The organism is Micromonospora sp. NPDC005087 (assembly GCF_042872965.1).
Taxonomy (GTDB): Bacteria; Actinomycetota; Actinomycetes; order Mycobacteriales; family Micromonosporaceae; genus Micromonospora.
In genome coordinates, this window is sequence record NZ_JBIALB010000002.1 from 561,941 (window position 1) to 661,501 (window position 99,561).

Consider the following 99,561-nt stretch of genomic DNA (forward strand, 5'->3'; position numbering starts at 1 on the left):
ACGCCTCTCGATGGCCGTCGACGTCTGCTACGACGGCGACGGTGCGCTGGAGCGGATCGGAGTTAACCGGTACGACGTGGCCGTCCTGGACCGGGACATGCCCGGGCACACCGGAGACGAGGTGTGCCGCACCATCGCCGACTCCCAGGTGGGCACCCGGGTGCTGCTGCTCACCGCGGCGGCCGGCATCCGGGACCGGGTGGCCGGTCTGGACCTCGGCGCGGACGACTACCTGACCAAGCCGTTCGCCTTCGCCGAGCTGGTCGCCCGGGTGCAGGCCCTCGGCCGGCGGTCCACCCCGGCGCTTCCGCCGGTGCTGGCTCAGGACGGTGTGGTGCTGGACGTGGCCCGGCACGTGGCCACCCGGGACGGCCGCCCGCTGGCGCTGAGCCCGAAGGAGTTCGCCGTGCTGCACGTGCTGCTGCGCGCCGCCGGGCAGGTGGTCAGCGCCGAGGAGCTGCTGGAGCAGGCCTGGGACGAGTTCGCCGACCCGTTCACCAACGCCGTACGGGTCACCGTGATGACCCTGCGCAAGAAGCTCGGCGACCCGGCCGTCATCCACACCGTGCCCAAGGCCGGCTACCGGCTCGGCGGCCCGGCGTGAGCTGGACGCCCCGCCGCCGGGTGCTGCTCGTGGGCCTGCTGGCGTTGCTGGCCGGGCCGCTCCTGCCGAGGGTCGGCAAGTGGCTGAGCGGGCTGATCTGGACCCGTGGGCAGCAGATCTGCGATCTGCCGCTGCCCGGCCTGATGGAGGTCTGCGCGTCGGCACACCAGGGCGGGTTCGTGCTGCCGGTGGTGGCCATGCTGGTCGTGGTTCTGGCCACCCTGGTGGCGCTCTGGTTCGGCGCGGTGTGGTGCCTGCGTCCCGTCCGCGACCTGGCCGAGCCGATCGGGCACCTCGGCCCGCAGAACCTCGGCCACCGGATCCGGCCCCGCGGCCGCGACGAGCTGGCCCGGCTGTCCCGGGCGATCGACGAGATGATGGAGCGCGTCTCCGCCGGGTACGAGGGGCAGCGGCGGTTCGCCGCGAACGCCTCGCACGAACTGCGTACCCCGCTGGCGGTGCAGCGCACGCTGATCGAGGTCGGGATGGCGCGGTCGCTCACCGCTGAGCAGCTGGAGCTGTTGACCGGCCAGCTGCTGGAGACGAACGAGCGCAACGAGCGGCTGATCGAGGGCCTGCTCGCGCTCAGCGAGAGCGACCAGGGCCTTCGCTCGCGTACCCCACAGCGGCTCGACGAGATCATCGCCGCGGTGCTCGCCGGATACCGGGACCGTGCCCGGGAGGCCGCCGTGACGATCGACGCCCACCTCACGCCCCGGGTTGTGGTCGGCGAGCGGGTGCTGCTCGAACGCCTGGTCACCAACCTGGTGGAGAACGCGATCAAGTACAACCGGCGCGGCGGCTCGCTGACCGTCACGGTCGGCGGCTCGCCCGCGCTGTCCGTGGTCAACACCGGTCAGCCGGTGCCGGCCGAGGCGGTCGCCGGCCTCTTCGAGCCGTTCCGCCGCCTCGCCCGGGATCGCACCTCGCACGGCGGCGGCGCCGGCCTCGGCCTGGCCATCGCCCGCTCGATCACCCAGGCGCACGACGGCATCATCGCTGCCCGACCCGGCGAGCAGGGCGGCCTGCGGGTGGACGTCCAGCTACCCGCTCCGCCCTAGCACTCCCACCCGCCCTCCCGGGGTCCGCGTGTCGCGGCATCCCTGCCTTCGGCGTGCTCGAAAACAACCGTCTGCCAGCCGTGGACCCGGTCCCGGCCCCAGCGCGACAGAAGGAGAACCATGTCCCGCACCGCTGCTCCGGCCGGCCTGTGCCGTGCCGACGTCGAGGAGGCCGCCCACTGGCTCTCCGGTCGGGTGGTCCGTACCCCCGTGCTGCGGTCCCCGGTGATCGACGGGCTGGCCGGGGCCCGGATCCTGCTCAAGGCGGTGAACCTCCAGGACGGCGGCTCGTACAAGATGCGCGGGGCGCTGCGGTCGGTCGGCCGCCTCGCCACGGCCGGGCACGACGGGGTGATCGCGCAGAGCACCGGCAACCACGCGGTGGCCGTGGCGTTGGCGGCCCGGCAGCACGGGCTCGCGGCCACCGTGGTGCTACCGGTCGACGCGGCGTCGACCAAGGTCGAGCGGGCCCGGGCGGCGGGGGCGCGGGTGGTGTTCGCCGGCACCAGCGTCGACGAGCGGGTGGCGACGGCCCGGCGGCTCAGCGAGGAGACCGGTCACCCCGTCATCGACGCGTACGACCACCCGGACGTGATCGCGGGGCAGGGCAGCGCCAGCCTCGAGCTGATCGAGGAGGCCGAGCGCGCCGGCAGCCCGCTGGACGCGTTGGTGGTCCCGGTCGGCGGCGGCGGCGGGGTGGCGGGCGCCTGCCTGGCCGCCGCCGGCACCGCCATCGAGGTGTACGGCGTGGAGCCGGTGGGCTGCGACTCGTTGGCCCGCAGCCTCGCGGCCGGCGAGCGGGTTCCGGTCGCCCCGGCGCCCACGATCGCCGACGGGCTGCGGCCGTCCTGCGTGGGTGAACTGCCGTTCGCCATCCTGCGGACCGCCCTGCGCGGGGTCGTCCGGGTCGACGACGACGAGATCGCGGCGGCGTTCCGGCTGCTCCTGATGGAGCTGAAGGTGCTGGTCGAGCCGTCCGGAGCGGCCGGTCTGGCCGGTGCGCTCCGGCTAGCCGCCGAGGCCGGTGTGCCGTGGCAACGAACGGTCGGCGTGGTGCTGACCGGCGGAAATGTGGAGGCGGCGCTGGTGGCCCGGCTGACGGTCCAGCGGCTCGCCGAGTTGACGACTGTGGAAGGAGCGGCGGCATGAGCGCGCCAACTCGGATCGGAATCCTGTTCGGCGGCCCGTCGGCGGAGCACGAGGTCTCCTGCGCCTCCGCGCTCGGCGTGGCCCGGGCGCTGGCCGGCGGCGGGTACCGCACGGTCGCCATCGGCGTCACCCGCACCGGTGCGTTCCGGCTGATGCCGGACGCGCTGCTGGCCGAGCTGCGCGACCGGCCCGCCGCCGAGCGGGCGATCGACGACCGGCTGACGGTGACCGGGCCGGCGGTCGAGCTGCGCTCCGGCCCGCGCGCGGGCACCGTGCAGGTGTCCGCGGTGAACGCCCCCGGCGCGGTGCACGCGGAGCTGGACGTGGTCTTCCCCGTGCTGCACGGCCCGTTCGGTGAGGACGGGGTGGTGCAGGGGCTGCTGGAGTCGCTGGACGTGCCGTACGTCGGGTGCGGCATCCTGGCCTCCGCGGTGGGCATGAACAAGGTGGCGATGAAACGGGCGCTGCGCGCCGACGGCATCCCGACCACCCCGCACGTCGCGTTCGACGCGCACACCTACCGCGCGACCGACGACCCGGAGAAGTTGGTGCTCGGCCTGCGCCGGCCGCTGTTCGTCAAGCCCGCCAGCATGGGCTCCTCGATCGGGATATCCCGGGTGGACGAGGGCGACGACCTGGCCGCCGCGGTCGAGGAGGCGCTCCGGCATGACCAGCTCGTCATCGTCGAGCAGGGGGTCACCGGCCGGGAGTTGGAGTGCGCGGTGCTCGGCGGCTGGCGCCCGGAGGCGTCGGCCGTCGGGGAGGTGCGCGTCGCCGGCGGCTGGTTCGACTACCAACAGAAGTACTTCGGCGACGCCGACCCCATGATCGTCCCGGCGGTGCTGCCCGAGGAGGTGACCGAGCGGGTTCGCGAGCTGTCGCTGCGCGCGTTCGCCGCGATCGGCGGCTGGGGGCTGGCCCGGGTCGACTTCCTGTACGACGAGACGACCGGTGAGCTGTACGTCAACGAGCTGAACACGATGCCCGGCTTCACCGCGCACTCCATGTACCCGAAGGTGTGGGCGGCGGCCGGCGTCGGCTACCGGGAGGTGGTGGACCGGCTGGTCGAGCTGGCCCGTACCCGGCACGCGAGCCGACCCGTGACCGCCACCAGGAGCGGCCGATGATCCTGCTCTCCGATCCCCGGGTGGCGGCGGTGCCCAGCGCCGACGACGGCGACCCGCTGGTGGACCTGCGCGAGCTGCCGGAGCAGCGACTGGACCGGCGTGCGGCCGACCCGTCCGGCGCGTACGCCCGGCTGCGCGCCGGCGTCGCGGACCGGCTCCTGGCCGCGCAGCGTGCGCTGCCCGCCGGGGTGCGGCTGCTGGTCATCGAGGGGTACCGGCCGTACCAGGCCCAGTTGGTCATCTTCACCGGCTACCGGGAAGAGCTGCGCCGGCGGCACCCGGACTGGTCCCCGGAGCGGCTGCACCGGGAGACCACCAAGTTCGTCTCGCCGGTCGAGGTGGCCCCGCACAGCACCGGCGGGGCCGTGGATCTGACCCTGTGCACCGACGACGGCGTGGAGTTGGATCTCGGCACGGCCGTCGACGCCACGCCGGAGGACAGCGCGAACGCCTGCTTCACCGACGCCCCCACCATCGACGGGGCCGCCCGGCGGCACCGGCAGATCATGGTGGACGCGCTCGGTGGCGCCGGGCTGGTGAACTACCCGACCGAGTGGTGGCACTGGTCGTACGGGGACCGCTACTGGGCCGTGACCACCGGGGCGCCGCGCACCCGGTACGGACCGGTGGATCTGGCCGCCGCGGCGATCGGTGCCCGTGTCGGCTGAACGGTAGGGCGCTCCCGTCCGTACCAGGCGGTAAGAAACCACCGAGGACGGGAGTGACGGCGATGAGGGTGCAGCGCAAGCACGTGCTGGCGGCGACCGTGGCGGTGCTCGCCGCGGCGGGCGTGGCGGTGGGGACCGGTTTCGGGTTCGCCGGCACCGCACCGGCACGGCAGTCCGTCTGCACGGGCTCGGTCACCTTCTCGGCAGAGGGCGGGGCGCCGGCGGCGACCAGCGACCGGTTCCCGGTGGGTACGCGGCTGCGGGTGACCAACCTGGACAACAACCGGGCGGCCACGGTGACGGTGACCGGCCCGTCGGGCAGTTGTGTGCTGCTCAACGCCGCCGCGATGGAGCTGGTCCGTGAGCCGGGGAAGAACGTGATCCGCCGCAACGTGGTGGAACGGCTGGACGGCGAAGCCGCGCCGCCGGCAGCCGGCACGGTCCGGCCCGGGTCCGCGTCTCCCGGCGCTCCGGGCCCGGCACCCCGCTCGGCCTGCTCGGGCTCGGTCACCTTCTTCGCCGAGGGCGGGACGCCGGCGGCGACCAGCGGGCAGTTCCCGGTGGGTACGCGGCTGCGGGTGACCAACCTGGACAACAACAAGGTCACCACGGTGACAGTGACTGGCCCGTCGGGCAGTTGTGTGCTGCTCAACACCGCGGCGATGGACCAGATCCGTGAGCCGGGCAAGAACGTGGTCCGCCGCAACACCGTCGAGGTGCTCCGCTGACGATCGGCCGTCAGAAGCTGACACTGCCGTTAGGAAGGGCCCCTTCTTATGCACCAGGCGTTAAGAAGGGGCCCTTCCTTCGGGTCAGGCGAAGGTGGCGTCGAGGATGTCGGCGCCCCGGGTCAGGTGGGCGTCGGAGATCACCAGCGGGGGCAGGAAGCGCAGCACGTTGCCGTACGTGCCGCAGGTCAGGGTGAGCAGGCCGGCGGCGTGGCAGGCGGCCGAGATCGCCGCCGTGGCCGACGGGTCGGGGATGAGCGTGCCCGGCTGCACCAGCTCCACGGCGAGCATCGCGCCCCGACCGCGTACCTCGGCGATCCGGGGGTCCCGCTCGGCGATGGCCCGTAGCCGGGGCGCCAGCACCGCCTCGATCCGACGGGCCGCGCCGGCCAGATCCAGCTCGTGCATGGTCTCGATGGTCGCCAGCGCGGCGGCGCAGGCGAGCGGGTTGCCGCCGTACGTGCCGCCGAGCCCGCCGACGTGCACCGCGTCCATCAGCTCGGCCCGGCCGGTCACCGCCGCCAGCGGCAGGCCACCGGCGATGCCCTTGGCCAGGGTGACCAGGTCGGGTTCGACACCCTCGTGCTGGCAGGCGAACCAGTCGCCGGTACGGCAGAAGCCGGTCTGGATCTCGTCGGCGACGAAGACCACCCCGGCCGCCCTCGCCCAGCCGCTCAGTGCCGGCAGGAAACCCGGCGCGGGCACCACGAAGCCGCCCTCGCCCTGGATCGGCTCGATCAGCAGCGCGGCGACGTTCTCCGCGCCGACCTGCTTCTCGATCATCTCGATCGCCCGCGCCGCCGCGTCCGCGCCGGACAGCCCGCCGTCGCGCAGCGGGTACGACATCGGCACCCGGTAGATCTCACCGGCGAACGGCCCGAACCGGTGCTTGTACGGCATGTTCTTCGCGGTCAACGCCATCGTCAGGTTGGTCCGGCCGTGGTACGCGTGGTCGAAGACCACGACCGCCGGTCGCCCGGTGGCGTGCCGGGCGATCTTCACGGCGTTCTCCACCGCCTCGGCGCCCGAGTTGAACAGGGCCGAGCGCTTCTCGAACCCGCCCGGCGTCAGCGCGTTGAGCTGCTCGCACACCGCCACGTACGACTCGTACGGTGCGACCATGAAGCAGGTGTGGGTGAACCGCTCGACCTGCGCCCGTACCGCCTCGACGACCTTCGGCGCGGAGTTACCGACGCTGGTCACCGCGATGCCAGCGGCGAAGTCGATCCACTCCCGGCCGTCGACGTCGGTGAGCGTTCCGCCCGACGCACGGTCGACATAGGACGGGATCACGCTGCCGACACCTCGGGCGACCGCCGCCCCGCGCCGCTTGTGCAGATCCTCCGACGATGCCATCTGGATCAGCTCTCGATGTTGTGCATGACGTGCTTGATCCGGGTGTAGTCCTCCAGGCTGTAGACCGACAGGTCCTTGCCGTGCCCGGAGTGCTTGAAGCCGCCGTGCGGCATCTCGGAGACGAACGGGATGTGCGTGTTCACCCAGACGCAGCCGAAGTCCAACCGCCGGGTCATCCGCATCGCCCGGCCGTGGTCCCTCGTCCAGACCGACGCCGAGAGGCCGTAGTCGACGCCGTTGGCCCAGCGCACCGCCTCGTCCTCGTCGGAGAACCGCTGCACGGTGATCACCGGCCCGAACACCTCGTCCTGGATGATCTCGTCGGCCTGGCGCAGCCCGGAGACCACGGTCGGCGCGTAGAAGTAGCCGCGCTCGCCCTGCCGGGAACCGCCGGTCTGGATCGCCGCGTGGTCCGGCAGCCGGTCGACGAAACCGCTGACCCGGGCGAGCTGGTTGGCGTTGTTCAGCGGGCCGTAGAGCACGTCGGCGTCGTCCGGTGCGCCGGTCCTGGTGGTGCGGGCCTGCTCAGCGAGCGCCGCCACGAAGTCGTCGTGGATGCCCGGCCCGGCCAGCACCCGGGTGGCCGCCGTGCAGTCCTGCCCGGCGTTAAAGTAGCCGCCCAGCGCGATGGCCTCGGCAGCCGCCGCCACGTCCGCGTCGTCGAAGATCACCACCGGCGCCTTGCCGCCCAGTTCCAGGTGGGTCCGCTTCAGGTCGGGGGCCGCCGCGGCGGCGACCTCCATGCCCGCGCGGGTCGAGCCGGTGATCGACACCAGCTGCGGGGTCGGGTGCGAGACGAGGGTACGGCCGGTGTCCCGGTCGCCGCAGACCACGTTGAACACCCCCGGTGGAAAGAACTCCGCGGCGATCTCGGCGAGCAGCAGCGTCGACACCGGCGTGGTGTCCGACGGCTTGAGCACCACCGTGTTGCCGGCGGCGAGCGCCGGGGCGATCTTCCAGACCGCCATCATCAGCGGGTAGTTCCACGGGGTGACCTGGGCGCAGACGCCGATCGGCTCACGCCGCACGTACGAGGTGTGCCCAGCCAGGTACTCCCCGGCGGACCGCCCCTCCAGCAGACGGGCGGCGCCGGCGAAGAAGCGGAACTGGTCCACCGCCGGCGGTAGCTCCTCCTCGGCGGTGAGCTGGCGCGGCTTGCCGGTGTTGCGGACCTCGGCGTCGACCAGTTCCGCCGCCCTGGCCTCCACGGCGTCGGCGAGCTTGAGCATCGCCCGCTGCCGCTCGGCCGGGGTGACGTCCCGCCAGCTCTCGAAGGCGGTCGCGGCGGCGGTCATCGCCGCGTCCACGTCCGCCGCGCCGGAGACCGGGGCCTGGGCGAACACCTCACCCGTGCAGGGGTCGATCAGGTCGGCGTAGCCACCGTCGGCTGGTTCGACGTAGGAGCCGTTGACGAAGTTGCGCAGCTGCTGCTGGTCACTCATCTAGTTGTGCGGCGTGGAAACCCGGCCGTGCAGGGCCGGGAGGAAACGCCGCTCCCTCCTCTCGGAAATGGCGTCACATGGACTGCTGGTAAGATGTGAAGCATGGGTGAGGTTGTGAAGCGGGCATATAAATTCCGCTTCTATCCGACGCCCGAACAGGCTGCGGCGCTCAACCGCACCTTCGGATGCGTGCGCAAGGTGTACAACCTCGCCCTCGACGCGCGCACCCGTGCGTGGGCCGTCGACCGGCAGCGCAGCACCTACGTGCAGTCGTCGGCTTGGCTCACCGAATGGAAACGCACCGAAGAACTGGCCTACCTCAACGAGGTCAGCTCGGTGCCGTTGCAGCAAGCCCTGCGGCACCTGCAAGCCGGCTTCGCCGCGTTCTGGAACAAGCGCGCCAGGTACCCGCGGTTCAAGTCCAAGCGCAAGTCCCGGGCATCGGCGGAGTACACCCGCTCGGCCTTCCGCTGGCGCTACGGCCAACTCACCCTCGCCAAGATGGACACGCCGCTGACCATCGTGTGGTCCCGGCCCCTGCCCGACGGTGCCGAGCCGTCTACGGTCACGGTGTCCCGTGACCCGGCCGGCCGTTGGTTCGTGTCCATGCTGGTCGAAGACCCGACGGTCGCCGCTCTGCCGCCTATCGACACGACGGTCGGGGTGGACGCCGGCATCACCAACCTGCTGACCCTCTCCACCGGGGAGAAGATCACCAACCCCCGGCATGAGCGCGCCGACCGGCGCAGGCTGGGCAAAGCGCAACGCGACCTGTCCCGCAAAGCCAAGGACTCCGCCAACCGGGCCAAAGCCCGCCTCGCGGTGGTCCGGATCCATGCCCGCATCGCCGACCGGCGGCGCGACAACCTGCACAAGCTGTCGACTCGACTCGTCCGCGAGAACCAAACGGTCGTGATCGAAGACCTCAACGTGCGCAACATGCTGCGCAACCACAGTCTCGCCCGGGCTATCGCGGGCGCAGCCTGGTCGGACCTGCGCGGCATGTTGGAGTACAAGGCCGCCTGGTACGGGCGGACCGTGATCGCCATCGACCGCTGGCACCCGAGCACGAAGACCTGCTCGGCGTGCGGGCGAATCAACACCGCGATGACCCTCGGCGTCCGCGCCTGGACGTGCCCCGGCTGCCATGCGGCGCACGACCGGGGCGTCAACGCCGCCAGAAACATCCTCGCCGCCGGGCTGGCGGAGAGCTAAAACGCCTGTGGAGCTGACGTAAGGCCTCACGGGAGTTCTCCCTTCGGGCAGTCGGCGGTGAAACAGGAACCCTCGCTGGTGACGGCGAGGAACTCCGGCCCTTACGGGCCAGGAGGATGTCAAGACTGGATCTCTCCGAGGTCGGTCGGTCTGAGGTCTGCGGCGGTTATCGCAATCTGTCTGCCATCTTGGCCACTGAATTCGCGGTAGACAAGGGCTGCGGCGACTGTTTCCGTCGGCCGCTCTCTCGTCTACGCTGCTCGGCGTGGAGCCCGCACCCTTCTTCGTCGCCTCCCGCCCCGCCCACGGCGAGGGCGAGCTGACCGTCCACCACCCATACGACGGTCGCCCGGTGGGGCGTACCACCCTCGCCACGGCCGACCAGGTCGAGGCCGCCGTCGCCGCCGCGGCCGGGGTGGCCGCGCAGGCCGCGGCTCTGCCCGCGCACGCCCGCGCGGCGGCCCTGGATCACGTCTCCCGGCGGCTCGCCGAACGCGCCGACCCGGTCGCCGCCCTGATCACCGCCGAGAACGGCAAACCGCTGAAATGGGCCCGCGCCGAGGTCGGACGGGCCGTCTCCACCTTCCGGTGGGCCGCCGAGGAGGCCCGCAGGTTCTCCGGGGAGCTGCAAAGACTCGACACCGACCCGGCCGCCAGCGGGCGGATCGCGCTGGTGCGGAGGGTGCCGAGAGGGCCGGTGCTGGGCATCGCGCCGTTCAACTTCCCGCTCAACCTGGTCGCGCACAAGGTGGCACCGGCTATCGCGGTCGGCGCGCCGATCATCGTCAAACCGGCCCCGGCGACGCCGCTGTCCGCGCTGCTGCTCGGCGAACTGCTGGCCGAGACCGAGTTGCCGGCCGGCATGTTCTCGGTCCTGCCACTGCCGAACTCCCGCGCCGCCGAGCTGGTCACCGACCCCCGACTGCCGGTCGTGTCGTTCACCGGGTCCGGGCCGGTCGGCGCGGCCATCCGTCGGCAGGCGCCGGACAAGCACGTGACGCTGGAGCTGGGCGGCAACGCCGCCGCGGTGATCTGCGCGGACTGGACGGCCGACGAGGACCTGGCCTTCGCCGCGCAGCGGATCGCCACCTTCGCCAACTACCAGGCCGGACAGTCGTGCATCGCCGTCCAACGGGTGTACGTGCACCACAACCTGTTCGCCGACTTCCTGCCGCGCCTGGTGGCGGCGGTGCGCGCGCTGCGCACCGGCGACCCGGCCTCCGAGCTGACGGACGTGGGCCCGATGGTGTCCGAGGACGCGGCCCGCCGGGTCGAGACGTGGGTGGCCGAGGCGATGGCGGCCGGCGCCACCGTCGAGGTGGGCGGCGAGCGCGACGGCGCGACGTACCCCCCGACCGTCCTCACCGGCGTCCCGGCGGACGCCAAGGTCGTCGCCGAGGAGGTGTTCGGCCCGGTGCTCGTGGTCGCCCCGGTCGCCGACGACCAGGCCGCGTTCACCGCGGTCAACGATTCGGCGTACGGGTTGCAGGCGGGCGTATTCACCCGGCGCCTGGACGTGGCCTTCTCCGCCGCGCGGTCGCTGAAGGTGGGCGGGGTGATCGTCGGAGACGTGCCGTCGTACCGGGCGGACCAGATGCCGTACGGCGGGGTCAAGGGCAGCGGCGTCGGCCGGGAGGGGCTGCGCAGCGCGATGGACGACTACACCGAGCCGCGGGTCATGGTGCTGACCGGACTCGCGCTCTAGCCCACCTGCCAGGTGCCGTCGTCACGGACCCGGGCGGGGGCACGGCCGAGCAGCAGGGTGGTCAGCGCGGCGTCGATGGTGTCGCAGAACCACTCGCCGGCCTGGTCCAGTGCGAAGACCCGGCCGCGCTCGTCCACCGCCAGAATGCTGTCCTGCTGCTCGGTGCCGATCGGAAAGAGCCGTACGCCGAGCACCGCCCCGAAGTCGGCGAGCGTGTCGGCGGTGTGCGCGATGGTGTGCGGGCGGATGTCGAAGCGGGAGATCCACACCTGCTCGCCCGGGCCACGCCGGGCGCCGACCAACGATCTCGTCGACAAGCTGTTGTTCGTAGGCGGTGATGAGATTGACCAGCTGACCAGGGATGAGTTCATTCAGCAGACCGAGTACGAGCGCGGTTATTGCCTCCGCGGCGAAGGGCCGATCCACGCACTGTACGAGACGGTGCGGGCGATCAACGACGCGCAGGCACGCGAGCGGCGGTACCCAACGCAGGAGGAGATCGCTCTGGTGACCGGCATCCGGCGGCGCACGTTCGTGATGTTCGAGGAGCAGCTCCGAGCTGCCGGTGACCCGGGCGCGGACCCCGAGCTGGCGGCGAGTTAGGCAGAACCCATTGCGGCTTCCGTCGCGGATCGACGAGGGTCGCCGTATGGTTGATTCCCTCGCCGACCCCGGCCCCGAAGCGAATACCTCCGGCAGTGAGCCGGGCAGAACCTTCGAATGGTTGGCCAGGTTCGTCCACCCGGACGACGACACGCGCTCCGGCAGCGACATCGTCGACGAGCGGACCGTCTTCATCGAGTTTCTGCGCAACCAGCGTCTGACCTTCCAATTGAAGTGCGACGGTCTGGACGCCGACCAGTTGGCCCGGCGGTCGGTTCCGCCGTCGACGATGTCGCTGCTCGGTCTGATCCGGCACCTGGCCGAGGTGGAGCGCGGTTGGTTCCGGCGGACGATGGCGGGTCAGGACGCGCCCAAGCTCTACTGCTCGGACGACGATCCCGACGGCGACTTCGACGGTGCGGTGGCCGATTCGGAGGTGGTCGCGGAGGCGTGGCGTGCCTGGCGGGCGGAGGTGGACTTCGCCGAGCGGTTCGTCGAGGCGTCCGATCTCGGGGTGCAGGGGCGGCAGCGCAAGGGCAACACCATCGTGCTGCGTGAGCTGTTGGTGCACATGATCGAGGAGTACGCGCGGCACAACGGCCACGCCGACCTGTTTCGCGAGCGGATCGATGGCCGGGTCGGTCAGTGAGCGTCAGCGGAGTCCGGCTCGGCGTGGGTGTCGCGGCGGCGGCACGGCCGGTGCGCGCGGCACGCCGCCCGGGAACGGCGGAATAACATCCAGGGATGGCAGCAGAACCGGGGACGGAGAAGAAGAGTCAGTCCAATGCCTGGGCCTGGCCGGTGGGTATCCTGCTCGGTCTGGCCATCGGCATCCCCTTGTTCGGTTCGACGGGCGGCGTCGCCTTCGGTGTCGCCATCGGCATCGCCTTCGCGATCGCTTTCGGTGCGACCAGGAAACCGGCCGAGAGTCGCACCGGCGGTGACTCGGACGGGGACGCCGGCACTACCGGGAGCGGCCCGACTCGGGGCGGGCCGGAGGGCAGCGCCACTGGGGACGATGCCGGCGGCTCGCGCCAAGGATGAACGACTCCGGATCAGGGATATCGCGGCATCGAGGGCAGCGGGACAACCCGATGTCGCCGAAACCGAGTGGATCATGGCAGGAAGCCGGGCAGGAAGCCGGGCAGGAAGCCGGGCAGGAAGCCGGGCAGGAGGCGGGGCCGCGCAGTGTGGCGGAGGCGGTGGCCGTACAGGAGGAGTTGCGGCCGCTGGTCGACCTGGTCGGGCCGGGGCCGGCCGCGCCGGCCACGGTGGCTGGCCTGGACGTCGCGTACGCGAAGAGCGGTGACCTGCTCGCGGCGGCCGTGACCGTGCTGGACGCCCGGACGTTGGCCGTGGTGGACTCCGCGGTCAGCGTGGGCCGGCCCGCGTTCGGCTACGTCCCGGGGCTGTTCGCCTTCCGTGAGCTGCCCGCGTTGCTCGCCGCGCTGGACCGGCTGACCACCCTCCCGACCCTGCTGGTCTGCGACGGGCACGGGCTGGCCCATCCGCGCCGGTTCGGGCTCGCCTGTCATCTCGGGGTGGTCACCGGGTTGCCCGCGATCGGGGTCGGGAAGACGCCATTGGTCGGCGAGTGGGTTCCGCCGCCCGCCGAGCGGGGTGCCTGGTCGCCACTGCGCGACGGGGGCGACGTCGTCGGTCGGGTGCTGCGGACCCAGGCCGGGGTGAAGCCCGTCTTCGTCAGCGTCGGGCACCGGATGAGCCTGGCCAACGCCACCGCGCAGGTGCTCGCGCTGGCCCCGCGCTACCGGTTGCCGGAGACCACCCGTACCGCCGACCGGCTCTGCCGGGACGCCCTCGCGGCGGCGGTCTGACCGGTCGGAGACCGACGGCATGAGGCACCCGCCGCAGGTCGGCGGGTTGGGGTCGGAAACCGTAACGCCGCACACATGCGGGCCGCTCTATGACCGGTGGTGGGGGTGGCCCGGTAGTAGCCTGACCCGCGGGCCCCACCCGGGGAGGAACGGTGAGGTGATCATGACGGTTCGTCGGCGCGCGGCGCGTCTCGCGACGGTCTGCGGTCTGGTGGGCGGCTTGGTGATGCTCGGTGCGTCCCCCGCGCTGGCCGACGACGACTCGGTCCGCGTGGGTGCGCCCGGCAGCTTCGCCGCCGGCGGCTCCCCCCAGGGGGTGAACGTCGCGGTGCGCAAGCGCTCGGACGGGTGCGTCCTGCTGCGTACCGCCTTGGGCCTGCGTCTTTCGGGCCTCCAGCCGGATCAGGTGTCGGTGCAGGTCAACGCGGGCGGGCGCTGGTTCCCGGTGGCTGTCTCCGGCGGCGGCGGCAGCGTGGCGACCGCGCAGACCTCGCCGGCGAAGCCGACCCTCTGCAAGGGCAAGGGCATCACCGTGCGGTACCGGGTGGCGTTCGCCGCCGGTGCGCCGGCCGGCCGGCTCGCGGTGACTGGCGTGGCGCTCAGCGCGGCGGGCCAGGAGTTGGGTCGGGGTTCCGACTCGTCGAAGCTGACCAGCCGGGCATCGGCGTCGCCGACCCCGTCGAAGAAGCCGTCGCCCACCCCGAGCGCGACCATCGAGGCCGCCCCGACCGACGACGCGGTGAACCAGGCCGTGCTGGGTGGCGTGTCCGGCGCACCCGACACCACGGCGACCGCGGCCGAATCATCCGGCGGCTCGCCGGTGATGTTCTTCGGTATCGCGATGGTGGCGGTCGGCCTGCTGCTCATCGTGCTGCTGTTCCGTCGCTCGCGTCAGGACCGGAAGCCGGCCGACGAGCTGTCCGGACCGCTGCCGGGCAACCCCGGTGGCACCACCTACCGCTCCGGGAGTGGGTCGCCGGCCGCGCCCGGCCAGCCCGGCCAGGTGTACGGCCAGCAGCCGCCGCCCGGCGGCTACGGCGCGGTGCCGGCTCCCCGGCCCGCAACCGGCGGGGTCTACGGCGCCCCACCGGCCGGGCCCCCGTCGCCGCCCGACGCGACGCAGGCCATGCCGGACGCTCCGGATGCCCGGCCCGGCCCCGACGAGCCACCCGCCGCCGCTGGCGGCGACCACACCGTCTTCATGCCTCGGCTGCCCGGCTGAGCGGGGCCGGACCCGGACCCTCCGATACGCTCAGGTCCGGTGGAACCTGCGGCCAAGGAGCGGAACCCGTGTCTGATCTGTCCCAGATCGTGAAGGCGTACGACGTCCGAGGGACGGTGCCGGACCAGTGGGACGAGCGGGTCGCCGAAGCCCTCGGAGCCGCGTTCACCCAACTGCTCAACAGCACCGACGAGCCGGGCGACGCGGTCGTCATCGGGTACGACATGCGAGCCACCTCGCCGGGGCTGGCCGCGGCCTTCGCGGCCGGCGTCCGCGCCGAGGGGCGCTCGGTGATCGAGATCGGGCTGGCCTCCACCGACCTGCTCTACTTCGCGTCCGGCTCACTCGATCTGCCGGGTGCGATGTTCACCGCCAGTCACAATCCCGCGCAGTACAACGGAATCAAGATGTGCCGCTCGGGTGCCCGCCCGATCGGCCAGGACAGCGGTCTGACGGAGATCCGTGAGCGGGCCCAGGCCCTGCTGGACTCGGGCGAGGCCCGCCCGGCCGGCGACCCGGTCCGGCCGGCCGAGCGGCGCGACCTGCTGCCCGACTATGCCGCCTACCTGCGCAAGCTGGTCGACCTCTCCGGTATCCGGCCACTGAAGGTGGTGGTCGACGCCGGCAACGGGATGGGCGGCTTCACCGTCCCCACCGTGCTCGGCGACGCCGCCCTGTCGGCCCTGCCGCTGGAGATCGTGCCGCTCTACTTCGAGCTGGACGGCACCTTCCCCAACCACGAGGCCAACCCGCTGGACCCGGCGAACCTGGTCGACCTCCAGCGCGCCGTGGTCAAGCACGGAGCCGAGATCGGGCTCGCCTTCGACGGCGACGCCGACCGCTGCTTCGTGGTGGACGAGCGTGGTGAGCCGGTTTCACCGTCGGCGATCACGGCCATGGTCGCCGCTCGGGAGCTGGCCAAGCACCCGGGTTCCACCGTGATCCACGGGCTGATCACCTCCAGCGCGGTGCCGGAGATCATTCGTGAGCACGGTGGGGAGCCGGTGGTCGCCCGGGTCGGGCACTCCTTCATCAAGGCGGAGATGGCCCGCACCAACGCCGTCTTCGGCGGCGAGCACTCGGCGCACTACTACTTCCGGGACTTCTGGTTCGCCGACACCGGGATGCTCGCCGCGATGCACACGTTGGCCGCGCTCGGCGAGCAGTCGCTGCCGCTGTCCGTGCTGGCCGGCGAGTACGAGCGCTACATCGCCTCCGGTGAAATCAACTCGACGGTCGTCGACCAGGCGGCGGCGGTGGCCGAGGTGCGCGCCGCGTACCCCGAGGCGGTGGCCGACGAGATGGACGGGCTCACGCTGCGTTTTCCGGACGGCGCCTGGTTCAACCTGCGAGCCTCCAACACGGAGCCGCTGCTGCGGCTCAACGTCGAGGCGCCCACCCGCGAGCGGATGGTCTCGCTCCGGGACGAGGTGCTGGGCCGGGTTCGCCGATAAGATCGCCTGCGCCGGTCGGCACCGCCGCCGGTAAAGCCGCACACGTGGAAGGAGCCGTGCCATGGCCCTGGACCCGCAGTTGCTCGAGATTCTCGCCTGTCCGGACACGCACCACGCCCCGCTCACCTACGACGCCGACGCGCAGACGCTGACCTGCACGGAGTGCGGCCGGATCTTCGAGGTCCGCGACGACGTGCCGGTGCTGCTGCTCGACGAGGCGCGCGGCGGCCCCGGACAGCCGTCATGATCGACGGTAGGGCCGGGGTCAGCGGACGCCGCGACGCCGACGAGGCCCTGCTCGACAGCCCGGAGGCGTTGGCCGAGCACGACCCGGGCGGCATGCTCCGGCACACCGCCTCGGCCGGCGCGCAGGTCCGCGAGACGGCCGCGCTGGCCGCCGAGGCGAACCTGGCGGTGCTCGCCGACGACGGGCGGCCCCGGGCCGTGGTCATCGCCGGCATCGGCACCGCCGGGCGTACCGGAGACGTGCTGGCCACGGTCGCCGGGCCGCGCTGCCCGGTGCCGGTCATCGCGCACCGCAGCGCTGGTGTTCCCGGTTGGGTCGGTGCGGCCGACGTGGTCATCGCGGTGAGCGCGTCCGGTCGTAGCCCGGAGGCGCTCGGCGCCGCCGAGGCGGCGCACCGGCGTGGCGCCCGGCTGGTCGCGGTGGGCGCCCCCGACTCGCAGTTGCAGTCGGTCGCCGAGCGGGCCCGCGCGCCGTTCATCCCGGTGCCCCGGCGTGCTCCGGCCCGGGCCAGCCTCTGGGCGCTCACCGTGCCGGTTCTGCTCGCCGCCCGTTCCCTGGGGCTGGTGAAGGTCAACGAGGCGGACCTGGCGGAGACCGCGGCCCGGCTCGACGCGGACGCCGACCGCTGCCGCTCCACCGCGGAGTCCTTCGTCAACCCGGCGAAGTCGCTGGCCCTGGGCCTGGCCGGCTCGGTCCCGATCGTCTGGGGCTCGTCGCCGCTGGCCACCGTGGCGGCCCGCCGGTTCGGTGACACCCTGTCGGCGAACGCCCGCTACCCGGTGGTCACCGGGGCGCTCGGCGAGGCCGGCCGGGGCCGGGTCGGGTTGCTGGACGGCGTCTTCGGTGGCCTGGCCGAGGGGGAGCGGGACATCTTCGCCGATCCGGCGGAGGACGACGGCGAGGGCACCCGGCTGCGGCTGGTGCTGCTGCGCGACGGCGGGCTCAACGCCGAGGACGACACGGACGAGCCGCTGGCGGTCGAGGAGCGCCGCGCGGACGCGGTGCAGACCCTCGCCGAACGCCGCGGTGTGCGCTGCGACGTGGTGACCGCTGAGGGTGGGTCCGCGCTGGAGCGGCTGGCCTCGCTGATCGCCGTACCGGATTTCGCCTCGATCTACCTTGCCCTCGCCCACGGGCTGGACCCGATGGCGGTACCGGCCATCACCGAGATGAAGGAGCTGTCGAACCAGTGAACGGACGTAGGGGACGGCTCGCCATGCGCGCAGCGGGCAGCGCAGTGCGGCAGAGCGGAGCGACGGCGTGAGCGCCAACGGCGGGACGAAGGCGATCGTCGCCGCCCTGCTGGCCAACGTCGGCATCGCCGTCACCAAGTTCATCGCGTTCCTGCTCTCCGGCTCGTCGTCGATGTTGGCCGAGGCGGTCCACTCGGTCGCCGACTCCGGCAACCAGGGCCTGCTGCTGCTCGGTGGCAAGCGCGCCAGGCGGGAGGCGACCCCGCAGCACCCGTTCGGGTACGGCCGGGAGCGCTACATCTACGCGTTCATCGTGTCCATCGTGCTGTTCAGCATCGGTGGCTTGTTCGCCCTGTACGAGGCGTACCACAAGTGGGACGACCCGCACGGCATCACCGAGTGGCAGTGGTTGCCGGTGGCCGTGCTGGTGGCCGCGATCATCATGGAGTCGTTCTCCTTCCGGACCGCCATCAAGGAGTCCAACCACATTCGGGGCAACCAGTCCTGGGTGCGTTTCATCCGCCGGGCCAAGGCGCCTGAGCTGCCGGTGGTGCTGCTGGAGGACTTCGGCGCGCTGGTCGGTCTGGTGTTCGCGCTGTTCGGCGTCGGCATGACGCTGATCACCGGCAACGGCCGGTGGGACGCCGCCGGCACCGCGATGATCGGCATCCTCCTGGTCACCATCGCCATCGTGCTGGCCATCGAGACCAAGAGCCTGCTGCTCGGTGAGGGCGCCGAGTCCACCGACCTGGCCGCCATCGAGCGCGCGGTCACCGACGGCCCCGAGGTGGAGCGGATCATCCACATGAAGACGCTCTACCTGGGCCCGGAGGAGCTGATGGTGGCCGCGAAGATCGGGGTGCCGGCCTGCGAGAGCGCCCAGGATCTGGCCCGGGGCATCAACGCCGTGGAGGCGCGGATCCGCGCCGCGGTGCCGATCGCCCGGGTGATCTACCTGGAGCCGGACATCTTCAGCGCCGCCGCTGCCGAAGCCGGCACCGGTGCCGCCGCCGACACCGCCGTACCGCAGCCCCAGGATGCGTCCGGCGAGGCGGCCGGGCGGCCCGGGGGCTGACGGGTGGAGCTGCTGTACGGCCCGATCCGGGACTACGCCTGGGGGTCCCGCTCAGCGATCGCCCTGCTGCAGGGGCGGCCGGTGCCCAGTGCCGGCCCGGAGGCGGAGCTGTGGCTGGGCGCCCACCCGGGCGCCCCGGCCAGCGTGGAGCGGGCCGGCCTCCGGGTCAGTCTCTGCGACCTGGTCCGCGACGAGCCGGGGCAGTGGCTCGGCCAGCGGGTGTCCGAGCGCTTCGGCACCCGGCTGCCGTTCCTGCTCAAGGTGCTCGCCGCCGACGCTCCGCTGAGCCTGCAGGCCCACCCGGACGCCGAACAGGCCCGCGCGGGCTACGCGGCGGACGCGGGGCGCCCGCCGGGGGAGCGCAACTACTCCGACCCGCACCACAAGCCGGAGTTGCTGGTGGCGCTCACCCCGTTCGAGGCGCTGTGCGGTTTCCGGGATCCGACGGTGTCGGCCGAGGCGCTCGCCGCGTTCGGCGTGCCGGCGTTGGCTCCGGTGGTCGCGGCGTTGCGGACGGGGCCGGTGGGGCTGCGCGCGGCGGTGCAGACGCTGCTCGCCTGGCCGGTCGCGGAGCGCGACGAGTTGCTGGGCTCGGTGCTGGCGGCGTCGGCCGACGGCCCGGACGCGGAGCTGGCCCACCGGCTGGCGGCGGCCTACCCGGGGGACCCGGGTGTGCTGGTCGCGCTGCTGCTGCACCATTTGCGCCTGACGCCGGGGGAGGCGATCTGGATGCCCGCGGGCAATCTGCACGCCTACCTGAGCGGCTGCGGGGTGGAGATCATGGCGGCCAGCGACAACGTGCTGCGCGGCGGGCTGACCCCGAAGCGGGTCGACGTGGACGAGCTGCTGCGGGTGCTGCGCTTCGAGGTGCTCGAGGATCCGGTACGGGCCGCTCAGCCGGTCGGGCCGGGGGTGGAGTGCTGGCCGGTGCCGGTGGACGACTTCGCGCTGCACCGGGTGCGGGTCGGGACGGCCGTTCCCTCGGTGACGTTGCCGCTCCCCGGTCCCCGGGTGGTGCTCTGCGGCGCCGGCTCGGTCACCGTGGACGACGGGGCGGGGGCGTTGACGCTCGCGTCCGGCCAGGCCGCGATCGGTACCGCGGCCGGCGAGCCGCTGCGGGTCAGCGGTGATGGTGAGGCGTACGTGGCAACTGCCGGACTGGGCTGACAGACGCGGCGCCACGCCGCAAGTCCGACTTTCCCGGAATGGCTTGACGCTTCCTTGGCTGAGTGTGACTCTATGAGTACGCAGCGTTATCGCGACGACGGTCCGACAACGTGCGGGGAACCAAACCGGGGGGATGCACGGGGCGGCGGGAGTGGACGGTGTTTCCGTCCACCACCGACCGCCCCGTGCGCTGTCCGTCGACCGTCCCCCGGGCGCCCGTCGCCGGCGCGCGTAAGGTGGAGGGTCGGCGCAGACATCGTTCGACAGGAGCTTTCATGACCAGCACCCTCCCGGCGTCCGCCAGCGGTACGCCGTCCGAGGCCCGGCCGAGCACGCTCGCCGAGGGCGACTTCAAGGTGGCGGATCTGTCGCTCGCCGAGTTCGGGCGCAAGGAGATCCAGCTCGCCGAGCACGAGATGCCCGGCCTGATGTCGATCCGCCGGGAGTTCGCCGAGGCACAGCCGCTCGCCGGCGCGCGGATCACCGGCTCGCTGCACATGACCATCCAGACCGCCGTCCTGATCGAGACGCTGGTCGCGCTCGGCGCGCAGGTGCGCTGGGCGTCCTGCAACATCTTCTCCACGCAGGACCACGCCGCCGCCGCGATCGTCGTCGGCCAGAACGGCACCCCCGACGCCCCCGCCGGCGTCCCGGTCTACGCCTGGAAGGGCGAGACGCTGCCGGAATACTGGTGGTGCACCGAGCAGGTGCTCGCCTGGCCGGACGGGCAGGGCCCGAACATGATCCTCGACGACGGCGGCGACGCCACCCTGCTGGTGCACAAGGGCGCCGAGTTCGAGAAGGCCGGAGTGGTCCCGCCGGTCGAGTCCGCGGACTCGGAGGAGTACGCGGTCATCCTCGAGCTGCTGCACCGCTCGATCGCCGAGGACAACCAGCACTGGACCCGGATCGCCTCGGGCATCAAGGGCGTCACCGAGGAGACCACGACCGGTGTGCACCGGCTCTACGAGATGCACCGCGCCGGAACGCTGCTCTTCCCGGCGATCAACGTCAACGACTCGGTGACCAAGAGCAAGTTCGACAACAAGTACGGATGCCGGCACTCGCTGATCGACGGCATCAACCGGGCCACCGACGTGCTGATCGGCGGCAAGATGGCCGTCGTGATGGGCTACGGCGATGTCGGCAAGGGCTGCGCCGAGTCGCTGCGCGGCCAGGGCGCCCGGGTCGTGGTGACCGAGGTCGACCCGATCTGCGCGCTCCAGGCGGCGATGGACGGCTACCAGGTGGCCACCCTGGACGACGTGGTCGAGCAGGCGGACATCTTCATCACCGCCACCGGCTGCTTCAACGTCATCACCAACGAGCACATGGCCCGGATGAAGCACCAGGCCATCGTCGGCAACATCGGCCACTTCGACAACGAGATCGACATGGCCGGCCTGGCCAAGCGCTCCGACGTCGAGCGGGTCAACATCAAGCCGCAGGTCGACCTGTGGCGCTTCGCCGACGGGCACGCCATCATCGTGCTCTCCGAGGGCCGCCTGCTGAACCTGGGCAACGCCACCGGGCACCCGAGCTTCGTGATGTCGAACTCGTTCGCCAACCAGACGATCGCCCAGATCGAACTCTTCACCAAGACCGAGGAGTACCCGATCGGCGTCTACGTGCTGCCCAAGCACCTGGACGAGAAGGTCGCCCGGCTGCACCTGGGCGCGCTCGGCGCCAAGTTGAGCACGCTGACCAAGGAGCAGGCCTCCTACCTCGGCATCTCCACCGAGGGGCCGTTCAAGCCGGACCACTACCGCTACTGATCGACGCTCCCGTACCGGGTCGGCTGTTCGCAGCCGGCCCGGTTCGTCGTCTCCGTGCCGGCTCGGGTCGGCCCGGCGGGTGTGTCAGCGCGAGCGGGGGCCGCGGCGGGCGGGGCGGAACCAGGTCCAGACGCACCATGCGAGCCAGCCGAGTGACACGACGGTGGCCAGTGGCCGCAGGCGCAGCGCGCTGAGCAGCAGCACCACGGCCAGCACCGTCAACCACGGCAGTAATCCCTTCACGGCGGGGATCCTTCCACAGCGGGACCGCGGGTGGCTGAACGTCGACCGGCGGGCGGCCGGTGAGCAGGTCAAGAACGACTTGACGAGGCTTCTGAACTGGAGGAAGGTATGGCTGCCCTAAGTTAGCTGAGGCGTACCTAATGATTTCGGAGCCCCGATGTTCGCCACCTACCTGATCGGCCTGCGGGAAGGCCTGGAAGCGACCCTGGTGGTCAGCATCCTGGTCGCCTTCCTGGTGAAGTCGCAGCGCCGGGACCGGTTGCCGCAGGTCTGGGCGGGCGTCGCCCTGGCCGTGGCGCTGTCGGTGCTCTTCGGCTGGCTGATCGAGTACACCTCGAGTTCGCTGCTGGCCCGCTCCGAGGATCGCGAGCTGTTCGAGGCGATCACCTCCGTCGCCGCAGTGGTCTTCGTCACCTGGATGATCTTCTGGATGCGGCGGGCCGCCCGCACCATCGCCGGCGAGCTGCGCGGCAAGCTCACCGAGGCGTTGGCCGTCGGGTCCCTGGCGGTCGCAGGGATGGCCTTCCTCGCGGTGATCCGGGAGGGGCTGGAGACGGCACTGATCTTCTACTCCGCAGCCCAGGGCGCGGCCGGCGACAGCGGCCCGCTGCTCGCGCTGATCGGTGGCATCGCCACGGCCGTGGCGCTCGGCGTGCTGCTCTACGCCAGCGCCCTGCGCATCAACCTCAGCAAGTTCTTCACCTGGACCGGGGCGCTGCTGATCCTGGTCGCCGCCGGCATCCTGAAGTACGGCGTGCACGACTTCCAGGAGGCCGGGGTCCTGCCCGGCCTGAACGACCTGGCCTTCGACATCACCACCGCGCTCGACCCCAGCACCTGGTACGCCGCGCTGCTCGCCGGAATGTTCAACGTGACCCCCGCGCCCACCGTGCTGGAGACGATCGCCTGGATCGGGTACGCCGTACCGGTCCTCCTGCTCTTCCTGCGCCCGGCCCGTCGTACGCCGGCACCGGTCGCGGCGCCGGCCGACCCCGAGGCCGAGAACGCGCCGACGACCGGCGCGAGCGACACCGCGACGACCACCACCACCGTCACCGAGCGCGGGGCCGACACCGGCACCGAGGCCGAGGCGGCGTCCACGCCGCAGCGTGCCTGACCCACGAGGAGAGACAGCTCAGATGCGTACCGCCCGATTCTTCGCGCTGGCCGCTGCCGGCGTGCTGGCGACGACCGGTGTCGCCGCCTGCTCCGACTCCGAGAAGGGTGACGCGGCCGGGTCCGGCGGCCCGATCGTGGTCAAGGCCACCGACACCGCCTGCGAGGTCGGCACCACCGACCTCGGCGCCGGAACCGCCACTTTCAAGATCACCAACTCCGGTGCGAAGGTGACCGAGTTCTACGTGTACGCCTCCGGCGACCGGGTGATGGGCGAGGTCGAGAACATCGCCCCCGGGCTGAGCCGCGAGCTGCACGTGGAGCTGCCGGCCGGCACGTACGAGACGGCCTGCAAGCCCGGGATGAGCGGCAAGGGCATCCGCGGTGCGCTTAAGGTCAGCGGGTCCGCCGAGCCGCTGACCGCCGACGCCGCGCTGGCCGGCGCGACCGACAACTACCAGCGCTACGTCAAGAGCCAGACCGCCGCGCTGCTGGACAAGACCGAGGAGTTCGTCGCCGCGGTCAAGGCCGGCGACGTGGCGAAGTCCAAGGCGCTCTTCCCGGTGGCCCGCACCTACTGGGAGCGGATCGAGCCGGTGGCCGAGATCTTCGGCGACCTCGACCCCAAGATCGACGGCCGCGAGGAGGTCATCGAGGAGGGGATGGAGTTCACCGGCTTCCACCGGATCGAGAAGGACCTCTGGCAGTCCGGCGACATCAGCAAGGACGGCCCGATCGCCGACCGGCTGCTGGTCGACGTCAAGGAGATCGTGGCCAAGGCCAACGCGGAGAAGCTCTCCCCGCTCCAGCTCGCCAACGGGGCCAAAGAACTGCTCGACGAGGTCGCCAGCGGCAAGATCACCGGCGAGGAGGACCGCTACTCGCACACCGACCTGTGGGACTTCGCGGCCAACCTGGAGGGCTCCAAGGCTGCCGTGTCCGCCCTCCGCCCGGCGCTGGAGCAGCGCTCGCCGGAACTGGTCAAGCAGCTGGACACCGAGTTCACCAACGTCGAGGCGCTGCTCGGCAAGCACCGCGACGGCGACGGGTGGAAGCTGCACACCGCGTTGAGCAAGGCCGAGCTCAAGGAGCTCTCCGACGGCATCAACGCCCTCGCCGAGCCGATCAGCAAAGTCGCCGCAGTCGTCGCCCGGTGACCGGGCGTCAGGGAGGGTCGAGTCGATGAGCGGGAGCAGGTTGACCCGGCGGCGAGCGATCACGCTCGCCGGTGCGGGGGTGGCCGGAGTCGCCGGGGTGGCGGCCGGCGCGGGCGCGCTGATCAGCGGCTCCCGTGACCCGGCCGCGGCCAGCGACCACCCGGCGGGAGCCGTGCCGTTCCACAGCGAGCACCAGGCCGGCATCGTCACCCCGGCCCAGGACCGGCTGCACTTCGTCGCCTTCGACGTGATCACCAAGGATCGCGCCCGGCTGGTCGAGCTGCTCCAGGAGTGGACGGCCGCCGCCGCGCGGATGACCGCCGGGCGTGACGCCGGGGTGCTCGGTGCGGTGGGTGGGATGCCGGAGGCCCCGCCGGACGACACCGGCGAAGCGCTCGGCCTGCCCCCCTCGCAGCTCACCCTGACCATCGGCTTCGGGCCGACCCTGTTCCGCGACGCCGACGGCCGGGACCGGTTCGGCATCGCCGACCGACGCCCGGCCGCGCTGGCCGAGCTGCCGAAGTTCCCCGGCGACGCGTTGCAGCCGCAGCTCTCCGGGGGCGACCTCTGCGTCCAGGCCTGCGCGAACGATCCGCAGGTGGCGGTGCACGCGATCCGCAACCTGGCCCGGCTCGGCATGGGGGTGGTGAGCGTCCGCTGGTCGCAGCTCGGCTTCGGCCGTACCTCGTCGACCTCGCGGGACCAGGCCACCGCGCGCAACCTGTTCGGCTTCAAGGACGGCACGGCCAACCTCAAGGCCGAGGAGACCGACCTGCTGCGCGACCAGCTGTGGGTGCAGCCGGGCGACGGGCCGGACTGGATGACCGGCGGCTCGTACCTGGTCACCCGCAAGATCCGGATGCTGGTCGAGACGTGGGACCGGACCTCGCTGGCCGAGCAGGAGGAGATCGTCGGCCGGACGAAGGGCAGCGGCGCCCCGCTCGGCCGCACCGACGAGTTCGACGAGCCGGATTTCGCGGCCCGCGGCGCCGACGGGCAGCCGGTGATCGCCGAGCACGCCCACGTCACGCTGGCCCACCCCAGCCGGAACAACGGCGCTCATCTGCTGCGCCGCGGCTACAACTTCGTCGACGGCTCGGACGGCCTCGGCCGGCTCGACGCGGGTCTGTTCTTCATCGCCTACCAGCGGGATCCGCGCCGGCAGTTCGTGCCGATCCAGACCCAGTTGGCGCGGCACGACGTGATGAACGAATACCTCCGGCACGTCTCCAGCGGCCTGTTCGCCTGCCCGCCCGGGGTGCGCGACGGCGGCGACCACTGGGGTCGGGCACTCTTCGGCTGACGGTCGTCCGGATCGTGACAGGGCGACCGGCCGAAGCGGCGGTGGCGCCGGGCGGCACCGAAGGGGGATCATGGGTAACCCGGCGGGGATCCGTCCGTGCCGGGCCCCGCACCACGTGGCGCCGCCGCGGTTCGCGGTGACACGCTTGCCGGCGGCGCTATCCGTTACCGGCTGACGCCGGTCCCACCGAACTGAACGGGGATGCAATATTAATCCCATGAGAGCCCGGGTACTGGTGGTCGACGACGACCCCGCGCTCGCCGAAATGCTCGGCATCGTGCTGCGTAGCGAGGGCTTCCTGCCCTCGTTCGTGGCCGACGGCGAGCGGGCGTTGGCGGCGTTCCGCGACAGTCGTCCCGATATCGTCCTGCTTGACCTGATGCTGCCTGGGATGAGCGGCATCGACGTGGCACGGTCCATCCGAGCGGAGTCCGGCGTGCCGATCGTCATGCTGACCGCCAAGAGCGACACCGTCGACGTGGTGCTCGGCCTGGAGTCCGGCGCCGACGACTACGTGGTCAAGCCGTTCAAGCCCAAGGAGCTGGTCGCCCGGATGCGGGCCCGGCTGCGCCGGGGCGAGGACGTGGCACCGGAGATGCTGACCATCGGGCCGCCTGGCAACCAGATCACCATCGACGTGCCGGCGCACACGGTGAGCCGCAACGGCGAGGAGGTGAAGCTGACTCCGCTGGAGTTCGACCTGCTGGTCGCGCTCGCCCGCAAGCCGCGTCAGGTCTTCACCCGCGAGGTGCTGCTGGAGCAGGTCTGGGGCTACCGGCACGCAGCCGACACCCGGCTGGTCAACGTGCACGTGCAGCGGCTGCGCGCCAAGATCGAGCCGGACCCGGAGCGGCCGGAAATCATCCTCACCGTGCGGGGCGTGGGCTATAAGGCGGGGACCGGATAACCTGGTCACACTGTGTCAACCTCCCCGCCCCCGCCCCCTCAGACGACGGCTGCCCGCCGGCCGTCCGCCGCCTGGGAGCTCTGGCGTGCGCTGAGCGGGCGGGCCGCCCGGATGGTGGCGCGGGTGCACCAGACCTGGCGCCGCTCGCTCCAGGTGCGGGTGGTGACCATCACGCTGGTCGCCTCCAGCCTGCTGGTCGGGGGTTTCGCGTACCTGATCGCTGACAAGATCACCACCATCCTGCTCGACAGCGCCCGCACCGACGTCCAGCAGCGCGTGAACAGCGGCGCCGGCTACGCGGCCAAGCAGGTCTCCCTGTACGGCCAGCCGCAGGAGGCGCAGCTCCAGGAGACCATCGAGGACACCGTCAACTACCTGGCCGGCGGCGACCCCGAGCAGATCAGTGGTGTGGTGGTGGCGATCACCGCCGACGGCTATCCCAACGTCATCCAGACCCGCACCGCGCCTGCGGCGAACGTCCAGCCGTTGATCAGCCAGGAGCTACGGGCCGCGGTCGCCAGCGGCAAGGTGGCCAGTCAGATCCGCACCGGCCGGCTGACCGGAGAGCCCACCAAATATCTGGTCTACGGCTCGCCGGTGCCCACCCGGTTCGGCCAGATCGAGCTCTACTACCTCGTGCCGTTGACCCGGCAGGACGGCACCGCCGCCGATGCCCGAGCCACCGTGGTGGCCACCGGGGTCGCCCTGGTGATCCTGCTCGGGCTGCTCGCGGCCCTGGTCACCCGGCTGGTGGTCAATCCGGTCCGGGTCGCCGCGCGGACGGCCCAGCGGCTCTCCGCCGGCCTGCTCGACCAGCGGATGGTGGTCAACGGCGAGGACGACCTCGCTCTGCTCGCCGCGTCGTTCAACCAGATGGCGACCAACCTGCAACGGCAGATCCTCCGCCTGGAGGAGATGTCCCGGTTGCAGCGCCGGTTCACGTCCGACGTCTCGCACGAGCTGCGTACCCCGTTGACCACGGTCCGGATGGCCGCCGACCTGATCTTCGCCGAGCGCGACGAGTTCGACCCGGCGGTGGCCCGCAGCGCCGAGCTGCTCCAGGCCGAGCTGGACCGGTTCGAGGAGCTGCTCACCGACCTGCTGGAGATCAGCCGGTTCGACGCGGGCTTCGCCATGCTGGACGCCGAGCCGACCGACCTGGTGCCGGTGGTGCACCGGGTGGTCGACCGGCTCGCCGGCCTGGCCGAGCGCGTGGGCGTCCCGATCGAGTTGGACCTGCCGGGCACGCCGGTGATCGCCGAGGTCGACCCGCGCCGGGTCGAGCGGGTGCTGCGCAACCTGGTCGGCAACGCCGTCGAGCACGGTGAGGCACGTCCGGTGCTGATCACTCTCGGCATCGACGAGACCGCCGTGGCGATCACCGTTCGGGATCGTGGCGTGGGGCTCAAGGTGGGCGAGGAGAAGTTGGTGTTCAACCGGTTCTGGCGGGCGGACCCGTCCCGGGCGCGGCAGACCGGTGGCACCGGTCTGGGCCTGTCCATCAGCCTCGAGGACGCCCGGCTGCACGGCGGTTGGCTGGAGGCGTGGGGTGCGCCCGGGCAGGGCGCGCAGTTCCGGCTCACCCTGCCGGCCCGCGCGGGTGACCGGCTGACCACCTCGCCGCTGCGGCTGGTGCCCGCCGACGCCGCGCTGCCGTTCGGCGGTCCCCGGGACGGCGGCCCCCTGGCCATCGGGCCCGGCGCCGGCGGCACGCTGGCGATCGACCCGGCGCCGGCCGAGGACGGACACCGTGCGGAGGTGCGATCGTGAGGCGCCAGGTCATGGTCGGGGCACTCGGCGCGGCGCTGCTGCTGGGCGGGGGGTGCGGCATCCCGGCGTCGTCCGACGTGCGGGTGGACGGCAAGGGCGGGACCGCGACGGAGGCGGGCAGGGACAACGGCCGTCGCAGCGAGCCGCCGACGCGTACGGCCAGCGGCAGCGACATCGACGCGTTCGTGCGCAACTTCCTGGACGCCGCCGCTGGCGAGCCGGACCGGGCCTACGAGCGGGTCAAGCTGTTCGTCGCTCCGGAGCACCAGACCCAACTGAAGGAGAAGAAGGGCAGCGAGGTCGCGCTGAACGTGGTCCGGCTGCGTGAGGCGGTCTTCACCGGCAACAGCGACTCGACCACCACCGTGAAGATCAAGGTGCAACAGCTCGGCCTGCTGCGGGCCAACGGCACCCTGGCCCCGCCGGTGGCGACCGAGACGGGGTACGAGTTCCGGGTGCGCAGCGCGGCGTTCGGCGGTGACGACGAGCGCGCCGGCCTGTACGTCCTCGACCCGCCGAACGTGCTGCTGCTCAGCGACAACGCCCTCCAGCGGTACTACCAGGACGAGTCGATCTACTTCTGGAGTTCCGACGGCAGCCGTCTGGTGCCCGATCAGCGCTATCTGCCGGCGGCGGTACCGGACGAACGCCGGGTCAACGAGGTGGTGAAGTGGCTGGTCGGTGGCCCGTCCGACTGGCTGCGCCCCGGCGTCGTCGGGCTGCCCGACCGCACCGAGCTGGTCAACAACGCCACCGGCGCGAACAACCGGTGGGAGGTCAACCTGGACATGTCCGGTGACGACCAGACCCAGATCGACCGGTTGATCACCCAGCTGGCCTGGTCGCTGGGCGACCTGCGGGGCGAGCTGGCGCTGAGGATCCGCAACAACTCGCTGCCCGTGCAGGATCTGGACGCGCGCCGAAACTCCGACCAGCTCTACCCGATCACAGACGGCCCGCAGCGGTTCGGCGTCTACGAGGGCGCCATCCGCCCGCTCGACTTCGCTGGCGAGCCCAGCGGCGCCGTGCCGCTGTCGGCCGAGGTCAACCGCAACATCGTTTCCGCGGGCCTCGCGCGGGCCGAGGGCCGGATCCTCGCCGCGATGGTGGTGAACAGCGGCAAGGGCCGGCATCGACTCGCGGTGGGCACCGGCCCCGGGCTCAAACGGAGCGGGAACGACTACGCCTCGATCAGCCGTCCGGTCTGGCTGCGCACGGTCGACTCCCGCCCGGGCCGGGGCCTGGTGGTGGCCGACGGCCGGCTCTACCGCTTCGACGAGGACGCCGGGATGTACCAGGTGCCACTCAACCTGCCCACCGCCGAGGTCACCGCGGTGGCCGCATCGCTGGACGGCCAGCGGGTCGCGTTGATCGCCGGCGGCCGGCTCTACGTCGCCGCGGTCAACCTGGACGGCGGCGGGGTCTCCATCGGCCCGCCCCGGGCGCTCGTCACCTCGCTGACCAGCCTCAGCGCCCTGGACTGGAGCGGGGAGGACCGCCTGGTGGTGGCCGGGTCGGCCGGTCAACCGGCGATCTACGGGCTCAGCGTGGACGGGGCCCTGGAGACGCCGCTGAAGACCGACGTGGGTGCCAAGGTCAACCACCTGACGGCGTACCCGACCAACCGCGAGGTGCCGTCACCCAGCGGGGGATACATGTACGAGGCGAACGGGGTGGCCTACCGCAGCAGCCCGTTCGAGCGGATCGAGGCCGCACGGGTACGGGACATCGCTCCACCGCCGGCCGGGCTCCGCCCGAGCAACCCGTCGGCCCCGTTCTTCCTCTACTGACGTCGTGCGCGGGCTCTGGGCCGACCTTGGCGACCTGGTCCTGCCCACCGACTGCGCGGGCTGTCGGGAGCGTCGGCCCGGTCTGCGGCACGGAATCTGCCCGACCTGCGTGACGGCGCTGGGCGCGCTGCGTCCCCGTCCCGTCCGTCCCACGCCCGCCCCACCGGGCCTGCCGCCCTGCGTCGCTCTCGGCCCGTACGCCGGTCCGCTGCGCGAGGCGCTGCTGGCGTACAAGGAGCACGGCCGGCACGGGCTGGCCCGCCCGCTCGGCGCGTTGCTCGCCGAGGTCGTCGCGGCGGCGGTCGGCGGGGCCCGTCCGCTGGCGTTGGTGGCGGTGCCGGACACCGCGGCGGCGGCCCGGGCCCGCTACGGCGACCACCTGGACCGGCTGGCCCGGCACTGCGCGGCGCGGCTGACCCGGGCCGGCTGGCCGGTCCGGGTGCACCGGCCGCTGCGGGCGCTGCCCCGGCCCGACTCGGTGACGCTGGACAGCGCCGGCCGGGCGGCGGCCGCCGAGGCGGCCTTCCGGCCACGTTCCGGTGCTCGGCGCGGGGGCGGCACCTCGGGCGTGGCGCCCGTCGTCGTGTTGTGTTGCTGGACGACATCGTCACCACCGGGGTCACCCTGGCCGCGGCGGCCCGCGTGCTGGCCGCGACCGGGCAGGCGCCGGGCGTCGCCGCGGTGCTCGCGGCAACCGAGAAGAGACGTCATTCGTAACCGTTCGTGTTTCCGTTTCACCCGTTGGTGTATGAGCTGCGAAAAATCACCGGCGGTCTCGGCAACATGGGGTGACTGCCGCACGAACACGAGTTAGCGTTTCGCTGTCGGGGGTAGGAGGTCATTCCCACCCGCCCTCGACGGTGAGAGGAGGCGTAGCCGCACTGACCGGTCGACGCCAGCGGGGCTCCCCAGGGCGCGCGGCCGGGTAAACCGGATCGAAGACCGTCCGAACAAGGGAGGTCACGTGGACATCGTGGTCAAGGGCCGAAACGTCGAAGTGCCGGACCATTACCGGGTGCACGTAGCCGAGAAACTCGCAAAGATCGAACGCTACGACCACAAACTCATTCGTGTCGATGTCGAGCTGTTTCACGAGCGCAATCCGCGCCAGGCCGACCACTGCCAGCGGGTGGAGATCACCTGCGTTTCCCGGGGCCCGGTGATCCGGGCCGAGGCGTGCACGAACGACTTCTACAGCGCGCTCGACGCGGCCATCGCGAAGCTCGACACCCGGCTGCGCCGCGCGGCCGATCGCCGCCGCGTACATCGGGGTCGGCACGCGCCGATCTCCGTCGCCGCCGCCACCGCCGGCCTGCCGGTCGAGGACCTGGTGGCCGCCCCGTTGAGCGGGCCGGGTGACGGGGCCCGGTCCGGCACGGCCCTCGTGGAGCGTGTCGAGGACGAGCACGACGGGCAGCCGTGGCACATCGCCCGGGAGAAGGTGCACCCGGCGGAGCCGATGACCATTGACGACGCGCTCTTCGAGATGGAACTGGTCGGCCACGACTTCTACCTGTTCCAGGACAAGGTGTCCGGCCGCCCCAGCGTCGTCTACCGCCGGCACGCCTACGACTACGGCATCATCTCCCTCGCCATCGACCGGCCCTGACCCAGGTTGATCATGGAGTTGTGGTGGGCGCGGCGACCGCGAAACGGTGCGGACCGCCCACCACGACTCCGTGATCTGTCAGCGGAGGTCGGCGGGTAGCAGGGCGAAGGTCAGGTCGTCGAGGCGGGTGCCGGCCAGGCCGGGGAGCCGGGCACGCTGCAAGGCCTCGCGGTGGAAGCCGACCCGCTCCAGCACACGGTGGGACGCGGTGTTCTCCGGCACGGTGCCGGCGGTCAGCCGAGCGATACCGGCCGGCCCGAACGCCCAGCCGGCGAGCAGCCGGACGGCCCGGGTCGCGTACCCCCGGCCCCGCCAGTCGGGCAGCAACGCGTAGCCCAGCGACGCCTCCCCGCTGGCCACATCCGTGTACGACAACCCGCAACTGCCCGCCGGCTCGCCGGTGGCCAGGTCGGTGATCAGCAGTCGGGCGATGTCGCCGGTCAGCCACCCGCTCTCCGCGAGCCGACAGCGCCGCTCGATCGCGGCCCGTTCCGGCGGCACCGGTGGCGCCTGGTTCGCCACCACCTCGGGTCGGCTGTGCAGCCGGTACATCAGCTCGGCGTCGTCCGGGGCGAGTCGGCGCAGCGCCACCACCTGGTCGGTGAGCACCCCGCCGGGCAGGTCGGGCAGCAGCCGGGCGGTCGGCCCGGGCGGGTCGCCGGCGAGGCGTACCCAGGCCAGCAGGTCGTGCCGGCCGTCGCCCCGGCTCGGGCCGGCCGACCGGCGTACCCCCTCGTACCGGAAGCCGGCGGCCAGCGCGACCCGTTGGCTGGGCCCGTTCTCCGGATCGGTGAGCAACTCCAGCCGGACCGTCCCGGTGGCGAACGCGTGCTCGCTCAGCGCTCGGGTGGCGGCTGCGGCCACCCCTCGCCCGCGCGCCTCCGGCCGCACCCAGTAGCCGATCTCAGCCTGACCCCGGTCGGGCACCGGGTAGCTCAGCCCGATCCCGCCGAGCAGCCGGTCGGTGGCCGGGTCCGCGACCGCGTACGCCGCGCCGCCCCCGGTCCAGGCCGCCGGGGCACCCGAGCCGATCCACCAGCGGGCGTCGGTTTCGGTGTACGGCGCCGGCAGGCTCGGCACGAACCGCTGGCTCACCGGGTCCGCGCAGCCGGCCACCACGTCGGCGGCGTCATCCGCGCGGAACGGGCGCAGCCGTACCCCGTGCGCCTCGACGACCTGCTGCGGCATCACGTCAGGTCCTCAGGGAGCAGTGCGGCCACCCAGGCGTCGATCCGCTCGCCCCGGTGCTGCACCCCGCCCCGGGCGGTCCCCTCGAAGGCGAAGCCCGCCTTCTCGGCCACCCGGCGGGAGGCGGTGTTGCCCACGTTCGCTCTCCACTCGATCCGGGCCAGGCCCAGCGTGGTGAAGCCCCACGCGCTCAGCGCGGCCAGCGCGACCGGCATGTAACCCCGGCCGCGGGCCGCCGGGGCGGTCATGAAGCCCACGTCCGCCAGCAGCGGATCCGCGGGGGAGAGCCGCAGGTCGACCGAGCCGGCGTACCGGTCGTCCGGGTCGGCGAGCACGTAGCAGGCGGCGTCTCCCCGGGCCCAGGCCTCCTGGCTGAAGCCGCGGTACCACTGCGCGTCGGCGTGCTCGTACGGGTCCGGCACGGTGGTCCAGCGGACGGTCTCCGGGTCGCGGCAGGTCTCCACGACGGCGTCCAGGTCCTGCTCCTCCATCGGGCGCAGCCGCAGCTCGCCAGGCCGGGCAGTGGCGAACAGGGTGGGCTGCGGGCGGCCGAACACGGCGGCCCGTCGGGCGGCCAGCGTGCCGGGTCCGGCCGGCCCGGTCGAACCCGGCGCCGGCACCTCACCGGGCAACAGCGACCCGATCCAGCCGTCCGCGCCGCCCTCCGGCGCCGGGTCGGCCAACCGCAGCCGGCCGTCGATCCGGAACCCGGCGCGGAGCGCGACCAGTCGGGAGGCGTGATTGCCCACCTCGGCCTGCCAGATCAGCCGGCGCAACCCCCGCGTGCCGAAGGACCAGCGGGCCACCGCCCGGGCGGCCCGCACGGTCACGCCTCGACCGTGCGCCCACGGGGCCGTCCAGTAGCCGATCTCACCGGTGCCGCCGGCGTCGATGGAGACCAGCCCGCACGAGCCGAGGAGGTCGCCGGTGGCCGGGTCGCACACCGCGAACGGCGCGCCCGTGCCCTCCGCCCAGGCCCGTCCGCTCAGGTCGCTGACGAATCCGTGCGCGTGTTCCGGTCGGTACGGGCGGGGTACGGTGGTCCAGCGCTGGATGTCCGGGTCCTGGCAGGCACGGTGCACCGCGTCGGCGTCGCTGCTTCGCCAGGGCCGCAACAGCAGGCCGTCCTCGTTGATCTCCACAGGCTCCACCAGTGCATCGTGCCGGAACGTTCGCCAACGGCGTAACCGGATAACGTCCGGTCCGCACCCGGCACGCGAGTTATGTCGGGTTCGGCGGGGTGGACCACCGCCACCAGTGACCATCGCGCCGATGGAGCGCCTACGATGGTTCGAGACTGTCTAGGGGAGCGTTGATCCGTGTCGATTCTGGAAAAGGTCCTTAACGCGGGCGAGGGCCGCATGGTGCGCCGGCTCAAGGCCATCGCCGCCGCCGTCAGCTCGATCGAGGACGACTACGTCAACCTCACCGACGAGGAGCTGCGCGGCATGACCGAGCAGTTCCGCGAGCGGCTCGCCGACGGCGAGACCCTCGACGACCTGCTGCCGGAGGCGTTCGCGGTGGCCCGCGAGGCGGCCGCACGGGTGCTCGGCCAGCGGCCGTACGACGTCCAGGTGATGGGCGGCGCGGCGCTGCACTTCGGCAACATCGCCGAGATGAAGACCGGTGAGGGTAAGACGCTGACCTCGGTCATGGCGGTCTACCTCAACGCGCTCTCCGGCGACGGCGTGCACGTGGTCACCGTCAACGACTACCTCGCCCAGCGCGACGCGGCCTGGATGGGTCGGGTGCACGAGTTTCTCGGGCTGACCGTCGGCGTGGTGCTGCCCAACCGGCCGGCCAGCGAGCACAAGGCCGCGTACGAGTGCGACATCACCTACGGCACCAACAACGAGTTCGGCTTCGACTACCTGCGCGACAACATGGCCTGGTCGAGGGACGAACTGGTCCAGCGAGGTCACAACTTCGCAGTGGTCGACGAGGTCGACTCGATCCTGATCGACGAGGCGCGTACCCCGCTGATCATCTCCGGCCCGGCCGAGCACTCGGCCCGCTGGTACGGCGAGTTCGCCGGCGTGGTGGCCCGGCTCCAGCCCGGCACCGACGGCGAGGGCGACTACGAGGTCGACCACTCCAAGCGCACCATCGCGGTCACCGAGCGCGGCGTCGCCAAGGTCGAGGACCGGCTCGGCATCGACAACCTGTACGAGTCGGTGAACACTCCGCTGGTCGGCTACCTGAACAACGCCATCAAGGCGAAGGAGCTGTACAAGCGCGACAAGGACTACATCGTCAGCGACGGTGAGGTCCTGATCGTCGACGAGTTCACCGGTCGCATCCTGCACGGCCGTCGCTACAACGAGGGCATGCACCAGGCGATCGAGGCCAAGGAGGGGGTGGAGATCAAGCAGGAGAACCAGACCCTGGCCACCATCACCCTCCAGAACTACTTCCGCCTCTACAACAAGCTGTCCGGGATGACCGGTACGGCGCAGACCGAGGCGAGCGAGTTCAACAAGGTCTACAAGGTCGGCGTCGTGAGCATCCCGACCCACCGCCCGATGGTCCGCGAGGACCGGCCCGACGTCATCTACAAGACCGAGAAGGCCAAGTTCAACGCGGTCATCGAGGACATCGCCGAGCGGCACCAGATGGGCCAGCCGGTGCTCGTCGGCACCGTCTCGGTGGAAAACTCCGAGATCCTCTCCCAGTTGCTGCGCCGACGGGGCATCCCGCACAACGTGCTGAACGCCAAGTTCCACGCGCGGGAGGCCGAGATCGTCGCCCAGGCAGGGCGCAAGGGCGCGGTCACCGTGGCCACCAACATGGCCGGCCGTGGCACGGACATCCTGCTCGGCGGCAACGCCGAGTTCCTCGCCGCGAACGAGCTGCGCCAGCGCGGCCTCGACCCGCTGGAGAACGAGGAGGAGTACGCCAAGGCGATGGAGGAGGTCCTGCCCACGTGGAAGCAGGCCTGCGACGCCGAGGCGGACGAGGTCACCGCCGCCGGGGGACTGTACGTGCTGGGCACCGAGCGGCACGAGTCCCGGCGGATCGACAACCAGCTGCGCGGTCGCGCCGGCCGGCAGGGTGACCCCGGCGAGTCCCGCTTCTACCTGTCGCTGCAGGACGAGCTGATGCGGCGCTTCCGGGCCGGCGCGGTCGAGGCGGTGATGGAGCGCTTCAACATCCCGGAGGACGTGCCCATCGAGTCGAAGATGGTCACCCGCCAGATCAAGAGCGCCCAGGCCCAGATCGAGGGCCAGAACGCGGAGATCCGCAAGAACGTGCTCAAGTACGACGAGGTGCTCAACAAGCAGCGCCAGGTCGTCTACGCCGAGCGGTTGCGGGTGCTCAACGGCGAGGACCTCTCCGACCAGGTCCGCAACATGATCGACGACACCGTCGAGGCGTACGTGCGGGGTGCCACCTCCGAGGGCTACGGCGAGGACTGGGACCTTGAGCAGCTCTGGTCCAGCCTCAAGCAGCTCTACCCGGTCGGCGTGACGATCGAGGAGCTGGAGGAGGAGGCCGGCGGTTCCCGGGCCGGCATGGACGCCGACTTCCTGGTCGCCCGCCTCAAGGAGGACGCGCACGCCGCGTACGACCGGCGCGAGGAGCAGCTCGGCACCGAGGGGGTGCGCCAGCTCGAGCGGATGGTGCTGCTCCAGGTGATCGACCGCAAGTGGCGCGAGCACCTCTACGAGATGGACTACCTCCAGGAGGGCATCAACCTCCGGGCGTACGCCCAGCGCGACCCCGTGGTGGAGTACCAGCGCGAGGGCTTCGACATGTTCGCCACCATGATGGACGGCATCAAGGAGGAGACGGTCGGCTTCCTCTACAACGTCGACGTCCAGGTGACCGAGCCGGAGCCGGCCGCGGAGTCGGAGGAGGTCACGCTGCTCGACAAGCCGGTCGAGATCCGGGCGAAGGGCCTCAACCGCGCGCCGCAGCGGCAGGGCCTGCAATACTCCGCCCCCACCATCGACGGTGAGTCCAGCCCTGGTGCGGTGGCTGTCGAGCAGGCCGAGCAGCAGGCCCCGGCGCTCGGTGTGGGTCGACCGGCCCCGGGTGCCCCGGCGGCGCCGGGGCGGACGGCTCCGTCGGCTCCGCAGCGGCCGGCTTCCGGGCTGCGCGGCCCGGCGGTCCCGTCGGCCGCCGCCCGACGGCCCGCGCCGAACCAGGCGGAGGCCAGCAACGGCCCGTCCCGCAACGCGCCGTGCCCGTGTGGCTCGGGCCGCAAGTACAAGCGCTGCCACGGCGCCCCCAACGGCGGCTGACCGACAGCACCTCGACGGGCCCCGGCCAACCGGCCGGGGCCTGTTCGTGTCCCCGGACCCCGCGTGTGCCCGTCCGGCGCGCCATGGCTCGGCTTCCCGGGGCGACCTGTTCCTGATGAGCGTTATACCTGTGAGTCATATCTATGACTCACAGGTATAGCCCTCTTTCGGCACACGCCTGCCGGACGGTGGCCACGGAAAAGTCGGGTGTCAGCAGTCTGCCGACGACCCGATTTCCGGTAAACCGGGGCGATCATCTGGTCTGTAGCCCGTGGCCGGCGGCACGCAGGCAGGCGCCGGCCTGCGCGCGTGCGGTCCCGAGGCGTCGCGGTGTCGGAGGTGCGGGTCAGAGGACCTGGAGGGCGGTGCAGAGCCAGCGGCCCCGGAGGTGTTCCAGGCGCAGCGCCATCGCCCAGCTGTGGCCGCCCGCGCCGGTGAGCACCGCGGCAGCATCTACCGCGGCCTCCCGGGGCTCACAGGCTCGCAGCCGGCGCAGCCGGACCACCGGTCGCTCGGCACGGCGGCGGGAAATCCCGGCTCGCCCCGGCTGCCCGACCCTCTCGGCGGCACCGACTCGCCCCTCAACACCGACTCGCCCCTCAACACCGGCCCGCCCGGAGACGCTGGCCCGCCGGGACCCATCGGTCCGCCCGGAGGCATCGGTCCGCCCGGAGGCAGCGTCCGAGCCGGAGGCGGTGGCCCGGGCTCGCCTTGTGGCGCGGGCCAGCTCGGTGAGCAGGTCACCGGCCCGGGCCGGGTCGAGCAGGGGTCGCAACTGCGCCGGCGAGCGGTAGCCGTTGACCACCTCCAGGCAGGTGTCGACGAAGCGGTGCGCGACCCGGATCGACTCCGGGGTGGTCGCCGGCGGCGAGGGCGGAACCGGGTGGATGCCGGGCCGCGCCGGCACCCGGCGGAGGGCGGCGCGGCGGTCCGGCGGCCGGACCGGGTCCGGCCTGGTCGAGGCGAACAGGTCGAGGGCGAGCTGGCCGTGGGTCGGTGGCCAGTACGCCCCGTCGGCCTCGTCGGCGTACGGAGGGTCGATGGGCGGGACGGGGCGCAGCCGCACGGGTGGCCGGGACGGACCGGATCGCGATTCACTCATCGCTGCCCCTTCTGATCTTGCGTTTGCCTTCGTTTGCCTTCGACTCACTCAACTCCGGGCCATGGAACGGCCTCGGTCAATGGCACAGCGGATAGCGGTGGCTACTCGGTGTCGCGGTCGACGAGCGGGTTGCCGCGGACCCAGTCGGCGGTCTCGGCGTACTTGTGCGCGATGTACTCCTCCAGCCGCGCGCGCTCGACCCGCCACTGGCCACGACCACCGATCTTGATCGCCGGCAGCTCCCCGCTGCGCACCATGTGGTAGACCTGCGAGTCCGACACGTTCAGCTCGGCGGCGACGTCGGAGAGCAGCAGGAACCTCGGCTCCACAGGAACTCCCGGGGTTGTTGTCGTTTGCCTCAGTTTGCCATCGACAGCCCGGACCGCCCAGCACCCCTACGGCCCGGCGACGAACCAGGCGCGGCGGGACACACCGGCGGGGAACTTCCACCGGCTGGATGCGAGGTGTATGACGGTCACGGCGTGCGGCATGATCTGCGCCCGTGCCGGCGGCCGCCGGTGGAGGACTGAGCGGGGAGACGACCGGTGACCGACGAGCTTGTCCGGGTGTACGTGCCGGCGACCGTACCGATGCTGGCCCACCTGCGTGAGCAGGGGCTGACCGCCGACCAGGCGCACGCGGTGACCCCGGCGCTGCGCGAGTGGTACGCCGAGGGCGATGAGGAGGAGTTGGAGTACGTCGCGTTCACCCGGGCCGCCCAGGACGCGCTGCACCTGCTCCGCGCCGATCCGGCCGCGCCCCGCCGCCGGGTCGTCATCTCGGCCGACCTGCCGCGCGCCGCGCTCGGGCGCGGTGATGGTGAGCTGGGTTCCAGCACGGTGACGTTGGCCGACGCGGTGCCGGCGGGCGCCGTCGCGGCGATCCACGTGGACGGCACGGACGCGGTCGAGGAGGTCGCCGCCGCGGCCGACGTGGTGGCCGAGGCCGCCGCCGGTGACCCGGACGCCCAGTTCACCGTCGACGGCGCCGAGGACCACGAGCTGGAGTGGTACGACGTGAGCGAGCTGGACCAGCTGCTCCGGTCCGCCGGCTGAGCCGGACGCCGGCCGGGGTCAGCGGGCCCGGTCCACCTCGGCCGGGTCCGCGTCGTCCGCGTCGGCGTCCAGTGCGGGGGAGTCGTCGGCCGCAACGGGTTCGTCGTCGGGCCGAGCCGGGCCGAGCGTGCGGCCGAACGCGATGAGCGCGGTCAGCGCGCCCACGAAGAGCACCCAGATGCCGTTGTCCACCCGCGAGGTGCCCAGCGAGGTCTGCGCCACCGCGTCCGCCTCGCTCAGCGCGCCGGCCAGGTCGAGCAGCGACCGTCCACCGATCCGGATGATCACCTCGGCGAGCAGCAGGAGCAGCCCCGGCCCTGCCCCGGCGAGCAGGTACGCGGGCCAGCGCAGCGCCGGCGTGCCGGGATCGCGCCGCACGGCCTGTCGTCGTGCCCAGCGCAGGTAGCCGAAGGCGAGCAGCCCGGCCAGTAGGCCGGCGGCGAGCGACTCGGTGCGCGACACCCACTTCGCCGCGTTGACCAGCGACTCCTGGCTGTCGCCCGCGCCGAAGAGGTCGAAGAGCGGGTCCCGGGCGCGGCTGAACACGACCACGAAGACCAGAGTGCCCAGCGCGGCGGCCGTCGCCGCGCCGACCGCCGGTGCCGTCCGCGCGCCGGCCACCGCGCCACCGATGATCGCCGCAGCCGCGGTGGTGCCCGCGATCACGTTGGTGGTCGAGGTGTCGAAGTAGGTGAGGTTGATCGCGAGCGCGGCGGCCAGGCCGACCACCATCCCCGCCCCGATCGCGCCGACGAAGCGCAGGGTGACCCCGTCGCCGTACCGGCGGGACAGCAGGTTGCCGAAGGCCAGGGCGACGGCCGCCCCGGCGACCAGCGCGGCGGAGATCACGCCGGGCAGGGCGAACGCGGAGAGGCTGATCGCGGTGACCCCGGCCGCCGACGAGGCGATGGCCTCCCGGGTCGACCAGAGCATGGCGGCCAGCCAGCCGAGCGCCAGCAGCGCGAGCACGGCGGCGCCGGGCGCGGCCACGGGCCGACCGCTGGGGATGGCCGGGTCGACCGCCGGCTCGTCCGACTCCGCGGCCGGGACGCGGCCGGGCTGCTTGGTCATCGTCTCCCCTTCGAGGCGGCAGGTCACCGACCATTCAGGGTACGCGGGCCCGATGGACCTTCCGCCGTCACGGGACGGCCGCGACCGGTGCCGACCGGCCCGGCTCACGCCGGACGGGTGCCCGCTGTCCGGGCCGGCTCACCCGCCCGCGTCTCATCGGTAAGGAGAGGAGGGGTGGGGCGGTCCTTGGCGGGACGGCGGTGGTGGAGGTGAGGCGGGCACCCCAGCATGGAAGAATCGTGGGAGGTCCCGCCGCAGCTCGGCCCTCCCGTGCGGCGTCCGGTGTTCGACCGTCCGGTCGGTGCCCGCGGGTCCGGTTTCGCCACCGCTGTCGAGATCGCCAGGAGCCTTGATGGATGCCGTGTTCTCCGTACCCGAGCCGCGCAACGAGCCGGTTCGCAACTACGAGCCGGGCAGCCCCGACCGGGACCGGCTCCAGCGGCGGCTGACCGAGCTCGCCGCCGAGCGGATCGACCTGCCGATGACCATCGGCGGCGAGCAGCGGATGGCCGCCGGCGACCCGATCAACGTCGTGCAGCCGCACAAGCACGCGCACGTGCTCGGTGTGACGGCGCACGCCACCCACGACGACGCCCGCGCCGCGATCAAGGCGGCCAAGGACGCCGCCCCGATGTGGCGGGCGCTGCCGTTCGAGGAGCGCGCCGCGATCTTCCTGCGCGCCGCCGAGCTGCTCGCCGGCCCGTGGCGGGACACGCTCAACGCCGCCACCATGCTCGGGCAGTCGAAGACCGCGATCCAGGCGGAGATCGACGCGGCCTGCGAGTTCATCGACTTCCTCCGGTTCAACGTGCACTTCGCCCGGCGCCTGCTCGAGGAGCAGCCCAGCTCCTCGCCCGGCGTCTGGAACCGCTTGGACCACCGCCCGCTGGAGGGCTTCGTCTACGCGGTCACCCCGTTCAACTTCACCGCCATCGCCGGCAACCTGCCCTCGGCACCGGCGCTGCTCGGCAACACGGTGATCTGGAAGCCGGGCCCGACCCAGCAGTTCGCCGCGCACTTCACCATGCGGCTGTTCGAGGCCGCCGGCCTGCCGCCCGGCGTGATCAACATGGTCACCGGCCGGGGCGAGGAGGTCTCGGACGTCGTGCTCGCCGACCCGGACCTGGCCGGCATCCACTTCACCGGTTCGACCAAGGTCTTCCAGCAGCTGTGGCGGACCGTCGGCGACAACATCTCCCGCTACCGGGGCTACCCCCGTCTGGTCGGCGAGACCGGCGGCAAGGACTTCGTGGTCGCGCACACCAGCGCCGACGTGGACGCCCTGCACACCGCGCTGATCCGCGGCGCCTACGAGTACCAGGGCCAGAAGTGCTCGGCGGCCTCGCGGGCGTACGTGCCGCGGTCGCTCTGGGAGGGTGGCCTGCGGGACCGGCTGGCAGCCACCGCCGACTCGCTCACCTACGGCGACGTGGCCGACTTCAGCAACTTCGGTGGCGCGGTGATCGACGACAAGGCGTTCTCGCGGCACACCGCCGCGCTGGAGCTGATCGCCGGTGACGACACCTGCCGGGTGCTGGCCGGCGGCACCGCCGACGACTCGGTCGGGTACTTCGTCCGGCCGACGCTCTTCGAGTGCAGCGACGCCGCCCACGAGACCTTCACCACCGAGTACTTCGGGCCGATCCTGGGCGTGCACGTCTTCGACGATGCCCGTTTCGACGACGTGGTCGCGCAGGCCGAGTCGATCGCCCCGTACGCGCTGACCGGGTCGGTTTTCGCCACCGACCGTCGGGTGGTCGACGCGGTCGGTGAGCGGATGCGGTACGCGGCCGGCAACTTCTACATCAACGACAAGCCCACCGGCGCGGTCGTCGGGCAGCAGCCCTTTGGTGGCGCCCGGGCCAGCGGCACCAACGACAAGGCGGGGTCCTGGCTCAACCTGGTGCGCTGGGTGTCGCCGCGGACGATCAAGGAGACCTTCGTGCCGCCGACCGACCACACGTACCCCCACATGGGCTGAGAGGCGGTCGACCGCCGGCGGCGCGCGTGGCGCTGCCGCCGGCGGTAGCCTGGCCGGGGTGACGCACCCCACCCCCGCGCCCGACCCTCGCTTCGGCGAGCAGGGCGGCCTGCTCACCTACAGCGACTACCTTCGGTTGGCCGACCTGCTCGCCGCGCAGGTGCCGAAGTCCGACCCGGCCTCCCACGACGAACTGCTCTTCATCACCATCCACCAGGTGTACGAGCTGTGGTTCAAGCTGCTGCTCGCCGAGCTGTCCGACGCCCGGGACCGCATGCTGGCCGGCGAGACCTACCTGCCCCGGGTGCGGCTGGAACGCTGCCACGTGGTGGAGCGGGTGCTGGTCGGCCAGGTCGACGTGATCGACACGATGACGCCGCAGGACTTCCTGGCCTTCCGCACCAAGCTCGCCCCGGCCAGCGGGTTCCAGTCGGTGCAGTTCCGGGAGATCGAGTTCCTCTCCGGGCTCAAGGACCCGGATTTCCTGCACCGGTTCCGCCGGTTGCCGCCGGCCGAACGGGACCGACTGGAACGGCGACTGGTCGAGCCGAGCCTCTGGGACGGCTTCCTGGCCGTGCTCGCCCGGGCCGGGTTCCCGGTCGGCGACGCCGAGGCGCGCTTCGCGGCGTACGCCAGGATCGCCGCGGACCGGGAGCGGTTCGGGCCGCTCTGGGACCTCGCGGAGGCGCTGGTCGCCCACGATCAGGCATTTTCCCTGTGGCGAGCCCGGCACGTGCTGATGGCCGAGCGGCAGATCGGCACCAAGCCGGGCACCGGCGGGTCGGCGGGCGGCGCCTACCTGCGGTCCCGGGTGGAGACGCGCTTCTATCCGGAGTTGTGGGAGCTGCGCAGCCGGCTCTGACCGGGTCGGCGCGACCGGTCCGCGCAATCCATCGATAGTCCTCAATGGACTGTCTGCGACCGACAGTGCACATAGGAAGTCCTATCGGGTGGCAAACCGGCAAATCCTGGACGCCGGGAGCGCAAAGTGGCAGCGTAGTGGGCATGGCGGATTCCGGAGTCAACCCCACGGCGGCGGCCCTGCTCGGGCTGCTCCACGAGGGTCCCATGACAGGTGGCCAGTTGATGGCCGCCGCTGAGCGTCGGCTGGCGCCGTACTGGTCGATGACCCGAAGCCAGGTCTACCGCGAGTTGCCGGTGCTGGCCGAGCGGGGTTTTGTGCGGCTCGGCAAGCCCGGGCCGCGGATGAGTCAGCCGTACTCGCTCACCGCCAGCGGGAAACGGACATTTTCCCGCTGGTTGACGGAGAACCCGGGGCGGGACACCATCCGCAACCCGATAGCGCTCCGGATGGCCTTCGGCGAGTTGCACTCCGCCAGCCAGCTCAAGGGCCTGTACGCCTCCGCCAACGAATACCACACGGAGGCCCTCGCCCAGGTGCGGGAACAGGTGAAGAACGCCAAACGGGACGGGGAGACGTACGACGCCAGCGCGCTGGAGTTCGCCGTCGCCTACCACCGCGCGGCCCTGTCGTGGCTGAAGTCCGCCCCCGTCGGGTGACGATCGGCGGGTTCACGCATACGGAACGAGCTGAGCTGCCCACGGCACAGTACGCTTGTTTGTCGTGACCGCTGCCGATTACGCCGAACAGCTCAAGGAACTCGACGCCACCCTGCGAAACATCGAGGCCGTCCTCAACCTTGACCGTCTGCACGAGGACAAGGCCCGGCTGGAGGAGGAGGCTTCCGCCCCGGACCTCTGGGACGACCAGGCCAAGGCTCAGCAGGTGACCTCGCAGCTGTCGTACGTCAACGGCGAGATCAGCAAGCTGGGCAGCCTGCGCGCCCAGCTTGACGACGCCCAGGTGCTGCTGGAGCTGGCCGAGGCCGAGTCCGACCCGGGCGTGCTGCCCGAGGTCGAATCGGAGATCACCGGGCTGACCAAGGCCATCCAGGAGATGGAGGTCCGCACCCTGCTCTCCGGCGAGTACGACTCCCGGGAGGCGTTGATCGCCATCCGGGCCGGGGCGGGCGGCGTGGACGCGGCGGACTTCGCCGAGATGCTGCTGCGGATGTACCTGCGCTGGGCGGAGCGGCACGGCTACCCGACCGAGGTCTACGAGACCTCGTACGCCGAGGAGGCGGGCCTGAAGTCGGCCACCTTCGCGGTCAAGGTGCCCTACGCGTACGGCACGCTCAGCGTCGAGTCGGGGACCCACCGGCTGGTCCGGATCAGCCCGTTCGACAACCAGGGCCGCCGGCAGACCAGCTTCGCGGGCGTGGAGGTCCTGCCGGTCACCGAGCAGACCGACCACATCGACATCCCGGAGAACGAGATGCGGGTCGACGTCTACCGCTCCTCCGGCCCGGGCGGGCAGAGCGTCAACACCACCGACTCGGCGGTCCGGCTCACGCACATTCCGACCGGCATCGTGGTGACCTGCCAGAACGAGAAGTCTCAGCTGCAGAACAAGGCCTCCGCGCTGCGGGTGCTCCAGGCTCGGCTGCTGGAGCGCAAGCGCCAGGAGGAGCAGGCCAAGCTTGAGGGTCTCAAGGAGAACGCCGCCGGCTCGTGGGGCGACCAGATGCGCTCCTACGTTCTGCACCCGTATCAGATGGTGAAGGATCTCCGAACCGAGCAGGAGACCGGCAATCCGAGCGCGGTCTTCGACGGCGACTTGGACGGTTTCATCGAAGCGGGTATCCGTTGGCGCAAGCAGCGTCAGATCGCCGGCGACGGTGCGTGATCACATGCAGGCGGAGCGCGTCGTCGATCTCCCGGTAAGACCCTAATTCGAGGACGCGCACCGTCTGTGCGGGGCGTGGGGCTTGGCTCTGTCGTCACACCGCGTAGACTCACCACCCGTGATTCAGCTTGAGCAAGTGACGAAGACGTACCCGAAGGCGTCCCGGCCTTCGCTCGACAACGTGTCCGTCTCGATCGAGAAGGGCGAGTTCGTCTTCTTCATCGGTCCATCCGGCTCCGGCAAGTCCACGATCATCAAGATGCTGCTGCACGAGGTCGCCCCCAACAAGGGGCGCGTGGTCGTCAACGGCAAGGACGTCACCTCGATGCGCTCCTGGAAGCGACCCCACTTCCGGCGTTCGATCGGCTGCGTCTTCCAGGACTTCCGGCTGCTGCCGAACCGCACCGCGTATGAGAACGTGGCGTTCGCCCTTGAGGTGATCGGCAAGACCAAGGCGGTTGCCCGTCGGGTCGTGCCGGAGGTGCTGGAGCTGGTCGGGCTCGGTGGCAAGGAGCACCGCTACCCGCACGAGCTCTCCGGTGGTGAGCAGCAGCGGGTCGCCGTGGCCCGGGCGTTCGTGAACCGTCCGCTGATCCTCCTGGCGGACGAGCCCACGGGAAACCTGGACCCGGACACCTCGATCGAGATCATGCGTCTGCTGGACCGGATCAACCGCACCGGCACGACCGTCGTGATGGTCACCCACGACTCCAACATCGTGAACCAGATGCGCCGCCGCGTCGTAGAGATTGAGAGCGGTCGCATCGTCCGTGACCAGGCTCGCGGCGTTTACGGGTGAGCCGGCGCTCCACCCCTGCGCAGCCTGACGACGAACACTTCATGCCGGAGACCCGGAGGAACCCCCGATGCGCGTGAAATACGTCCTGTCCGAGGTACTGGTCGGACTGTGGCGCAACGTGACCATGACCGTCGCGATGATCATCACGATGGCGGTCTCGTTGACCATGCTCGGCGCCAGCGGTCTCATGTACCGCCAGGTCGACGACATGAAGGACCTCTACTACAAGAACATCCAGGTCTCGATCTTCCTTCAGACTGACGTGACCGACGAGCAGCGCGAGCAGATGAACGCGAAGCTCGAGGCTGACCCGCTGGTCAGCGACGTCATCTACGTCGACAAGGCCGAGGCGTACAAGCGGTTCCAGGAGATGTTCCAGGACGCGCCGGATCTGATCAGCGCCGTCAAGGAGGACAGCCTTCCGCCGTCGTTCCGGATCAAGCTGAACAACCCGGAGCAGTACAAGAACATCTACGACCAGTACAAGGACACCGAGGGCGTCGACGAGATCGTCGACCAGAGCCGACTGCTGGACAAGATCTTCAACATCCTCACCGCGATCCAGAACATCGCATTGGCCGCCGCCATCGTGATGGCTGTCGCCGCGCTGCTGCTGGTCGCCAACACCATTCAGGTGGCCGCGTACAGCAAGCGGCGTGAGGTGGCGGTCATGAAGCTCGTCGGCGCATCCAACTGGTTCATCCAGGCGCCGTTCGTGCTGGAGGCCGTCGTGGCCGGCCTGATCGGCTCGTTGCTCGGCCTGGCGGCACTGATAGCGGCGAAGTATCTGCTCTTCGACGGGTCGCTCAAGGCCCTGGAGGGCCTGCTCTCGCCGATCAGCTGGGGGGACATCCTGTTCATCTTCCCGCTGATGGCCGGCGTCGGTGGCCTGATCAGCGCCGTCACCGCCTGGACCACCCTCCGCTTCTACCTGCGGGTGTAGCGACCGTAGGGGTCGTCCCGTCGTCTCCCGGGGGCCCTCCCGCGCCGGAAATAAACGGCGCGGGAGGGTCCTTGTGATTCAGGTAGCATGATCGGTTGTCCGGCCGGGGTGACCCCGGCGGGTGATGATCAGGAGAGGGGGTGGCGCCGATGCCACGGGAAAAGGGGCGCAAGGTGGTCGCCTCCAACAAGAAGGCGCGCCACGACTACTCGATCCTCGACACGTACGAGGCGGGCATGGCGTTGACCGGCACCGAGGTCAAGTCGCTGCGGGCCGGGCGGGCGTCGCTCGTGGACGCGTTCGCCCAGGAGCGCAACGGCGAGTTGTTCCTGCACGCGATGCACATTCCGGAGTACACCCAGGGCACCTGGACCAACCACGAGCCCCGGCGTACCCGCAAGCTGTTGCTCAACCGTGGGGAGATCGACCGGCTGATCGGCAAGACCCGCGAGGGGGGCCTGACCATGGTCCCGTTGCAGGTCTACTTCTCCGACGGCTGGGCCAAGGTGGAGATCGCCCTGGCCAAGGGCAAGAAGGCGTACGACAAGCGGCAGGACCTCGCCAAGCGGGACGCGGACCGGGAGATCGCCCGGGTCAGCGGTCGACGCGGCAAGGGAATGGACGACTAGTTTGTCCCGTTTGTCCGGGTCGGCACGCCGACCCGGGGCTCGGGATGAAACCCGTTGCGGCAGGCGTTAGTCTTGTCAGTGCCGCCAACATCGGCGGCCTGTCGAGGGGGTGACTGGTTTCGACTTCGTACGCAGCGACAGGGGAAGCGAGCCGAGGAAGCCGACGTCGTCTCGAGAATCGGTCGTCGGAAACTTATAAGCGCCAAGAACAATCGCGCTGACTTCGCTCTCGCCGCCTGAGGCGAGTAGCTAAGTCTGTCGGCCTGGGAACGCCTTCGTCCCAGTAGCCGGCATCAGCTAGGAGGCTGGCCAATCGGACCCGGTCGCGGGGTCCGTGCGGCGAGATTAATCAGCGACTGGGCCCGTCACACCAACTTGCTCGCGTGAGCGGTGGGGCCGAGTAGAGGCACAGCGAGCTGCGCTCGGAGAAGCCCTGACAAACCGGCGAAGGACCCGGGTTCGATTCCCGGCACCTCCACCACCTCGAAAGCGATGCGCCCCGGCCCACCGGCCGGGGCGCATCGTCGTATCCGGGGTCCCCGGGTTTTCGCACCCGGCGGACGCCAGCACGCGGCCGGCAGCCCGGCTCGCCTAGGCTGCCGGCTGTGCGGATCGAGGAACTGCGCCTGTCGGTCGGTGCGTCACCCGGCCAGCGCACCGTCTCGGTGCTGGCCGGCGTGTTCGTCGCCGCCGTCGGTGCCGCGTTCGTGTTGCTGCCCCTGGTCGCTGACGGGTTGCTGCGCCAGCTGACCGGCCCCGGCGACGGGTTCGCCTCCTATGAGGAGGCCCGCGACGTGCCACCGGGGATGTTGCCGCCCGCGCTGCGGGACTCCGGCGGCGGTGGCGGCTGGGACCAGTCCGGGTCCGGCCGGCTCGTCGGGCTGTGCGGGCTGCCGTTCGCCCTGCTCGGCGTCTACCTGGTGCTGCGGGTGCTGCGGACGGCCGCCTGGCTGGACGGCAGTCGGGTGCGGGTGCGCGGCGCGTTCGGCAGCCGCATCGTCGACCTCGCGACCGCCCGGATCGACGCCGGGATGGTGCCGTACGGCGGGGCGGGGGACGACGACCCGCGGGCGCGGGGGCACCGCGCGCCGGTCATCGTCGCCACCGACCACGAGAGCGGACGGCGGCTCACCATCCCGCTGCACGGCATGGGGCTGCCCACCCTGCCCCCGTCCGAGCTGCGGGCGCTGGCCGACGCGATCACCACCGGGCGTCCCTCCGACGGCCGTGACGGCGACGCGCACGCTGTCGCCGGCGCGCTGCGTCGCCTCGCGGAGCACCCCTTCGCCGGTTGAGCCGCATACGGGTGGGGCGCGCGGGACCACTGCGGCGGGTGGGGCAGAAGAGGCGGCCAGGGGCCCTGGACAGGGGCGGACGGGCGGGTTCACCATCGCGGTATGCGGTAGCAGCGCAAGCGCGGGAGGTGCCCATGGTCACCGGTCCGGTTCAGCAGCCGACAGTCGTCGCCCGGCCGCCCGCCGCGCATTCGCATCCGGCCAGCCTCCCCACCGAGCGGCTGCCCGGTGACCCGCGCCCAGCGGGGCTCACCGGTGACGTGCACGTGCTCGCCCGTGCTGTCGCCGCGGCGCCGACCGAGCCGCACTGGCGCGAACGCGTGCTGCTGCGGCTGCACCCGGTCAGGCAGGGCTTCACCGAGCACGTCCAGGTCACCGAGGGCCCCGGCGGGCTCTACCGGGAACTGCTCACCCACGCGCCCCGGCTCTGCCACGGTGTCCGGCTGTTGACCCGGGAGCACACGGCGATCGGCGCCGCGCTCCTGGCCGTGCAGCGGGTCGCCGAGCAGTCCGACGCCAGCCCGGACGAGCTGCGCCACCGGGCCGCGTACCTGCTGCGGACGCTGGCGCGACATCGGCGGCGCGGCGCGGACCTGCTGTGGCAGGCGTACCAGACGGACCTGGGTGGCGAGACCTGAGCGTGGGCGCGCCGACGGCGGGAACCAGGGCGTCGACGGGACCGTCGAAACCCGCATGCGTCGATCGCTTCTGCTCCTCGGTCTGCCCCTGCTGCTGCTCGCGGTCGGCTGCGCCCCGACGGGCGGCGGCCCGGCCGACGGACCCACCGCCCCGGCGCACCGGTCGGAAACCTTCGACCAGCGGGCCACCGAGGTCGCGGAGGCGTGGCGCCCCGGCCCCGAATGGCGCACCGGGTACGTCCCGTTGCAGGGGCCGACGGTGCTGACCGGCGACCCCCGCTTCACCCCCGACACCGAGGCCGCCTTCCGGGCCGGCTGGTACCGGGAGCAGGTGCCCATTCCGCCCACCCGGGTCGGCGGGGAGATCCGCTTCCCGGACGGCCGGCTGACCCTGCCGTTGGTGAGCGCGGCGGAGGCGTACCGGCAGCTCCACCAGGGTGACCCGCTGCCCTGCCCCGGGCGACCGAAGCGGCCCGGACTGCCGACCCCCGGCCCCACCATCGAACCCGGCCCGGACGGCTGGGTCAGCAGCGGCCCCGAGACCGCCTGCCTTCCGCTGACCGTCACCGGCGTCACGCTCGGCACCGTGCCGGTCCGCACCAGCCGGGGCGAGGCGCAGGTCCCGGCCTGGCTGTTCACCGTCGAGGAGTTGGCCGTTCCGGTGGCGCGGCTCGCCGTCGCGCCGACGGCGATCGTTCCAGTCCCCGACCCCACCGCCCCGGCGCGGCCGCTGCCGGACGGACTGCTGTCCGCTCAGGACCTGACGGCCGTCGACGGCGCGCGGCTGACCGTCCGGCTCGGTGTCGGCGCCTGCGACACCGGGATCACTCCGCTCGTGCGGGAACGGCCGGACGTGGTGGTGGTCGGCGGGGGCTTCACCGCCCGGTCGACCGGCCCCTGTCCCGACCTGCTCAAACTGGAGCCGGTCACCGTCACCCTGGCCGCGCCGCTGGGCGCACGGCCGGTGCTGGACGTCTCCACCGGCACCCCGCTGTCGATCGCCCCGCGCTGACCGGCTGAGGCAGGCCGGGAGTGCCGGTCAGAGGATGGTGGGCACGTCGGTGCTGATCGGCACCGGCAGCACGGTGGGGCGGTCGGCGCGCAGTCCGGCGGCGAGCGCCGAGTCGAGCTGGTCGGGTGTTTCGACCACCTCGGTGGCACAGCCGTAGCCGGCCGCGATCGCCGTGATGTCCAGGCCCGGCAGGTCCAGTCCGGGCACCCCGGGCGTCTTTTTCAGTTCGGCGAACGCCTTGAGGATCGCGTACTGCTGGTTGACCGGCACGACCACCACCACCGGCAGGGACAGCCGGGCGGCGGTCCACAGCGCCTGCACGGAGTAGTGGAACGAGCCGTCGCCGACCACCGCCACCACCGGTCGGCCGCGCCCGGTGTCCCGCTCGGCCAGCGCCACCCCGACCGCGGCCGGCAGGCCGTAGCCGAGACCGCCGCTGGCCATCGTGAAGTACGACGCCGGGCGGGCGATCCGCAGCCGGCGGCGCAGTGCGGACAGGTTGGACGGTGACTCCTGGATCAGCACTCCGTCCGCCGGCCAGTGCGCGGCCAACGCGGCAAAGAGCGCGTCCGCGCTCAGCGGCGCGGTGACCTCCGGCGGCGCCGGGGCGGCCCGGGGCGCCGGTGGCGACCGGTCGGCCGGCGGCACCAGCTCGAGCAGCGCGGCCAGGGTCAGCCCGGGATCGCCGAGCAGGCTGTCCCCGACCGGGGCCCGGGCGGCCTCGTCCGGGTCGTCCGTCACGTGCAGCAGGCGGGTGCCTTCGGGCAGGTGATCGCCCGGCACGTACGGGTAGTAGCGGAATACCGGAGCGCCGACCACCAGGACGGTGTCGTGTCCACGCAGCGCCTCGGCCAGCGGTCCGATGGCGAACGGCAGCACCCCGCGAAACTGCGGGTGGTCCTCCGGGAACACGGCCCGTTCCGGGGCGGGGGCCGACCAGACCGGCGCGGCCAGCCGTTCGGCCAGCGCGATCGCGGTCGACCAACTCCCGGACCGGTCCACCCCGGGCCCGAACACCAGGACGGGGTCGCGGCTGCCGGCCAGGGCCCGGGCGAACTCGTCCAGCCGCTGCGGGTCCGGTGCGAACCGGGTGGCCACCGTGCGTGGTGCGGGTGGGGAGTCGGCCGGCTGGTCCCAGTCGTCCATCGGCAGGGACAGGAACACCGGCCCGGCCGGCGGCTGCACTGCGGTCGCGTACGCGCGCAGCAGCGCCGCGGGGATGTCCTGCGCCCGGACCGGCTCGTAGCCCCATTTCACGTACGGCTGGGGGAGCTCGGCGGCCCGACGGCTGGTGAGCCGGGGTTCGAGCAGCAGCATCTCGCGGGTCTGCTGGCCGGCGGTGACGATCAGCGGGGTCTTGTTGTGCCAGGCGGTGACCATGTTGCCCATGCCGTTGCCGGTGCCCGGGGAGGTGTGCAGGTTGACGTGGGCGGGTGCGCCGGTGGCCTGGGCGTAGCCGTCGGCCATCGCGACCGCCGTCGCCTCGTGCAGGGCGTGGACGTAGTGGAAGTCGGCCGGGAAGTCCCGCAGGAACGGCTCCTCGGTGGAGCCGGGGTTGCCGAAGATGGTGGTCATGCCGAGGGTGCGGAGCACGTCGTACGTCGCGTCCCGGACCGTTGCCATCGCCACCTGCCTCCGTGTCGCGCGCAGGGACGACCGCGCCGCCCTCTCGATCAGCCGAATCTATCGGGATGTGACGGACCTTTCGGGCGTTTCCCGGGCGTCGTGACCGGGCGCGCACCCTGGCGTATCCGGTCGTGCCGGGGCGGGAACGCGATCCGTCGATCACCGCGACGCCCGCCGTCGGTGCCGATCGGCCCTCCGTCTCAACTGTCCGATCACCCGCCGGTCAGACCTTAGCCAGCACCCGGGACGCAGGCTATGGTGCCAGGCATGGCGTTGACAGCACGGATGATCCCGGTGCACCGTGCGGATCCGGTGGGTGGCGGATCCCCGGCGCGGGTTCACGGTTGACGGGTGTGTGGGATGCAGGGAGAGGGCCAGGCGATCGGCGGACGGGCGATGGAGTCGATGACCGGGCGGCTGCTGGTCGCGACTCCGGCCCTCAAGGACCCGAACTTCGACCGTACGGTGGTGCTGCTGGTCGCCCACGAGCCGGGCGGCGCGCTCGGCGTGGTGCTGAACCGGGCCACCGAGGTGCCGGTCGCCGAGGTGCTCGGCGACTGGAACGACCTGGCCCGTCACCCGGCGGTGCTCTTCGAGGGTGGCCCGGTGCAGCCCGACTCGGCCATCTGCCTGGCGCGGATGCGCCACCCGCTGCGCCGGGTCAAGGGCTTTCACCAGGTCTCCGGGGCGGTCGGCACGATCGACCTCTCGGTCGACCCGGAGCGGCTGCGGGAGAGCATCGGCGGCATCCGGGTCTTCGCCGGCTACTCCGGCTGGGGGAGCGGCCAGTTGGAGCAGGAGATCGCCGACGGCTCCTGGTTCCTGCTGGACGCGCTGCCCGGTGACGCCTTCGTCGACCGGCCGGACGACCTGTGGCCGATGGTGCTGCGCCGGCAGGGCGGGATGATGGCCGCCGTCGCCCATTTCCCGCCGGACGTGGCGCTCAACTGACCCGCTTCGGCGGGAGCCCGGGGGCGGCGTCGGCGGGGACCCCGCGAGATGACCATGCCGAACGGGATGTGTATAGTTTCCCAGTGCCCGGGCGACCGGGACACAGCAAGGGGCCGTGGCGCAGCTGGTAGCGCACCACACTGGCAGTGTGGGGGTCAGGGGTTCGAGTCCCCTCGGCTCCACCTTGCGAAAACGCCCTGACCGGGAGTATCCGGTCAGGGCGTTTTCGGCTGTAGGTCAGGGGTCCGCGATTCCCGGCCGCCCCGACGTCGAACCTTTGTCGCCCCGCGCCCGTACCACTGCGCGGGAGGTCACACCATGACCGTGCGCCGAGTGCTCGCCGCCGTGCTGGTCGCCGTCGCGGCCATGCCGTTCAGCGCCGCGCCCGCCGCCGCGCACGGCGCCCCGACCAGCCCGGTCAGCCGGGCCGCGGCGTGCGGACCCGAAGGTCGGTACGCGGCCACCAGCGCCTGCCGGGCGGCGGTCGAGGCGGGTGCGGCGGTACGCGAGTGGGACAACGTCCGGGTCGCCGCGATCAACGGCCAGGACCGGGAGAAGATCCCGGACGGTGAGCTGTGCAGCGGAGGGCTCTCCGCGTACCGGGGGCTGGACCTGCCCCGCACCGACTGGCCGAGCACCGAGCTGACCGCCGGCGCCCGGTTCACCTTCCGGTACCGGACCACCATCGAGCACCGGGGCAGCTTCCGGCTCTACGTCACCCGGCCCGGCTATGACCCGCGCGCGCCGCTGACCTGGGCGGATCTGGAGTCGCGCCCGTTTCTGACGGTGACCGACCCGCCGGTGCGGGCCGGGGCGTACCAACTGCCGGGCCGGCTGCCGGCGGGCCGCGACGGCCGACACCTGATCTACACGATCTGGCAGAACTCCAACACCCCGGACACCTACTACTCCTGCTCCGACGTGGTGTTCCGCGCGGCGCGCGGCGGCACGGCGACGGGTACCCCGAAACCGGCCGCCGCGACGAAGGGCGCGCCGGCGGTGTCGCGTACCGCCGCGAGCCGGCCGGCCGGCACCGAGCCGGCGGTGGCGGCGGCGGCCGACCCGGGCGTGCCCGTGGCGTCGGTGACCGACCTCAGCAGCCGGTGGCCCATGCTGGCCGGTGCCGCCGCCGTGCTGGTGATCGCGCTGCTGGTCGGCGCGGCTCGGCTGCGTCGCGCCGGCGCCGCGCCGGTCGGACGGCAGTGCGGGGTGCGCAACCACCGGGCGGGGCGGCGCCGGATCTGGTGACCCGGCCCGCGCCGCCGCCCGGCGGCGCTCAGCCCAGGTGCCGGTCGATCTCGGCCAGCTCCTCGGCGCTGAAGTCGAGATTGTCCAGCGCGGCGATGTTCGTCTCCAGCTGCTCCACGCTGCTCGCCCCGATGATCAGGCTGGTCATCCGCGGGTCGCGCAGCGCCCAGGCCAGCGCGAGCTGGGCCAGTGACTGACCGCGCCGCTCGGCGACCGCCCCCAGCCCCCGGATGGTGGCCATCTTCTCCTCGCTGAGGTCGCTCTCGTTGAGGAAGACGCTGGTGCGCACCCGGGAGTCGGCCGGGATGCCAGCCAGGTAGCGGTCGGTCAGCAGACCCTGGGCCAGCGGGCTGTACGCGATGCAGCCGGCGCCGACCTGCTCCAGCGTGTCGAGCAGGCCGTCGGCCTCCGTCCACCGGTTGAGCATCGAGTACGACGGCTGGTTGATCAGCAGCGGCGTGCCCAGCTCGCCCAGGATCGCGGCGGCGCGAGCGGTCTGCTCGGAGTTGTAGTTCGAGATGCCCACGTAGAGGGCCTTGCCGGAGCGGACGATGGCGTCCAACGCGCCCATCGTCTCCTCCAGCGGGGTGTCCGGGTCGAACCGGTGCGAGTAGAAGACGTCGACGTAGTCCAGCCCCATCCGGCTCAGTGACTGGTTCAGCGAGGAGATCAGGTTTTTGCGCGAGCCCCATTCGCCGTACGGGCCGGGCCACATCAGGTAGCCGGCCTTGCTGGAGATCACCAGCTCGTCCCGGTACGGCTTCAGGTCGGTGGCGAGCATCCGGCCGAAGTTCTCCTCGGCGGCGCCGGGCGGCGGGCCGTAGTTGTTGGCCAGGTCGAAGTGGGTGACACCCAGGTCGAAGGCGCGCCGGACGATGTCGCGCTGGCGCTCGTACGGGCGGTCCGGGCCGAAGTTGTGCCACAGGCCGAGGGAGACGGCGGGCAGCCGCAGGCCACTGCGTCCGCTGCGCCGGTAGGTCATCGTTTCGTAGCGGTCATCCGCGGCGAGGTAGGTCACGATCATGAGCCTAGCTCCGGCTCGGGGTACGCGGGATCGGGCGCGTGGAGCCGGACATAGGGGTAGCTTCGAGGCCATGCGTCTCATCGCGCTCGACACTCCCAAACCGCTGTCGAAGATCGGGTTGGGCACCTGGCAGTTCGGCTCCCGGGAGTGGGGCTACGGCCCGGAATTCGAGCGCCAGGCGGCGCAGATCGTGCGGCGGGCCCTCGAGTTGGGCGTGACCGTCTTCGACACCGCTGAGGTCTACGGCTTCGGGCGCAGCGAGCGGATCCTCGGCGCGGCGCTCGGCGACGACCGGCCCAAGGTGGTGGTCGCGTCCAAGCTCTTCCCGGTCTGGCCGGTGGCCGCGGTGGTGCAGCAGCGGGCGGTCGCCTCGGCGGCCCGGCTCGGCGTCACCTCACTGGATCTCTACCAGGTGCACCAGCCCCACCCGCTGGTCGCCGACCACACCACCATGCGCGGCATGCGCGCGTTGCAGGACGTCGGGCTGGTCGGCGAGGTCGGGGTGAGCAACTACGGGCTGCGCCGCTGGCAGGTCGCCGAGGCGGCGCTCGGCCGGCGGGTGCTCAGCAACCAGGTCCGCTACAGCATGGTGGACCGCGCACCCGAGCAGGACCTGCTGCCGTACGCCCGGGAGGCCGGCCGGGTGGTCATCGCGTACAGCCCGCTGGCCCAGGGCTTCCTCTCCGGCCGGTACGACGCGAAGAACCCGCCGACCGGCGCGGTCCGGCGGGCCAACCCGTACTTCCTGCCGGAGAACCTGGAGCGGGGCAGCGCCCTGATCGACACGTTGCGCCAGGTCGCCGACGCGCACGACGCCACCCCCAGCCAGATCGCGCTGGCCTACGTGCTGCGCCACCCGAACGTGCTGGCCATCCCCGGCGCGTCCGGAGTGGAGCAGATGGAACGCAACGCCGCCGCCGCCGACATCGACCTCGCCGACGACGAGTACGCCGCGCTGGCCGAGGCCGCCAAACGGTTCCGCCCGATCACCGGCCTCGCCGCGATGCCCCGAATGCTGCGCGCCCGGTTCACCAGTCCGACGGGAAAGTGAGCACAGTGGACGACATCACCGCACTGATCCTGGACGACCACGCCGCCTTCCGGCGCGGCTTCGCCCGCTTGGACGACGCCCGCGACGAGCAGGAGCTGTTGGCGATCTGGGACGCACTCGCCCTGCACCTGGACATCCACGCCGAGGCCGAAGAGGCGATCCTCTACCCGCACCTGGTCAAGCACGGCGACGACGGCGAGGACGAGACCGCCGACGCGATCGGCGACCACAACAAGATCAGGGACGCCATCGCCGAGTCCAAGCTGCACCCCGTCGGCTCGGAACGCTGGTGGACGGCGGTCGGCACGGCCCGTCGGGAGAACAGCGAGCACCTGGCCGAGGAGGAGGACGAGGCCCTACCCGACTTCCGCCGGCATGCCAGCAGTGAGTTGCGCGCCGAGCTGGGCCACCGCTGGCTCACCTTCTACGGCGAGCACAAGAACGGGCGTGACCTGGCGTTCCGCGACAAGGACCCGCAGTCGTACGTGGCCGACCACCGCTGAACGCGGCCCGATCTCCCCGGCGCGGGGGAGTCGCGGAGGCCGGTGACGGCAGCAGAATGGCGGGGTGACCCCCCGAGCGGCGCTGGCCCCGCTGGTCGCCGGCAGCACCTGGCGGCGCGGCGTGTTCCTGCTGCTCGGCGGGGTGCTGGCGCTCCCGTACGGCCTGCTCGCGGTGACCTTCGCCCAGCTGCTCACCGGCTCGGAGGTCCCCCGTCCGCTGGTGTTCGCCCTGCTGGTGATCGCGCTGGTGATCGCCGTGGTGCCGCTGCTGCTCGACGGCAGCCGGGCGCTGGAGATCGCCGCCGTACGGGCGCTGCTCGGCGTCGACCTGCCCGACCCCGCGCCGGGGCACCGCGGCGACCGGGACACCCGGCTGCGCAGCGCGCTCTGGATCGCCACCCACCTCATCATCGGCGCGCTGGTGATGGTCGCGCTGATCACGGCCGTGCCGATGGCGCTGGCCTTCATCGCCCAGCAGTTCGGCGTCGGAGCCGAGTTGACCAGCCGGGAACGGTTCGGGCCGCTGGACGGGCGGGACACCGGCTGGCTGACGCTGACCGGCGTGGTCCTGCTGGTCGGGCTCGGCTACGCCGTCGCCGGGCTCGGCGCGCTCGCCGGGTCGATGGCGCCGGTGCTGCTCGGCCCGGCCCCGGCGGAGCGGATCGCCGCACTGGAGGCGCGGGCCACCCGGCTCGCCGAACGCAACCGGCTGGCCCGGGAACTGCACGACTCGGTCGGCCACGCGCTGACGGTGGCCACCCTCCAGGCCGGGGCCGCCCGCGAGGTGCTCGACACCGACCCGGAGTTCGTCCGGCGGGCGCTCACCGCCATCGAGGAGGCCGGGCGGACCGCGATGGACGAGCTGGACCACGTCCTCGGGCTGCTCCGGGAGACCGGTGGCGACCGGCCCGGGGTGGCGCCGCAGCGTACCCTCGCCGACCTGGATCGGCTGGTCACCGACGCCCGCGCGACCGGGCTGGCGGTACACGCGCACCGCACCGGCGACCCGTCGCGGGTGCCCTCGGTGGTCTCCCGGGAGGGCTACCGGATCGTCCAGGAAGGGTTGACCAACGCGGCACGGTACGGCCACGGGCCGGTGACGCTGCGGCTCGATCTGCACCCCGACGCGCTGGAGCTGGAATTGGTCAACGCGATGGGTCACGTGGGCCGGGCCGACCCGGGCCGGGGCGGCCGCGGCCTGGACGGGATGCGGGAACGCGTGCTGCTGCTCGGCGGCCGGCTCAGCGTGGGCCCGGACGGCGGCCGGTGGCTGATCCGGGCCCGCCTGCCGTACGAGGAGACGCGATGACCACCGGTGTGCTGATCGTCGACGACGACGAGCTGATCCGGGTCGGGCTGCGGGCCATCATCGACGCCCAACCCGACCTGCGGGTGCTCGCCGAGGCCGCCGACGGCGCCGAGGTGCCGCCGCTGGTCGCCCGGCACCGGCCGGACGTGGTGCTGATGGACGTGCGGATGCCCGGCATCGACGGCATCCAGGCCACCCGACACCTGCTGGCCACCTCCGCCGACCCGCCGCGGGTGCTGGTGGTCACCACCTTCGCCAACGACGAGTACGTCTACGAGGCGCTGCGCGCCGGCGCCGCCGGCTTCCTGCTCAAACGGGCCCGGCCGGCCGAGGTGGTCGAGGCGGTCCGGGTGGTCGCGGCGGGGGAGTCGCTGCTCTTCCCGGCCGCGATCCGCCGGCTGGCCGGCGCGTACGGCCCGACGGGGGGCGACCGGCTGACCGCCGCCCGGCTCACCGAGCGGGAGGCCGAGGTGCTGCGGCTCATGACCACCGGCCGGTCCAACCCGGAGATCGCCGCGCACCTGGTGGTCGGCGTGGAGACGGTCAAGACGCACGTCGGCAACGTGCTGGCCAAGCTGGGCGTACGCGATCGCACCCAGGCGGTGATTGCCGCCTACGAGTCCGGCTTCGTCACCCCGTCCGGCTGACCGGTCCCTCTCTGGGGGGAGCGGGTTCACCGCCGCGCGGGAGGGGCCCGGCCGGCCACCGGCCGAGGCTGGGAGCATGACGACGATCACTGCCTCCCGACCCCGTCCCGACTCCCGATGGCCCGACCGGCTGGCCCCGCTGGCCGCTGGCTGGCTCGGCCTGTGGGGCGTGCTCGCCCTGCTCGGCACGCTCACCGGCGCCGGCTACCCGTTCGGCACGAACGACCCGCACGGCGGCGACGTCAACCTGCTGCGCCTGGTGCCGGTGCAGCTGGCCACCCCGCTCTTCGCCGGGGTGCTGCTGACCGCCGCGGTGGCGGCGCTGGCGATGAGCCGTCCGGCCGTACGCCCGCCCGGCCCGCTGCGGGCGCTGCTCGCCGGATACGGCTGGACGGTGGCGTTCGTGCTCGCCGTGGTCGTTCCGGACGCCCGGGTGCTGGTCATCCTCGGCTACGCGCCGATGCTGATCATCGGGGCGCCGTTCGGCTGGCCGCCCGTCGACTACGCCGAAATCTTCAACTGGGCGCTGTTCGCCCGGTTCGCCGCGCTCGTCGGCGGGCTGCTGCTGGCCGGGGCGGTGCTCGCCTGGCAGCGCCGCACCGCCGGGGCCTGCGTCGGCTGCGGCCGCTACGACACCGACCGGGGCTGGACGACCCCGGCCGCCGCCGCGCGCTGGGGTCGGTGGGCCGCCGGCATCGCCGCGGCCATCCCGCTGGCGTACGCGGTGACCCGGTTCGCCTGGGCGGCCGGCATCCCGCTGGGCATCTCTGAGGAGTTCCTGACCGAGATGCGGGAGACCGGACTGGTGTGGGCCGGGTTCGGGCTGGGCGCGTTCGCCACCGTCGGCGCGATCCTCACCCTCGGGCTGGTGCAGCGGTGGGGCGAGCGGTTCCCCCGCTGGATGCTCGGGCTGGCCGGCAGCCGGGTGCCGGTGAAGCTGGCCGTGGTGCCGGCCACCCTGGTCGCCGTCGCGGTGACCGCGGCCACCCTGGGGCTGCTCAGCAACCCCGAGTTCTGGCAGCTCACCCACGGGTTCAGCCTGGCCGGGGCGCCGATGCTGCTCTGGCCGTTCTGGGGGGTGACGCTCGGTGCCGCCACCTACGCGTACCACCTGCGCCGCCGCGGAGCCTGCCGGCGCTGCGGTCGGGGCTGATGGTGGGAGCGGGGGTGCCCCCCGATGCCGGGGCGCCCCCGCGAATGTGAGCTAGCGTGGGTCGGGTGACTGCGCCCTCCCCGGTAATCCCGGTTCCACCGGCCGACCTGCCCGGCACGCTCGGCGCGCTTCGGGCGGCCGGTCACCAGTACCGCACCGTCAAGCAGGAACTCCGCGGCAACCTTCTGGCCCGGATGCGTGCCGGCGAGGCCCGCTTCCCCGGCATCGTCGGCTACGACGACAGCGTGCTGCCCGAGGTCGAGCGGGCGCTGCTCGCCGGGCACGACATGGTGCTGCTCGGCGAGCGGGGCCAGGGCAAGACCCGGCTGATCCGCTCCCTCGGTGCGCTGCTCGACGAGTGGACCCCGGTCATCCCCGGCTCGGTGCTCAACGAACACCCGATGCACCCGCTCACCCCGGCGTCCCGCGCCCAGATGGCCGAGGCCGGCGACGACCAGCCGGTCGGCTGGCTGCACCGCTCGATGCGCTACGGCGAGAAGCTGGCCACCCCGGACACCAGCGTCGGTGACCTGATCGGTGACGTCGACCCGATCCGGATCGCACAGGGCCGCACCCTCGGCGACCCGGAGACCATCCACTTCGGGCTGGTGCCCCGTACCAACCGGGGCATCTTCGCCGTCAACGAGCTGCCCGACCTGGCCGAGCGGATCCAGGTGGCGCTGCTCAACGTCCTCGAGGAGCGGGACATCCAGGTCCGCGGCTACCAGCTGCGGCTGCCGCTGGACCTACTCCTGGTGGCCAGCGCCAACCCGGAGGACTACACCAACCGGGGCCGGATCATCACCCCGCTCAAGGACCGGTTCGGCGCGGAGATCCGTACCCACTACCCGCTCGACCTGGAGTTGGAGCTGGAGCTGATCCGGCAGGAGGCCGACCTGGTCGCCGAGGTGCCGGAGCACGTCCTGGAGGTCCTGGCCCGGTTCGCCCGCGCGGTGCGCGAGTCACCGTCGGTGGACCCGCGCTCGGGCGTCTCCGCCCGGTTCGCCATCGCCGCCGCCGAGACCGTGGCCGGTGCGGCGCTGCGCCGTGCCGGTCTGCTCGCCGCGACCGGCACCTCGGAAGGACGCCCCGAGGCCGCGGTGGCCCGGGTCGGCGACGCGGTGTCGACGACCAGCACCCTGCGCGGCAAGGTCGAGTTCGAGAGCGGCGAGGAGGGGCGGGAGATCGAGATCCTGGCCCACCTGCTGCGGACCGCGACCGCCGAGACGTTCCGCGCCCACCTGGCCGGGCTGGACCTGTCCGGCTTCACCGGCCTGGTCGAGGACGGCGCGGCGATCGAGACCGGCGAGCTGGTCGGCGCCGCCGAGCTGCTGCGCCAGGTGGGCACCGTGCCCGGGCTGGCGAAGGTGCTGGACCGGCTCGGCCTGGGCGACGCGCCCACCCCGGAGGAGGCCGCCGCCGGTGTCGAGTTCGTGCTGGAGGGGCTGCACCTGACCCGCCGGCTCGGCAAGGACGTCACCGACTCCGGGCGCACCGTCTACGGCGGCCGGGGCTGACCGTGGCCGGCAACCGGTTCCGGTACGGGCAGTGGCGCGGCGGCCCCGACCCGCTCGCGCCCCCGTACGACGTGCGCGAGGCGGTGGACGCGGTCGGCGCCGAGGTGCTGGCCGGCGGCAGCCTGCGGGAGGCACTGCGCGACCTGCTGCGCCGTGGTCCGCAGGGGCGTGGCGGGCTGGACGACCTGGCCGCCCGGGCCCGCCGGCTGCGCCGGGAGGCGCTGCGCCGGGGTGACCTGGACGGCGCGGTGACCCGGGCGCGGGCCCTGCTCGACCAGGCCCTCGCCGCCGAGCGGGACGAGCTGCGCGGCCGCGACGACGATGGCGCGCGGTTCGCCGAGTCGGTGCTGGACAACCTGCCCCGCTCCACGGCACGGGCGGTGGAGGAGCTGGCCGGCTACCAGTGGGCCAGCGCGGACGCCCGGCAGTCGTACCAGCAGATCCTCGACCAGCTTCGCGGCGACGTGCTCGGCCAGCGCTTCGCCGGCCTGCGCGACGCGGTGCGCGCCTCCGCCGACCCGGCCGTCCAGGCGCGGCTCGCCGAGATGATGAGCGACCTGAACGACCTGCTGGCCCGGCACGGCCGCGCGGAGGACACCACCGACGCGTTCGCCGAGTTCATGCGCCGGCACGGCGACTTCTTCCCGGAGCGGCCGGAGACCGTCGACGAGTTGATCGACGTGCTGGCCCGGCGCTCGGCGGCGGGCGAGCGGCTGATGAATTCGCTCTCCGACCGGCAGCGCGCCGAGCTGGCCGGGCTGATGCGGCAGTCGCTCGGCGACCAGCTTGCCGGGGAGCTGTCCGCGCTCGACGCCAACCTGCGGGCGCTGCGGCCGGACCTGCGGTGGGGGCGCGGCGAGCGGGTCCGGGGCGAGCAGCCGCTGGGCTACGCCGACGCGGCCGGCGCGTTGGGCGAGATCGGCGAGCTGGACGACCTGCTGGACCAGCTCGACCAGGAACACCCCGGCGCCACCCTGGACGACGTGGACGTCGACGCGGTGGCCCGGACGCTGGGCCGGAGCGCCGCCGACGATGTCCGCCGGCTGCGTGAGCTGGAGCGGGAACTACGCCGGCAGGGCTGGGTGAGCCGGGACGCGGACGGGCTCACGCTGAGCCCGAAGGCGCTGCGCCGGCTCGGCGGGACCGCGCTGCGGCGGGTCTTCGCCGACCTGACCGCTGGGCCGCGGGGCCAGCATGATCTGCGTTCGGCGGGTGCCGCCGGCGAGGTCAGCGGCGGGTCCCGACCCTGGCAGTACGGCGACGAGCAGCCGTTGGACGTGGTCCGCACGCTGACCCGGGCGGTGAGCCGGGCCGGGCCGAGCGTGCCGGTGCAGCTCGCGGTGGACGACTTCGAGGTGGTGGAGACCGAGAAGCGGGCCTCTGCGGCGGTGGTGCTCTGCGTCGACCTCTCGTACTCGATGATCTCCCAGGGGCGCTGGGGGCCGATGAAGCAGACCGCGCTGGCGCTGGCGCACCTGATGGAGACGCGCTTTCCGCAGGACGCCCTGCAGATCGTCGGCTTCGGCCGGGAGGCGATGACGCTCAGTCAGCAGGAGTTGGCCGCCGTGGAGCCGGACATGGAGCAGGGCACCAACCTCCAGCACGCGCTGCGGCTGGCCGGTCGGCACCTGCGTCGCCATCCGGACGCCGAGCCGGTGGTGCTGGTGGTCACCGATGGCGAGCCGACCGCCCACCTGGATCCGGACGACGGGGAAGCGCTGTTCCACTGGCCGCCGCTGCCGGAGACGATCGAGGCGACCGTCCGCGAGGTGGACCGGCTCAGCCGCTACGGCGCCACCCTCAACCTGTTCATGCTCGGCGACGACCCGGGCCTGCGCCGCTTCGTCGACGCGGTGGCCCGGCGCAGCCGAGGCCGGATGTTCACCCCGGACACCGACGACCTGGGCGAGTACGTGGTCAGCGACTACCTCCGCTCCCGCCAATCCCGCCGCTAACCCCCGCCCGGCGGGGTTGACTGGGGGTGTGGAGAGCGGGGGGCTGCGGCGGGCGTACGACGCGGTGTTCGCGGAGATCGACGGGGCCGGGTTCGGGCCGCCGCCGGAGGGGCAGCTCAGCGCCGAGCAGATCGTGGCGCACCTGGTGGCCAACGACGAGCTGATGATCCAGGCCACCGAGGCGTTGCTGGCCGGGTCGGCGTTCGCCTACTACGACCTGGACGACATGCACCGTCCGCAGCTCGACGCGCTGGTCGCCGAGCAGGGTGGCCTGCGTGGCCTGGCCGCGCTGCTGCACGGCACCAGTGACCGCCTGTGCGAGCTGGTCGACCAGCTCGGCCTGGCCGCGGAAACCCCGGTCGAGACCCACCTGCGGGAGGGCTTCGACCTCATCGTCGAGGACACGCTGCCCTGGTCGCGCACCCTCGACCTGCACACCCGCGTCCACCTCCCCAAACACCAGGCCCAACTCCACATGCTCCGCACCTGACCCCCGTGGGCGGGTGGTCGGGCGTCAGCTCCTGACGGGCTCGGCGCGGGGGTGGAAGGTGCGGCGGTAGGCGGAGGGGGCCACGCCGATGCGCTGGTGGAGTTGCTGGCGCAGGGCGGCGGTGGTGCCGAAGCCGCAGCGGTGGGCGATCTGGTCGACGGTGAGGTCGGTCGTCTCCAGCAGCAGTCGAGCGTGGTCGGTGCGCTGTTGGAGCAGCCACTGCGCGGGGCTCAGCCCGGTCTCCGAGCGGAAGCGCCGGGTGAAGGTGCGCACGCTCATCCGGGCCTGGTCGGCCAGGTCGCGCAGCGCGATCGGTTCGTGCAGCCGCTGCCGGGCCCACTCCCGGGCGCCGGCGGTGCTGGTGTCGGTGGCCTTCGGCACCGGCCGCTCGATGTACTGCGCCTGGCCGCCGTCGCGCCAGGGCGGCATCACGCAGCGGCGGGCCGCCCGGTTGGCCACCTCGCTGCCGTGGTCGAGGCGGATGACGTGCAGGCAGAGGTCGATGCCGGCGGCCACTCCGGCCGAGGTGAGCACCCGGTCGTCGGCGATGAACAGCACGCCCGGGTCCAGGTCCACCCGGTCGTGCAGCCGGCGGAACTGCTCCGCGTACGCCCAGTGGGTGGTGGCCCGACGCCCGTCGAGTAGCCCGGCGGCGGCCAGCACGAACGCCCCGGTGCAGATCGACATCACCCGAACGCCCCGCTCGTACGCCGAGCGCAGCGCCTCGGCCACCTCCGGCTCGACGGTGCCCGAGGTCAGCGCGCTGCCGTCGTGGATGCCCGCGACGATCACGGTGTCGGCGGTGTCGAGCAGTTCCAGCCCGTGGTCCGGGACCACCTGGAAGCCGGCGGTGCTGCGGACGGGCTGGCCGCCCGGAGTGCATATCCGCACGTCGTAGAAGGACGTCCCGTCGGCGGCCCGGGCAGTGCTGAACACCTGGGACGGGGTGCCGAGGTCCAGGCCGACGACCTGGTCGAGGGCGAGTACGGCGATCCGGTGCGGGCGTACGGTCATGGCCCGATTATTGCGCATGATGGCTTTCCGGCCACTCGTCGGTGCCGGCGGCGCCGCCCAGACTGGTCCGCGTGAGAAAGAACCGCCGCCTGCATCCCGCCTGGCTGGTCGCCGCCGTCGCCTTCGTGGCGCTGGTCGGCGCGGCCGGCTTCCGCGCCACTCCCTCGGTGCTGCTGCACCCGCTGCACGAGGAGTTCGGCTGGCCGCTGGCCACCATCTCCGCGGCCGTCTCGGTCAACCTGCTGCTCTACGGGCTCACCGCGCCGTTCGCCGCCGCGCTGATGGACCGGTTCGGCATCCGCCGGGTGGTCTCGGTGGCGCTGCTGCTGGTCGCCGCGGGCAGCGGGCTGACGGTCTTCATGACCGCCTCCTGGCAGCTGCTGCTCTGCTGGGGCGTGCTGGTCGGGCTGGGCACCGGCTCGATGGCGCTGGCCTTCGTGGCCACCGTCACCGGGCGCTGGTTCGTCCGCCGACGGGGCCTGGTCACCGGGGTGTTGACCGCGGGCGGGGCGGCCGGGCAGCTGGTCTTCCTGCCGCTGATCGCGGTTCTGGTGCGCGACCACGGCTGGCGTACGGCGGCACTCGTCGTGGCCGGAGCCGCGCTGGCGGTCGTACCCCTGGTGGTGTGGCTGCTGCGCGAGCACCCGGCGGATCTCGACCTGCCCGCCTACGGCGCGACCGAGGTCGTCGCGGCGCCACCCGCGACCGGCGGCGCGGCGACCCGGGCGCTGGGCGCGCTCGCCACCGCGGCCCGGACCCGGCCGTTCTGGCTGCTGGCCGGCGGGTTCGCGATCTGCGGCGCGACCACCAACGGCCTCGTCGGTACGCACTTCGTGCCGGCCGCGCACGACCACGGCATGCCCGAGACCACCGCCGCCGGGCTGCTCGCCCTGGTCGGGCTCTTCGACATCGTCGGCACGATCGCCTCCGGCTGGCTGACCGACCGGGTGGACAGCCGACTGCTGCTCGGCGCCTACTACGCGCTGCGCGGGGCGTCCCTGCTGCTGCTGCCGACCCTGTTCGCCGGCACCGCCAAGCCCAGCATGCTGGTGTTCATCATCTTCTACGGCCTGGACTGGGTGGCCACCGTGCCGCCGACCGTGGCGCTGTGCCGGGAGTACTTCGGCACCGCCGGGGCGGTCGTGTTCGGCTGGGTGTTCGCCGCCCACCAGCTCGGCGCGGCGGTCGCGGCGACCGGCGCGGGGCTGGTCCGGGACCAGCTCGGCGACTACGCCATGGCCTGGTACGTGGCCGGCGGACTGTCGATCGGCGCGGCCGGGCTGTCGCTGCTGCTGCGCCGGCGGCCGGGTAAGCCGGTGGCCGAAGCCGTGCTGGTCGCCGCGACCGCGCCCCGGGCCTGGAGCTTCCGGGGCTGAGGCGCCACCCACCTCGGCGGGCCGATGCCAGCCCGACGTCAGTCGACGACCCGGACGTCCTTCCAGAACGCCACCCGGTCACGCACCATCTCGGCGTCGGGCTTCGGCTCCGGGTAGTACCAGACCGCGTCCTCGCTGGTGCTGCCCTCGTGCTCGAGGGTGTAGTAGGAGGCGGTGCCCTTCCACGGGCAGACGGTGTGCGTCGCGGACTCGCGGATCAGGTCGTCGCGCAGGGCGGAGCGGGGGAAGTAGTGGTTGCCCTCCACCAGCACGGTGTCGTCGCTCTCGGCGACGACCAGGTCGTTCCACACAGCTTTCGGCATACGACCCAGACTAGGCCGTGGCACCGACGGCGGCAGCGGTCGCGGCGGCTCAGCGGGTCGGTTGTGGATCGGTGACGTCGGCCACGGTGGCCGCGAGCGCGGCGATCGCGGTGTCGGCGTCGACCGCGACGGCGAGGCCGCGCTCGCCGGCGCCGAGGGTGATCTCCCGGCCGCGCAGCCGCTCGTCCGCGATCACCGGCCAGGCGGTGCTCGCGCCGAACGGGGTGATGGTGCCGCGCTCGTAGCCGGTGGCGGCGAGCGCGCCCGCCGCGTCCGGCATGGAGAGCCGGTGCACCCCGAGCAGGGTGCGCAACTTGGGCCAGGAGATGACCCGGTCGCCGGGGGTGAGCACGAACAGGTGGTCGTCCGCGCCGCGGCGGACCACGATCGTCTTGACCACGTCCGGGACGGCCACGCCCTGGACGGCGGCGGCCTCCGCCAGGCTGCCGACCGCGCCGTGCGAGATCAGACGGTAGGGCAGGCCGGCGGAGTCCAGGGCGGTGATCGCGGGCGACGGCATGCCCGCCACGGTAACCGTCGGGCCTGGCACCGGACGGGAAATGGCCACCGTCGACATCCCACGGTTTCCGGGGTACGGGCGTAAGGTGATCACATGCGCGCTGAGCGTGTGGATCACTCCTTTGACCATGATCAAGCGGTGGACACGCTGCGGCGGTCGTACGCCGCGGTGCCCACGGGCGAGCCTGTCCGGCTCGCCAAACGCACCTCCAACCTGTTCCGCCCCCGGTCCGCTCCCCGGACCCCGGGCCTCGACGTGAGCGGCCTCGGCCGGGTGCTGTCGGTCGACCCGACCGGGCGCACCGCCGACGTGCAGGGCATGTGCACGTACGAGGACCTGGTCGACGCGACGCTGCCGCACGGGCTGATGCCCCTGGTGGTGCCGCAGCTACGCACCATCACCCTGGGTGGGGCGGTCACCGGCCTCGGGATCGAGTCGACCTCCTTCCGCAACGGCCTGCCACACGAGTCGGTACGGGAGCTGGACGTGCTCACCGGCTCCGGCGAGATCATCACCGCCCGGCCGGAGGGCGAACACGCGGACCTGTTCACCGCGTTCCCCAACTCCCTGGGCAGCCTCGGCTACGCCACCCGGCTCCGCATCGAGCTGCAACCGATCGGCCGGTACGTGGCGTTGCGCAACATCCGGTTCACCCGGCTGGAGGCGCTCACCGACGCGATCGCCGAGGTGACCGCGACCCGGTCCTGGGCCGGCGAACCGGTCGACGCGATGGACGGGGTGATGTTCAGCCCCGGCGAGGCGTACCTGGTGCTGGCCACGTTCACCGACGCGGCCGAGCCGCCCAGCGACTACACCGGCCAGGCGATCTACTACCGGTCGCTGCGCCAACGCACCCGTGACGTGCTCACCGCGTACGACTATCTGTGGCGCTGGGACACCGACTGGTTCTGGTGCTCGGCGGCGTTCGGCGCCCAGCACCCGGTGATGCGGCGGCTCTGGCCGGCGCGCTACCGGCGCAGCGACGTCTACCACCGACTGGTCCGGCTCGAGCACCGGCACCAGGTGGCCGCCCGGATCGACCGGCTGCGCGGCCAGCCGGCCCGGGAGCGGGTGGTGCAGGACGTGGAGATCCCGCTCGAACGTACCGCCGACTTCCTGCGCTGGTTCGCCGGCGCGGTGGGGATGAACCCGGTGTGGCTCTGTCCGTTGCGGTTGCGCGAGCCGGCGGGTCCCGGTTCGGCGCGGTCGTGGCCGCTGTATCCCCTCCGGCCGGGGCAGGACTACGTCAACATCGGGTTCTGGGGGAGCGTGCCGATCGCGTCCGGCGCCGCCGACGGCGACGTCAACCGCACGATCGAACGCAGGGTGTCGGAGTCGGGCGGGCACAAGTCGCTCTACTCCGACGCGTACTACGACCGGGACGCCTTCGATCGCCTCTACGGCGGCGACACGTGGCGCGCGGTGAAGGACCGCTACGACCCGGACCACCGGCTGACGGGACTGTACGAAAAGGCGGTAGCACGAGCATGAGCCTGACCGACCGAGATCAGGGGGCGGCGAGCGTCCCCGCCACCCCGCCGGCGGGGGGCCGGCATACGGGTCCGACCGTGGCGGATGTCGTCCGCGCGGTCACCGCGGGGCCGCTGCCGGTGCGGATCACCGGGTACGACGGCAGCGCCGTCGGCCCGACCGATGCCGGCATCACCCTGTCGATCCGTACCGAGCGGGGGTTGTCGTACCTGCTCACGGCCCCCGGCGACCTGGGCATGGCCCGGGCCTACGTCAGTGGTGACCTGGCGTTGCAGGGGGTGCATCCGGGCGACCCGTACGAGGCGCTGCGGGTGCTCAAGGACGAGCTGCGGCTGCGCCCACCGTCGCTGGCCGATGGGCTGACGCTGGTCCGGGGGCTGGGCTGGGAGCGGCTGCTGCCGCCGCCGGCCCCGCCGCAGGAGGCGCAACCGCGCTGGAAGCGGGTGATGAACGGGCTGCGGCACTCGCGGGTGCGCGACAGCACGGCGATCTCGCACCACTACGACGTCTCCAACGCCTTCTACGAGAAGGTGCTCGGCCCGTCGATGACGTACACCTGCGCGGTGTTCCGGTCTCCGGAGGACACGCTGGAGCAGGCCCAGGCGGCGAAGTACGACCTGGTCGCCGGCAAGCTGGCGCTCAAGAAGGGGATGCGGCTGCTGGATGTGGGCTGCGGCTGGGGCGGCATGGTGCGGCACGCCGCGCGCGAGTACGGCGTCAAGGCGCTCGGGGTGACCCTGTCGAAGGCGCAGGCCCAGTGGGCGCAGGCCGCGATCGAGCGGGAGGGGTTGACCGAGCTGGCCGAGGTGCGGCACCTGGACTACCGGGACGCGCCCGCGGAGCAGTTCGACGCCATCTCCTCGATCGGGTTGACCGAGCACATCGGGGTGCGCAACTACCCGGCCTATTTCGGGGCTCTGCGCGACCGGCTGCGGCAGGGCGGCCGGCTGCTCAACCACTGCATCACGCGGGCGGACAATCGCGCGCCGCACCGCTCCGGCGCGTTCATCGACCGGTACGTCTTCCCCGACGGGGAGCTGGCCGGCCCGGGTCGGCTGATCAGCGAGGTGCACGACGCCGGACTGGAGGTGCACCACGACGAGAACCTGCGCCAGCACTACGCGCTGACGCTGGCCGCCTGGTGCCGCAACCTGGTCGAGCACTGGGACTTCTGCGTCTCGGAGGTGGGTGCGGGCACCGCCCGGGTGTGGGGGCTGTACATGGCCGGGTCGCGGATGGCGTTCGAGCGCAACGGCATCCAGCTGCACCAGGTGCTGGCCACCCACAACGGCCCGGAGGGCCGGAGCAGCTATCCGCTGCGGCCCGACTGGCTGCCCTGACCGTCGCCGCCTGAAGCCGCGCCGAAAAGTCGGCGCGGCTTCTCGCGAAGCGATTGACAAACAAGTTTTGTACGTACAAACTGATTTTGCCATGAGAGACGTCCTGTACCTGGAGCAGATCGAGCAGGCCGAGGTCCTGCTCAAGCCGCAGCGCGTCGAGGTGCTGCGGCAACTGGCCGAACCGCGCACCTGCACCGAGGTCGCGGCCCGACTCGACCAGACGCCGCAGCGCGTCTACTACCACGTCAAGCAGCTCGTCGCGGCCGGCCTGGTCGAGCTGGTCAACGAGCGCAAGGTCCGCGGCATCACCGAGGGCATCTACCAGGCCGTCGCCCGCTCCTACTGGCTCTCGCCCCGGCTGGTCGGCCGGATCGGGCTGCGCCGGGCCCGTGACGAGCTGAGCCTGGGCTACCTGCTGGACCTGATGGAAGAGGTCCAGGCCGACGTCGCCGCCCTGGACCGGGCGGCGCCCGAGCTGCCCTCGATCGGGGTCTCCGGCGAGATCCGGGTGCCGGCCGAGCAACGCCAGCAGTTCCTGCACGACCTGCAAACCGCACTTCAGGACCTGTTCACCCGCTACGGCGGCAGCGAAGGGGATGCCTTCAAGCTCGCCGTGGCCTGCTATCCGAAAGGGAACGACCATGAGTGAACCATTGAAGGTGCAGGCCCGCCTCTCGGCGCCCGTCGGACGCGTCCGCCAGGCCCTGACCGACCCGGCCGAGCTGCGCCTCTGGCTGGCCGAGCACGCCGAGGTCGAGCTGCCCGAGCGGTACGAGTTCTGGGGCCGGTACACCCCCGAGGGTGACGCCCCGCACCAGCGGCTGCTGCACGCCGACGACCACACGCTGCGCTTCACCTGGCTGCTGGACGGGGTGGAGACCACCACCGAGTTCCAGCTGACCGCCGAGGGCGCGGACAGCACCGTGCTGACGCTGACGCAGAGCCACTTCGACTTCGCTGAGGCGATGAGCGGCTCCAGCATCCGCGGTGTGTTCCAGACCTACTGGGCGCTGGCCGTCGCCAACCTGGCCGCCCACCTGGAGGGCCGGCCGCTGCTGCCGCGCACCGACTTCACGTCCGCCGACCTGCGCGGCGAGCTGGTCATCGCTGCCCCCGCCGACAAGGTGTGGCAGTCGCTGACCGACTCCGAGCAGGCCAGCGCCTGGTTCGGCTACCCGATCGGCATCGAGCCCTGGGTCGGCGGCCGGTACGCCATGGGCGGCTTCGACGCCGGGTACGCGGCCAAGGTGGTCGACCTGGAGCCGGGCCGGAAGATGTCCGTCGACTGGGGACCCACCGGCGTCACGACCTGGGAGCTGGCCGAGTCCGGTGGCCGGACCACGCTGACCTTCGTGCAGAGCGGCTTCGACGAGGGCAACCCCCCGTACGCGGCCTGGAGCGGGTCGGTGTCCGGCCTGGCGGAGCTGCGCCGCTTCCACGAGGTGCCGGACTGGCAGCCGATCTGGCTCGCCGCCGACGTGCCCGGCCTGGAGCCCGAGGCCACCGCAGCGGCCAGCTGACGCGGTAACCGCTCCCGCGAGCGCCGGCCCACCGCACCACGGGCCGGCGCTCGCCGCGCTTCCGGTGGCCGCACGGGTGATTTACCGGGCCGGATTGGGTACTGACGTGCGATGTTCTTCATCTTTGGTCTCCGTACCAAGGCCGACCGTTTGGGTGTCGCACAGCAGGTCTGCCGCAACTGCGGCAACCACGCCGCGCAGGTGATCACCCGCCGGTCGACCAGGTTCACCCTCTTCTTCATCCCCCTCATCCCGATCCGCACCCGGTACGCACAGCAGTGCACGTTCTGCGGGGCGCAGTACGAGATCTCCAGGTCCGACGCCGAGCGCCTACCGGTGGGCTGAACCGCCGATGGCCCGTTTCCTGTGTTGGCTGATCGGCCGTCAACCTCCGCCTGCCGGCGCTCCGGTCCACACCGTCCCGCGCGCGCCCTGCACGCCCGGGCGGCGGAAACGCCGCCGTGCCCGCCGCCCGCTGGCCGGCACCGCGCTGCCCCGCTCGCCCTGGAACCGCTCCGCCGGCCGCTGACCACCTCCGTCGCACACCCACCTCCACCGCCCATACCGGTGGCTGGCGGCTGATCGGCCGCCTGGATCGCGGCAACGACCTGTCTCAGTTGCTGGTAGTCGCCGCCGGCCGACCCGGGGCCCGGTCGGCCGGGAGGTCTCGAACCTCGCGGCGCACCACCGCAACGAAGCGCCTGACCGCTGGAATCAGCGGTCAGGCGCTTCGTCGTTGCCTTCCCTCGAACCACCCGTGCGGCCGAAGAGCGGACCATTCGGAGCAATCCCGATGAATCTCGCTGACAGTCGGATCAGGGAAGACAGCCTGAATTAGGGAAGACAGCTCCTGTATCGGGCAAACATGGAACAATTTCACCATAGGGCGCCAACCGCCCTCGCGTGCCTGCGCCCTTGACGGGTGGTCAAGTGCCCCTGCCGATACCGGGCCCAGGCCTCGTCTAGGAGGGAACAGCAGTGATGGTGGGACGTACTCGACTCTGGGCTTTGGCGGTAACGGCCAGCGCGGCGGTGGCCGCGACCACCGTGGGAACCGCGGCCATGGGCGACGGGCGAGCCGATTCGGGCGACAAGCGCGAATCGCACGACTCGTGGGACTGGAGTGGCTCGCGGGATGAGAAGGGGCGGGACAAGAAGGAGACCGTGCGGGCGAGACTCAGCGGCTACGAGGAGGACCCGCTCACGATCTCGACGCCCGGGAACGGGCGGTTCGAGGCGAAGATCGACGAGCGGAACAAAGAGATCACGTACCGGCTGAGCTACGACGACCTGAAGGACGTCCAGCAGGCGCACATCCACTTCGGTGGGCGGCACCAGAGCGGCGGCATCGCGGTCTTCCTGTGCTCGAACATCAAGGACGGGAAGGGTGGCCCGTCGAAGGGCGTCCAGGCCTGCCCCGAGGCTCCGGCCACGATCAAGGGGACGATCAAGCCGGATGACGTGGTCGGCCCGGCCGACCAGGGCATCGAACCCGGTGAGTTCGACGAAGTCGTCGACGCGATCGAGGCCGGTGTCACGTACGTCAACGTGCACACCAAGAAGTATCCGAACGGCGAGATCCGGGGCCAAATCAAGACCGACGAGGACCGGGAGAAGAAGGACGAGGACCGAAACTGGGACGCCAGCGACAGCCGGGCCTGGGACGAGAGCGGCTCTGACAAGGGCGACGAGTGGGGCTCTGACAAGGGTGACGAGTGGGGCTCCGACAAGAGCGACGAGTGGGGCTCCGACAAGGACGACGAGTGGGGCTCCGACAAGGACGACGACTGGAACTCGGACAAGGGTGAGGACCGGGAGTCGGACAAGGGCCACGACAAGGGCGACGACAAGGCCGACGACAAGGCCGACGACAAGGCCGACGACAAGGCCGACGACAAGGCCGACGACAAGGCCGACGACAAGGCCGACGACAAGGCCGACGACAAGAGCGACGACAAGAGCGACGAGAAGTGATCCATCGGCACTCGACCGACTGAACGCCCGACCCGCATGACGGGGGTCGGGCGTTCGGCCGTGCCGGGTCCCACTGCGGTGCCGCCGTGCCCGCCGGGACCGGGAAGGCCGGGCTGCCGGGGCCGCAGTGTCGGGGACGCGACCGCCAGGGGTGCCCGGAACTCGCCGCTCGGCCCTGGCGAGGGCACGCGGGCGCTGGCTAGGCTCTCCAGGTTTGCCGGGGACCGGACCGTCCGTCGAGGTGCCCGCATGAGAGGGAGCCGGAGCGATCGTGCCGCCGCAGGACGTGAAGCAGGCCGACTCAGCGCGCGCCGCCCCGCCCCCCAGCGGCCCCGTGTCGGCCGGGGCACCGCCGGTCGGCCCTCTGTCGGACGGACCCAAACCGACGACCGTCGTACCAACCCCGGCCGGTCGCGCCGGCCTGCTCGCCGCGGCCGGTGTCGTGGTGCTGGAGGCGCTCTGGCTGGTTGCCGCGCTACCCGGCGCCGCGCTGGTCAGCGACCTGGGCGCGCTGCTGGTCGCCGGTTGGGCCACCGGCGCCTGCGCCGGGGCGGCTCGCCGGCACCCGGCTCCACTGCGCCGGTTCTGGACGCTGCTCGCGGCCACCATGGCGCTCGCCGCGCTCGGCCGGGCGATCTGGACGGCGCAACGGGTCGGCGGCGGGGACCTGCCGCACACCCCGCTGGTCGGGGCGGTCTTCACCGCCGGCATCCTCACCGGCACCGCCGCGCTGCTCTGCTCACCCTCCGCGCCCCGGACCGCCGTCGGGCGAGCCCGGGCGCTGCTGGACGGGGTGATCGTCGCGCTGGCCCTGGTGCCGATCGCCTGGGTGCTGGTGTTCCGTGACGTCGCCGCCGCCGAGCTGGCCGACCCGGCCCGCACGCTGGGACTGCTCTACCCGATGTTCGACCTGATGCAGCTCACCATCCTGGTCGCGGTCGCCGGCCCGGCCCGAACGCTGTGGCGGCCGATGAGCGTGCTCGCGGCCAGCCTCACCATGCGGGTGGTCGCCGATGCCGGGTACGTCTCGCTCGTCGCGCGCGGCGACTACGCCGCCGGTCATCTGATCGACCTGTGCTGGCCGCTGAGTTACCTGCTGATCGGCCTGGCCGCCGGGTACCCGCCGCCGCCGGACTGCGACGGCACCGACGAGACGGCCGAGTCGCCGCCGCCGTGGTGGCGGGTGGCGTTGCCGTACCTGCCGGTGGGTGGGGCGATCATCGCGGTGGCCCTGGCCCGCCGGCCCACCGGGCAGGCCCCGCAGCTGCTCTTCGTGACGATGATGGCGCTGGTCGCGGCCCTCGCGGTACGCCAGGGGCTGGCCGCCAACGAGAACCTGCGGCTGGTGGCCCGGCTGCGCCGGCTCGCGTATGGCGACCAGCTCACCGGTCTGCCCAACCGGCTGTTGTTCAACCGGCGGCTGCGCACAGCCCTGCGCGACGGCCGCCCGGTGGCCGTGCTGCTGCTTGACCTGGACGGGTTCAAGCAGGTCAACGACAGGTTCGGGCACGCCACCGGAGACACCCTGCTCACCGGGCTGGCGGCCCGGATGCGGACCGCGGTCAACGGTGACGGCACCATCGCCCGGCTCGGCGGCGACGAGTTCGCAGTGCTGGTCCACGGCGACCCACCGGTGCCGCCGGAGCAACTCGCCGAACGGCTGCTGGACGCCCTGCGACCCTCTGACGGAGACGAGGACGTCGGCGTGCATCCGTCGGCGAGCATCGGCATCGCCGAGTACGGCCCGCAGCACGCCTCCCACACCGACCTGCTGCGCGACGCCGACATCGCCATGTACGCGGCCAAGGCGGCCGGGAAGTCCGCGTACCGGACGTGCACCCCGGCGCTGCGCGAGTCGGCCGTGTCCCGGGCCGAGCTGATCGCCGACCTGCGCCGGGCCGTCGACGAGGAGCAGTTGCACCTGGAGTTCCAACCCATCGTCGACCTGGCCACCGGCGCGGTGCGCAGCGCCGAGGCCCTGGTGCGCTGGCGGCACCCCCGGCTCGGGACGCTGCCGCCGGCCCGTTTCCTGCCGCTGGCGGAGGAGACCGGGCTGATCCTGCCGATCGACCGCTGGGTCATCTACGAGGCGTGCCGGGCCGCGGCGACCTGGCGGGACCGGGCACCGGAGGCGACCATCGCGGTGAACATCTCCGCGGCGCACCTGCGTCGGCCGGACCTGATCGCCACGGTCACCGAGGCCACCGCCGACGCCGGTCTGGCGCCGCGCGCCCTGACCCTGGAGCTGACCGAGTCGGCGCTGATCGAGGGGACCGAGGCGGTGCTGGAGCGGCTGCGCCAGCTCCGGGAACTGGGCATCGGCATCGCCATCGACGACTTCGGCACCGGCTACTCGTCGCTGAGCTACCTGCACCGCATCCCGGCCACCGAGCTGAAGATCGACCGTTCGTTCGTGGCCCGGCTGGGGGCGGACGAACGGGCGTACGCCACGGTGGAGATGGTCACCCGGCTGGCCGGCGCGTTCGACCTGGCGGTGGTCGCCGAGGGGGTGGAGACCGAGCGCCAGCACGCGGCGGTCACCGCGATCGGTTGCCCACGCGGTCAGGGCTATCTGTACGGGCGGCCGGGCGGCCCGGGCACGGTGGGTCAGAATCGGCCTTGACCCTGACGTAGCGGCAGGCGGGAGCCTGGTTCCCGGAAGGGAGGGGAACCATGGCGTACACGGTGGGTCAGGTCGCGAAGGTCGCCGGCGTGACGGTACGAGCGCTGCACCACTACGACGAGATCGGGCTGCTCTCGCCGAGCGGGCGAACCGCGGCCGGCTACCGCCGCTACGACGACGCGGACCTGGAACGGTTGCAGCTCGTCCTGTACTACCGGGAGCTGGGTTTCCCGCTTGAGGAGATCGCCGCCATCATCGACGACCCGGCGGCCGACCCGGCCGCGCACCTGCGCCGCCAGCACGAGCTGCTGACGGTACGGATCAAGCGGTTGCAGGAGATGGTCACGGCGATCGAGTTCGCGATGGAGGCGAGCAAGTTGAACATCCAACTCACTCCGGAGGAGCGGTTCGAGGTCTTCGGTGACTTCAACCCCGAGGAGCACGAGGCCGAGGCCGAGCAGCGCTGGGGCGACACCGACGCGTACCGGGAGTCGAACCGGCGGGCGTCGCGCTACACCAAGGACGACTGGCTGCGGATCAAGGCGGAGAACGAGGACTGGGGCCGGCGGATCGTCGCGGTGCTGGCCTCGGGCGCCCCGGCGGACGGCCCCGAGGCGATGGAACTGGCCGAGGAGCACCGGCAGATCATCGGCCGCTGGTTCTACGAGTGCTCGTACGAGGTGCACACCGGGTTGGCCGACATGTACCTGGCCGACGAGCGGTTCACCCGGCACTACGAGGACATCGCCCCGGGGCTGGCGGCGTACCTGAACGAGGCGATCCACGCCAACGCGATCAGCCGCGCCTGATCGGGAGGCCGACCGGAAACAGGGGTCGGTGCGGTCCGGCTAGTCTGGCCGGACCGCACCGCGGTCAGCGTCGATCGGCCACCGGCCGGCGGGCGCGCCGCTCGGGGGAGATGACCGTGAACAAGCCGAAGCTGGTCGCCGCGGGCGCCGTTCTGGTCGTGGCGATCGCCGCCGGGGTGTGGGCCCTGGTCGCCGGGGGCGACGAGCCCGACGCGGGTCGCCCGGCGGCCGGCGCGTCACCCGCCCCGGCCGCGACCGACCCGGTCAGCGTGCTGGTCGCCGCGGCGACGAAGATCGACCAGCAGACCTACAAGCTGACCCTGGGCGCCGGCGGGGAGGCGGGCGGGGACGGCACGGTGGTGCTCTGGGACCCGAAGGCGCGGCGCGGCCTGGAGACCACCTCCCTCAAGGTGCCGACCGGCGAGGTGAAGATCGAGCGGCTGACCACCGGGCCGGACGTCTACGTGCGGGTTTCCGCCCCGGACCGCCGGGTCCCCGTCTGGGACGGCCGCACCTGGTGGCACGTCGGCGCCCCCGGCGCGCCCGCCGCCAAGCAGGGCCTGGACAACACCCGACTGGCCGGCACGTTGACCGCGCCGGCCCAGGTCCGGCAGACCGGAGTCCGGGAATACGCCGGCACGCTGGACCTGCGCGAGAGCGGCGCGGTGCTGGGCAGCGGGGTCGGGGCCGTGCTCGGCGACCGGGCCGCGGCAGTGCCGTTCACCGCCACCGTCGACGAGCAGGGGCGGCTGGTCCGCTACCGGATCGAGTTGGCCAGCGAGCAGTCGCAGACCGCGCAGCTGGACCTGACGTACTCGGACTTCGGTCTCCCGGTGACGGCGGAGCCGCCGGCGGCCGACCTGGTCGGCGAGGACCCGCCGGCGAACATCCCCGGCGCCTGAGCCCGGCTCACTCCTCATAGGCCCCGTCCGTCGGGGTGACGAGGTAGTCGTAGACGGTGCGGGCCATCCGGCGGACCGTCTCGTCGCCGGTGTCCATCGGCCCGGCGGTGAGGAACGCGACGGCGGTCTCCGAGCCGGGGATCAGGTAGTAGCCGACGTCGTGCGAGGCGTCCGGCAGGTCACCGGTCTTGTGCGCCACCGGCACCCCGGGCGGCAGCGCCGCCGGGATCTTGGTGTTGAGGGTCTGTTCCCGCATGAAGCCGATCATCAGGTCGCGGGAGGCGGGGGTGAGGATCTCGCCGTCCCAGACCGCGCCGAGCAACGACACCACGTCGTCGGGGCTGGTGTAGTTCTCCTCGCCGCGCTGGGCCGCCGCGCTGTCGAGCATTCGGCGGGCCAGGATGGTGGACCGCTGGTTCATCGAGTCGATCAGCGCGTTGACCGGGGCGAACCCGCCCAGGTAGGTGATCAGCACGTTCGCGGCGATGTTGTCGCTGTACTTGATCAGGTACTGGGCGAGCCGGTGCAGGGTGACCACCTGCGGGAACGTCTCGAACTGCAGCTGACCGGTGCCGCCGACCACGTCGGCCGGGGTGACCAGTACGCCGTCGTCGAGGGAGACCTGTCCACAGTCGACGCGGCGGAGCAGTTCGACCAGGATCCACAGTTTGATCACGCTGGCCGCCTTGGGGCGGAGCGAGCCGTTGACCGCGATCTGCTGATCGCCGTACTGGCCGGACAGGTCCCGGACGGTGACCCCGGCAGGGTTGAGGCTCGCGTCGGCGACCACCCGGGCGAGCTGCCCGCTGAGCGGGAACAGCCGGGCTCCCGCGACCGGATCGGTGGGCGGCTGTGGGCTGGTGACCACCACGCCGGTCAGCTCGGTCGGCGGGTGGTGGTGCCGGGTCACCGCAAGCGTGCCCTGACTCCGCCCGATCAGCGGCACCCGGTACCGGTAGCTCCTGCCCTCGACGGTGACCTCGCCACTGGCGACCCCGGCGTCGACGCGCATGTCCGGGTCGGCGACCCGGCCGGTGTCGCCGTCGCAGGCCCGGTACCGCACGGTGTGCCCGAGCGAGTCCACCGCGAACACCCCGCCGGGGAACGACAGCCAGGACACCTCGCTGGTCGGCGTCCGCTCCGGCGTCGGCTCCGCCCCGGGCTCGTCCCCCGGGTCGGCTCCGTCCGCTTGCCCGACCCCGTCCGCTTGCTCGGCCCCGTACCCCGGCTCGCCCTGGTGTTCCGGCCCCGCGCCGGGACCGTCCGCGGTGGCCGGCCCGGTCGTCGCGACCATGATCAGCGCGACCGCCGCGATCAGCCACTTCCGGGGTACGCGGGTGGGGGTGACCAGCTGAGAAGATGAGTGCTTCTTGTCGCTTTTTCTCACGTTTGCACGATATGGAGCGTGAGCGGCGGGTGGGGTCGTCGGGATCGGCGTCACCCGTCCGGGCGGTTGTCAGGTCGGTGGCGCCGTGGGGAAGCGCTCCGTGGGCAGGCTGGGCGCGAGCCGGCGCATGGAGAAGAACGTGGGCGCCAGCGCGTCGTACAGTTCGGCGAAGAGCGGCAGCAGCGCCGCGTACGTGGCGGCGGCGGCCGGGTCCGGGCGGACGGTCTCCTCGATCCGCGCCAGGTCGGTGGCCACGTCGATGCTGGGGATCAGGCCCAGCGCCTGCATGCCGAGCAGGGCCGCGCCGAAGCCCGACCCCTCGGGCCCGGCCGGGAAGCTCACCGGCAGGCCGAGCACGTCGGCGAGCATCTGCCGCCACAGGCCGCTGCGGGCGAAGCCACCGCCGGCCCGGATCTCGCGGACCTCGTTGCCGGCCGCGCGCACGGAGCTGAGCACCAGCGCGAGCTGCTGGCAGACCCCCTCGAGCGCGGCCCGTATCAGGTGCTCCCGGCGGTGCGCGTGGGTCAGCCCCACGTACGCGCCGCGCGGCAGCGCGCTCCAGTGCGGCGCCCGCTCGCTGTGCAGGTAGGGCAGCATGATGAGCCCGCCCGAGCCGACCGGCGCCCGGGCGGCCAGCGCCACAAGCTCCTTCTCGGAGCGCTCGCCCAGGTCCGGGGCGAGCGCCTCACCGGCCCAGCGGAGCACGATGCCGCCGTTGTTGATCGCGCCGCCGACGACCCAGCGGTCCTCGGTCAGCGCGTAGCAGAACACCCCGCCGAGCGGGTCCACGCCAGGCCGTTCGACCGTCGCCCGCATGGCGCCGCTGGTGCCGATCGTGCAGGCCACCATGCCGGGGCGCACCGCGCCGAGGCCCAGGTTCGCCAGCGGCCCGTCGCCGGCGCCGACCACCACCGGGGTGCGCTGCGGCAGGCCGGTCGCCGCCGCGGCCTGCGGGGTGAGCCCGGGCAGCACGGTGGTGGTGGAGACCAGTTGGGGCAGCTGGTCCTCGGTGATGCCGGCGATGGCCAGCGCCTCGCTGTCCCACTCCAGCCTGTGGATGTCCATCAGGCCGGTGGCCGAGGCGACGGAGTGGTCGGTGACCAGCGCGTCGCAGAGCCGCAGGAGCACCCAGTCCTTGATGCCGACCCAGTGGGCGACCCGTTCGAAGAGCTTCGGCTCCTGCTCGGCGAACCAGAGCAGCTTGGGCAACGGCGACATCGGGTGCATCGGTGTCCCGGTCCGCCGGTGCAGGGCCAGGCCGGACGGCACCGCCCGCAGGCGCTCGGCCTGCCGGGTGGCTCGCGCGTCGGCCCAGGTCAACGACGGGGTGAGCGGGTTGCCGGCCGGGTCGAGCCCGATCAGGCTGTGCATCGCGGAGCCGAACGACAGCCCGACCACCGGTTCGTCCAGCTCAGCCACCACCACGCGGATCGACTCCAGCACCGCGTCGAGGATGAGGTGCGGGTCCTGCTCGGCGTACCCGGGCTGCGGACCGTCGAGCGGGTAGCCGACCGACTGGCTGGCGAGCTGTCGCCCGCCGGTGTCGTACGCGACGGTCTTGGTGCTGGTGGTGCCGACATCGACGCCGATCACCACCCCGGGCCGGATGCTCTGCGGCACGATCGTCACCCCCTCCGCACGGCGGTGTCGCGGCGTCGCCACCCGGCTGCGGCTGACGTTACCGAGACAGCGACCGGCGGCACGCCGGACCGCATGAACGTCGGCAGCACTATCGCCCTATCGTGCTGTTTGCTCCGCCGATCGGCTACTTCGCCCCTTTCTGGCGTGTCCGGGTGGCGCGCCGCCGCTGTTAACACGTGTGACACCCCGGTTGGTGGCCTGCGCGGCGAAGGAGTCGGCGTGGCAAAGACTGATTCGACGGGTTCCACATGGCGGTACCGGTGGGCGCACCGGCAGAACGTTCGGCGGGTCAGCACGTTCCGCGGCGCGGAGGCGGCGTGGCGGCGACGCGACGACGAGTTGCGGCGGCTGCGCGCCCTGGCCGCTGACTTCCAGGGCTCCGCGGCGGCCGGCGCGGGCCTGCCGCTGGAGCTGGCGGGCGACGAGGTGGTGCTCTGGGCGCTGCCGGCCGTGCAACTGGTCGAGGTGCGGCACAGCACGGTGCTGCCCGCGCCGGATCTCACGGTCGCCTCGCCGTCCGGGCCGCTGCGCCCGCGCCGCCCGGACGGCGTCCGGGTCACCGACGCCGGCATGGCGGTGATCACCAGCCGTCGGCTGGTGCTGCTCGGCGGTCGCGGCCGGCGCGACTGGGCGTACGGCAGGATGACCGGCCTGGCGCACGACCCGGCGGCGCCGGTCACCCTGATCCAGGTGCTGGACCGGCGGCGTACCTCCGGGCTGATGCTGCCCACCGACGCGGCGGCGGACTTCCGGTTCAAGCTCACGCTGGCGTTCGCCGACGCGATCGAGCAGCGCCCCACGGTGCTCGCCCAGCTCGACGAGTTGATCGCCGAGCACGCCCAGCTCAAGCCGTTCCGGCCGGCCGCGGCCACGCCCGCGCAGGCCCGGCTCTCCGCGCTGGTGCCCGGTGGGCGGCGGACCGTCGCGGTGGCCGCGGCCGTCGCGCTCCTGGTGCCGGCGGCGCTGATCGAGTCGGACCCGTCGGACCCGACCGGTGGTGCCGAGGTCGCGGTCGCTGCCACCCCCGCGCCCACCCCCAGCGTGGTCCCCGCGCTGGTCCGCCCGGCGGCCACGCCGCTGGCGCCCCGCGCATCGCCGAAGCCGGTGAAGGCGCCGCGCCCGTCGCCAACCGCGACGCGCGACCCGCGCTGCGGGGCGCCGGTGAACCCCCTGGGGTATGACTTCTGCGGCGGCACCCGCATCCGCCGGCCGGCCGCCGAGGTGTGTGACTGGTTCGACTGTGTGCCGCAGTTCTGGGCCGGCCGGGGCTACCTGGTGCAGTGCCGTGACGGCTCGGTCAGCCTGACCGGCGGCCGGTCGAACGCGTGTGCCGAGCACCGAGGCGTGCGGCGAACTGTGACGAAGTGACCGTTTAATACCGGTTTCGATACTACCGTCGTCTTCGGTCGGCCAGAATCATCGGGTGGAGATCCGGTCCGACGACGGCGCCCGGGTGCGGATCCGCCCGGTCGGCTACCAGCCCGGCATCGACCCGCCCGACGACACCGACCGGGCCGCGCCCGGTTGGCACGACTGGCTGCTCATCGAGGTCGACGCCCGCACCGCCGACGGTCAGACCTGGTCGCACCACTACCCGAGTCTGATGGTCGAGGAGGCCCGCGCGCTGAGCGGCTGGCTGCGCGGGCAGGCGAAGGCGGCCGCCGGGTCGAGCCCGGCACCGGCGATGGTCCGTTTCACCGAACCCAACCTGGCCCTGCGGAGCCGGGTGATCCGCCGCCGCCGGCTGGAGCTGATCGTGGAGTTCTCCGCCGAGTCACTGCCGCCGTGGATGCGCCGGCCGTCCACCGCGATCTACCCGTTGATCCTCACCGTCTCCGCCGACGTGCTGGCCGTCGCCGCCGAGCAGTGGACCGAGCACTGCGAGGCGTACCCGCCGCGCGCGCCGTCCCGATTCCCGGCCCGAAATCCGATGCCCGGCCCGCTCGGCTAGAGTGATCTTCGTCAGCCACGAGAGGAGGTGAGCCCGGTGATCACCAACCGTCATTCCTGGGCGCTCTTCTCGGCCATCCCCCTCAGCTGACCTTTCGCGTCGGGGAGCGCCCTCCTTATCGGAGGACCAATGACCTTCTCCCCGTTCCGTATCGACGTATCCGATGCGGTCCTCGACGACCTGCGGGCCCGGCTGGCCCGTACCCGCTTCACCGACCGCAGCGGCCACCAGCCGTGGCAGGGCGGCGCCGACCCCGACTACCTGCGGGACCTGGTGTCCTACTGGCGCGACGGGTTCGACTGGCGGGCCCGCGAAGCGGAGCTCAACGCGTACCCGCACCACCTGGCCGTCGTCGGCGGCCGGAACCTGCACTTCCTGCACGTCCGCGCGGCCCGTCCGGCCGGCGCGCCCGCGACACTGCCGCTGATCCTCAGCCACGGCTGGCCCAGCAGCTTCGTCGAGATGCTGCCGCTGGTCGACCGGCTCACCGACCCTGCCGGGCATGGTGGCGCCTTCGACGTGGTGGTGCCGTCGCTGCCCGGCTTCGGCTTCTCGGAAGTACCCGACGAGCCGGTGACCCGCGCGATGCTCGCTCGGACGCTGCACGAGTTGATGACCGACGTGCTCGGCTACGAGCGTTACGGCGCCTTCGGCGGCGACGTCGGCGGGGTCGTCACCGGCTGGCTCGGTGCCCTGTACCCGGAGCAGGTGGCCGGCATCCACATGATCCATCCACCGTTCCCGGCCAGCTTCGACGCCCGACCGCTGTCCGCGGCCGAGCAGGCCTACCTGGACGCCGAAGCCGCGTACGACGAGACCGACGGCGGCTACAGCGCCATCATGGGCACCCGGCCGGACACCCTCGCGGCGGCGCTGGTCGACTCCCCGGTCGGGCTGGCCGCCTGGCTCGTCGACAAGTACCGGGACTGGAGCGACAACCACGGTGACCTGGCGAACAGCTTCGACCGGGACACCCTGCTCACCATCATCACGCTCTACTGGGCCACCGGCACGATCGGCTCGTCGTTCCGGCAGTACGTCGACTTCGACCACAACACCCCGCGGCCCGACATCACCGTGCCCGCCGCGTTCACGGTGAGCACCGAACCCTCGCAGGCCAACATGCCCCGCTCCATCGCCGAGCGGGCCTGCACCGACATCCGGCACTGGAGCGAACCCGGACGGGGCGGGCACTTCATGCCGCTGGAGGAGCCGGACCTGCTCGCCGGTGAGCTGAGGCAGTTCTTCACCTCACTGCGTCCGTAGTGACAGGTGGCGGAGCCGGGTCGGTCGTCGGCCCGGCTCCGCTCTTGGTCTGTCACGCCCGCAAGCGTCGCCCCGTCAGGTCTGTATGAGAACAATCGTGCGGTCCGCCGCCGCCCTGCTGGGCCTGGCCAGCGCGGTCGTCGGGGTGTGGGCGCTGCTCGCGCCGGCCTCGTTCAGCGCCTGGGCCGACTTCCCGCCACACCGGCACTTCGTGCACGACATCGGCGCCTTCCAACTCGGCATCGGCGTGACCCTGCTGCTCGCCACCATCTGGGCCGACGCGCTCACCGTGGCGCTGGCCGGCTACGCGGTCGGCGGAACGGCCCACACGGTGGTGCACGTCGCCGACCGCAATCTCGGCGGCACCACCGGTCAGACCGTCGCGATCGCCGGCGCCGTGGTGGTGGCCGCGGTGGCGTTCGCGTACCGATGGCGGGAGCGGGGCTGGGTGCTCGGCACGGTCTCGCAGTCCAGCGCGCCGGAGCTGACCCCGTTCGGCGGGCAGAAGACGGTCCTGCTGACGACGTACCGCCGCGACGGCCGCCCGGTCGGGACGCCGGTGAGCATCGCCGTGGCCGGCGACCGGGCGTACGTGCGCAGCTTCGAACGAGCCTGGAAGACCCGGCGCATCGGCAACAACCCGACGGTCACGGTGGCCGCCTCGACCGCCCGCGGCGTGCCGACCGGACCGGCGGTCCAGGCCACCGCCCGCCGGCTGACCGGCCCGGAGTACGACGCCGCCGCCCGCACGCTGCGCCGCAAGTACCCGCTGCTGCATGGGGTGCTCGTGCCACTGATGCACCGCCTCGGACGGCGTAGGACCGGCCGGACCGTCCACTTCGCGATCGTCCCCGCTGACGCCACGGCACGGCTTGGGGTGCTCTAGCTCGTCAATTTTCTCCTTTCGGGAACAAAGGGAAGCATCGATCCCGTCCGCGTTGCCTGTCCCGTGGATGAGCGGTTGTACCGCGTGTGACCGTGACTTCACTGGCATGTTCCCCTTGGCGGATTGCCTGGGCCGAGCGCGAGAACCAGCGGCGACGGCGCGAGTACCGCAGCGAGACCGACGCCTGGCTGCGACGCAACGACCACCTGACCCGGCTGCGGGTCGAGGCCGCCGGGTTCCTCGGGTGCACCCAGCCGCGTACCGGCCTGCCGGTGGACCTCGACGACGACGAGCTCGTCTTCCGCGTACTTCCCATCGCGGAGCTGGTCGAAGCCGAGGCCCGGCACGTCGCCGGCCTGCCGACGCCGGGTCCCGCCACCTTCGCCGACACACCCGCCGGCCCCCTGCCGAACGGCCTGCGGGTCGTCGACGCCGGCATGGCCGTCGTGACCAGCCACCGGGTGGCGTTCGCCGGGGGCGAGCGCTGGCGCGAATGGCGGTACGCGGACCAAGCCGCCGCCGCCCACCACCCCGACGTCCCGCTCACTCTGCTGCACACCACCGACCGCAGCCCGCTCGCCGGGCTGCTGGTGCCGGCCACCGCAGCGGTAAACGCCCGCTTCTACCTCACCCTCGCCATCGCCGTTGCCGCCGGAGAACGCGCCGCCGTCACCGCGCAGCTCGACGCCCTGCTGGACGCCCACCAGCGCACCCGGCCAACGCCGCTGCCGTTTGCTGTGCCGGAGGAGGCGCCGTTGACGGCGCTGCGCCCCGGTCGCCGGGTGGTCGCCGTCGCCACCGTCGCGATGGTGGTGTTCGCGACACTGGGCCCCGGCGCACTCGGGCCCGGGCAGGCAGGCACCGTGCAGCGGGCAGAAGAGACCGCTGTCACCACCCCAGACGCTCCGACGGCTGTCGACGTCCTCGTCCCGGCCCTTCCCGTCGGCCCGGTGGCGCCGGAGCGGGGGAGGGCCGAGTCGGTCGGCCGTACGGTGCCGGCCCGAACCATCGGCGGCGCGCCGTACGCCCCACCGAGCACGACTTCCACGCGGCCGGCGGCCCCGGTTGCGCCGGCACCGTCCACCGCTGTGGGCCCGCCGACCGCTCCGGGCCCGACCGCCAGTACGGCGCCGACGCCCGGGCCGGCTCCGACCACGGACCCGCCCCCGGTGAACCGCTCGATCATGCCCACCGCGTCGCCCACACCGACCGCTCCGGCCTCGCCCAGTCCATCGCCGTCGCCGGACGCCGCCCTGCTCACGCTCTGCCTGGATCCCCTGCAGCTGCCGCTGCTGGACCGGCTGCTCTGCCCGCCGACCGAACCCTGACGCGTCGATTTGCCGGCCTTATACGTGGCTCAGCCGGTGGCGTCTTCGTGCGTGGCTCGGCCGGTGGTGCCCTTGTGAGTGGCTCGGCCGGTAGCGCCTTTGCGTGGGGCTCAGCCGGTGGTGCCGAAGTCGGGGACGGTGATGGTGCCGTCCTCGCCAAGGGGGAAGCCGGGGTTCCAGGCGATTTCCCACACGTGACCGTCCGGGTCGGTGAAGTAGCCGGCGTAGCCGCCATAGAAGGTCTCCCGGGCGGGCTTGGTCGCCTCCGCGCCAGCGGCCACCGCCGCGGCGATCACCTCGTCAACCTCTGCTTGTGAGCGGACGTTCTGCGCCAGGGTCACCCCGCCGAAGCCGCCGGTGCCCTGATCGTCGATGCCCGCGTCGGCGGCCAACTTGTCCCGGCCCCACAGCACCACCGCCAGGCCGCCGGCCTGGAAGAACACCGTCTCCTCGACCTCCTGGCCGCGCCAGCCGAGGTGTTCGTAGAACGCTCGTGCCCGTGCCACGTCGGTGACGCCGAGGGTGACCAGGCTGATCCGTTGTTCCATGTCGGTAGGTCCAATCACTCCGGGGTGTGGCAGACGGCTTCGACGTTGTTGCCGTCCGGGTCGCGGACGAACGCGGCGAAGTAGGTCGGGTGGTACTCCGGCCAGATCCGGGGCGCGTGCAGCACCTCCGCGCCGGCTTTCACAGCGGCGTCGTGGAACGCCTGGACGGCGGCTCGGTCGTCGGCCGTGAAGGCGAGGTGTAGTTCGCGGGCCTCGTCGGGGGTTTCGGTCGGGCCCAGCCAGAAGTCGGGACGGTCCCGGCCGTAGCCGATGACGTTCGGGAACTCCAGGAGGCGGCGGCCGGCGAGCGGGGCGAGCACGGCGTCGTAGAAAGCGGCGCTGGTCGGCACGTCGCGGACCTGGATGGACATGTGGTCGATCATCGCGGGCTCCTCCAAGCGTCTCCGAGTGGGCTGACGCCACGCTAGCGGCGGGGTACGACGTGTGGTCCGTGTTCGCCGTAGGTCGCCACCAGGCACCACCCCGCTCGTCGCACGGGTGCTCGGACCGGCCTATCCAGGGCTGCCGACTCCCGGGGGATTCCTACGACGCCGCCGTTGCCTGCTCGGTCGGCGGCGCCGCGACCGGCCGGATCCTTGGCCGCGCCAGGGCGCTCGGCCACCAGGTGCGGGGACCGATGTGCAGCGCCAGCGCCGGGACGAGCAGGCTGCGGACCAGGAACGTGTCGAGCAGCACCCCGACGCCGATGATGACCGCCGTCTGCACGGACGGCACCAGCGGCAGCACGCTGAGCGCGCCGAACGTGGCGGCCAGCACCACGCCCGCGCTGGTGATCACCCCGCCGGTGACCGTCAGTGCGTGCAGCACGCCGTTGCGGTGCCCGAGCAGTGCCGCCTCCTCCCGCGCCCGCGTGCTGAGGAAGATCGTGTAGTCCACGCCGAGGGCGACGAGGAACAGGAACGTCTGCAGCGGAATCCCGACGAAGAGTTTCGGGTAGCCCATCGCGTCGAGGATCAGCCCGGCCGCGCCGATCGCCGCGGCGTAGGACAGGACCACGCTCGCGAGCAACAGCAGCGGCGCGACCAGCGCGCGCAACAGCAGCACCAGGATGACGAAGACGACCGCCAGTACCAGCGGCACCACGACCCGGTTGTCCCGGCCGACCGTCCGCTCCTCGTCGAGCAGGTACGCGGTGTCCCCGCCGACCAGCGCCTGCGCACCCGGCACGGCGTGCACCGCGGCGCGGAGCCGGTCGACCGTGTCCAGCGACGCGTCGCTGTCCGGCGTGTCGGCCAGGACCGCCGCGATGCGCACCCAACGCCCGTCCGGCGAGCGCTCCGGCTCGCCCACCTCGGCAACCCCCGGCACGGTACGGGCGGCGGCCACCACCTGGTCGGTCGGGCCGGCGGCGGCCAGGATCTCGGCGGGTGCGACGGCTCCCCTCGGGTAGTGCGCCTCGATCATCCGCTGTCCGGTGACCGAGCCGACCTCCTTGGTGAAGGACTCGTCATGCGGCATGCCGATGCTGAGGTTGCCGATACCGAAGCTCAGGGCGACCAGCGCCGCCGCCGTGCCCAGCCACACCGCGCGGGGCCGCCGACCGACGAAACCGGCGATCCGGCGCCACACTCCGTGCTCGGTCGCCACGTCGAGCCCGACCGCGTCCGGTGCGAAGCGCGGCACGAACGGCCAGAACAGCCACCGCCCGAAGATGACCAGCACGGCCGGCAGCAGGGTGGTCATGGCGAGCAGCGCCGCCGCGATCCCGACCGCGCCGACCGGTCCGAGCCCCCGGGTGGACGGCAGTTGCGCGGCGAGCAGGCACAGCAGGCCGATCGCGACGGTCGCCGCCGAGGCGGCGATCGCGCCGATCGACCGCCGCAGCGCGACGGCCATCGCCGCGTGCCGGTCGGCGTGCCGGCGCAGTTCCTCCCGGTAGCGGGCGATGAGCAGCAGGGCGTAGTCCACGCCGACACCGAAGACCAGCACGGTCAGGATGCTCTGGCTCTGGAAGTCCACGGCCAGCCCGGCGTGCCGGGCCAGCAGGTACACCACGGCACTGGCGAGCTGGTTGGCCACCGCGACCGTGATGAGCGGGATCAACCACAGGACCGGGCTGCGGTACGTGATGAGCAGCAGCAACGCGACGGCGGCCGCGGTCGCCAGCAGCAGCGTGCTGTCCATGCCGGCGAACGCGTCGAAGACGTCGTCCTCGCCGCCGGCCGGGCCGGTGAGCGCGGTCCGCAGGCCGGCCGGCGCGTCCCTGCTCAGCTGCTCCTTGACCTCAGCCACCGCGTCGGCCCGCTGGTCGGCGTCCCCAGCGATCGGGAAGGAGAGCAGCAGCGCCTGGCCGTCCTCGCTGACCACCGGCGGGGGCACCTGGCCGCCGTCGGCGTACCGGTCGAACGCCGTGCGGTCGGCGTCGACCTTGGCGCGGTCGGCGTCGGTGAGCCCGCTCTCGCGGACGTAGACGGCGACGGCCAGGGGCTTCTGGGAGTCGGGGAACGCCTCCTCGGCCCGCTGCGCCGCCCGGCTGGCTTCGGCGGTGGCGGGCAACGCGCCGAGGGTGTCGTTGTCCTGCACCTCGGTCAGCTTGATCGCCAGCGGCCCGGCTGCCGCGACGAGGACGAGCCAGAAGACGAGCATCACGTACTTGCTGCGTCGGCCGGACGGCATTGCGGCCAGTCGGTGCCGCGCGGTTTCCTTTTGCCTGGTCATGCCTTCGATCCTTCGGCCGCCGCAGGTGGAAGGCAGGGGTGGCAGGTCCCGAAGGCAGGTGGTGGTAGCACCACCGATTCCGGTGGCGCATCGGGCGGAGAATGACGCCGTGGACCGCTCCGTACGCTCGACCGTCTGGCAGCAGATCCGGCCTGGCGCGCTCGCCGCCGTGCAGGGCCTGGCTGTGGCCCTGCTCAGCCTGACCACCAACGTGCTGCTGTTCGCGCTGTCGGTGGTCTCCCTCGCGCTCATCCCCGCCCTCGGCATCGGGTTCGCCCTCTTCCCCGCGGTGACCGTGCTCGTACGGCTGTCGCTGACGTTGCAACGGCGCCTGAGCCGGTCCGCCGGCGTGCCGATCGCCTCGCCGTACGCGCCGGTGCCCGCCGGCGCGCGGCTCGGCACCTGGCAGCGGTTCCGGTGGGTGGTCTCGGACCCGGCGACCTGGCGGGACCTCGCCTGGTTGATCCCCGGCGCGGTCACCGGCGGCGCCTGCCTGCTCGCGTTCGCGCTGGCCGCGTACGGGCTGGAGGGCGCCCTCTTCGTGCCGCTGGTGCTCTACCTGAGCATCGACTGGTACGGCTACGGTGTGTTCTGGCCGATGGACAACCTCGCGAAGGCGTGGCTGGCCGCGCCGCAGGGCTGGCTGATCCTCACCGGCGGGCTGGCCGTCGCACCGGGGCTGCTGTGGCTGCACTTCCGCTTCGCCGGTTTCTTCCTCGCCCCCACCCGGGCGCAGGAGCTGGCCCTGCGGGTCCGGCACCTCGCCGCCACCCGCGCCGACACCATCGACACGCAGGCCGCCGAGCTGCGCCGCATCGAACGCGACCTGCACGACGGTGCGCAGGCCCGGCTGGTCGCACTGCGGATGAGCATCGGCCTGGCCGAGCAGCTCATGGCCAACGACCCGGCACGGGCGGCGCGACTGCTCAGCGAGGCGCAGGAGACCAGCGGCCACGCCCTCGCCGAACTCCGCCACCTCGTCCGCGGCATCTACCCGCCCGTACTCGCCGAACGCGGCCTCAACGGGGCGGTGCAGGCACTCGCCCTCACCGTCGCGCCGCCCATGGACGTGGACGTCGACCTGGACCTGCCCGGCAGCCCGCCCGCGGCGGTCGAGTCCGCGGCGTACTTCGCGGTGGCCGAGCTGCTCACCAACGTGGCCAAGCACAGTGGCGCCCGGCGCGCCTGGGTCTCTCTGGTGCACCGGGACGGTGTGCTGCGCACGGAGGTCGGCGACGACGGGCGCGGCGGCGCCACGCCGGACGCAGGGACCGGCCTGGCGGGCGTACGACGCCGTCTGGCAGCCTTCGATGGCACGATGACCGTGACCAGTCCGCCCGGCGGACCCACCGTCGTGACCATGGAGCTGCCTTGCGAGTTGTCATCGCGGAGGACCTTGCCCTCCTCCGGGACGGGCTGACGCACATCCTCTACGCGAACGGACACCAGGTCGTCGAGGCCGTCGCCGACGGACCGTCCGTGCTGCCGGCGCTCACCCGGCACCGCCCCGACATCGCCGTCGTCGACGTGCGCCTCCCACCCACCTTCACCGACGAAGGCCTGCAAGCCGCCCTCGCGGCCCGGATGCAGCTGCCCGGGCTACCGATCCTCGTGCTGTCCCAACACGTCGAGCAGCTGTACGCCCGGGAACTCCTCGCCGACCGCAACGGGGGAGTCGGCTACCTACTCAAGGACCGGGTGTCCAACGTCGGCCAATTCATCGACGCGCTACGCCGAGTGGCCGGCGGCGGGATGGTGATGGACCCGGAGGTGGTCACCCAACTGCTGGCCCGTACCTCCGGCATGCAGCCACTGCGCGACCTCACCGCCCGGGAGCGGGAGGTGCTGGGTCTGATGGCCGAGGGACGGTCGAACGCGGCGATCGCGGGACGGCTCTTCGTCACCGAGAAGGCCGTCAGCAAGCACATCAACAACATCTTCAGCAAGCTCGGGATGCCACCGTCGGACGACGACAACCGGCGGGTGCTGGCGGTGCTCGCGTACCTCAACGGCTGACGCAGCTACACCTCTTTCGCGGCCGGACCGGTCGACGCCCGGGCGCGGGCGTTGCTCGCCCACCTCGCCGCGCGCAGGTCGGCTGACCAGGGAACGCGGAGGGCCGGCCGCTCTCGACCGGCCCTCACAGAAATCGCATGAGGATTGGCGGTGCTGTTTGTCCCCGGCAGTAGCCCTTGCGAAGGCCCGCTACTTGAGATGGAACCGTTCATCGACGGCGAGGGCCGCCAGCTGCGGCACGGAGAACGGCAGCGTGGTCAGCGCCGGCGGGTCGTCGCCGAGCTTCGCGCGCTGTGCAACGTAGACCACTACACCGTCCGGGTGCCGGTACGCCGCCCACTGGTCGAACCGGTCGTCGCGGCCTGGCCGGATCACCACCCCGACCTGTGCCGCACCGACGCCACCAGCTGGCAGTCGCCCTGCATGCCCCAGAACTGCTGGGCCAGCGCGCACGGCTCGGCCGGTAGCCGGTTGCCCACGGTGTGCACCTCGACCAGCAGGCGCCCCATCCGTTCGCCTCTAGCCAGGGCGGCCGAGGCCATGTAACTCCACCCGTCCACGCCGTTCACCTTGGCGTCGAACTGCGCCTGGTGGGCCCGCAACAGCATCTCGTCAGCGGGCTGGTTCGCCGGGTTTTCCGGCGCGGTGTAGCCGCGGGCGGGTAGTTGACCAAGCTGGGTATGCCGCCGTCCGATGACAACAATCGACGGGTGTTCCCCGTGCTCGCGTACCTGAACAGCTGAAACTCGCCGAGCCCCCGGAGCCCAAGCATCCGAAAAGGAGTGCCACGCGACGGTAGGCTGCACAGTGGGTAGCGAAGCCTGCCCGGCAGAGTGACGGGCGGGTGCCCTGGGCGCTCCAGGCCCCCGACGTCGGTGGTGCCGAACACTCGGGGGAAACCATGTTCGAGCGGCTGGGCAGATTCGTTGTGGGCAGAGCGTGGTGGGTGATCGCCGGGTGGGTGCTCGCGGCAGCCGCCATCATCGCCACCACACCGTCGCTGAGCGATATCACCTCCGCCGATCAGGAAAGCTTTCTGCCCCGCTCGTACGAGTCCGTGCAGGCCACCGAGCTTGGGCAGAAGGCGTTTCCGCAGCAGGCCACCGCGACGGCGATCATCGTGGTCAAGCGCGCCGACGGGCAGAAGCTCAGGCCGGCGGACGAGGCGAGGGTGGGCCAGCTCGCTCAGTCGCTCAAGGTCAAGAACATCCCGCACACGTCCGGCTACCTGACAGGTCCGCTCGCGGTCGCGCCGGACAAGTCGCTGCAGATCATCAATGTCGGGCTCGATGCCCCCACCCCCGACGATCCGGCGCTGCTCGACGCCGTACGCGATCTGCGGTCGGACATCGGCCCGGAGCTGGCGAACAGTGGGCTGACCGCGGGCGTGGCCGGCGACGTGGCGAGCTTCGTCGACAACGAGGACACCTTCAACAGTGCCTTCGCCGTGGTCGGTGTCGCGACGATCATCCTGATCATCGGACTGATCCTGATCATCTTCCGCAGCCCCATCGCCGCGCTGCTGCCCGTGGTGGTCGTCGGCGTCGTCCTGAGCATCACGACGGGTCTCGTCGCCGCCGCGGGCAAGGCATTCGATCTCAGTGTCAGTCAGGATTTGCAGACGATCCTGCTGATCGTGCTGTTCGGCATCGGCACCGACTACATCCTGTTCCTGCTCTTCCGCTACCGGGAGCGGCTGCGCGCCGGTGACGACAAGCGCACCGCGATGATCGTCTCCGTCCAGCGGGTCGGCGAGGTCATCACGTCGGCCGCCGGGGCGGTCATCGTCGCGTTCCTCGTGCTGCTCCTGGCCTCCCTGGGCTTCTTCGGCTCGCTCGGCCCGGCGCTCGCGATCGCGGTCGGCGTCATGCTGGTCACCTCGCTCACTCTCGTCCCGGCGGTCGTCTCGCTGCTCGGTCGTTACGTCTTCTGGCCGTCGAAGGCGTGGCAGCGTGCGCCCAAGGCCACCTTGTCGCACCGGCTCGGCACCGTCGTCGGGCGCCGGCCGGCGCTCGTCGCGGCGGCGTCCGGCGTCCTCCTGGTCGCGCTCGCCGCGGGCGTGCTGGGCTACAAGGCCGACTACGACTTCAGCGCCGGCTTCCCGCAGGACACCGAGTCGGCGAAGGCCGCGCAGGACCTGCAGCGCGGGTTCGCCGCCGGTGCGCTCGCCCCTACCGAGGTCTACCTGACCACCAGTAACGGGTCGCAGCTGACCGAGCAGCAGGTCAACGACTTCGCGGCGGCTGTGGCGAAAGCCCCGGGTGTGGGCCAGGCGCAGCCCCCGGAGCGCAGCACCGACCCGAGTGTGGCCCGGGTCAACCTGCTGCTCGACGAGAACCCGGTCTCCAACGAGGCGATCACCCTCGTCCGCGAGGACCTGCGCGGTGCCGTGCACGCGGCGGCCCCGACCGGCACCCGGGCGCTGGTCGGCGGGACCACCGCGATCTTCGCGGACATCAACTCGGCGAACAACCGCGACCTGTCGGTGATCCTGCCGGTCGCGGCCGGCCTGATCGCGCTCATCCTCGCGCTGCTGCTGCGCAGCCTGGTCGCGCCGATCTACCTCGTGATAGCGGTGCTGCTCAACTTCGCCGCCACGCTGGGCGCCACGGTCTACCTCTTCCAAGGGCTGCAGGGCGAGCCCGGTGTCACCTTCCAGCTGCCGATCATCCTCTACCTCTTCGTGGTGGCGATCGGGACGGACTACAACATCCTGATGATCGCCCGACTACGCGAGGAGGCGCGGGAAGGCAACGAGCCGCACGAGGCCGCCGCCATCGGAGTGGAACACGCTGGCCCGACCGTCGCGGCAGCCGGACTGATCCTGGCCGGGACGTTCGCGGTGCTGCTGCTCGCGCCGATCTCGTTCCTGCAGCAGATGGGCTTCGCGGTGGCGATCGGCATCGTGCTGTCGGCGTTCGTCATGTCGATGTTCTTCGTTCCGGCGTTGACCGCGCTGATCGGGCACAAGGCGTGGTGGCCGGGGCACGGCGACGAGCGGCGGGTCAGCGGGCCGCGCACGCCGCCGGAGCCGGCGACCGTTGCGAAGGAGTAGCGCGAGTCGTCAACGCTCAGGGTCTCGACGCGGTGCGCGCCGAGTGGCGGGCGGCGGCATGCGGACCCCGGCGAGGCGGTGTGGCCGGTGTGTTCACCGCCGTCAGGTGTACCGGTGACCGGGAGGGGTATCCGCGCCCAACTGCTGCCTCGCGGCGTGCTGGCTCGGAAGCCGGGGGCCGGACGCCCCAGCCTGCGTCCGCCCCGGACCCGACGGGTTGGCATCACCACGATGCCGGCCCGTTGACCGTGCCCAGTGCCGATGGAGGAATCGTGACCGGGCTGCGTACCGACCTGTACGAGCTGCGGATGGCGGCCAGCTACCTGCGCCGGGACATGGTGGAGCGTGCGACGTTCAGCCTGTTCGTCCGCCGCCTACCGCCGCAGCGTGGCTTTCTGGTGGCCGCCGGGCTGGCCGAGGCGCTGGCGTTCCTGGAGGGCTTCGCGTTCGACGAGGGTGAACTCGGCTACCTGCGCGACACCGTCGGGCTCGACGAAGCGACGCTGGCAGCGCTCGCGGGGCTGCGGTTCACCGGTGATGTCTGGGCCGTGCCGGAGGGCCGCGTGGTGTTCGCCGACGAACCGCTGCTGGAGGTCACTGCGCCGATCGCCGAGGCGCAGCTGGTGGAGACCGGCGTGCTGAACCTCATCACCTTCCACACCACGGTCGCCAGCAAGGCCGCCCGATGCCGCCTCGCGGCCGGCGACGCGCAGCTGGTCGACTTCGCGTTCCGCCGCACCCACGGCATCGAGGCCGGCGCCGCCGTGGCCCGGGCGTCCGCGATCGCCGGCTTCGCCGCGACCAGCGACGTCGAGGCCGCTCGACGGTACGGACTGCCGCCGTCCGGGACCATGGCCCACTCGTACGTCGAGGCGTTCCCCGACGAGCGCGCCGCGTTCCGCGCGTTCGCGACCGACTTCCCGACGAACCCGGTGTTCCTCGTCGACACCTACGACACGCCCGCCGGAGTGCGAGCCGCCGTCGAGGTCATCGCGGAGTTGGGACTGACCGGCCCGGTGGGCGTGCGGCTCGACTCCGGAGATCTCGCCGCGCTCGCCGTGCAGACCCGCGCGATTCTCGACGACGCCGGGCTGACTCAGGCCCAGATCCTGGCCAGCGGCAGCCTCGACGAGGATGTCATCGCGGCGCTCGTCGCCGCGGGCGCACCGATCGACGCGTACGGCGTCGGCACCCGCATGGGCGTCTCGTTCGACGCGCCGTCCCTGGACAGCGCCTACAAGCTGGTGGCCGTCGGCGACCGGCCGGTGCTCAAGCTGTCGCCCGGCAAGGCCACCCTGCCCGGCCCCAAGCAGGTCTTCCGCGATCCCACCGGTGCCAACGGCGACGTGGTGGGGCTGCGCGACGAACCGCCACCGGGCGACCGCGAGCCGCTGCTCGTGCCGGTCATGCGCGGCGGCCGTCGCCTGGCCGTCGCCGACCCGGCCGGTGAGGTACGCGCCGCGCGCGGCCGGTTCGACGCGGACCTCGCCTGGCTACCGGACCCGGCGCGTCGGCTGGCGGACCCGGCGCCGCTCACCGCCGCCGTCAGCCCGGCCCTCGCCGCGCTGCACGAACGGGTGGCCCCGCAGGTGGCGCGCGGCGGGACCTACTGACAGCCAGGCCGGGCGGACGCGTCGGGGCGGTCATCGCGGCGGGCCCGTGGCAGCCCCGGGCTGGCGCGTCGGCGCCAGCCCGGAGCAGCGTTCGCGCTACCGCAAGGCCAGCACGGCCAGGTAGCCGAGGTGGTCCGATGCCCACCGGCCGTCGGGGGTCTGCCGCTCGGTGCCGAAGATGAGGCTCGAGACGGGAACGACCGCCCCCCGGAACAGGACCATGTCGATGCGGTGTTCGACGGCGTCGGCGGGTTGGTTCAGGTCGTCGCCCAGACCCGCGGTGTAGCCGGGTTCACCCGGATGCAGGATCTGCCACGTGTCCCGCATTCCGCCGGCCACCAGCGCCGCGTAGGCGAGCCGGTTCTCGGCGACCGGCAGGTCGGGGCCCGTGTTGAGATCCCCGCCAAGGATGACGTCACCCGGTGCCGTGGCGAGGGGACCGCCCAGCAGCTCGCGCGCCTGCAGCACCCGGACACCAGGGTGGAAGGCCTCCAGGTGGGTGTTCACGAACCGGAACGGGCGTTGCCCGTGCACCACGTCCACCGCGGTCCAACCGCGGGTGCTGGTCACGGTCCCGTTCGTTGCCGCGAGCGTGAAGGTGAGGTTGTTGGTGAAGGTGCCGGACGAGGAGTCGGTCACCTTCACCCGGCCGCCGTGGCGCACCAGGATCACGTCGCGCATCGTGAGCCGGACGTCGAGGAAGTGCGGCGCGCCCGCCGGCGCCTCCAGATCGGCCTCGGCCTGTACGACCGCGACGTCGTACGCGTGACCGGAGCGGCTCAGCTCGCCCATGAGCAATGCCAGGTAGTCGTACCGGATTTCGGTGGCTGGTGCGGGGTCAGCGAACGTGCCGGTGCGCCACAGGGCGACCTCCTGCAGTCCGACCAGGTCCGGCTTGTTCTTGGTGATCTCCCGGGCGAGCAGCTTCGCCCGGGCGGGAAAGTCGACCAGGTCGACGTGGCTCAACAGCGCGGAGTTCGCGGCCAGGAACGCCCCTGGTGTCGGCGCGCCGATGGATGGCGTCAGATCGCCGCCCAGATAGAGGTTCCGGGTCATCACGGTGACCTTGGATTTTCCTTCGGCTTGGACGGGTGCGCTGAAAACGCCGAGGCTGACCAGGGCGATGGCGGCTGCGAGGGTGATTCTCGCCGTTCGCCAGGAGGTGGTGGGTGTCGGGAGCATCCTGTTCGATCCTCTCTCCCGGCGACTACGCCGGCGTCGGACGTGAGATCGATCCGGTGGTGCGGATGGGGACGCGTGAGGCGGCGTCGCGACCTGTCGGCGGGGCGCGGCCCGAGGCGGTGCGTGCACCGTATCGCCGCGAGGCGGTCGGAGACAGCCGTGGATATCGGCGGTTCGGCCCCACCCGCCAACCGGTACGGGCATTTGACGGTATCCACGGAACCAGCCGATCCGGTCGACGGCGACGACGTGTCCTGCGCCGCCGCGCGCGGTTGTACCGGGTGGACGCGGAACCCCTTCGCGATGAGAGGCGACCCGGTGGCGACGGACGGGACGGCGGTGGGCTGGCGGGCCCGGTGGGTCAACCGAGAGAACGAGCGGCGGCGCATGGCGTACGAGACCGCCGTCGAGGCGTGGCGGCGACGCGACATGCAGCTACGGGAGTTCTGGGCGCGGGCGGAGGAGCCGGAGCCGTGGGCGGAGACGCCGGTGGGTCTGCCGGTGGCCCTCGACCAGAATGAGGTCGTGGCCACCGTGCAGTCCGGCGCGGAACTGCTCGAGGTGGCGGCTCGGCACACCGCCGGCCTGCCTGCACCGGAGCTGGCCGTCGTTCCCCTCGGGGACCCGGTCCGGTCACGCGGGTTGACGAAGGGCGTCGCGGTGGTCGACGCCGGCATGGCGGTGGTCACCGACCGGCGGCTGATCCTCATCGGACGCCTCGGGGTCCGGGAGTGGCCGTACCGGCAGCTGATCGGGGTGGCACACCATCCGGCGGAGCCGTTGACCCTGCTGCACGAGCACGGGCCGGGCAGGATCCGGGGAGTACGGGTACCGCCGACGGCGGCGTCCGACTTCCGGCTGCGACTCACCGTCGCGTACGCCGAGGCCGTCGGGGAGCGGGACGCGCTCCTGGACCGGCTCGACGAGGCGGTGGTGGCGCACTGGCGTACCCGGCCGGCGGCACCGACACCGGCCACGCCCGTCGAGGCCCCGGCCGCCGCCCGCCTCGCCCGTCCGGCGCTGGTCGCCGCCGTCGCGGTCCTGGTCGCCCTGGCGGGGGTCGTGGGCGCGGTCCGCTGGTCCGCGACGGACCGCCCGGTGGTCGGAATGGACTTCGACGGCCGCACCGGCGCGGCCTCGACCGACCCGGATGACCCCTCGCCGACCACCGCCGTCGGCGCGCCGCTAAGCTCCACCGCTCCCACCGCTCCCACCGCTCCCACCGCTCCCACCGCTGGTCCGCAGCGGGACGCCACCACCGCGCCCGGCACGTCCGGTCCCGTTACGGCGCCGGGGCCCGGTTCCGGGCCGGTCACCTCTCCTGGACCGGGCCCGACCGATGGTGCCTCACCGACCAGACCCTCCGGGTGGCCGTCGGCCAGCAGCACCGGTGTCGGTAGCCCGAGTCCGTCCACCGGCTCGCCGAGCCCGACCCCGGTGGACCTCTGCGGCGCACCGCAGAACCCGTACGGCTACAACTACTGCGGCGGCTCCTACATCAACGACCCGGCCGCGGACGTCTGCGACTGGTTCGACTGCGTGCCCACCTTCTGGAACGGCAAGGGCTACGTGGTGCAGTGCGACGACGGCCTGGTCAGCATGACCGGCGTACGAGGCGGGCCGTGCGCTGACCACGGTGGCACCCGACACCCCGTGTACGCCTGACCCGTCCATGCCCTCACCCTGTCCCGGCGTCCCAGTAGACGTGCCGCAGCCCCGTTCGGCGTACTTCCACGCGGTTCGCCAAGGTAGGCCGGTGACGACGAGGGCGAGCGGGGTGGCCCGACGTCCGGGTCGGTGGTGGCGTCGGCCAGCGCCGGGCGGTGGTCCCCGGCCGCGAGTGCCTCCAGGCCGAACACTTCCGTCGCGAAGTGGTATAGCCCGGCGTCGAGCCCGGCGACCTCGCTGGCCACCGCGTACATCTCGAGGGGGTGGAGATTGCCGGCCGAGGGGGCGGCGCGGAACCAGAGGTTGTCTCCGGCGGTTCGGGTGACGCCGGCCGAGTAGAACAGCAGGCGGGCGAGGAGTTCGCCGTCTATGGTCGGGACGCTCGGCGGTACCCGTCCGGACAGGGTCACCGCGGCCGGCGCCCCGGTCGGCGGCAGGTCGCGGGGCAGGGGGTGCACCGGCGTCCCGAGGTGGCGTTTGAACGGCTGGGGACGGTTGCTCGGGTCCATTGGGACGAACCGCGGGACACCCGGCGGCCGGCCGCCGCGACACTGGCTCGTCTGGTGGTGGTAGAGCCGGGTCACCTCGCCGGCGCGCATCCGCCGCGCATACCCGCCGGCGCATGGCGTATGCCCGAACGAGCGCGGTGCCGGGCGCGGCAGCCGTCAGCAGTCCGCACCCGCAGCGCAGCCGCCTAAGAGGTCGCGCGGAATGGGTGGTGGTCACGGGCGGCGGTTGGGACGGGTGTCCCATCGGTAGGTGGTCCATGTGCGTCGGATCAGGCTACGGA

At 72.3% G+C, this 99,561-nt stretch carries 90 protein-coding genes, 1 tRNA gene, 1 other RNA gene and 1 pseudogene (1 of these 93 running past the window's edge); 71 read left to right on the forward strand and 22 right to left on the reverse strand.

Annotation, left to right across the window (positions count from 1 at the left end; translation table 11 throughout):
* The 6 genes from ACFYPS_RS07685 to ACFYPS_RS07710 all read left to right on the forward strand — a co-directional run.
* Nucleotides 1–604 carry the 3' portion of a response regulator transcription factor gene (locus ACFYPS_RS07685; RefSeq protein WP_354962769.1) on the forward strand. It extends 62 nt beyond the left edge of the window, so only the last 604 of its 666 coding nucleotides appear in the window; its start codon lies off the left edge, out of view; the stop codon is at nt 602–604.
* Nucleotides 601–1,665: a sensor histidine kinase gene (locus ACFYPS_RS07690; protein ID WP_387323385.1), complete on the forward strand. Its 1,065-nt coding sequence runs from the start codon at nt 601–603 to the stop codon at nt 1,663–1,665. The genes ACFYPS_RS07685 and ACFYPS_RS07690 overlap by 4 nt, the downstream gene beginning before the upstream one ends.
* Before the next feature lie 120 nt (nt 1,666–1,785).
* Nucleotides 1,786–2,814 carry a threonine/serine dehydratase gene (locus ACFYPS_RS07695; protein WP_387323388.1) on the forward strand — a complete coding sequence of 343 codons (1,029 nt, stop codon included), beginning with the start codon at nt 1,786–1,788 and terminating at the stop codon, nt 2,812–2,814.
* Complete coding sequence (locus tag ACFYPS_RS07700) at nt 2,811–3,941, forward strand: D-alanine--D-alanine ligase family protein (RefSeq protein ID WP_387323391.1); 1,131 nt, start codon at nt 2,811–2,813, stop codon at nt 3,939–3,941. The genes ACFYPS_RS07695 and ACFYPS_RS07700 overlap by 4 nt, the downstream gene beginning before the upstream one ends.
* Entirely contained in the window at nt 3,938–4,609 is a 672-nt protein-coding gene (locus tag ACFYPS_RS07705) for a M15 family metallopeptidase (RefSeq protein ID WP_387323394.1), read from the forward strand. The genes ACFYPS_RS07700 and ACFYPS_RS07705 overlap by 4 nt, the downstream gene beginning before the upstream one ends.
* Before the next feature lie 62 nt (nt 4,610–4,671).
* Nucleotides 4,672–5,337, forward strand: coding sequence for a hypothetical protein (locus ACFYPS_RS07710; protein ID WP_354962774.1), 666 nt, complete (start codon nt 4,672–4,674; stop codon nt 5,335–5,337).
* Nucleotides 5,338–5,421: 84 nt separating this feature from the next.
* On the opposite strand, the gene gabT is transcribed toward ACFYPS_RS07710, so the two are convergent.
* Both gabT and ACFYPS_RS07720 read right to left on the reverse strand, forming a co-directional pair.
* Nucleotides 5,422–6,693, reverse strand: a complete 1,272-nt coding sequence (gene gabT / locus ACFYPS_RS07715) for a 4-aminobutyrate--2-oxoglutarate transaminase (RefSeq protein ID WP_387323397.1) — start codon at nt 6,691–6,693, stop codon at nt 5,422–5,424.
* Nucleotides 6,694–6,698: 5 nt separating this feature from the next.
* Nucleotides 6,699–8,135 carry a gamma-aminobutyraldehyde dehydrogenase gene (locus ACFYPS_RS07720; protein ID WP_387323399.1) on the reverse strand — a complete coding sequence of 479 codons (1,437 nt, stop codon included), beginning with the start codon at nt 8,133–8,135 and terminating at the stop codon, nt 6,699–6,701.
* Nucleotides 8,136–8,237: 102 nt separating this feature from the next.
* On the opposite strand from ACFYPS_RS07720, the gene ACFYPS_RS07725 reads away from it, so the two are divergent.
* Both ACFYPS_RS07725 and ACFYPS_RS07730 read left to right on the forward strand, forming a co-directional pair.
* On the forward strand, nt 8,238–9,350 hold the full coding sequence (locus ACFYPS_RS07725; protein WP_387323402.1) for an RNA-guided endonuclease InsQ/TnpB family protein: 1,113 nt from the start codon (nt 8,238–8,240) through the stop codon (nt 9,348–9,350).
* A gap of 265 nt (nt 9,351–9,615) precedes the next feature.
* Nucleotides 9,616–11,055 (forward strand): aldehyde dehydrogenase family protein, encoded by a 1,440-nt coding sequence (locus tag ACFYPS_RS07730; protein WP_387323406.1) that lies wholly within the window; start codon nt 9,616–9,618, stop codon nt 11,053–11,055.
* On the opposite strand, the gene ACFYPS_RS07735 is transcribed toward ACFYPS_RS07730, so the two are convergent.
* Nucleotides 11,052–11,324, reverse strand: coding sequence for an SUKH-3 domain-containing protein (locus ACFYPS_RS07735; RefSeq protein WP_387323409.1), 273 nt, complete (start codon nt 11,322–11,324; stop codon nt 11,052–11,054). The two genes, ACFYPS_RS07730 and ACFYPS_RS07735, sit on opposite strands and share 4 nt — an antisense overlap.
* Between ACFYPS_RS07735 and ACFYPS_RS07740 the strand changes: the two genes are divergently transcribed.
* The 11 genes from ACFYPS_RS07740 (at nt 11,302) to ahcY (ending at nt 21,626) form a co-directional block, all read left to right on the forward strand.
* Nucleotides 11,302–11,658, forward strand: coding sequence for a hypothetical protein (locus ACFYPS_RS07740; RefSeq protein ID WP_387323412.1), 357 nt, complete (start codon nt 11,302–11,304; stop codon nt 11,656–11,658). The genes ACFYPS_RS07735 and ACFYPS_RS07740 overlap by 23 nt on opposite strands.
* Nucleotides 11,659–11,704: 46 nt before the next feature.
* The gene (locus ACFYPS_RS07745) at nt 11,705–12,307 is read left to right on the forward strand and encodes a DinB family protein (protein WP_387323415.1); all 603 of its coding nucleotides are present in this window, start codon (nt 11,705–11,707) and stop codon (nt 12,305–12,307) included.
* A 95-nt stretch (nt 12,308–12,402) separates the two neighbouring features.
* The gene (locus ACFYPS_RS07750) at nt 12,403–12,702 is read left to right on the forward strand and encodes a hypothetical protein (protein ID WP_354962781.1); all 300 of its coding nucleotides are present in this window, start codon (nt 12,403–12,405) and stop codon (nt 12,700–12,702) included.
* Between the two features lie 50 nt (nt 12,703–12,752).
* A complete protein-coding gene (locus tag ACFYPS_RS07755; protein WP_387323419.1) occupies nt 12,753–13,493 on the forward strand; it encodes an endonuclease V in 741 nt (246 codons plus the stop codon).
* Nucleotides 13,494–13,656: 163 nt separating this feature from the next.
* Nucleotides 13,657–14,715: a hypothetical protein gene (locus ACFYPS_RS07760; protein WP_387323422.1), complete on the forward strand. Its 1,059-nt coding sequence runs from the start codon at nt 13,657–13,659 to the stop codon at nt 14,713–14,715.
* 68 nt (nt 14,716–14,783) lie between these two features.
* Nucleotides 14,784–16,169: a phosphomannomutase/phosphoglucomutase gene (locus ACFYPS_RS07765; RefSeq protein ID WP_354962784.1), complete on the forward strand. Its 1,386-nt coding sequence runs from the start codon at nt 14,784–14,786 to the stop codon at nt 16,167–16,169.
* Nucleotides 16,170–16,230: 61 nt separating this feature from the next.
* Nucleotides 16,231–16,416 carry a Trm112 family protein gene (locus tag ACFYPS_RS07770; protein ID WP_210793188.1) on the forward strand — a complete coding sequence of 62 codons (186 nt, stop codon included), beginning with the start codon at nt 16,231–16,233 and terminating at the stop codon, nt 16,414–16,416.
* Nucleotides 16,413–17,609, forward strand: a complete 1,197-nt coding sequence (locus ACFYPS_RS07775) for an SIS domain-containing protein (RefSeq protein ID WP_387323427.1) — start codon at nt 16,413–16,415, stop codon at nt 17,607–17,609. Before ACFYPS_RS07770 ends, ACFYPS_RS07775 begins: the two co-directional genes overlap by 4 nt.
* Nucleotides 17,610–17,676: 67 nt before the next feature.
* Nucleotides 17,677–18,684 carry a cation diffusion facilitator family transporter gene (locus tag ACFYPS_RS07780; protein WP_387323430.1) on the forward strand — a complete coding sequence of 336 codons (1,008 nt, stop codon included), beginning with the start codon at nt 17,677–17,679 and terminating at the stop codon, nt 18,682–18,684.
* Nucleotides 18,685–18,687: 3 nt separating this feature from the next.
* A complete protein-coding gene (gene manA, locus ACFYPS_RS07785) occupies nt 18,688–19,851 on the forward strand; it encodes a mannose-6-phosphate isomerase, class I (protein WP_387323433.1) in 1,164 nt (387 codons plus the stop codon).
* 275 nt (nt 19,852–20,126) lie between these two features.
* Nucleotides 20,127–21,626, forward strand: a complete 1,500-nt coding sequence (ahcY, locus tag ACFYPS_RS07790; protein WP_387323436.1) for an adenosylhomocysteinase — start codon at nt 20,127–20,129, stop codon at nt 21,624–21,626.
* A gap of 84 nt (nt 21,627–21,710) precedes the next feature.
* On the opposite strand, the gene ACFYPS_RS07795 is transcribed toward ahcY, so the two are convergent.
* Entirely contained in the window at nt 21,711–21,869 is a 159-nt protein-coding gene (locus tag ACFYPS_RS07795; RefSeq protein ID WP_354962789.1) for a hypothetical protein, read from the reverse strand.
* Nucleotides 21,870–22,026: 157 nt separating this feature from the next.
* On the opposite strand from ACFYPS_RS07795, the gene efeU reads away from it, so the two are divergent.
* From efeU to hpf, 8 genes and pseudogenes are all read left to right on the forward strand, one after another.
* The gene (gene efeU, locus ACFYPS_RS07800; protein WP_387323439.1) at nt 22,027–22,986 is read left to right on the forward strand and encodes an iron uptake transporter permease EfeU; all 960 of its coding nucleotides are present in this window, start codon (nt 22,027–22,029) and stop codon (nt 22,984–22,986) included.
* A 22-nt stretch (nt 22,987–23,008) separates the two neighbouring features.
* Nucleotides 23,009–24,142, forward strand: a complete 1,134-nt coding sequence (gene efeO, locus ACFYPS_RS07805; RefSeq protein WP_387323442.1) for an iron uptake system protein EfeO — start codon at nt 23,009–23,011, stop codon at nt 24,140–24,142.
* A gap of 25 nt (nt 24,143–24,167) precedes the next feature.
* Nucleotides 24,168–25,445, forward strand: a complete 1,278-nt coding sequence (gene efeB / locus ACFYPS_RS07810; protein ID WP_387323445.1) for an iron uptake transporter deferrochelatase/peroxidase subunit — start codon at nt 24,168–24,170, stop codon at nt 25,443–25,445.
* 217 nt (nt 25,446–25,662) lie between these two features.
* Nucleotides 25,663–26,352, forward strand: coding sequence for an MtrAB system response regulator MtrA (mtrA, locus tag ACFYPS_RS07815; protein WP_109818783.1), 690 nt, complete (start codon nt 25,663–25,665; stop codon nt 26,350–26,352).
* A 111-nt stretch (nt 26,353–26,463) separates the two neighbouring features.
* The gene (mtrB, locus tag ACFYPS_RS07820; RefSeq protein ID WP_387323614.1) at nt 26,464–28,122 is read left to right on the forward strand and encodes an MtrAB system histidine kinase MtrB; all 1,659 of its coding nucleotides are present in this window, start codon (nt 26,464–26,466) and stop codon (nt 28,120–28,122) included.
* 11 nt (nt 28,123–28,133) lie between these two features.
* Entirely contained in the window at nt 28,134–29,912 is a 1,779-nt protein-coding gene (locus tag ACFYPS_RS07825; protein WP_387323617.1) for an LpqB family beta-propeller domain-containing protein, read from the forward strand.
* Between the two features lie 4 nt (nt 29,913–29,916).
* A pseudogene (locus tag ACFYPS_RS07830) lies at nt 29,917–30,629 on the forward strand (ComF family protein).
* Between the two features lie 247 nt (nt 30,630–30,876).
* Nucleotides 30,877–31,521, forward strand: coding sequence for a ribosome hibernation-promoting factor, HPF/YfiA family (gene hpf / locus ACFYPS_RS07835; protein ID WP_387323449.1), 645 nt, complete (start codon nt 30,877–30,879; stop codon nt 31,519–31,521).
* A gap of 78 nt (nt 31,522–31,599) precedes the next feature.
* Here the strand turns inward: hpf and ACFYPS_RS07840 are convergent, their stop codons facing one another.
* Nucleotides 31,600–32,709 (reverse strand): GNAT family N-acetyltransferase, encoded by a 1,110-nt coding sequence (locus ACFYPS_RS07840; RefSeq protein WP_387323452.1) that lies wholly within the window; start codon nt 32,707–32,709, stop codon nt 31,600–31,602.
* On the reverse strand, nt 32,709–33,860 hold the full coding sequence (locus ACFYPS_RS07845) for a GNAT family N-acetyltransferase (protein WP_387323455.1): 1,152 nt from the start codon (nt 33,858–33,860) through the stop codon (nt 32,709–32,711). Before ACFYPS_RS07845 ends, ACFYPS_RS07840 begins: the two co-directional genes overlap by 1 nt.
* Nucleotides 33,861–34,028: 168 nt before the next feature.
* Between ACFYPS_RS07845 and secA the strand changes: the two genes are divergently transcribed.
* Nucleotides 34,029–36,953 (forward strand): preprotein translocase subunit SecA, encoded by a 2,925-nt coding sequence (gene secA, locus ACFYPS_RS07850; RefSeq protein ID WP_387323458.1) that lies wholly within the window; start codon nt 34,029–34,031, stop codon nt 36,951–36,953.
* A gap of 346 nt (nt 36,954–37,299) precedes the next feature.
* Here secA and ACFYPS_RS07855 read toward each other — a convergent pair whose 3' ends face one another.
* Both ACFYPS_RS07855 and ACFYPS_RS07860 read right to left on the reverse strand, forming a co-directional pair.
* Entirely contained in the window at nt 37,300–38,055 is a 756-nt protein-coding gene (locus ACFYPS_RS07855) for an Rv3235 family protein (RefSeq protein WP_387323461.1), read from the reverse strand.
* A 101-nt stretch (nt 38,056–38,156) separates the two neighbouring features.
* Nucleotides 38,157–38,384, reverse strand: coding sequence for a helix-turn-helix domain-containing protein (locus ACFYPS_RS07860; RefSeq protein WP_354962800.1), 228 nt, complete (start codon nt 38,382–38,384; stop codon nt 38,157–38,159).
* Nucleotides 38,385–38,600: 216 nt separating this feature from the next.
* Here ACFYPS_RS07860 and ACFYPS_RS07865 point away from each other — a divergent pair, with 216 nt between their 5' ends.
* A complete protein-coding gene (locus tag ACFYPS_RS07865) occupies nt 38,601–39,110 on the forward strand; it encodes a DUF6912 family protein (RefSeq protein WP_387323466.1) in 510 nt (169 codons plus the stop codon).
* An 18-nt stretch (nt 39,111–39,128) separates the two neighbouring features.
* On the opposite strand, the gene ACFYPS_RS07870 is transcribed toward ACFYPS_RS07865, so the two are convergent.
* Nucleotides 39,129–40,181: a hypothetical protein gene (locus ACFYPS_RS07870; protein WP_387323469.1), complete on the reverse strand. Its 1,053-nt coding sequence runs from the start codon at nt 40,179–40,181 to the stop codon at nt 39,129–39,131.
* Between the two features lie 352 nt (nt 40,182–40,533).
* On the opposite strand from ACFYPS_RS07870, the gene pruA reads away from it, so the two are divergent.
* The 11 genes from pruA (at nt 40,534) to ACFYPS_RS07925 (ending at nt 50,185) form a co-directional block, all read left to right on the forward strand.
* The gene (gene pruA / locus ACFYPS_RS07875; RefSeq protein WP_387323472.1) at nt 40,534–42,162 is read left to right on the forward strand and encodes an L-glutamate gamma-semialdehyde dehydrogenase; all 1,629 of its coding nucleotides are present in this window, start codon (nt 40,534–40,536) and stop codon (nt 42,160–42,162) included.
* Between the two features lie 58 nt (nt 42,163–42,220).
* Nucleotides 42,221–43,024 carry a tryptophan 2,3-dioxygenase gene (locus tag ACFYPS_RS07880; RefSeq protein ID WP_387323475.1) on the forward strand — a complete coding sequence of 268 codons (804 nt, stop codon included), beginning with the start codon at nt 42,221–42,223 and terminating at the stop codon, nt 43,022–43,024.
* 143 nt (nt 43,025–43,167) lie between these two features.
* Nucleotides 43,168–43,683 carry a PadR family transcriptional regulator gene (locus ACFYPS_RS07885; protein WP_354962805.1) on the forward strand — a complete coding sequence of 172 codons (516 nt, stop codon included), beginning with the start codon at nt 43,168–43,170 and terminating at the stop codon, nt 43,681–43,683.
* A 64-nt stretch (nt 43,684–43,747) separates the two neighbouring features.
* Entirely contained in the window at nt 43,748–44,869 is a 1,122-nt protein-coding gene (gene prfB, locus ACFYPS_RS07890) for a peptide chain release factor 2 (RefSeq protein ID WP_387323478.1), read from the forward strand.
* Nucleotides 44,870–44,987: 118 nt separating this feature from the next.
* Nucleotides 44,988–45,668: a cell division ATP-binding protein FtsE gene (ftsE, locus tag ACFYPS_RS07895; RefSeq protein WP_030331491.1), complete on the forward strand. Its 681-nt coding sequence runs from the start codon at nt 44,988–44,990 to the stop codon at nt 45,666–45,668.
* A 67-nt stretch (nt 45,669–45,735) separates the two neighbouring features.
* Complete coding sequence (gene ftsX / locus ACFYPS_RS07900; protein WP_354962807.1) at nt 45,736–46,611, forward strand: permease-like cell division protein FtsX; 876 nt, start codon at nt 45,736–45,738, stop codon at nt 46,609–46,611.
* Nucleotides 46,612–46,760: 149 nt separating this feature from the next.
* Entirely contained in the window at nt 46,761–47,240 is a 480-nt protein-coding gene (gene smpB, locus ACFYPS_RS07905) for an SsrA-binding protein SmpB (RefSeq protein ID WP_354962808.1), read from the forward strand.
* Between the two features lie 105 nt (nt 47,241–47,345).
* Nucleotides 47,346–47,721: a transfer-messenger RNA gene (gene ssrA, locus ACFYPS_RS07910) on the forward strand.
* 124 nt (nt 47,722–47,845) lie between these two features.
* Nucleotides 47,846–48,535 (forward strand): hypothetical protein, encoded by a 690-nt coding sequence (locus ACFYPS_RS07915; RefSeq protein WP_354962809.1) that lies wholly within the window; start codon nt 47,846–47,848, stop codon nt 48,533–48,535.
* Between the two features lie 134 nt (nt 48,536–48,669).
* A complete protein-coding gene (locus ACFYPS_RS07920) occupies nt 48,670–49,173 on the forward strand; it encodes a hypothetical protein (protein WP_354962810.1) in 504 nt (167 codons plus the stop codon).
* A 55-nt stretch (nt 49,174–49,228) separates the two neighbouring features.
* Complete coding sequence (locus ACFYPS_RS07925; protein WP_354962811.1) at nt 49,229–50,185, forward strand: hypothetical protein; 957 nt, start codon at nt 49,229–49,231, stop codon at nt 50,183–50,185.
* Between the two features lie 27 nt (nt 50,186–50,212).
* On the opposite strand, the gene mdlC is transcribed toward ACFYPS_RS07925, so the two are convergent.
* Entirely contained in the window at nt 50,213–51,808 is a 1,596-nt protein-coding gene (gene mdlC / locus ACFYPS_RS07930; RefSeq protein ID WP_354962812.1) for a benzoylformate decarboxylase, read from the reverse strand.
* Nucleotides 51,809–52,171: 363 nt separating this feature from the next.
* On the opposite strand from mdlC, the gene ACFYPS_RS07935 reads away from it, so the two are divergent.
* The 3 genes from ACFYPS_RS07935 to ACFYPS_RS07945 all read left to right on the forward strand — a co-directional run bounded on the left by ACFYPS_RS07935 (nt 52,172) and on the right by ACFYPS_RS07945 (nt 54,010).
* Entirely contained in the window at nt 52,172–52,762 is a 591-nt protein-coding gene (locus ACFYPS_RS07935; protein ID WP_354962813.1) for a YqgE/AlgH family protein, read from the forward strand.
* 109 nt (nt 52,763–52,871) lie between these two features.
* A tRNA-Ala gene (locus ACFYPS_RS07940) sits at nt 52,872–52,944 on the forward strand.
* Between the two features lie 136 nt (nt 52,945–53,080).
* Nucleotides 53,081–54,010: a lytic polysaccharide monooxygenase gene (locus ACFYPS_RS07945; protein WP_354962814.1), complete on the forward strand. Its 930-nt coding sequence runs from the start codon at nt 53,081–53,083 to the stop codon at nt 54,008–54,010.
* 28 nt (nt 54,011–54,038) lie between these two features.
* Here ACFYPS_RS07945 and mgrA read toward each other — a convergent pair whose 3' ends face one another.
* Nucleotides 54,039–55,034 carry an L-glyceraldehyde 3-phosphate reductase gene (gene mgrA / locus ACFYPS_RS07950; protein ID WP_354962815.1) on the reverse strand — a complete coding sequence of 332 codons (996 nt, stop codon included), beginning with the start codon at nt 55,032–55,034 and terminating at the stop codon, nt 54,039–54,041.
* Nucleotides 55,035–55,104: 70 nt separating this feature from the next.
* Here mgrA and ACFYPS_RS07955 point away from each other — a divergent pair, with 70 nt between their 5' ends.
* The 8 genes from ACFYPS_RS07955 (at nt 55,105) to ACFYPS_RS07990 (ending at nt 63,659) form a co-directional block, all read left to right on the forward strand.
* On the forward strand, nt 55,105–56,085 hold the full coding sequence (locus tag ACFYPS_RS07955; RefSeq protein WP_354962816.1) for an aldo/keto reductase: 981 nt from the start codon (nt 55,105–55,107) through the stop codon (nt 56,083–56,085).
* Entirely contained in the window at nt 56,082–56,588 is a 507-nt protein-coding gene (locus ACFYPS_RS07960) for a hemerythrin domain-containing protein (protein ID WP_354962817.1), read from the forward strand. Before ACFYPS_RS07955 ends, ACFYPS_RS07960 begins: the two co-directional genes overlap by 4 nt.
* 64 nt (nt 56,589–56,652) lie before the next feature.
* Nucleotides 56,653–57,897, forward strand: a complete 1,245-nt coding sequence (locus ACFYPS_RS07965; protein WP_354962818.1) for a histidine kinase — start codon at nt 56,653–56,655, stop codon at nt 57,895–57,897.
* Nucleotides 57,894–58,544: a response regulator transcription factor gene (locus tag ACFYPS_RS07970; protein ID WP_074317086.1), complete on the forward strand. Its 651-nt coding sequence runs from the start codon at nt 57,894–57,896 to the stop codon at nt 58,542–58,544. Before ACFYPS_RS07965 ends, ACFYPS_RS07970 begins: the two co-directional genes overlap by 4 nt.
* 76 nt (nt 58,545–58,620) lie before the next feature.
* A complete protein-coding gene (locus ACFYPS_RS07975) occupies nt 58,621–59,697 on the forward strand; it encodes a hypothetical protein (protein ID WP_354962819.1) in 1,077 nt (358 codons plus the stop codon).
* Between the two features lie 56 nt (nt 59,698–59,753).
* The gene (locus tag ACFYPS_RS07980) at nt 59,754–61,214 is read left to right on the forward strand and encodes a magnesium chelatase (protein ID WP_387323489.1); all 1,461 of its coding nucleotides are present in this window, start codon (nt 59,754–59,756) and stop codon (nt 61,212–61,214) included.
* Between the two features lie 2 nt (nt 61,215–61,216).
* A complete protein-coding gene (locus ACFYPS_RS07985) occupies nt 61,217–63,169 on the forward strand; it encodes a VWA domain-containing protein (RefSeq protein ID WP_354962821.1) in 1,953 nt (650 codons plus the stop codon).
* A gap of 28 nt (nt 63,170–63,197) precedes the next feature.
* Nucleotides 63,198–63,659, forward strand: a complete 462-nt coding sequence (locus ACFYPS_RS07990; protein ID WP_354962822.1) for a hypothetical protein — start codon at nt 63,198–63,200, stop codon at nt 63,657–63,659.
* Between the two features lie 24 nt (nt 63,660–63,683).
* Here the strand turns inward: ACFYPS_RS07990 and ACFYPS_RS07995 are convergent, their stop codons facing one another.
* Nucleotides 63,684–64,691: a GlxA family transcriptional regulator gene (locus ACFYPS_RS07995; RefSeq protein ID WP_387323493.1), complete on the reverse strand. Its 1,008-nt coding sequence runs from the start codon at nt 64,689–64,691 to the stop codon at nt 63,684–63,686.
* Between the two features lie 53 nt (nt 64,692–64,744).
* Here ACFYPS_RS07995 and ACFYPS_RS08000 point away from each other — a divergent pair, with 53 nt between their 5' ends.
* On the forward strand, nt 64,745–66,049 hold the full coding sequence (locus tag ACFYPS_RS08000; protein ID WP_354962824.1) for an MFS transporter: 1,305 nt from the start codon (nt 64,745–64,747) through the stop codon (nt 66,047–66,049).
* 38 nt (nt 66,050–66,087) lie between these two features.
* On the opposite strand, the gene ACFYPS_RS08005 is transcribed toward ACFYPS_RS08000, so the two are convergent.
* Entirely contained in the window at nt 66,088–66,372 is a 285-nt protein-coding gene (locus ACFYPS_RS08005) for a DUF427 domain-containing protein (protein WP_354962825.1), read from the reverse strand.
* A gap of 49 nt (nt 66,373–66,421) precedes the next feature.
* Nucleotides 66,422–66,892, reverse strand: coding sequence for a YbaK/EbsC family protein (locus ACFYPS_RS08010; protein WP_354962826.1), 471 nt, complete (start codon nt 66,890–66,892; stop codon nt 66,422–66,424).
* 93 nt (nt 66,893–66,985) lie between these two features.
* Here ACFYPS_RS08010 and ACFYPS_RS08015 point away from each other — a divergent pair, with 93 nt between their 5' ends.
* The 9 genes from ACFYPS_RS08015 (at nt 66,986) to ACFYPS_RS08055 (ending at nt 77,551) form a co-directional block, all read left to right on the forward strand.
* Nucleotides 66,986–68,383, forward strand: coding sequence for an FAD-binding oxidoreductase (locus ACFYPS_RS08015; RefSeq protein ID WP_354962827.1), 1,398 nt, complete (start codon nt 66,986–66,988; stop codon nt 68,381–68,383).
* Complete coding sequence (locus ACFYPS_RS08020; RefSeq protein WP_354962828.1) at nt 68,380–69,723, forward strand: class I SAM-dependent methyltransferase; 1,344 nt, start codon at nt 68,380–68,382, stop codon at nt 69,721–69,723. Before ACFYPS_RS08015 ends, ACFYPS_RS08020 begins: the two co-directional genes overlap by 4 nt.
* A 91-nt stretch (nt 69,724–69,814) precedes the next feature.
* Nucleotides 69,815–70,372, forward strand: a complete 558-nt coding sequence (locus ACFYPS_RS08025) for a helix-turn-helix domain-containing protein (protein ID WP_354962829.1) — start codon at nt 69,815–69,817, stop codon at nt 70,370–70,372.
* The gene (locus ACFYPS_RS08030; protein ID WP_354962830.1) at nt 70,365–71,243 is read left to right on the forward strand and encodes an SRPBCC domain-containing protein; all 879 of its coding nucleotides are present in this window, start codon (nt 70,365–70,367) and stop codon (nt 71,241–71,243) included. The genes ACFYPS_RS08025 and ACFYPS_RS08030 overlap by 8 nt, the downstream gene beginning before the upstream one ends.
* Nucleotides 71,244–71,354: 111 nt before the next feature.
* Entirely contained in the window at nt 71,355–71,588 is a 234-nt protein-coding gene (locus ACFYPS_RS08035; protein ID WP_354962831.1) for a zinc-ribbon domain-containing protein, read from the forward strand.
* A 717-nt stretch (nt 71,589–72,305) separates the two neighbouring features.
* A complete protein-coding gene (locus ACFYPS_RS08040; RefSeq protein WP_387323501.1) occupies nt 72,306–73,217 on the forward strand; it encodes a CHRD domain-containing protein in 912 nt (303 codons plus the stop codon).
* Between the two features lie 271 nt (nt 73,218–73,488).
* On the forward strand, nt 73,489–75,840 hold the full coding sequence (locus tag ACFYPS_RS08045) for a putative bifunctional diguanylate cyclase/phosphodiesterase (protein ID WP_387323504.1): 2,352 nt from the start codon (nt 73,489–73,491) through the stop codon (nt 75,838–75,840).
* A gap of 50 nt (nt 75,841–75,890) precedes the next feature.
* Entirely contained in the window at nt 75,891–76,649 is a 759-nt protein-coding gene (locus tag ACFYPS_RS08050; RefSeq protein ID WP_387323507.1) for a MerR family transcriptional regulator, read from the forward strand.
* A gap of 116 nt (nt 76,650–76,765) precedes the next feature.
* Complete coding sequence (locus tag ACFYPS_RS08055) at nt 76,766–77,551, forward strand: hypothetical protein (protein ID WP_387323511.1); 786 nt, start codon at nt 76,766–76,768, stop codon at nt 77,549–77,551.
* Between the two features lie 7 nt (nt 77,552–77,558).
* Here the strand turns inward: ACFYPS_RS08055 and ACFYPS_RS08060 are convergent, their stop codons facing one another.
* Nucleotides 77,559–78,938 carry a serine hydrolase gene (locus tag ACFYPS_RS08060; protein ID WP_387323513.1) on the reverse strand — a complete coding sequence of 460 codons (1,380 nt, stop codon included), beginning with the start codon at nt 78,936–78,938 and terminating at the stop codon, nt 77,559–77,561.
* Nucleotides 78,939–79,007: 69 nt separating this feature from the next.
* On the reverse strand, nt 79,008–80,558 hold the full coding sequence (locus tag ACFYPS_RS08065) for a gluconokinase (protein ID WP_354962837.1): 1,551 nt from the start codon (nt 80,556–80,558) through the stop codon (nt 79,008–79,010).
* Nucleotides 80,559–80,798: 240 nt separating this feature from the next.
* Between ACFYPS_RS08065 and ACFYPS_RS08070 the strand changes: the two genes are divergently transcribed.
* From ACFYPS_RS08070 to ACFYPS_RS08090, 5 genes are all read left to right on the forward strand, one after another.
* Complete coding sequence (locus ACFYPS_RS08070; RefSeq protein ID WP_387323516.1) at nt 80,799–81,947, forward strand: hypothetical protein; 1,149 nt, start codon at nt 80,799–80,801, stop codon at nt 81,945–81,947.
* Between the two features lie 55 nt (nt 81,948–82,002).
* Entirely contained in the window at nt 82,003–82,530 is a 528-nt protein-coding gene (locus ACFYPS_RS08075; protein ID WP_387323519.1) for a hypothetical protein, read from the forward strand.
* 129 nt (nt 82,531–82,659) lie between these two features.
* Nucleotides 82,660–83,796 (forward strand): epoxide hydrolase family protein, encoded by a 1,137-nt coding sequence (locus ACFYPS_RS08080; protein WP_387323522.1) that lies wholly within the window; start codon nt 82,660–82,662, stop codon nt 83,794–83,796.
* A 97-nt stretch (nt 83,797–83,893) separates the two neighbouring features.
* Nucleotides 83,894–84,682, forward strand: coding sequence for a PPOX class F420-dependent oxidoreductase (locus tag ACFYPS_RS08085; protein WP_387323525.1), 789 nt, complete (start codon nt 83,894–83,896; stop codon nt 84,680–84,682).
* 92 nt (nt 84,683–84,774) lie between these two features.
* Nucleotides 84,775–86,010: a hypothetical protein gene (locus ACFYPS_RS08090; RefSeq protein ID WP_387323528.1), complete on the forward strand. Its 1,236-nt coding sequence runs from the start codon at nt 84,775–84,777 to the stop codon at nt 86,008–86,010.
* Nucleotides 86,011–86,120: 110 nt separating this feature from the next.
* On the opposite strand, the gene ACFYPS_RS08095 is transcribed toward ACFYPS_RS08090, so the two are convergent.
* The 3 genes from ACFYPS_RS08095 to ACFYPS_RS08105 all read right to left on the reverse strand — a co-directional run bounded on the left by ACFYPS_RS08095 (nt 86,121) and on the right by ACFYPS_RS08105 (nt 89,237).
* Nucleotides 86,121–86,558, reverse strand: a complete 438-nt coding sequence (locus ACFYPS_RS08095) for a VOC family protein (RefSeq protein ID WP_387323531.1) — start codon at nt 86,556–86,558, stop codon at nt 86,121–86,123.
* Between the two features lie 14 nt (nt 86,559–86,572).
* On the reverse strand, nt 86,573–86,941 hold the full coding sequence (locus ACFYPS_RS08100) for a VOC family protein (RefSeq protein ID WP_387323534.1): 369 nt from the start codon (nt 86,939–86,941) through the stop codon (nt 86,573–86,575).
* 160 nt (nt 86,942–87,101) lie between these two features.
* A complete protein-coding gene (locus ACFYPS_RS08105) occupies nt 87,102–89,237 on the reverse strand; it encodes an MMPL family transporter (RefSeq protein WP_387323537.1) in 2,136 nt (711 codons plus the stop codon).
* A gap of 109 nt (nt 89,238–89,346) precedes the next feature.
* Here ACFYPS_RS08105 and ACFYPS_RS08110 point away from each other — a divergent pair, with 109 nt between their 5' ends.
* Both ACFYPS_RS08110 and ACFYPS_RS08115 read left to right on the forward strand, forming a co-directional pair.
* Nucleotides 89,347–90,657, forward strand: coding sequence for a histidine kinase (locus tag ACFYPS_RS08110; protein WP_387323540.1), 1,311 nt, complete (start codon nt 89,347–89,349; stop codon nt 90,655–90,657).
* A complete protein-coding gene (locus ACFYPS_RS08115) occupies nt 90,609–91,253 on the forward strand; it encodes a LuxR C-terminal-related transcriptional regulator (protein ID WP_387323543.1) in 645 nt (214 codons plus the stop codon). Before ACFYPS_RS08110 ends, ACFYPS_RS08115 begins: the two co-directional genes overlap by 49 nt.
* Before the next feature lie 189 nt (nt 91,254–91,442).
* Here ACFYPS_RS08115 and ACFYPS_RS08120 read toward each other — a convergent pair whose 3' ends face one another.
* Nucleotides 91,443–91,628: a hypothetical protein gene (locus ACFYPS_RS08120; protein ID WP_354962847.1), complete on the reverse strand. Its 186-nt coding sequence runs from the start codon at nt 91,626–91,628 to the stop codon at nt 91,443–91,445.
* A complete protein-coding gene (locus ACFYPS_RS08125; protein WP_354962848.1) occupies nt 91,625–91,861 on the reverse strand; it encodes a hypothetical protein in 237 nt (78 codons plus the stop codon). Before ACFYPS_RS08125 ends, ACFYPS_RS08120 begins: the two co-directional genes overlap by 4 nt.
* 320 nt (nt 91,862–92,181) lie before the next feature.
* On the opposite strand from ACFYPS_RS08125, the gene ACFYPS_RS08130 reads away from it, so the two are divergent.
* A complete protein-coding gene (locus tag ACFYPS_RS08130) occupies nt 92,182–94,308 on the forward strand; it encodes an MMPL family transporter (RefSeq protein ID WP_387323546.1) in 2,127 nt (708 codons plus the stop codon).
* A gap of 272 nt (nt 94,309–94,580) precedes the next feature.
* Entirely contained in the window at nt 94,581–95,921 is a 1,341-nt protein-coding gene (locus ACFYPS_RS08135; protein ID WP_387323549.1) for a nicotinate phosphoribosyltransferase, read from the forward strand.
* A gap of 96 nt (nt 95,922–96,017) precedes the next feature.
* On the opposite strand, the gene ACFYPS_RS08140 is transcribed toward ACFYPS_RS08135, so the two are convergent.
* Nucleotides 96,018–97,103: an endonuclease/exonuclease/phosphatase family protein gene (locus tag ACFYPS_RS08140; protein ID WP_387323552.1), complete on the reverse strand. Its 1,086-nt coding sequence runs from the start codon at nt 97,101–97,103 to the stop codon at nt 96,018–96,020.
* Between the two features lie 303 nt (nt 97,104–97,406).
* Here ACFYPS_RS08140 and ACFYPS_RS08145 point away from each other — a divergent pair, with 303 nt between their 5' ends.
* Nucleotides 97,407–98,768 carry a hypothetical protein gene (locus ACFYPS_RS08145; protein ID WP_387323555.1) on the forward strand — a complete coding sequence of 454 codons (1,362 nt, stop codon included), beginning with the start codon at nt 97,407–97,409 and terminating at the stop codon, nt 98,766–98,768.
* The last annotated feature ends 793 nt before the right edge of the window (nt 98,769–99,561 follow it).

Excerpts from the sequence above, each read along its gene's own strand:
- ACFYPS_RS07695 (WP_387323388.1), top strand. The coding sequence starts at position 1,786 with ATGTCCCGCACCGCTGCTCCGGCCGGCCTGTGCCGTGCCGACGTCGAG.
- ACFYPS_RS07700 (WP_387323391.1), top strand. The coding sequence starts at position 2,811 with ATGAGCGCGCCAACTCGGATCGGAATCCTGTTCGGCGGCCCGTCGGCG.
- ACFYPS_RS07705 (WP_387323394.1), top strand. The coding sequence starts at position 3,938 with ATGATCCTGCTCTCCGATCCCCGGGTGGCGGCGGTGCCCAGCGCCGAC.
- ACFYPS_RS07710 (WP_354962774.1), top strand. The coding sequence starts at position 4,672 with ATGAGGGTGCAGCGCAAGCACGTGCTGGCGGCGACCGTGGCGGTGCTC.
- gabT (WP_387323397.1), bottom strand. The coding sequence starts at position 6,693 with ATGGCATCGTCGGAGGATCTGCACAAGCGGCGCGGGGCGGCGGTCGCC.
- ACFYPS_RS07720 (WP_387323399.1), bottom strand. The coding sequence starts at position 8,135 with ATGAGTGACCAGCAGCAGCTGCGCAACTTCGTCAACGGCTCCTACGTC.
- ACFYPS_RS07725 (WP_387323402.1), top strand. The coding sequence starts at position 8,238 with ATGGGTGAGGTTGTGAAGCGGGCATATAAATTCCGCTTCTATCCGACG.
- ACFYPS_RS07740 (WP_387323412.1), top strand. The coding sequence starts at position 11,302 with ATGTCGAAGCGGGAGATCCACACCTGCTCGCCCGGGCCACGCCGGGCG.
- ACFYPS_RS07745 (WP_387323415.1), top strand. The coding sequence starts at position 11,705 with ATGGTTGATTCCCTCGCCGACCCCGGCCCCGAAGCGAATACCTCCGGC.
- ACFYPS_RS07750 (WP_354962781.1), top strand. The coding sequence starts at position 12,403 with ATGGCAGCAGAACCGGGGACGGAGAAGAAGAGTCAGTCCAATGCCTGG.
- ACFYPS_RS07755 (WP_387323419.1), top strand. The coding sequence starts at position 12,753 with ATGTCGCCGAAACCGAGTGGATCATGGCAGGAAGCCGGGCAGGAAGCC.
- ACFYPS_RS07760 (WP_387323422.1), top strand. The coding sequence starts at position 13,657 with ATGACGGTTCGTCGGCGCGCGGCGCGTCTCGCGACGGTCTGCGGTCTG.
- ACFYPS_RS07770 (WP_210793188.1), top strand. The coding sequence starts at position 16,231 with ATGGCCCTGGACCCGCAGTTGCTCGAGATTCTCGCCTGTCCGGACACG.
- ACFYPS_RS07775 (WP_387323427.1), top strand. The coding sequence starts at position 16,413 with ATGATCGACGGTAGGGCCGGGGTCAGCGGACGCCGCGACGCCGACGAG.
- ahcY (WP_387323436.1), top strand. The coding sequence starts at position 20,127 with ATGACCAGCACCCTCCCGGCGTCCGCCAGCGGTACGCCGTCCGAGGCC.
- efeU (WP_387323439.1), top strand. The coding sequence starts at position 22,027 with ATGTTCGCCACCTACCTGATCGGCCTGCGGGAAGGCCTGGAAGCGACC.
- efeO (WP_387323442.1), top strand. The coding sequence starts at position 23,009 with ATGCGTACCGCCCGATTCTTCGCGCTGGCCGCTGCCGGCGTGCTGGCG.
- efeB (WP_387323445.1), top strand. The coding sequence starts at position 24,168 with ATGAGCGGGAGCAGGTTGACCCGGCGGCGAGCGATCACGCTCGCCGGT.
- mtrA (WP_109818783.1), top strand. The coding sequence starts at position 25,663 with ATGAGAGCCCGGGTACTGGTGGTCGACGACGACCCCGCGCTCGCCGAA.
- mtrB (WP_387323614.1), top strand. The coding sequence starts at position 26,464 with ATGGTGGCGCGGGTGCACCAGACCTGGCGCCGCTCGCTCCAGGTGCGG.
- ACFYPS_RS07825 (WP_387323617.1), top strand. The coding sequence starts at position 28,134 with ATGGTCGGGGCACTCGGCGCGGCGCTGCTGCTGGGCGGGGGGTGCGGC.
- ACFYPS_RS07840 (WP_387323452.1), bottom strand. The coding sequence starts at position 32,709 with ATGCCGCAGCAGGTCGTCGAGGCGCACGGGGTACGGCTGCGCCCGTTC.
- ACFYPS_RS07855 (WP_387323461.1), bottom strand. The coding sequence starts at position 38,055 with ATGAGTGAATCGCGATCCGGTCCGTCCCGGCCACCCGTGCGGCTGCGC.
- ACFYPS_RS07870 (WP_387323469.1), bottom strand. The coding sequence starts at position 40,181 with ATGACCAAGCAGCCCGGCCGCGTCCCGGCCGCGGAGTCGGACGAGCCG.
- pruA (WP_387323472.1), top strand. The coding sequence starts at position 40,534 with ATGGATGCCGTGTTCTCCGTACCCGAGCCGCGCAACGAGCCGGTTCGC.
- ACFYPS_RS07885 (WP_354962805.1), top strand. The coding sequence starts at position 43,168 with ATGGCGGATTCCGGAGTCAACCCCACGGCGGCGGCCCTGCTCGGGCTG.
- ftsX (WP_354962807.1), top strand. The coding sequence starts at position 45,736 with ATGCGCGTGAAATACGTCCTGTCCGAGGTACTGGTCGGACTGTGGCGC.
- smpB (WP_354962808.1), top strand. The coding sequence starts at position 46,761 with ATGCCACGGGAAAAGGGGCGCAAGGTGGTCGCCTCCAACAAGAAGGCG.
- ACFYPS_RS07920 (WP_354962810.1), top strand. The coding sequence starts at position 48,670 with ATGGTCACCGGTCCGGTTCAGCAGCCGACAGTCGTCGCCCGGCCGCCC.
- ACFYPS_RS07925 (WP_354962811.1), top strand. The coding sequence starts at position 49,229 with ATGCGTCGATCGCTTCTGCTCCTCGGTCTGCCCCTGCTGCTGCTCGCG.
- mdlC (WP_354962812.1), bottom strand. The coding sequence starts at position 51,808 with ATGGCAACGGTCCGGGACGCGACGTACGACGTGCTCCGCACCCTCGGC.
- ACFYPS_RS07935 (WP_354962813.1), top strand. The coding sequence starts at position 52,172 with ATGCAGGGAGAGGGCCAGGCGATCGGCGGACGGGCGATGGAGTCGATG.
- ACFYPS_RS07945 (WP_354962814.1), top strand. The coding sequence starts at position 53,081 with ATGACCGTGCGCCGAGTGCTCGCCGCCGTGCTGGTCGCCGTCGCGGCC.
- mgrA (WP_354962815.1), bottom strand. The coding sequence starts at position 55,034 with ATGATCGTGACCTACCTCGCCGCGGATGACCGCTACGAAACGATGACC.
- ACFYPS_RS07955 (WP_354962816.1), top strand. The coding sequence starts at position 55,105 with ATGCGTCTCATCGCGCTCGACACTCCCAAACCGCTGTCGAAGATCGGG.
- ACFYPS_RS07970 (WP_074317086.1), top strand. The coding sequence starts at position 57,894 with ATGACCACCGGTGTGCTGATCGTCGACGACGACGAGCTGATCCGGGTC.
- ACFYPS_RS07975 (WP_354962819.1), top strand. The coding sequence starts at position 58,621 with ATGACGACGATCACTGCCTCCCGACCCCGTCCCGACTCCCGATGGCCC.
- ACFYPS_RS07995 (WP_387323493.1), bottom strand. The coding sequence starts at position 64,691 with ATGCGCAATAATCGGGCCATGACCGTACGCCCGCACCGGATCGCCGTA.
- ACFYPS_RS08005 (WP_354962825.1), bottom strand. The coding sequence starts at position 66,372 with ATGCCGAAAGCTGTGTGGAACGACCTGGTCGTCGCCGAGAGCGACGAC.
- ACFYPS_RS08010 (WP_354962826.1), bottom strand. The coding sequence starts at position 66,892 with ATGCCGTCGCCCGCGATCACCGCCCTGGACTCCGCCGGCCTGCCCTAC.
- ACFYPS_RS08015 (WP_354962827.1), top strand. The coding sequence starts at position 66,986 with ATGCGCGCTGAGCGTGTGGATCACTCCTTTGACCATGATCAAGCGGTG.
- ACFYPS_RS08020 (WP_354962828.1), top strand. The coding sequence starts at position 68,380 with ATGAGCCTGACCGACCGAGATCAGGGGGCGGCGAGCGTCCCCGCCACC.
- ACFYPS_RS08025 (WP_354962829.1), top strand. The coding sequence starts at position 69,815 with ATGAGAGACGTCCTGTACCTGGAGCAGATCGAGCAGGCCGAGGTCCTG.
- ACFYPS_RS08030 (WP_354962830.1), top strand. The coding sequence starts at position 70,365 with ATGAGTGAACCATTGAAGGTGCAGGCCCGCCTCTCGGCGCCCGTCGGA.
- ACFYPS_RS08035 (WP_354962831.1), top strand. The coding sequence starts at position 71,355 with ATGTTCTTCATCTTTGGTCTCCGTACCAAGGCCGACCGTTTGGGTGTC.
- ACFYPS_RS08040 (WP_387323501.1), top strand. The coding sequence starts at position 72,306 with ATGGGCGACGGGCGAGCCGATTCGGGCGACAAGCGCGAATCGCACGAC.
- ACFYPS_RS08050 (WP_387323507.1), top strand. The coding sequence starts at position 75,891 with ATGGCGTACACGGTGGGTCAGGTCGCGAAGGTCGCCGGCGTGACGGTA.
- ACFYPS_RS08080 (WP_387323522.1), top strand. The coding sequence starts at position 82,660 with ATGACCTTCTCCCCGTTCCGTATCGACGTATCCGATGCGGTCCTCGAC.
- ACFYPS_RS08095 (WP_387323531.1), bottom strand. The coding sequence starts at position 86,558 with ATGGAACAACGGATCAGCCTGGTCACCCTCGGCGTCACCGACGTGGCA.
- ACFYPS_RS08100 (WP_387323534.1), bottom strand. The coding sequence starts at position 86,941 with ATGATCGACCACATGTCCATCCAGGTCCGCGACGTGCCGACCAGCGCC.
- ACFYPS_RS08105 (WP_387323537.1), bottom strand. The coding sequence starts at position 89,237 with ATGACCAGGCAAAAGGAAACCGCGCGGCACCGACTGGCCGCAATGCCG.
- ACFYPS_RS08125 (WP_354962848.1), bottom strand. The coding sequence starts at position 91,861 with ATGCTGTTGCGGGCCCACCAGGCGCAGTTCGACGCCAAGGTGAACGGC.
- ACFYPS_RS08140 (WP_387323552.1), bottom strand. The coding sequence starts at position 97,103 with ATGCTCCCGACACCCACCACCTCCTGGCGAACGGCGAGAATCACCCTC.
- ACFYPS_RS08145 (WP_387323555.1), top strand. The coding sequence starts at position 97,407 with ATGAGAGGCGACCCGGTGGCGACGGACGGGACGGCGGTGGGCTGGCGG.